The 90,639-nt window shown below is 34.5% G+C and carries 65 protein-coding genes and 2 tRNA genes; 27 read left to right on the forward strand and 40 right to left on the reverse strand.

Annotated features, from left to right (window positions below):
* Positions 1-279: 279 nt before the first annotated feature.
* The 23 genes from BT156_RS13220 to BT156_RS13340 all read right to left on the reverse strand — a co-directional run bounded on the left by BT156_RS13220 (position 280) and on the right by BT156_RS13340 (position 31,290).
* Complete coding sequence (locus tag BT156_RS13220) at positions 280-657, reverse strand: hypothetical protein (RefSeq protein WP_072410665.1); 378 nt, start codon at positions 655-657, stop codon at positions 280-282.
* 11 nt (positions 658-668) lie between these two features.
* Positions 669-1,712, reverse strand: a complete 1,044-nt coding sequence (locus tag BT156_RS13225) for a hypothetical protein (RefSeq protein WP_072410667.1) — start codon at positions 1,710-1,712, stop codon at positions 669-671.
* 82 nt (positions 1,713-1,794) lie between these two features.
* Complete coding sequence (locus tag BT156_RS13230) at positions 1,795-2,238, reverse strand: hypothetical protein (protein WP_072410668.1); 444 nt, start codon at positions 2,236-2,238, stop codon at positions 1,795-1,797.
* A 10-nt stretch (positions 2,239-2,248) separates the two neighbouring features.
* A complete protein-coding gene (locus BT156_RS13235) occupies positions 2,249-2,527 on the reverse strand; it encodes a helix-turn-helix transcriptional regulator (RefSeq protein ID WP_072410670.1) in 279 nt (92 codons plus the stop codon).
* A gap of 131 nt (positions 2,528-2,658) precedes the next feature.
* Complete coding sequence (locus tag BT156_RS13240) at positions 2,659-3,543, reverse strand: hypothetical protein (protein ID WP_072410672.1); 885 nt, start codon at positions 3,541-3,543, stop codon at positions 2,659-2,661.
* Between the two features lie 478 nt (positions 3,544-4,021).
* The gene (locus BT156_RS13245) at positions 4,022-7,492 is read right to left on the reverse strand and encodes a DUF6443 domain-containing protein (RefSeq protein ID WP_072410674.1); all 3,471 of its coding nucleotides are present in this window, start codon (positions 7,490-7,492) and stop codon (positions 4,022-4,024) included.
* A gap of 8 nt (positions 7,493-7,500) precedes the next feature.
* The gene (locus tag BT156_RS13250) at positions 7,501-10,836 is read right to left on the reverse strand and encodes an RHS repeat domain-containing protein (RefSeq protein WP_139255479.1); all 3,336 of its coding nucleotides are present in this window, start codon (positions 10,834-10,836) and stop codon (positions 7,501-7,503) included.
* A gap of 6 nt (positions 10,837-10,842) precedes the next feature.
* Positions 10,843-12,423 carry a T9SS type A sorting domain-containing protein gene (locus BT156_RS13255; RefSeq protein WP_072410678.1) on the reverse strand — a complete coding sequence of 527 codons (1,581 nt, stop codon included), beginning with the start codon at positions 12,421-12,423 and terminating at the stop codon, positions 10,843-10,845.
* A 1,383-nt stretch (positions 12,424-13,806) separates the two neighbouring features.
* Entirely contained in the window at positions 13,807-14,901 is a 1,095-nt protein-coding gene (locus BT156_RS13260) for an HpaII family restriction endonuclease (protein ID WP_072410763.1), read from the reverse strand.
* Positions 14,885-15,565: a hypothetical protein gene (locus BT156_RS13265; protein ID WP_072410680.1), complete on the reverse strand. Its 681-nt coding sequence runs from the start codon at positions 15,563-15,565 to the stop codon at positions 14,885-14,887. Before BT156_RS13265 ends, BT156_RS13260 begins: the two co-directional genes overlap by 17 nt.
* Positions 15,566-17,242 (reverse strand): DNA mismatch endonuclease Vsr, encoded by a 1,677-nt coding sequence (vsr, locus tag BT156_RS13270; RefSeq protein WP_083582349.1) that lies wholly within the window; start codon positions 17,240-17,242, stop codon positions 15,566-15,568.
* 886 nt (positions 17,243-18,128) lie between these two features.
* Positions 18,129-18,428 carry a DUF4238 domain-containing protein gene (locus BT156_RS13280; protein WP_072410682.1) on the reverse strand — a complete coding sequence of 100 codons (300 nt, stop codon included), beginning with the start codon at positions 18,426-18,428 and terminating at the stop codon, positions 18,129-18,131.
* Between the two features lie 102 nt (positions 18,429-18,530).
* Positions 18,531-20,000, reverse strand: coding sequence for a T9SS type A sorting domain-containing protein (locus BT156_RS13285; protein WP_072410684.1), 1,470 nt, complete (start codon positions 19,998-20,000; stop codon positions 18,531-18,533).
* 712 nt (positions 20,001-20,712) lie between these two features.
* The gene (locus BT156_RS13295; RefSeq protein ID WP_072410687.1) at positions 20,713-22,038 is read right to left on the reverse strand and encodes a site-specific integrase; all 1,326 of its coding nucleotides are present in this window, start codon (positions 22,036-22,038) and stop codon (positions 20,713-20,715) included.
* Between the two features lie 393 nt (positions 22,039-22,431).
* Positions 22,432-23,628: an oxygenase MpaB family protein gene (locus BT156_RS13300; RefSeq protein WP_072410689.1), complete on the reverse strand. Its 1,197-nt coding sequence runs from the start codon at positions 23,626-23,628 to the stop codon at positions 22,432-22,434.
* A gap of 134 nt (positions 23,629-23,762) precedes the next feature.
* Positions 23,763-24,539: a helix-turn-helix domain-containing protein gene (locus BT156_RS13305; RefSeq protein WP_072410690.1), complete on the reverse strand. Its 777-nt coding sequence runs from the start codon at positions 24,537-24,539 to the stop codon at positions 23,763-23,765.
* A 391-nt stretch (positions 24,540-24,930) separates the two neighbouring features.
* Complete coding sequence (gene gap / locus BT156_RS13310) at positions 24,931-25,935, reverse strand: type I glyceraldehyde-3-phosphate dehydrogenase (protein ID WP_072410691.1); 1,005 nt, start codon at positions 25,933-25,935, stop codon at positions 24,931-24,933.
* 26 nt (positions 25,936-25,961) lie between these two features.
* Positions 25,962-26,948: a 6-phosphofructokinase gene (gene pfkA / locus BT156_RS13315; protein ID WP_072410692.1), complete on the reverse strand. Its 987-nt coding sequence runs from the start codon at positions 26,946-26,948 to the stop codon at positions 25,962-25,964.
* Positions 26,949-27,310: 362 nt separating this feature from the next.
* Complete coding sequence (locus BT156_RS13320; protein ID WP_072410693.1) at positions 27,311-28,285, reverse strand: deoxyhypusine synthase family protein; 975 nt, start codon at positions 28,283-28,285, stop codon at positions 27,311-27,313.
* 26 nt (positions 28,286-28,311) lie between these two features.
* Positions 28,312-28,977, reverse strand: coding sequence for an acyloxyacyl hydrolase (locus tag BT156_RS13325; protein ID WP_072410694.1), 666 nt, complete (start codon positions 28,975-28,977; stop codon positions 28,312-28,314).
* A gap of 133 nt (positions 28,978-29,110) precedes the next feature.
* Positions 29,111-29,491, reverse strand: a complete 381-nt coding sequence (locus BT156_RS13330; RefSeq protein ID WP_072410695.1) for a GreA/GreB family elongation factor — start codon at positions 29,489-29,491, stop codon at positions 29,111-29,113.
* 345 nt (positions 29,492-29,836) lie between these two features.
* Positions 29,837-30,229 carry an alternative ribosome rescue aminoacyl-tRNA hydrolase ArfB gene (arfB, locus tag BT156_RS13335; protein WP_072410767.1) on the reverse strand — a complete coding sequence of 131 codons (393 nt, stop codon included), beginning with the start codon at positions 30,227-30,229 and terminating at the stop codon, positions 29,837-29,839.
* 38 nt (positions 30,230-30,267) lie between these two features.
* Positions 30,268-31,290 carry an AMP-binding protein gene (locus tag BT156_RS13340; RefSeq protein ID WP_072410769.1) on the reverse strand — a complete coding sequence of 341 codons (1,023 nt, stop codon included), beginning with the start codon at positions 31,288-31,290 and terminating at the stop codon, positions 30,268-30,270.
* A gap of 98 nt (positions 31,291-31,388) precedes the next feature.
* Here BT156_RS13340 and BT156_RS13345 point away from each other — a divergent pair.
* Positions 31,389-31,459, forward strand: a tRNA-Gln gene (locus BT156_RS13345).
* Between the two features lie 164 nt (positions 31,460-31,623).
* Positions 31,624-31,694: transfer RNA gene (locus BT156_RS13350), tRNA-Gln, on the forward strand.
* Between the two features lie 98 nt (positions 31,695-31,792).
* On the opposite strand, the gene BT156_RS13355 is transcribed toward BT156_RS13350, so the two are convergent.
* Both BT156_RS13355 and BT156_RS13360 read right to left on the reverse strand, forming a co-directional pair.
* Complete coding sequence (locus BT156_RS13355) at positions 31,793-33,223, reverse strand: amino acid permease (RefSeq protein WP_072410696.1); 1,431 nt, start codon at positions 33,221-33,223, stop codon at positions 31,793-31,795.
* A 142-nt stretch (positions 33,224-33,365) separates the two neighbouring features.
* Positions 33,366-33,659, reverse strand: a complete 294-nt coding sequence (locus tag BT156_RS13360; protein ID WP_072410697.1) for a helix-turn-helix domain-containing protein — start codon at positions 33,657-33,659, stop codon at positions 33,366-33,368.
* Positions 33,660-33,854: 195 nt separating this feature from the next.
* Here BT156_RS13360 and ccoN point away from each other — a divergent pair, with 195 nt between their 5' ends.
* From ccoN to BT156_RS13385, 5 genes are all read left to right on the forward strand, one after another.
* Positions 33,855-36,134, forward strand: a complete 2,280-nt coding sequence (gene ccoN, locus BT156_RS13365) for a cytochrome-c oxidase, cbb3-type subunit I (RefSeq protein WP_072410698.1) — start codon at positions 33,855-33,857, stop codon at positions 36,132-36,134.
* Between the two features lie 18 nt (positions 36,135-36,152).
* On the forward strand, positions 36,153-37,040 hold the full coding sequence (locus BT156_RS13370; protein ID WP_072410699.1) for a cbb3-type cytochrome c oxidase N-terminal domain-containing protein: 888 nt from the start codon (positions 36,153-36,155) through the stop codon (positions 37,038-37,040).
* A 282-nt stretch (positions 37,041-37,322) separates the two neighbouring features.
* Positions 37,323-42,353 (forward strand): translocation/assembly module TamB domain-containing protein, encoded by a 5,031-nt coding sequence (locus tag BT156_RS13375; protein WP_072410701.1) that lies wholly within the window; start codon positions 37,323-37,325, stop codon positions 42,351-42,353.
* A 44-nt stretch (positions 42,354-42,397) separates the two neighbouring features.
* Positions 42,398-44,722 carry a translocation and assembly module lipoprotein TamL gene (tamL, locus tag BT156_RS13380; RefSeq protein ID WP_072410703.1) on the forward strand — a complete coding sequence of 775 codons (2,325 nt, stop codon included), beginning with the start codon at positions 42,398-42,400 and terminating at the stop codon, positions 44,720-44,722.
* 51 nt (positions 44,723-44,773) lie between these two features.
* Complete coding sequence (locus BT156_RS13385; RefSeq protein WP_072410705.1) at positions 44,774-45,703, forward strand: YihY/virulence factor BrkB family protein; 930 nt, start codon at positions 44,774-44,776, stop codon at positions 45,701-45,703.
* A 57-nt stretch (positions 45,704-45,760) separates the two neighbouring features.
* Here BT156_RS13385 and argS read toward each other — a convergent pair whose 3' ends face one another.
* The 5 genes from argS to BT156_RS13410 form a co-directional block, all read right to left on the reverse strand.
* The gene (gene argS / locus BT156_RS13390) at positions 45,761-47,521 is read right to left on the reverse strand and encodes an arginine--tRNA ligase (protein WP_072410707.1); all 1,761 of its coding nucleotides are present in this window, start codon (positions 47,519-47,521) and stop codon (positions 45,761-45,763) included.
* A gap of 85 nt (positions 47,522-47,606) precedes the next feature.
* Positions 47,607-49,034, reverse strand: a complete 1,428-nt coding sequence (locus BT156_RS13395) for a SusD/RagB family nutrient-binding outer membrane lipoprotein (RefSeq protein ID WP_072410709.1) — start codon at positions 49,032-49,034, stop codon at positions 47,607-47,609.
* 11 nt (positions 49,035-49,045) lie between these two features.
* Complete coding sequence (locus BT156_RS13400; protein ID WP_072410711.1) at positions 49,046-52,081, reverse strand: SusC/RagA family TonB-linked outer membrane protein; 3,036 nt, start codon at positions 52,079-52,081, stop codon at positions 49,046-49,048.
* A gap of 219 nt (positions 52,082-52,300) precedes the next feature.
* Positions 52,301-53,779 (reverse strand): SusD/RagB family nutrient-binding outer membrane lipoprotein, encoded by a 1,479-nt coding sequence (locus BT156_RS13405; protein WP_072410713.1) that lies wholly within the window; start codon positions 53,777-53,779, stop codon positions 52,301-52,303.
* Positions 53,780-53,789: 10 nt separating this feature from the next.
* Entirely contained in the window at positions 53,790-56,825 is a 3,036-nt protein-coding gene (locus BT156_RS13410; RefSeq protein WP_072410715.1) for a SusC/RagA family TonB-linked outer membrane protein, read from the reverse strand.
* A 135-nt stretch (positions 56,826-56,960) separates the two neighbouring features.
* Between BT156_RS13410 and BT156_RS13415 the strand changes: the two genes are divergently transcribed.
* Complete coding sequence (locus BT156_RS13415; protein ID WP_072410771.1) at positions 56,961-57,545, forward strand: ribonuclease HII; 585 nt, start codon at positions 56,961-56,963, stop codon at positions 57,543-57,545.
* 116 nt (positions 57,546-57,661) lie between these two features.
* Here BT156_RS13415 and yidC read toward each other — a convergent pair whose 3' ends face one another.
* Together yidC and BT156_RS13425 are read right to left on the reverse strand one after the other, a co-directional pair.
* On the reverse strand, positions 57,662-59,482 hold the full coding sequence (gene yidC, locus BT156_RS13420) for a membrane protein insertase YidC (protein ID WP_072410717.1): 1,821 nt from the start codon (positions 59,480-59,482) through the stop codon (positions 57,662-57,664).
* Between the two features lie 415 nt (positions 59,483-59,897).
* A complete protein-coding gene (locus tag BT156_RS13425) occupies positions 59,898-61,505 on the reverse strand; it encodes a CTP synthase (protein ID WP_072410719.1) in 1,608 nt (535 codons plus the stop codon).
* Positions 61,506-61,657: 152 nt separating this feature from the next.
* On the opposite strand from BT156_RS13425, the gene BT156_RS13430 reads away from it, so the two are divergent.
* The 6 genes from BT156_RS13430 to BT156_RS13455 all read left to right on the forward strand — a co-directional run bounded on the left by BT156_RS13430 (position 61,658) and on the right by BT156_RS13455 (position 67,904).
* Entirely contained in the window at positions 61,658-62,260 is a 603-nt protein-coding gene (locus BT156_RS13430) for a CDP-alcohol phosphatidyltransferase family protein (RefSeq protein ID WP_072410721.1), read from the forward strand.
* Positions 62,250-63,053 carry a phosphatidate cytidylyltransferase gene (locus tag BT156_RS13435; RefSeq protein WP_072410723.1) on the forward strand — a complete coding sequence of 268 codons (804 nt, stop codon included), beginning with the start codon at positions 62,250-62,252 and terminating at the stop codon, positions 63,051-63,053. Before BT156_RS13430 ends, BT156_RS13435 begins: the two co-directional genes overlap by 11 nt.
* 3 nt (positions 63,054-63,056) lie before the next feature.
* Positions 63,057-64,094 carry a patatin-like phospholipase family protein gene (locus BT156_RS13440; protein WP_072410725.1) on the forward strand — a complete coding sequence of 346 codons (1,038 nt, stop codon included), beginning with the start codon at positions 63,057-63,059 and terminating at the stop codon, positions 64,092-64,094.
* Positions 64,095-64,171: 77 nt separating this feature from the next.
* Positions 64,172-64,924, forward strand: a complete 753-nt coding sequence (locus BT156_RS13445; protein WP_072410727.1) for an SDR family NAD(P)-dependent oxidoreductase — start codon at positions 64,172-64,174, stop codon at positions 64,922-64,924.
* Positions 64,837-66,207 (forward strand): phosphatase PAP2 family protein, encoded by a 1,371-nt coding sequence (locus BT156_RS13450; protein WP_083582350.1) that lies wholly within the window; start codon positions 64,837-64,839, stop codon positions 66,205-66,207. Before BT156_RS13445 ends, BT156_RS13450 begins: the two co-directional genes overlap by 88 nt.
* A gap of 2 nt (positions 66,208-66,209) precedes the next feature.
* Positions 66,210-67,904, forward strand: a complete 1,695-nt coding sequence (locus tag BT156_RS13455) for a bifunctional alpha/beta hydrolase/class I SAM-dependent methyltransferase (protein WP_072410731.1) — start codon at positions 66,210-66,212, stop codon at positions 67,902-67,904.
* A 142-nt stretch (positions 67,905-68,046) separates the two neighbouring features.
* On the opposite strand, the gene BT156_RS13460 is transcribed toward BT156_RS13455, so the two are convergent.
* On the reverse strand, positions 68,047-68,619 hold the full coding sequence (locus BT156_RS13460) for a YceI family protein (RefSeq protein WP_072410733.1): 573 nt from the start codon (positions 68,617-68,619) through the stop codon (positions 68,047-68,049).
* A 68-nt stretch (positions 68,620-68,687) separates the two neighbouring features.
* The gene (locus BT156_RS13465) at positions 68,688-69,095 is read right to left on the reverse strand and encodes a hypothetical protein (RefSeq protein WP_072410735.1); all 408 of its coding nucleotides are present in this window, start codon (positions 69,093-69,095) and stop codon (positions 68,688-68,690) included.
* Between the two features lie 61 nt (positions 69,096-69,156).
* On the opposite strand from BT156_RS13465, the gene radA reads away from it, so the two are divergent.
* Both radA and BT156_RS13475 read left to right on the forward strand, forming a co-directional pair.
* Positions 69,157-70,506 carry a DNA repair protein RadA gene (gene radA / locus BT156_RS13470; RefSeq protein ID WP_072410737.1) on the forward strand — a complete coding sequence of 450 codons (1,350 nt, stop codon included), beginning with the start codon at positions 69,157-69,159 and terminating at the stop codon, positions 70,504-70,506.
* Positions 70,507-70,596: 90 nt separating this feature from the next.
* Positions 70,597-71,196, forward strand: a complete 600-nt coding sequence (locus tag BT156_RS13475; protein WP_072410739.1) for an acyl carrier protein phosphodiesterase — start codon at positions 70,597-70,599, stop codon at positions 71,194-71,196.
* A 407-nt stretch (positions 71,197-71,603) separates the two neighbouring features.
* Here the strand turns inward: BT156_RS13475 and BT156_RS13480 are convergent, their stop codons facing one another.
* Together BT156_RS13480 and BT156_RS13485 are read right to left on the reverse strand one after the other, a co-directional pair.
* Positions 71,604-72,128 (reverse strand): DUF6702 family protein, encoded by a 525-nt coding sequence (locus tag BT156_RS13480; RefSeq protein WP_072410741.1) that lies wholly within the window; start codon positions 72,126-72,128, stop codon positions 71,604-71,606.
* 81 nt (positions 72,129-72,209) lie between these two features.
* Positions 72,210-75,437, reverse strand: coding sequence for a S8/S53 family peptidase (locus tag BT156_RS13485; protein WP_072410742.1), 3,228 nt, complete (start codon positions 75,435-75,437; stop codon positions 72,210-72,212).
* Positions 75,438-75,557: 120 nt separating this feature from the next.
* Here BT156_RS13485 and BT156_RS13490 point away from each other — a divergent pair, with 120 nt between their 5' ends.
* Positions 75,558-76,136 carry a HupE/UreJ family protein gene (locus BT156_RS13490; protein ID WP_072410744.1) on the forward strand — a complete coding sequence of 193 codons (579 nt, stop codon included), beginning with the start codon at positions 75,558-75,560 and terminating at the stop codon, positions 76,134-76,136.
* On the opposite strand, the gene BT156_RS13495 is transcribed toward BT156_RS13490, so the two are convergent.
* Positions 76,116-77,450, reverse strand: coding sequence for an MFS transporter (locus tag BT156_RS13495; protein WP_262484309.1), 1,335 nt, complete (start codon positions 77,448-77,450; stop codon positions 76,116-76,118). The genes BT156_RS13490 and BT156_RS13495 overlap by 21 nt on opposite strands.
* A 137-nt stretch (positions 77,451-77,587) precedes the next feature.
* Here BT156_RS13495 and BT156_RS13500 point away from each other — a divergent pair, with 137 nt between their 5' ends.
* The 3 genes from BT156_RS13500 (at position 77,588) to BT156_RS13510 (ending at position 81,322) form a co-directional block, all read left to right on the forward strand.
* Positions 77,588-77,959, forward strand: a complete 372-nt coding sequence (locus BT156_RS13500; RefSeq protein WP_072410747.1) for a winged helix-turn-helix transcriptional regulator — start codon at positions 77,588-77,590, stop codon at positions 77,957-77,959.
* Positions 77,960-77,974: 15 nt separating this feature from the next.
* Positions 77,975-80,353: a M1 family metallopeptidase gene (locus BT156_RS13505; protein ID WP_072410748.1), complete on the forward strand. Its 2,379-nt coding sequence runs from the start codon at positions 77,975-77,977 to the stop codon at positions 80,351-80,353.
* 81 nt (positions 80,354-80,434) lie between these two features.
* Entirely contained in the window at positions 80,435-81,322 is an 888-nt protein-coding gene (locus tag BT156_RS13510; RefSeq protein WP_072410749.1) for a hypothetical protein, read from the forward strand.
* 63 nt (positions 81,323-81,385) lie between these two features.
* Here BT156_RS13510 and BT156_RS13515 read toward each other — a convergent pair whose 3' ends face one another.
* Positions 81,386-82,084 carry a LytR/AlgR family response regulator transcription factor gene (locus BT156_RS13515; protein WP_072410750.1) on the reverse strand — a complete coding sequence of 233 codons (699 nt, stop codon included), beginning with the start codon at positions 82,082-82,084 and terminating at the stop codon, positions 81,386-81,388.
* Positions 82,081-83,190, reverse strand: a complete 1,110-nt coding sequence (locus BT156_RS13520) for a sensor histidine kinase (RefSeq protein ID WP_228430124.1) — start codon at positions 83,188-83,190, stop codon at positions 82,081-82,083. Before BT156_RS13520 ends, BT156_RS13515 begins: the two co-directional genes overlap by 4 nt.
* Positions 83,191-83,340: 150 nt before the next feature.
* Between BT156_RS13520 and BT156_RS13525 the strand changes: the two genes are divergently transcribed.
* From BT156_RS13525 to BT156_RS13555, 7 genes are all read left to right on the forward strand, one after another.
* Positions 83,341-84,036, forward strand: coding sequence for a DUF2490 domain-containing protein (locus tag BT156_RS13525; RefSeq protein ID WP_072410751.1), 696 nt, complete (start codon positions 83,341-83,343; stop codon positions 84,034-84,036).
* Positions 84,037-84,054: 18 nt separating this feature from the next.
* Positions 84,055-85,341 carry a CitMHS family transporter gene (locus BT156_RS13530; protein WP_072410752.1) on the forward strand — a complete coding sequence of 429 codons (1,287 nt, stop codon included), beginning with the start codon at positions 84,055-84,057 and terminating at the stop codon, positions 85,339-85,341.
* 69 nt (positions 85,342-85,410) lie between these two features.
* Positions 85,411-86,616, forward strand: a complete 1,206-nt coding sequence (locus BT156_RS13535; protein ID WP_072410753.1) for a cation:dicarboxylate symporter family transporter — start codon at positions 85,411-85,413, stop codon at positions 86,614-86,616.
* A gap of 435 nt (positions 86,617-87,051) precedes the next feature.
* Complete coding sequence (locus BT156_RS13540) at positions 87,052-87,330, forward strand: co-chaperone GroES (protein ID WP_066755045.1); 279 nt, start codon at positions 87,052-87,054, stop codon at positions 87,328-87,330.
* A gap of 80 nt (positions 87,331-87,410) precedes the next feature.
* Positions 87,411-89,036, forward strand: coding sequence for a chaperonin GroEL (groL, locus tag BT156_RS13545; protein WP_072410754.1), 1,626 nt, complete (start codon positions 87,411-87,413; stop codon positions 89,034-89,036).
* A gap of 127 nt (positions 89,037-89,163) precedes the next feature.
* Positions 89,164-89,523 (forward strand): ATP-binding protein, encoded by a 360-nt coding sequence (locus BT156_RS13550; RefSeq protein ID WP_072410755.1) that lies wholly within the window; start codon positions 89,164-89,166, stop codon positions 89,521-89,523.
* Between the two features lie 566 nt (positions 89,524-90,089).
* Positions 90,090-90,290, forward strand: a complete 201-nt coding sequence (locus tag BT156_RS13555) for a hypothetical protein (protein ID WP_072410756.1) — start codon at positions 90,090-90,092, stop codon at positions 90,288-90,290.
* Between the two features lie 12 nt (positions 90,291-90,302).
* Here the strand turns inward: BT156_RS13555 and BT156_RS13560 are convergent.
* Positions 90,303-90,639 (reverse strand): transposase (locus BT156_RS13560; RefSeq protein ID WP_139255481.1); only part of this gene is annotated, 337 nt, incomplete at its 5' end.

The following is a 90,639-nucleotide window of genomic DNA, read 5'->3' on the forward strand; positions in this document are numbered from 1 at the left end:
TTTTTAAATGTTACTTGGTGTTTATATCTATTTTCCATTTGCATTGCGTTTGCACCGCGTTCGTTTCTGCAACTGCTTTATTAAATTTCACTTTAGGATCTTAAAATTTTCGAGCCTCTTTTTCCAGCCTGAAAATAAAACCTAAATTTTTAAGGAACTTTTCACCTTTTCCAGCCTATTTTTGACATAATTCCTTTATTCATAATGGTTTCAAACGTTTTTAAATGTGTCCGGAAACGACGTATATTAAAATCCGTTTATTTCCTCTGTAAACAGGCGTTATTTCTCAATAAACACCTCAGATTCCGGTAGTTCAATTTCAAAACTTAACTTTTCCAACAGGTCTTGCCAATCCAAGTCCGACATTTCCACCAGCTTAAAATCCAATATATCGGAAAAATCTATACTCATTTCCGGAAGTTCTATATTTAACTCCTGCATATTTAATTCAGAATCCAACAAGACTACAAAATCAATTTCGGACCCTAACTCTAATTTCAATTCTAACTCCGAGAGATTAATTTCCAACACTTCAGTTTTCGGTTCCTGCAAATCCTGTTTACTGTCCTTTGCATTTTCCTTTCTTTTTTTAGATAAATCATAATTTCCGATACTTCTATTTTTAGCCTTATTTCCGGCACTAATTTTCTTTTTCATAACTGTTAATTTTAGAGGATGTCATTTAGACTTTTTGACCCTATATCTGAACGGTCGAAAAGTCTAAACTTTTGTTTTTCATTTTCGTTACAATTGTCGGTCGAAAAGTCTAAACTTTTTTCAGATAATTTTTCGATTTTCTGTTTTATCAATTCCGAAACTTTAGCCTTTACATTTTGAGAATATTTCAATGTCATTTCCTGAAACTTTTTCTTATGATAATATTTATCTTTCTTGTTGAGATTTACCCAGTAGTTAGGGTTCCTGTAATCTTTAAGCTTGTTTATCTCTGAGTTTTTCATATTGGTTTGATCCATAGTATAGTCGTAGAAACAGACTTCCTGAAATTCTTTTAATAAAAGGTTTTTGAGGGGTATCATCATTTCAGGTTTTGCAATATCCGGTAAATACATAATTCCTAAATCATTGAGTAGGTTCATTTTCAGAAACTTAATCTCAAATCGTAAAGTATTGGGTTGTAAATGCTCATTAACCGTCTTTTTAAACAAACTAAACGCCTTCTTTTCATGCGGTTTCATAAAATTTTGGTTTTCGGCTATCTTTTTTAATTTCTTTTCATACTGTGCAGTTTTATTATAGATTTTAATAATGTAATCTCTCTTTGCCGATTGATAGTAAAAAGAGCCTGAAATAGTTTTATTAAATTCTACGGATCGGTGAAACAATAAATTTTGTAAGAGTTTATTCGGATCAAACGGTAATTGAATGTTTACTCCTATTTCGATATTTTCCAGTCTGCAACATTGAGGTTTTACTCTTATTTCTGTTTCAAGGTCTTGTAACGCTGTGGAAAAGTTTCTCATATCAAAATCATTTCCGTTAAAATCGGTACGGTTAAAAAACTTGTGAACACTTCCTTTTACCATAATCCGACCGGAAGCGTATTTAATAATCTGCATTCCGAAATATTCACCTTCTTTTTTGTCGTCTGTTTCTCCGGTTTCATTATTCACGGAAATGATAAAATCGGTTTTGTCGGTGGGTAACTCATAATTTTTATCCGTATAATGAAATTTTACAAAGTCTGTCAGCATAATTTCTTATCTTTGTAAAGACAAAAGGTTTTGCAATTTGTCAGGTTTGAACGCCTTAAGGAATGTATTTTACATTCCTTTTTTATTTCCGGCAATTGGTGATTATCTCGCTTATCCGCGTATGCAGATCATGTTTTGGGCAGGGATAAAATTCCTCGAAAATCCTAATTTCTATTTCCTTGTTACTTAATTCATAATAGACAATACATAAAGCATTACCCGATTTTATAAGTAGGTTTGTGTAATAAAAATTGGCAGTTCCGGCAGGTCGTAGCCCTAAAACAGTACATTTTGCCCAATTGGAAGCATCACGAAGTCGTAAAAGGTTATTGAGTCCGCTAAAGGTGTTATAACCGTTATTCCTTTCAATACGGATAAATTCAGGCAGTAAATGATCTTTTTCAGAATAATCTTTTACATTTGGCGGTGTATCTGTCTTTTTATACTGTCGAAAGGTCTTTTTAACCTCATCTAACCTGTAGATAATAGTTCTCTGATCCTGATAATGAGTGTTGGAAACTGGCATAATAGAAAATTTAATCGTTAACAATCATTGCATTTTCTATTTCATCCAGCCTGTAATATACTCTGGAACCGAGTTTATGGGATTTTAGTATTCCGCGTTTACGCCACTCGTGAATGGTAGGCTTAGTCACACCGAAACGTTCGCAGACCTCATCTGCGGAGAGGTAGCGTTTCGGTTCGTTGTTTTTAAAGGTTTGGGTTAAATCGGCAAGTAGGGAATCCTTTACCTTGCTTACGATTTCGTTGATGAGGTTCTCTGGTTCTACTCCGATAAAATTAATCTGTTCCATTGTATCGTGATTTTTGTTTGTTTCACAATACAAAGATTTGAAATATCCTTACCGTATTTTACTCCTTTGGGGTAGCGATGAGGTAGCGTTGGGGTAGTAAAATAGGTAAGATAAGTTTAAGGAAACTGCTTCTAATAAGTCTTGGAGTTATAAAAATTTCTAATTGTATTTTTATGTTTTTCGTTGATCTGATAATCTTTTGAGGATTTATTTTTCGTCTTTCTGTTGAGGCAGTATTTTTTGATATTGGTATAACTTCCTCCGATCAGATTATGAATAATTTTATATTCATTTTCGGGACTTACTCCGTCCTTGACAAGCTTGGTGAAAACACCCAAATGTTCCAAAAGTGCTATCTTTTCCGGAGTTGTTAAGTTACTTTTGGATTCTTTTTCCTTCTGTCTTTCGGGGGCTATTTTCTTTAAAATAAATTCGTTAATGAGTTTCATTTCACCCAAAAAAATGAGATACTTATCATAATCAAATACTACACAACCCATTTTAAAATTCCCTTCTTCAAATAAGGTTTTCCCTTCCTCATCCACTACAGGTTCGTTATTATCGTCATAAACAGATCGTGCCTCTACAATTTCTTTTTCTATTTTAAAGAATGGGAGTAGCTGATAAATCACATTATTAAAATAAAATCTGTCATGTGGAACAAAGTTTATCAATTCACCTTCGAAATCATAAATAAACTCTACCAGCTTATTATCGTTACATAAATTGAACTTTTTCTTGAAATTACTTTCCAAAACGCCAATAAAAATGGAAACATAATTAGGTATTTCATATTCTGTCGTAATTCCGTCAACACCGAACGACATATCAGTTAGAGTATATTTGGGTGTCTCGTCTTCAAATTCCCTGTACCCAACATAATATCCTGCAAGAGAATAAAGCCATTTGAGGTAATCTATTTCATTTTTGCCCGAATTGTCCTGTAACCAAAGTTCGAAATCGGTTTTATTATTATCTGTAAATTCTTTGTAAGAATAATAAAATGGTAAATCCATAATCTTTAATTTTAGATCACTAAATTAAAAAGCTAACACGACAAAACGTGTCGTGTTAAAATTTACTAGATCCAATCTTGCATGAATTTGAAAATATTCTTTTCTTAAAAAAAAGAGACCGTTATTTAAAACAGTCTCTTATAAAATAAAATAAAATAAATTAAATACTAAGTTCCTAGTCTAATATAAGATAGCAACTGCAAGATTGAATTGAACTAATTTCTCACATCTAATTGAAAAAGAACGACTAATAAGTATATGCAAATTCCACTTAATAGTATATTTAAAATTATAGATATTACTTCTATTCTTGTTATTTTTCTCTTTATATAAGTTACACTTATAAGAATTAGCATTCCTAAAGAAATTCCAAGATGCAAAATTGAATTATCAATTAGTCCATTAATGGATAAATAGCAAATGATGATTGCATAAAACAAAATTAATATATTGCTAATCAATGTTATGTTATTTTTCATTATTCAGTTTTTTTATTTAATTCTTTAACTATTGCATTATAAACATTATAACGATACTTATCGTCAATTTCAGTATGTGTAGCATTAACAGGCACATTTAATATATTCGTTTTTGAGGGATCTTTAGCTTCAATGTCTTCTCCTCCAATACTAGAACCTAAAAAGCCGTCATTTTTGTTATAATAATTTACAGCACTTTTTACATTCGAAGGAATTTCATCATCATCATATGTGTCTGCAATATCTAATGTAAATAAAAGGTCAACCTTAATATCACTATGTTCATTAACCAATTCAATTAAATTATCTGCACCTCTACTATGTCCAGCCATTATTAATTTTCCTTTGGGACTTTGTTTTCTAAAACTACTAATACTTTTTAAAATATCGTTTTTTGTATTTTCAGAAGATGAAGAAGCAAAAACTGCAACTTGATTCGTTTCACTATTAAGCTTGTCTATTATACCAATGCCCTGATAGTCTATATCACCATCTCTTCTTGTTTTTGCAAAATTTTGTGCTTGAGTTGCCCCATCAGGGGGATCATGCCCAATCCATCCTTGATTTACAATTATTAAATTTTTAGTACTCTTATTAATTTTTACAGCTTCCAACCCCTCCAATTCCCTGTGAGCCGTAACTTTATTTTCCGAGAAGTTAAACGGTGACTGGTACGCATACTTCTCCGCTAATGGATCGATATTGAAGAATCTTACATCAGCAGGATCATAGTTTCTCCATTTAAACGAACTCCATCCCGTGTCCTGCTGTTTCTCCTGTTCTTGGAACGAATATAGGTAATTTGGTGATAATGAACCAAACGTATTTAATCCGCCACCTCCGAACTCCAATCCAAACGGGTAAAAATCACCTGTTCTGTCTACTATGACATTTCCCGAAGTGTCCTTGTAATAGGCAAGTCTTACATTTCCAACCTGATCCTTATACTGGTAAAAATACTTATTTTGCAGGAAATCAAAATACCCCTCCTCGGTTGGCACAAACTGTAAAGTTGTCACAGGCTCACCAAATACGGTTCCCGCGTTTTCTGCACTGTACTGGAATCCGTCGAGGTACTCCGTCACCGTTGAAGCATCCGCCTCAGTACGTCCTGAAAAATAGTTGTGAACCTTTTTAAGCTTACTGCCGTCTGCGCGATACAGGTATGTTGTATTCTTATACTTGGTGACTCCCCCCAATCCAAACGGATCATTTCGCACAACGGATTGATTGAACTTAATATAATTAGGCAGGTTGAGGTAGTTGTACTTAATTTCCAGCATTCCCTTATCGGTCTTACTCGTCATATTCACGTTCTCGTCATAGGTAATCGGACTTCCCGAAGTATCGGGATAGCCAAAGTAGTTTCCTGAGCCATCCGCAACAGTATCAAGCCTGTTTCCTGTGTAGGAATAGGTTAGGTCATCCATTAACTGCGCCCCGATATACTGCGCATTTCGGTTTCTTTTAAGCGTTTTTACATTACCATTCAGGTCATAGGTCAACAACTCATTGTAGTAGTTGTTTTCAGGAATAGAGGCGTTGGGCTCGGAATAAATACCGCTTTTAAGTCTTCCCATTGCATCATACTGGTATGAATACCTTTTCAGCCCGTCACCGTTTGAGGCGATCCAGTCCACCTCAGCAATATTCCCGTTGTAGTACGGTGATGAAAGGTTGGTGTTTGCCGGATTGGTAAACTTCAGCTCATAGGCAAATAGCTTGTTTCCCAAGCTCTGCGGATTGTTGATCTTGATAAGCCATCCCTGAATATTGTAGGCATAGTCAACACTTTGAAGCGGAGTTGCCAAGTCCGTGCCCCCGACCTTCTTGTTCTTTACCTGTGAGAGTTCGTTATACTCGTTTTGAGCCAGTATTTCGACGGGATTGCTGTCTACTTGGTGCTTATGTGTTAAAAGCCTGTTTCCGTTGTCATATTCGAACGTTTCGGTAATAACCTTTTCGGTGTCGGTGCTTACTCTTTTATGATAGGTAACACTTTTTTCGGTGAGTTCCCCCGTATAATCAAGCTTTAAATCCCTGTTGGTGTAACCTCCCAAGTGGTTCGTTGACTTTGTGGCAATGACTTTTCCCGTGGTATCATAATACGTGTAGGTCTTCGTCCAGTTATTATCCTCAATGTTTTTTACATACGAAGACGTCAGAACCCCATTTGTTGAGGTATCATTGTCAGCATCCAGCGTTTCCTGCATGGTATATTCCCCCAAAACCTTTAAGGGGATTTCAGGTGCCCCCGGCGGGTAGGTATCATAGTAATTAACCGTTAACAGGGTCATGCTTCCCGTAGGAAAGGCATTCTTGGTATAAAACACGTCCATTCCATTCACATTGAACGGGACTCTGGATCTTGCCTCATTGTTGTAGGGATTGGCGGACATATTGCCCAGTGCTGTCTGCATGGCAGGTCTTGAAGCCGTATTGCTGAAAAATCCCGTATAGGCGACTCTTCCGTCTGCATCGTACTTGGTAAAAATCCAGCCCTTGGAGTTAAAATTATTGTTTAATGTTCTAAGTACTGCATCCTGCGTTAAAACAAGTCTGTCCTGTTTATCATACACAAAGTACTCCCAGCCCTTGTTGGGCAGTTTTTTCTCTGCTAAACGGTCTTTTCCGTCCAGCCTGTACTGATAGCACAGATTATTCAACACCTCATCGGGAATCTGTGTTCCTGTAGGTAGGTTTTTGATTGCATCAGACGCCTTGGGCGGAATAATGAATGCCAACTGATTGTATTCATTGTAAACATAGTAGGTGTCTGCATTTTCTGAGGCATTTAAAACCCGTCTTACGAGTAGCAGTTGTTTTCGCCCGTTGGTATATTCGTAGATAACATTACTGTCCTCATCCGTAGCTTTTCTTTTGTAAACCGTTCCGGCGGGATAATAACCGTCTGTACCTGCAACCTTAACTACTGAATTGGTGATCCCGTCGACGGTACTCGTTGTGGTGGCATACCCGCGAATATCGTTTGCAGAGTTAGCCAGATATTCATACCTGATCGGCTTATTTGCCCAGTCCGTGCCGACCTTGGTTTGTTCCTGCAATCTATCCAAGGGTGAATTTTCGATTTTCTTTTCTGCAAAAATCCTTTCACTGCCGTAGATACTGGGATCAGTGGCATTGGTTAAAGGGCTGGGAACAATATTCCCGTTAAGTGTAGCAGACTGCGGAACGGGCAAAAAATCCTTTACCTGTCTGCCAAAACCGTCATATTCAATGTGCGTTACAACATCCTTTCCCGTTGGGGAAGCCTTTACGCCTACAATCTGCTTGGGTCTTCCGAGCCCGTCAAAATATTCAACGCTTACCGACTGCTTAACACAGTCTGCGCTGAGGCAGTTGATCCTTTGAATATAATTCTCGTTTGAGGTGGGAACCTGCGCATAGGTCATTCCGGCAATCATCAAGCCGAGAAATGATAGTGCCTTTGTTAGTCTGTATTTTTTCATATTTGTGATTATTGTTTGTACTTATAGTGAGTCTTTTTAGCCGTTTTCGGGAGATAGGTTCCGGTAGTATTTTTTCCTCTGGTATTTCCCTCCTTAAGTCTTCCAAGCGAATCATACGCAAATGTTTCCCTGACTCCTAATGATGAGGTTATACTCGTTACACCGATTAATGGATCGTAGGTGTAGGTTGTTATTTCCTTTCCTACAAGTGCCGGTTCATTTCTGAAACTATTTAAGGCACTAAGTAATAAACTTTCAGTGCTTGGGTCTGAAGCATCGTTATTGGAAGCCGTGATTATGGATGAAGTTGTAGATAAAGCGGTAATCTGATCGTAGGTCATTCCTTCAACTTTTGCGATCGGCTCTGTTTTATCATATCCCCAGATAATGGTTACAGGAATGCCATCTTTGGTCGTGTACTGAACAATATTTCCCCTCTCATCGTATCTGTCGTAGGCTACGTCTGTTGATGAGGTATTGTTTAAATTATCATAGGATTTTTCAGATAATGGTAATACCAATCCTCCGGCTTGGGCTGTTGGCAGTGAAGTTGGGTACATCGTTTCGTCTCTTCCTACTGTTTTAGTAATGCTACCAACGGTTTGCGTTTCTGTTGTTTCCAAGGGAATACCCACCATATTTTTATCGATCATGAGCTGGTTGCCTTTTTCGTGGGCATAGGCATATGTTGTCTCATTAACCACAGGCGTTATTTCTGTCGTAGTGGATTTCTTTTTTGTCAATTGATAATGAGCCGGATTATTATAAAAATATTCTGTTTCGCTCACCACAGGGGTACCGTTCAAATAATCCGTTGTTATTTGCGATTGTAGATACTGCCAGTAGGAAATTGTTTTGTACTCATCGACATCAACATTGTCTATAAAGGGAGTATTAATGACAAAACCTACTGTTTTACCGTAACAGGCATGATCGGGATTGCCTATATCATATTGGGTGCAATTATAGGGCGTTGTAGACGGGCAGTAGAAAAGATCATTTTTTCTGTGTGTAAAGTTTTTGAATTCAAAGATATTGGCATCATTTTTCACATAGTTGTTTTCCTTACTTTGAATAATTCCCAAACTTCCGTTTGAATTTTTGCGCAATATTTGCGATGAGAGTTCCAGCCCGTTATTCCAGCCATAATTAGTATATGGAGTCGTTAAAATCGTATTACTTCCCCAAAGATGTGCCCCTCCGGAATCCCTGTTGATAATAAACTCCTTGGTTTCTCCTCCTCCTTCAAAGTTATCACCACCATAACTGGTAGTAACGTATCTGTAAAAGGTAGAGGTACTTTTATCGGTATCAAATAGGGGAAGAAGACTATTGGAAGCCAGTGTTATGAAGTTTCTGCTAAGTAAAACACAGATCATACCACTTCCTTCGCAAACCTCGGATGAATGAAAGGTGTTAATAAAATAGGGTTCGACTCCCTTATCTCCTGAAGAGTGGTTAATGTCATCCATTGCCCCGTAGTAATATCTTTTATAATTGGGAACTGCTGAAACATTATCATAATCCTTGGTAGATTTGATCCTTACCCCTCCTGTATCAAGGTTCGTATCAAAAACCTGTGGGGCTGTTGGATAGTATTTTGCATACAGGTCAACAAAAGTACATCTTGAAGCCGATAACTTCAGGGTAGCTGTTGTCCCGGCTGCTATGCTAAAGGAAATAACACTATTTTGGTTAGGGATAAATTGATATGAAGATCCATAACTGTAGGGTATTCCATTGGAGATACTGGTAAAGGTTCCTCCACCTACCAAATCAATTCTGCCTACCGGATTATGGGTTTGCTGTTGTTCTGTGCAGTTGCCGTTAAAAAGACTTGTTCCTGATATTTCAATACTTTGATTAACAGGCGAGGTAATGGTGTACTGCTGTGTTACAATTCCGGCTACCGAATTATTGGCAGCGGTCATATTCATGGTGGTATATTCCGGATTGATCGTCTTTGTACCCCAATAGGTATTCCCCTCATATTCCAGCTCCGTATAGCCCTTGGTAGGGTAGGTAATCTTTTTTAGTAGTCCGATCTTTGAGAAATTCGGATCCGGATTCTGATTGGCTCCCGCATAGTTATACGTGTTAAGGCTGTAGTCCTTAACAAGCGGAACCAATGTAGAATTTGTTTTCCCGTTATAATACCCCCAATAATCCCTCTTGTAGGATAATCTTTCAGGAAACTCTGACGGGGTTTCATATTCAAATGCATAGGATTTTTGAGGATCTTTGAATGTAATTCCTGTTAAAAAGTTTCGTTTACTGGCAGTAGCAGAATAATTAAACGTTGCACTTTCAATGGAATTTCCATTTTTATCGGTCATTACGATACCTTGGATTGTATTTTCTGCCCCATAATCAATGGTACTGCTGGGATTATTGGCTAAATAGGTAAAGTTGATACTACCGTTTACAGGATTATTACTGCTTATGGTTTTTATCTTTTTCCCATGTATATTCATCAAATTTTCGGCAACCACCCCCATTGCACCACTCCCCAAAACTGTGGAACCCACACAGGTACTATAAGCCATACTTATAGTATAACTCTGTGATTGTGAGGCGGTATAATCTAAGTACATATTCTCATAAGTAAAATAGACCTCATCTCCTTTAGGGTGCACAATCTTAGTCAGATACCAAGCCGTTATTCCAATATTAGGCAGTTGGTGCCCGATGCCCAATGTTTTTGAATCGGTAATTTCTGTCTCCGTAAAATGATATTTTTCTCCGTCAGGTGTAGTAATAATAAATCCGTCAGTAGATTTTTCAATCTTTAATGCCTGTTGCTCAACTAAATGGATTTGATTATTCCTGTCATAAAAAAACTTTCCTGATATACCGTTGAAATTAAAAGAATATATATCCGCTTCTGAATCTATTCCGGCACTTAGATTACCAACATTATAAATAAAATCTTTAAAAGCCGGAGTATTATTAGTTGAAAATGCGTTAGCTGGGATTTGAAGTTTTTGAGAAGTATCATCGGGTTTGTCCCTTACTGTCCTTGAAATTACGCCTCCAAAATTTAAATTCCAGCCTAGTCCTGTATTACCGGATACCTCATCTATCTTGATACCATTAGAAGTATAGAACATACCGATAGGCAGTTTAATATTTTCAGTTTTATAAGTCAATAAAGGAACAGAAATATTGGAAGATCCTGTAAAAAGTCCTACAGGAACATTTCCATAATTCCCCAAAGCATAGGCAGTGGGAGAAGGAGGTATAATATTGGCTATATTCGTATTACCGTTTGAGGGCTGTTGTTGGGCATACAGATTTCCCATACTGACAAGTAGTGTTGCCAGTGAAATAATTGTTTTCTTCATTTGTATTTATTTTTTTATGAGTTTAGCGCTTGCCGTTTTATTCGTATCAGTTTTTACAGTCACCAAATAAGCTCCCTGAATGAGTGATTGGGTATTGATCTTGGTTACCTTGTTCCTGGTTTTCAAGCTTTGCAATTGTCGTCCACTCATGTCGTAAACTAAAATTTCAGCTTCAAACGCTCCCTCCCTTAAACCTGTAAACCCTATTTCTACATACGCATAATCTGATACTGGATTCGGATAAATCTTGATGTCCTGTTTTACTATTAATTGGTCGATTTGCTTATCGCCTAGTTTTATGATCTTCCAATTTTCAGAGCCAAGCGTTTCGGCACTGGTTCCTGCTAAAATGATACTCCCATCCCTGTTTAACTTGATGTCTGAAAGTCTTTCTTCTTTCTTATGTGATTGACCTTGCACGTATTTGCGCCATTTCTCATGTCCGTTTTCGTCAACATACAATATCCAAAATTTTTCATCATCGGTCTGAATTCTTCCCTCAGCTTGAGTATATCCCCCAATCAAAATTCCTGTAGAGGTTTTATCATCGGCAGAATGTAAAACACTCATTCCCATTAAAACGTCGCGATTTCCAAAATTGTAGGATTTTTGCCATTCCTCGTTACCTTTTTCGTCTAAAGCAACAAACCAAAGGTCTGTACCTGCTTCAATACCAACGGTTTTATTTCCGGAAATTTTACTTCTTGACTCACCACCTATAACGTAGCCCGATGAGGTTAACGCCAGTGTTCGCAAATGATCGTCACCTGTTCCGCCGTAGTTTTTCTCCCATTCAACCCTGCAATTTCTATCCAATTTTATGATATAGTAATCTCCCTCTCCAAAATTTTCAGTCTTTTTTGAACCTCCAGAACCGCTACGAGAGTATATCCCTAGCAAGGCGCCACCGTCTTTCGTTGGTATCATTTTTTCAACCTCATCAATAGATCTTCCTCCTAAAATAACCTGAGATAATTCCTTGCCGTCTTTATCCAGTTTTACAATTAAGGCATCTTTAGTGCCGTAACCCTTGGCAGAGTTTTGTACGCTCCCTGCAACAAGGAATCCCAGATCGGTTGTCTGAATGACAGATCTTGCTTCCTCGTCTGCATTGGTTCCAATTGTTTTCTGCCAGATTTCGTCTCCAAAAGAATTAACTTTGATGAGCCATATGTCTGAACCTCCCTTAGAATCGTCCTTTTTATCTAAAGATTTTCCGCTGTAAGTGGTTCCTGCCAGAATGAAATTTCCTTCCTCTGTGGCTACTGTTGCAGATAAAAAATCATGATTCTGTGCAGAGAAATATTTTTCCCATATTTTCTCACCTTGTTGATTCAATTTGACCAAATGATAATCATAACCCATGTTTTGTGTTCCGGTCGCTGAGCCTGTCGAAGCAGTGGTTCCTGAGCTTGTCGAAGGATGGATAGAACTACCTGAGATGAGGTACTGCCCGTCAATGGTTGTAGTCACCTGAGAAAGAAAATCCTGCGTATTGGATTTTATGTTCTTCTCCCAGAGGACTTCCTGGGCAGATAAATTGAATAATGCACACATGAGGAGTGCGCCCGAATAGTTTTTTTTCATAAGCATGTTTTTTTTTGCTTCGTGAATTTATTAATATATTTTGGTTCACAATATGGGGTTATCCCCATTTTTTATTATAAGTTTCTATTAATCTGTAATTTACTTTTTAATTTATTTCTGTAGCAAAGATGTACCTGCAAGGCGACAAACCATGTCGTATTATATATAGATGCATTTTTATTTGATTTGGTTGGAAATTTAAAAATAAAAGAGCGTGGAACTCATTCTATTGTAAGAGAGGTACTGGTATACCCAAGAAACAAATAGAGAAAAGCCCACGCAGGAGGTGAGCATCACTATTCTTGTTTCTTTTGAAATTACCAGTTTCCTCTTACAAGAAAAAGCAAATGCTTTTATATTTTTTCGTTAAAATCTTAATTGCGAAGATATAAATATTTTTTCAACTACCTGTGAGGAAAGCAGTAAAAACAAAACGGCGTTATTATTGTTGCGACTTCTCACACGCATACAGGCTCTAAAAACTCAGTGAAAGCATTTATTAGAGTGAAAGTCATTGGGAAATGGATAAAACACTGAAATGAGCGAGACATGAATGTTTGAAACGATAAATATTTATTCTGTTTCTTACGCGTATTGAGATAGTGGAATACTCAGCAAAAACGTTTCTAATTTGTTATTCCTATGCGCGTGTTAGATAGGGATAAATTCGGTTGAGGTATTGAGTTTAGGGTATTTTATGGATTTTTAAATAAATTATCGCAGAACGAGACGAACTGCGATAATAGAAAAAAATGATAATATTAAGTTAGTTAAAATATAAAACATTTCAAAATTAAAAAATATTTTTAAATCCTTTTTTAAAGACATTATCGTCATTAATGTCTACAGTAATATGGGTTAATGTTGTTTTAATTGTAGTTAATGTTGCAATAATGGCAGTTAATCCCGTTTTAATGGTAGAAAAATAGTAATAAATGGTAGTTTTTTAGCAATTATTTTAAATATGATTTTAACCGTTTTCTTTTTATTCATGAGGGTTCGTGAGCTTTTTTGGTTTGAATATCAAAAATAACGCCCCTGTGAAGAAATCAAGACTGTTTTCAACCTCATCATGAAAACTCATACCGTTTAGGTACTGTTTTTTATAGGTAAGAAAATTCGGCTATTTTGAGTTTTACCGAACATTTCCGAATATCTACAGAAATTTTTTAGCTTTTTACCTGAGTATGTTTTGTGGTTCAGTTTGCGGGTCTGTTGAACCACAATCCGTTATTTTTCTACGCGTATATGGACTCTAAAAACACGGCTCAATCATTTAAACTTTTACTTTTCGATATTGGACGAAAAATCTAATTTTTTCTCTTATGACATTTCAAAAATCTTCATAGTTTAGAAAATGAAATCTACAAATGCATTAATATTTTACGATTTAAATCGTATTTGTAAGTTTAAATTAAAATAAAGCTGACCGTTTTTCTCATAAACTTCACCAAAATGATGTTTGGAGCTACTAGCCGTTTCAAATTTTGTATTGGAAAGCAGATAATTTTCAAACTCATTTTTATTGTAAATATGATAACACACAATATCACCTGTCGTTTTTACTATCAAATAGCCTCCTGTAGCGTCATACTGCCCGGTCCAAACTTTAGATGCCATCATTCCCAATGCGGAATCGGTCAAAAAACGTTTTATTTTGTAGCTATAAAATAAATGTTTATCTGTTGTGTCGAAGTTTAAAGGATTCTGTTCTTCCGCTCTTTTTACCAGATCTTCAGTATTCGATTGGTTTGAAGAGGTAAACTGCAATAAAACAGACGCTAAAATTTGAGGCAGTAAACTGTCGATCAATATAAGATTATTGCTGAATATTTGCTTTTGTGTTTTCACAAATTCTAATTTTCCGTTACGTTCATAAATAGCTTTAGTCCGTCCCTTTATATCTCTCATTAATTTTGTCCCTCTCTTTACGTAAAGAGAATTTACATATTCTGCATCTGCTTCCGAAAAGGAATCACCGACTATTTTGTAAACAAAGTTTGTTGCCTCGCTTGCATTGAGTAAGGTTGAGGGGCTTCCTAATTGCGATTTAATGCTGAAACCCAATGAAGGCTGAAGTCCTGTTCTCTGGTCGTGAATTACAATGGTAATATCTGTTTTAGCTGAAGAACTTGCTTTTAAAGAAAGACAATTTATGCTTTTCATGAAGTCTTCAATTTCAGGTAAGGCAAAAGTTCCCTGATTGGTTTTGATTTCTGATAAGAGATATTGGGCTTTTATTTTAAACTCGGTTATCGGAATGCGAAAAATCACTTCGTTCCCTGAAATAACAACAATATTGTCTTCTATCGAATATTCAAAGTTCCCGTTTATTTCCGTGCGCAGTATTTTCAAAATCGGATAAACAATATTTTGAATTTTATTTATTTCGTTGTCACCCGGATGTAGTTCTCTGTCCCCCAAAAGTTTGAACAAAGCATAAATTTCACTCCACTCTCCTTTATTTCCTGTTATCATGTTCAAGTTCCGATATTAGTTTTTTTATATGTCCTTTGTCAAATAAACCGAAGTCACCATGCTTTTTTAAATTTGACAAACTTTCTTCCAATATTATTTGCGGAACATTCGAATAGTTATGTCTGTCATTTTTCTTTAATTTGAACTCTTTTCCTCTTTCTGTTCCAAGATGAAGCGATAAAAAATATTCTTTGTTTTTGAAACTGATTTTTAAATCTAATCCGCTAATGTAATCTGTCTTCAAAGAATAGCAAACGTTATCAAACGATTTATCTTCGGATAGAAGTAAATAGAAGTGCAAGTCTCTTATCAGGGAAGGATATGTTCTCAATAATCTTGCCTCGATTCCTTTTTTTGAAAACTTTTTGTTTTGAAATATAATATCGTCGCCTTCAAATTTGAAATCGTTTATTTCATAATATAGCTCCGTAAATTGTTTTTCGGAAGGAATTTTCAGTTTTGAAAAAACAAAATAATAAAAAGAAGTTATGAAAGCGGGGAGTTTTGCATTTTCAATCTCTTTAATTTTTTCTAAATTTTCTCCCGAATATTTGAGATTCAATAAATAGTTCTCTAGATCTGTACTTGTTAAATCCAATTTGCGTTCAACACTTACTGTGCCGTTTTTCAATAAAATATCCGTTATTTTTTTTGGAAATATCATTTAGCCCAGAATTTTTTTGATAATTTCTTTTGCTGTGGCTTGAATAGCAGGGACAGCTACAGAATTACCAAATTGTTTATAAGCAGAAGCATCGGCAACAGGAATTATATAATTTTCGGGGAAACCTTGTAATCTTGCCCATTCTCTCGGTGTCATTTTGCGTATCCCCTGTCTGTTGACTTCTCCTTTTATTTTTGTGGTGGGAGTAAAATCCCTAATTCGATCATCATAGACCAAATTTCTCTCTCTTCCCATTCCCCCGCAAACTACGGCATTCGCTATCTCATCGTCTGCAACTATGTTGTATCCGAATCCGTTTCCTTTGCTTTCGTGTCTTGCTTTATGGTTTTCCAGAGTTTGCAGATATTGTGTAGATAAATAATATTTTGTCGGAACAACATTTTCTTCTTTGACATCTGCAAAAGTTATTTTTTCGTCTGATGGTTCAGGATAAGAAAAATCGGTTATTCCCGTATTCGGATGAAAACCAACGATAAAAATTCTTTCACGGTTTTGGGGAACTCCAAAGTTCTTTGCGTTGATAATTTCAGGTTCCGGTACAAAGTACCCCAAATCTTCTCTTAATACGTTTAAAATTGTCGACAATGTTTTTCCTTTATCGTGATTTCTCAAGCCTTTTACATTTTCGAGGAATATGGCTTTCGGTTGTTTCTTTTTAATAATTTCGGCAACTTCAAAAAATAATGTTCCCCGTGTGTCTTCAAATCCCCCTCGTTTCCCGGCAATTGAAAACGCTTGGCATGGAAAACCCGCACAAAGGACATCAAATCCGTCAGGAATATATGATTTCGTAGAGTCTTTTGTAATGTCTCCAAAAGGAGTTTCTCCAAAATTAGCTTTATACGTTTTTTTTGCATATTTGTCCCATTCGCTTGTAAAAACACATTTCCCGCCTAAATTTTGCAATGCCAAGCGAAATCCTCCTATACCGGCAAACAGATCGATAAATTTAAATTTTGGATTTTTGTCAGGGGGGAAAGCAATATGGGAATTATTAAAAACTCCATTTCGTAAAGCCTCTTCGACAACTTTTAAAGAAATATTTTCATCGGGATATTTTTGCTCTAAAATTTCTTTGGCAAATGCAATTGCATTGTCTTTGTAAAATTGAGAAACTCCATTTTTATTGTTGTGTAAGTAGTGGGTTAAAACTGCCTCATGATTGTTATCCGGTTCAACCAACTTTATTTTGAACTGTTTGTCTCCAAAGTTTTCCAAAGAAATTTTTTCTTTTAAATCCATTTTTAAATCCTTAATAGTACTTTTAATCTGCGATACGCAAGATAATAAATTTTTCTCGATGTCTTTACTCCAAAATCGTAGAATATACCAACCTTGTTTTGATAATTCTTGATTGACTTCTTTATCTCTTTGGATATTTCTTTCTATTTTTTTGCTCCAAAATTCCTTATTCGTTTTATGATCGTGCTTTCTTTGTTCCCAATCTTTTCCATGCCAAAATTCTCCGTCGACGAAAATGGCAAGCTTTATTTTTTTGAAAGTTAAATCGGGTTTTCCAAAAACGGCTTTGTTATTTTTTCTATAACGATAACCTCCGGCAAATAAAATTTTCGCCAATAAAAGTTCAGGTTTTGTTCCTGACGATTTGTTGGCTTGCATATTTTTCCTTCTTTGCTCTTTGGTTAATTTATCCACATTACAAATTTAAAAAATTCAAAATAAAAAATTCAAACAATTTAATATTGTGCATACTCTGTAATTGTTGTTTTTTAATTTTCAATTATACCGTTTTCAAAATCCGCTCAATAATATTAAGCTGTTCGGGGGGGGGGTGCTTAATAGTTTCTTGGCTTAACAATATTCCGTTGATTTGCATATTATTAATAAGGATAAGAAAACGTAACCCAGTAATTTTGTTTTTTTTTAATTCACGCGTTATGACAGAGGGGAAACCTTTATCAATAAAAATTCGAATAACCGTTTTGGACTATTATTGTCTTTAATTTAGTCGTATGATCAGGAGTATTTATGAGCTATTTTTTTACGGGTAAGAAAACTCTATTACTTTGAAATGTACTTAAAGTCTCTCCCGAAGTTTTTATAATTGAAAATTTCTGTGTGTCGGTTTGCGTTCCGCTTTGTGTGTCTTCGTGAACCACAATTCGTTATTTTATCTTGTCTAAATGGACTCTAAAAACTCGGCTCATTCATTTATACTTTTGTTTTTCGATATTGGACGAAAAATCTAAACTTTTCTTTATTCTGACATCCCAAAAATCTTGCTGAGGCTTATAATCGTATCAAAATCTTTAACCGTACACACCTGCAAACGCTTTTTATAGACTCCGAAAATTAAAAACAAACCTCCTGCAAAATACAGGAGGCTAAAAAATCAGTTTATGAAAATCAATATTGAGTGCTTTTCAAGTTGCTAATATAATAAAAAAAGCAATTTTTCATAATTCAAATCTTTATCAATTTTCTATGATTTATCATTTGGGTTAATTCAGTGGGTTTTTGGGTTATTCCAATTTAAGGTTTTATAAGGTTTTCAATTTCAAGTTTTTTCAAGTTTTCAAAATTAAGTTTTGTTAAGTGTTAATAAGATATGAAGTTCCTCTTGATTACCTTTATTCAAATCTTGCTTTGAGATAATTTCTTTCAGGCATGAATCAAATTGCTCCTCGATTTTAGAAAGAAAATTTTCTATTATTTCATCCTCTCCATAAAAGAAATTTTTAGAACATTGGTGTTTAAGTGGTACATCTTGTTTGAAAAAATCATTCTTTAGGTTGTAAATACCAATTTGTTTTAGATTTTGGTTAAAAGAGAAATATCTAAGATAAAACTTAGGAACATAGTGTTGGTTTTTTTTAGCCATATTTTAAAAATATTCACTCATAATTGGAATTAGACCAAACCAAATATTAACAGAAATTACTACTTTTGAGTCGTACTGAAATGGGGGAGCCTACAAACTTAATTATTCCTTTACAAATTTTTTTGTAATATATGTATCACCTACTTTAATTTTTATAAGGTAAAAACCTTTTGAAAGTGTTGAAATATTTAATTTATTATTATCAAAACTTAATGAATTTATAAGTTTTCCACTACTATCGTAAACTTTCACATCTTCCACTCTCTTATCAGTTTCAATATTTAATATATCTTTTACAGGATTTGGATAAACAGAAATATTAATTTTATTATTAGGAATATTATCTGTATTTAAATTAGTAGTATTAATGTTATATTTTATCAGCTGTATTTTATTCTCATTATAATTACAAACTAATAAGTATAAAGCATTATTATATACTTTGATATTTTTGAAAGCAAAATTTGCACTATATCCATCTGAAAATATATTACTTCCATTTATTGTTTGTGTTGCACCTTGTGGAGAATAAGAGATTAGTTTATTTTCAAATAGTAAAAAATAATTGCTATTGTAATCTGCAGCAGTTATTATTGATTTAGATTGAATAGATGCTGTATTAGTACTTGGTATGCTTACAAATCCATTAGAATGGAAGTTTGTATTTACAGTTCCATTACTATTAAATACAAAAAAATTGCTATATTCTTCCAACTGATCATTTGTTCTTACAACTGATGTTACTACATAAAGTGAACCATCAGGTTTTAGATAAAAATCAGAAACATCATTAAAATAATTAACATTATCTACTAAATTAGCAATTTCATTTAAATTTATTTTGCCATTTGTACCAAAAGATGAATCTAAATTACCACTATAATTAAATTTAGCTAATTTAGCATTAATACCTGTAGTTTCATTTTCATAACCTAAAAAATACAGAGCGTTATTAGATGAAATTATTCTGTTACCAGACCAAGGAAAATTAAAAACTTTGTACCCATTATCTCCGTATGAATTATCTAAATTTCCATTAGATGAATATTTATATAAACCACTTGTAGAAACACTTCCTAAAACGTCATCTCCAACAGAGAAAAATCCACCATCATTATTTACAACAATGGGATTAGATAAAGAATTTACAGTTGAAGTTCCGGTTGAAGCAAAAGAGGTGTCTAATTGTCCGTTTAAATTATACTTTTTCACATATTTATTAGTAGAATAATAATTTACTAAAAAATGATTATTATCTTGTGGCAAAATATCAACTGCCTCAAAATCATCTAAATGAATTTTACCATTTGTTCCAAATGATGAATCTAAAGCTCCATAACTTTGTATTTTAATCATAAAATTATCCATTGTTGGTGAAGCATCACCTAAACAATGTAAAATAAAGCTCCCATCAGCGTTTTGAAAAAAATATCCATAGTTATATTGTGCATTGGTATTGTAATTGGTAAATTCAAAAATACCATTATTACCAAAACTGGTATCTTTAGTAAGTGTTATTTGTCCATTAAAAAATGTGGAGAAAAAAATAAGAGGAAAAAATTTATATTTCATATTGTGAATTTTTCTATTAAAATTAATAAATTATGTGTTTTATATGTGCAAAGGTAGTTGAATTTTCTATAAATAAGTCCTGTGCTTCCTTTCCTGAGTCTGTAGATTCTATCAATTAGGTTTTCAATGTAAGGTTTTGGCAGGCTTTCAATACTAACTTTCACTAACATTTTTAGGAGTTTCTGACAAAAAAGTCCAAAAGTATTTTATATTGTTTTACTCAAAAATGAGTAAAAGTATCACAACATAAGCAATCGTGAAGCAATGCTTCCTTTTGCTTCTATTATGTGTAAAACTTGCAGATGATTTTTAATAATGCAATTTTAAATCATATTTGAAAAACTTATATTTAATCAGTGTTTTGTTTGTGGAATCTGCACCTATTATTGAAAAATAAGAAAATATATTCTTTGTCGGTTCGTCTCTTTGTTTTTGATGCTCAAATTTGAGTAGCAAACATTTTACGTCATTTTTAAGGTTTTGGTACTTTTGGTCATTTTTGACCGAAAGTATGCATCTTATGTTTTTGCTCGTCATTTTTGACGTTCAAACATTCTCTGAGATTTTGCAAAAGAAAAACACCTGCTATTCAATAACCCAATAAACCCAGTGGGTTATTTGGGTTTTGCTTAGGCTTTTATATGGTTTTCAAGGTCAGGTTTTGTCAGGTTCTCAAAAGTTCAGATATTCGATTTTGAAAAGTCGGATTAAATCAATTTGCATTTTTAATCTGTGAATCGAACTTATTTTCCTTACTATCCAATTGTTCCCAGTAAGAATACATCTGCTCAGAAAGTGTACTGTTATCGATCCCGATATAGCCCAAAAATTCAGTCTCGGTTTTATGTCCCGTCACACTCATTATAATAGCCGTAGGGATTTTAGAATAGTACATCGTGGCAAAGGTTCTTCTGCATAAATGAGACGAGGCAAGATCGTGCATTGGGTAATTTCCGAAAACATAATACTTTTTAACCTCATTGTAGACTCTTCCATATTCAATGCGATCTATCCCTGCAAGTTTGCATATTTTCTTTAAATTATCATTGAATATCGTTTTTGAACTTTCAATATTATCAGAATACTGTGCGGGGAAACTCCCGTTTCTTTTATTCAGTATCTTTTTTACTTCTGCATGAATGGGAACCAAAACAGGAGTCTTTGTTTTCTTCTGACTCAAATTAATAAACTCTTTACCATTGATTGTAATAATTTTGTCGGGGGTCATTCTAAAAAGGTCGGACGCTCTCTGTCCGGTATAACACCCGATAATCAGCCAATCCCGTGTTTGTTCAAGTCTTTCATTAACAATTAATAATTCCTGTATTTTTTCCAGTTCCTCTACTTTCAGGTAAGGGGTTGGAGTTTCTGTTGAGAATCCTTTTATCTCGTTTAACTGCTCACTGATCTCGATACCGTCAATCTTTGCATCCTTAAAAATGGTCTTGGTATATTTTAAATATTTTCCGACCGTATTATCATTGAGATTCTGCCCGCGTAAAAAAGTAACAAACCTGTTTCCGACGGCAATATTATAATCTGAAACTTTCAATCTCTTTTTTTCTGTTTTGAGGAAATCATAAAATTTAGTTATAATCGTCAAATGATTTTCCTTAGTTCCTTCCGTGATAGATTTTCCTCTGTATTTTCTAAAGGGCAGGATATTGACTTTATAATGCTCCAGATAATTGTCTATAAAACTCAACTGATCTGCTTTTCTACCACCGGAATAAAAAGCCTCAATAATTTCATCCAGCCAGTCACCATTAATGATCTCGGTTTCGGTTCTTTTGCTGTACTGCTCCAAGATAAATGTTTCCAACTTATTTAAAATACTTACCAATTCGTTTTGCTTGTGGTGGGATTCTTTGCTTAATGCAGTTCTTTGGATCGCGGAACCTTTTTTGGCGTTCCAATCTTCCGGATTTACCGTCTCTCTGGTTTTTCGCTTATACACTTTACCTGCTCCAATAGAAAGACGGGAATATATCGTAGAATTTTGTTTCTTTGACTGAATAATAAATTTTATGGTAGCCATTTATTTGTCTTTAAAGTTTGAACAAGGCAAATTTAATCATTTAGTCAATTTCTAGGTAATAATATGCTTTTTTATTTTAAATCTATCTTAATGTATTTAACTACTGATATAGGTTTTATATAATTAAAATACTCATTATAAATAAATTACATATATTGCAAAACATACCATTATGAAGATAGATTTAAAGTAATTAAGAACTTACACTCCTTTCAGGATGACAAACTTGCTGTTTTTTCTAAATATTGAAAAAGAATATAAAAGCCCTAGCCCCGATGGGAACGGCATCCTTTTTTGTTATTGCGACTGACTGAAAGTTTAAGGGATTGCTTCACTTTGTTCGCAATGACAAAAAAGATACAGTGGACAGCGGGAAATAGCTTCTAAAAAAAATTAATGAAAATTTGAATTTTTGGCAACTCTTAAATAATCCTCCAATACTTTCAATTGAGCCTTGTTTCCTCTTTTAATTCTGGCCTTACGATTCACCAAATTGTCATAAATTTTATTAATGATTATTTTGGTATTGGGAAATAAATTTCTGTTGGGAACATCCGGAATTTGCAATCTCCTGCAAACGTCATCATCCAATAAAAACCATGTACAGCAAATGTGTAGATAGCGTAAATTTTTTCGTTGAAATTTAAATTTCAGAATAGGATATTCCAACGATTCATTCAAAAGAGAATGAGCCAGTAAGGCAGAATCTTTATCTGCCGGTGGCTGAACGGAAGTCCATAAATAAAAATATTCTGTAGCCTGTTTTTTATCGTCCGGTAAAAGCTTTTCGGGGATGCCTAAAAGATATCCGACATATTTCCAAAGATGAAAAAGTCCTTTTTCTTCTTCAACGGAAAATGTGTTTCCTAGTTTTTTAAGACTGTGAAGAAAAACCAAACTGAAGCCGATGTAAGTCGCCATCATATCCCAGGAATTGATGGGTTCGCCCCAATTTTCGGTATCCCATTCTTTGTAATGTTTTTTAATCGAAAGTCTAGCGTAAGAATGGATTAATCGAGTTTTGATAGCAAATTCATAACCTTTTGCGTGGATTTCCAGAGCATTGTATCTTGTTGCGTTCACCCAGAAATCCAAAGTTTCGGAAAGTCTTTTTACAGCTCCTTTCTTTAAAGCTTCGGTTACAATTAAAGGTTTGTTGAGGTAAGCATAATCGTAACCCCCAATTAAGCAGTAATCTCTCAGGGAAATTAAAGAATCCAGATTGCTTCTCATGCAAAGTTCGGCGCCGCTTTTCAGCAAGTCATAATCAAGCCATTCCGGAACATGTTGGGTTTGTGAAAATAATTTCTTTACACTTTGGGGAACATTGTCGCTTTCTGAAACTCCATTTCGGATGTAGCCTTCAATTTCTTTTGAGCCTTCACTGAATTTTTTAGTGAGATAAACGTCTTTTACAACTTCATCCCCGATCTCGTCGACATGATAAAAATAAGGAGCAAATTTTTCAAAATCTCTGAAACTCACTTCTGCTCCGGAAAAATCAGTAAGTTGTTTGCCGTTGCCTTTTATCCAAAAGTCCTTGAAATGTTGAGAGTCCTTGAAACGAGGTTGTAAAATTGCTTTTTCCATTGAATATAAAAATACAAGTTTTAAGCCGAAATTCCTTGGTGAGATTTATCAGGATTTAAAGGTGAATAGATAATTGTGAATTCGCTTTGCTTGTGAATTTTTAATAGGATTAATTCACTATTGACTATTAACCATTAAACAAGTCCCCATTCGAAAGCTTTTTTCACGAGTTCTTTGCTGTTTCTGGAGTTTGTTTTTGCTAAAATATTTCTTCGGTGCGTTCGTACGGTATGTTCAGATAAAATCAGCATTTTTGATATTTCAGTTCCGGAATATCCTTTGGCAATTAGGGATATTACTTCAGTTTCTCTCTTGGTTAAATTCATACAAGAATGTTGAGGTAATAATTCGTCTTCAATTTTCATTTGATGAAAATCGTTTCTCGGACCTATTCCCGAAACTAAAACAGTGTACGGATTTTGTGTAGTGATATGATGGATATTTGTATGAATGTTGATGGATTGTATAAGATGTCCGTTCTCGTCTTCCAAGGTCGGAATTGCCTGATGATGGAATAATTCATAATTCCCATTGGCAGTTTTCATCCTGAAACAATAGCTGGATTTTGTGAACAACTGATGATCCAGACCAATTTCCAGCATTTTTTCAATAACCATCTGTTCAGCCTTCATGACAAATGGAATATCGTCAGGGTGGGTGAGATCTATAACTTCTTTTAAGTTTTTAGGATATTTTTTTAAACCATGAAGCTGTAAAATATTTTCATGATGATGAGAAAGTGTACTGTTCGTAAGGTTTAAGACATAATAATAGAACTTTCCAATAGCGAACATTTCTCCAATAATTCTTTCTATCGGAGGTCTTTGTAGGGTTTTCTTGTCATTTTTCCTGACTCCAGGATAGCTATTCCATATTTTAATTAAGGGGTGTTCTTTCTCCGAGTTCTGCATGATTCAGTTTTGCTTAAAAATAGTTAAAGATTTCTTAAAAATACCACAAAAGGGGGATTTTTTTATCGGGATAAAATTCTAAACTTTGTGTAGTTAATAACCGTGAAAACTTTCTTTAAACTGTTTAGCTTTACAGCTGATATTTCTGCCCTTATTCTTGGAATCAGAAAAATTTTAATCAAACAATAAAAAATAAGAAATATGCTGTTTGCAGAGAACAGTGTACTAATGATAAAGTTTAAAATTTTCGTTAGCTGTTGAAAAGGATAAACTAAAAACCTCTCAAATATTTTTTGAGAGGTATTTTTATTTTTTTTAAGCTTGATATTTTTTAAACAAAAAAGCCTTCCAATTTGGAAGACTTTATATATTGCCAATTAATTATTTCTAATTATAAAGAAGCAGCGTGTACAAGCATATCAACCAACTTGTTTGAATACCCCATTTCGTTGTCATACCAAGAAACAAGTTTTACAAAGTTTGGAGAAAGCATGATACCAGCGTCTTTGTCGAAGATAGAAGTTCTCTTGTCTCCGATGAAGTCCTGAGAAACTACAGCATCTTCAGTGTATCCAAGAATACCTTTCAATTCACCTTCAGAAGCAGCCTTGATAGCAGCACAGATCTCTTCGTAAGAAGTAGCTTTTTCTAATCTTACCGTAAGGTCAACTACAGAAACGTCAACAGTTGGTACTCTGAAAGACATACCTGTTAATTTTCCGTTCAATGAAGGGATTACTTTTCCTACCGCTTTAGCAGCACCTGTAGAAGAAGGGATAATATTGTTTAGAGCAGCTCTACCACCTCTCCAGTCTTTCGCAGAAGGACCGTCAACAGTCTTTTGAGTTGCAGTTGTAGCGTGTACCGTTGTCATCAAACCTTCTACGATCCCGAAGTTATCGTGGATAACTTTAGCCAAAGGAGCTAAACAGTTAGTTGTACAAGATGCATTTGATAAGATTTTGATATCGTCTGTAAGCTCAGTGTGGTTTACACCCATTACAAACATTGGCGTATCATCTTTAGAAGGAGCAGAAAGAATTACTTTTTTTGCACCAGCGTTGATGTGAGCCTGAGCAGAATCTTTAGACAAGAATAAACCTGTAGATTCTACGATATAATCAGCTCCGATTTCGTTCCACTTTAGGTTATTCGGGTCTCTCTCAGCAGTTACTCTGATTCTTTTACCGTTTACCACAAGATCGTTACCTTCTACAGATACCTCTCCCGGGAAAATTCCGTGTACAGAATCATATTTTAACATGTAAGCCATGTATGTAGCATCGATAAGGTCATTGATTCCTACAACTTCGATGTTGCTTCTTTCAGTCATTGCTCTGAAAACAAGACGTCCAATTCTACCAAACCCGTTGATACCTACTTTAATTGTTGACATAATAGTTTGTTTTAAATTATAAAATATTAGATTGCTAAAATTTCTGAAATCAATAATAGATCTTTGTTGATTTCGTTATGTTTTTTAATGGCTTCTTCAATGGCTGTATATACCATATCATTGGAACGCATTCCTACCATTACGTTTGTTTGTCCTTCCATTAATCCTGTCACAGCGCCATATCCTAGTCTGCTTGCCAAAACTCTGTCTGCACAGCTTGGCGATCCTCCTCTTTGGATGTGTCCTAAGATGGCAACACGAATATCATAATCAGGGAATTCCAGTTTTGTTTTTTCCGCTAATTCGTAAATGTTGGCTAATTTTTCACCTTCAGCCACCACAACAATACTTGATGCCTTTCCTGTTTTTTCACCTTTTCTGAAGTTGGCGAAAAGATCAGATATACTATCCTTTTTCTCAGGAATTAAAATATCCAAAGCTCCGGTGGCCAATCCGCTGTTCAAAGCAATAAAACCGGCATCACGACCCATCACCTCAACAAAGAAGACTCTGTTGTGGGAAGTTGCCGTATCACGGATCTTATCGATCGCTTCCATTGCGGTATTCAAAGCAGTGTCGTAACCAATCGTGTTATCAGTTCCAAAAATATCATTGTCGATAGTTCCCGGTACACCAATTACTCTGATCCCGAATTCTTCATTAAAGATCTTTGCTCCAGTGAAAGTTCCGTCCCCACCAATACAAACCAATGCATCAACACCGTATTTTACACAGTTGTCGTAGGCTTTCTGACGGCCTTCTTTGGTTCTAAATTCCTTGGATCTGGCAGATTTCAAAATAGTTCCGCCCTGGTTGATTATATTTTTTACGGAACGAGGTCCCATTTTCAGGAATTCGTCGTGGATAAGACCGTTGTAGCCTTCTCTCACCCCGTAACATTCTATATTATAATAATTTGCGGTTCTTACCACCGCTCTTAATGCTGCATTCATACCCGGAGAATCACCTCCAGAAGTAAGAACTGCAATTTTTTTTACAGCACTCTCTTTCATCTAGTAAAAAATTTCGAACACAAATCTACAAAAACAAGTTCACATTATCGTAGTAACTTTATAAGACTTTTGAATATAAATTATTAAAAATGTCTAAAATTTGTCGGTTTAAAAATATATCTCGCAGTTTTAGTTTCCGGAGCATTGATATCTAAGTCGTATCACGGCGAAATATTCTTACTAAACGGATCTAAAAAGTAGGTGAATCGATTGAGCAATATGTGAAAGCTTGCTGATTAAAAATATTTTTTTTTAAAGCACCTATCTAAATTTGTGAAAATCTGTGGTTAATAAATAAAAAAACGCCCAACAAAATTGGACGTTTCTATAACTTAAAGCTTCAGACTTCTGTCTTCCTGCTTTTATGAATTTTCCAGGATGTAAGAAAACATCAATGGTGCACAGATCGTTGCATCACTTTCAACGATATATTTCGGTGTTGTGATATCTAATTTACCCCAAGTGATTTTCTCGTTCGGAACAGCTCCTGAATACGAACCGTAAGACGTCGTAGAATCCGAGATCTGACAGAAATAAGACCAGAACGGAATGTCATGCATTTCCATATCCTGATACAACATCGGAACAACACATATCGGGAAATCTCCTGCGATACCCCCACCAATCTGAAAGAATCCAACTCCTTTTCCACCTGAGTTTTTAGTGTACCAATCAGCTAAATAAGCCATGTATTCGATACCGGATTTCATTGTAGAAAACTGTAATTCTCCTTTGATACAGTAAGAAGTGAAGATATTACCCATAGTAGAATCTTCCCATCCCGGAACTACGATTGGCAGGTTTTTCTCTGCCGCAGCGATCATCCAAGAGTTTTCTCTGGGAATTTCGTAATACTGCTCCAACACTCCTGAAAGGATCATTTTATACATATATTCGTGCGGGAAATATCTTTCTCCTTTTGCTTCAGCATCTTTCCAGATCTCAACGATATGTTTCTGCAATCTTCTGAAAGCCTCTTCTTCAGGAATACAAGTATCTGTAACTCTGTTCAGTCCTCTTTCTAAAAGAGCCCACTCGTCCTGAGCTGTAAGATCTCTGTAATGCGGAACTCTTTCGTAGTGAGAATGCGCCACCAAATTCATTAGATCTTCTTCAAGATTCGCCCCGGTACAAGAGATAAAATCTACTTTATCCTGACGGATCATTTCAGCAAGAATCTTCCCTAATTCAGCAGTTGACATTGCTCCTGCCAAAGTAATCATCATTTTTCCACCATCTTTAAGATGTGCAACATACCCTTTGGATGCGTCTACCAATGCAGCTGCATTGAAGTGCAGGTAATATTTCTCTATAAATTCAGTAATCGGTTTGCTCATTATTTTGATTTTTGCAAAGATAAAACTTAAAAACGGAATGTAGCGGCAGCACTTAAAGAAACTCTGTGTAAGCCCTCTTTTTGGTCTTCCCCGAACTCGAATGTTTGTCCGTTGAACTTCATTTTATTCAGTGTTCCGGCTGTTAATCCTACTTTTGGACCAATTAAAAAGTTCTTGGAAATCTGATATTGATACGCAAAATTAATTTCTGCCCCTAAATTAGAACCCGTTCCTTTTACATTTCCTGTTTTTGTTGTGTATGAAATTACTCCTAATCCCATATCAATAAACATTTTATGTCTCGTTGCTTCACTGAAGTTTGAGATCATCAAAGCCGGACCGAAGAAAGTGATATTATCTTTAGTAGTAACAGACGCAGAAACAGGCATTCCGCTTATATCGTATCCTAAAAGAAATCCGTCGCTTGATGCACTGTAATTCGAAAATTTCAATCCAATTGCTACGATATTTTTTAAATGATAATAGGCAGAAATATCGAAATTCACTCCGCTTTTTAGCCCATCAACATAATCTTTTTCTGTTTTTGTTAAGCCAGGTGTTGTTTTGGCAGTTCTCCATGCATATCCTACTGAAGGAATGATTGAAATTTTCGGTTGTTTTTGTTCCGTTTGTTGAGCAAAAGAAAATAACGAAATTGAAAAAGCTCCTAAGAATATTAGTTTTTTTAACATTATTTAAAATTTCCGGCAAAAATAGTATTTTTATTGATAAGCCATTATGATAGCTTATTATTTCATTTATTTAAAAACAATTAAAAAGTACAGCTTATGAGGCTGTACTTTTGGATCTAACAATAAGCAAGAATTATCCTTCTAAAGCTTCCACTTTCAGAATCTCTATTTTCCTTTCACCCTCTTTAAAAGGCCATTCGATAACATCTCCAACTTTATACCCCACTGTTGCCAACGCGATATCTGAAAGAATAGAATATTTATTTTTTTTAGGTTTAGCTTTGGTACTCGCCACAAAAATATATTCATGCTCAAAATCTTGGGTGTGATCTTTGATTGTTACCTTTCTGTCAACCGTCACAATATCTGAGGGGAGATCTCTTCTTAAAACCTGTTTAGCCTTTCTTAGCTCTCCAGTCAACCTGTTTTCTTCATCTCTGCTTACTTTTTTTCTTCTCAAATGATCTTTTATAGCATCATATATTCCGGTGGTTACAATAATATTATCTGACATATTTATTTTATTAACAAGATTAAATTACAATGCATTTTTTAGTGATCCAACATAGAAAACTGTGTGAATTATTCAGCCATTTCTCCTATGAAAAATTGCATTTAAATGATAAATAAACCTGGAAATTTTCCCCTGCCTTGGATCTGACAGGGATTAATTGATAAAGTCTTTAGAACTTTTCAAAAATGAATCTGTATGTAAATAAAGTAATGACAACAAAAGCCCAGAAAAATGGCTTTTAGCAGAAAGAGAAATAGATGTTGTCATATTGTTACTACTTGAATTTTGACTAAGATACCCAATAAGTTTCTAGAAAGCAAATAATTAACATTTTTTAAGCTTTGATTAATATTTAAATTTTCTGTTTTCTTTCTTTTCAGATATTTTCTTTTTCGTGTCTAATCTTTTTTCTTTTTTCGCTCGGGAAGGTTTTGTAGCGATTCTTGTTCTCGGAACAATTAAAGCTTTGTTAACGATATCTATAATTTTTTCAATCGCTTTGTTTTTGTTCATTAATTGTGTTCTGCTTTCAGAAACGGTTAAGAATAAAAGTCCTTCCAGATTTATTCGGTTTTTTAATTTCTCCTGAATTAAAGCTTTTTGTCTTTCATTAAAAAATTCAGATTCGTCGACTTTCCAAAGTACGGTTACAGCTGTTTCAACTTTATTGACATTCTGCCCTCCTGCTCCACTGCTGCGGGAAGTTTTGAAATTAAGTTCTTTTGTGAAATCTTTCATTTTTAAGATCATTGATTAACAGGTAAAGATAAAAGACTTTACAATATATTTTTTAATTCTATTCTATTCACTTTTCCGTTTGCTGTTCGCGGAATTTCATTAATAAAGATAATTTCTTTCGGTTTGTAAAAGTTTTTTCCAAATGGAATTTTAGTTATTTTTTCAATTAAATCATTTGATTTTTCTCCTTCAATCACTAATATCAATTTCTGTCCCAAACTTTCATCATTCACTCCTAAAAACACAACTTCATTAGGAATTTCTTTTTTAACCAAAGCTTCCAGTTCTTCAGGAAAAATTTTTGCCCCCCCGGAATTGATGACATTATCGATCCTTCCTAAAAATCTAAACTTATTTCCATCCTTAATTTCAACTAAATCATTAGTTTGCAATATACCAGAATTTACATTTGGTGCAAATATTTGCAAACAGCCTCTTTCATCTTTAGTAATAGAAACATTTTCAAATGCTGTAAAATAATCTTCAGCTTTTGGCATCAATTGTTTTAAAGCAATATGAGAAAGTGTTTCGGACATTCCATATGTTTCGAAAATATAATTAGTTGTTGGACTCCTGCTCAGAACCTCAGAAATGCTATTTTTCAAAGATGCCGACACCGAAGCACCTCCAATAATAAGATTTTTAATTAAATACAGCTTATCCAGTGAATTTTCAACCTGTAAGGGTGTCATGGCACAGAAGTCTATTTCTTCTTCTAAATTTTCAAGCGGTTTTAAAGATGGATCTGCAACAATCAGCTTCATTTTTCGTTCAAAAGATCTAACCATCATCATTTTTCCTGAAATATATTCTACCGGAAGACATAATAAAGCGGTATTACCTTCTTTTAAACCTAAAAAATCGCAGGTCATCACGGCGGAATTGATCATCTTCTGTTTTTCAATTTCGAAAATTTTCGGAACTCCTGTAGAACCTGAAGTCTGTACTTTCACTGTTTCAGAATCAGACAACCATTCTTCTAAAAAAAAAGTTACTTTCTTTTCAAATTCTGTCTGCGAATGTAAATTGTTAATTCTGAGATTATTGAAGTCTATCACCATATTTACCACCATAAAAAGTTATGTAAATTTAAAAAAAAGTTTAAAAAGTTCTTGCAAATAATGAAAAAAGCTGTAAATTTGCATCACCAAAATAAAACAGACCCATAGTGTAACGGTAGCACTCCGGTTTTTGGTACCGTCAGTTGGGGTTCGAATCCCTGTGGGTCTACAAACCATCCTTTTTAAGGGTGGTTTTTTTGTGTGAAATTTTCAAAAATTAATTCCGTTCAAAGACAATCACTTATAATTTTTTACATAAAAAAATTACATTTTTTCAATGAAGCTCTTGCCTATAAAGAAAAAAGCTGTAAATTTGCATCACCAAAATAAAACAGACCCATAGTGTAACGGTAGCACTCCGGTTTTTGGTACCGTCAGTTGGGGTTCGAATCCCTGTGGGTCTACAAACCATTCTTTTTTAAGGATGGTTTTTTTATTTTCATTGAACAAAAAAAGGACAGATAAAATATCCATCCTTTATATAATCTCAAGCTACTTTACTCTAGAGTTTTTCATTTTTAGGCTTGTACAATTTATACATTACAAACAAAAAGGCTACCCATATAGGAATTAAAATCACCTGAATTTCCATTCCTGTAATACTCATCAATACCAAAATAGCTAATAAAAATAAAATACAGATATAATTGGATATCGGATAAAATATAGAAGGAAATTTAGTTTTTTCTCCTGACGCCACTTTACTTCTTCTGAATTTCAAATGCGTGTAACATATCATCAACCAATTGATAATTAATGAAGAAACCACCAAAGCCATTAAGTATTCAAAGGCTTTTTCCGGAACTAATTTATTAATGATAATACAAATTCCTGCAAAACAAGAAGATATAAGAATTGCATTAATAGGAACGCTGTTTTTATTTAATTTCTGTAAAAATTTTGGAGCATTTCCCTGTTGTGCCAAGCCAAAAAGCATTCTGCTGTTACTGTAAACACTACTGTTATAAACGGATAAAGCCGCAGTTAAAACAATTAAATTCAGAACATTAGCTATCAAAATATTAAATTGAATGACTTTTCCAAACATCGTAAATTCCAAACCATTCAAATTTTGGAAAACCATTACAAACGGGCTTGAACCTTCTGTAATTTCTCTCCACGGACTCAACGAAAATAAAATAACCAACGCTCCAACATAAAAAATCAGAATCCTGTAAATCACCTGATTAGTAGCTTTAGGAATTGTTTTTTCGGGACTTTTGGCTTCCGCGGCGGTAATTCCGATTAATTCTAATCCACCAAAAGAAAACATAATCATCGCCATCGCTGCAAAGAGCCCTGAATATCCTTTTTCACTGTGATTAAATAATCCTTTTGGGAAAAAACCTCCGTCGTTCCATAAATTCGTAACACTTGCTTTATCTCCGCCAGTTCCGCTTATCAACAAGTAAATACCGAAAATAATCATCGCAACAATTGCCACAACTTTTATAATTGAAAACCAGAATTCCGTTTCACCGTAAACTTTTACCGAAGCAAGATTCAAAGCATTAATTAAAATAAAAAAGAATAAACTGGAAACCCAGAGAGGAATTTCCGGCCACCAAAAATGGATATAATGACCAATGGCCGTAAGCTCAGCCATACTTACGAGAATGTAAAGAATCCAGTAATTCCAGCCGGAAGCAAATCCGGGAAATTTACCCCAATATTTATAAGCAAAATAACTAAAACTTCCCGAAACCGGCTCCTGAACAACCATCTCACCAAGCTGGCGCATGATAAAAAAGGCAATAATTCCCGCCAAAGCATATCCCAGAATGACGGATGGACCCGCCAACACTGCTGCAGGGCCAATTCCAAGAAACAATCCTGTTCCGATGGCGCCACCAAGGGCTATTAATTGAATGTGTCGATTGGTTAACCCTCTGACAAGAGAACCTTTTTGTTCCTCTTTATTTTCATTGTTCATAGATCGAAAAATTATTGTTTAAATATATAAAATATCAACAACAATCCATCTTCCAGAGAATAAGCTTACAATCGTCTGTCTTCAATAAAAATTAAGAGAAATCTCAATGCTTTGCAATTGCCTTAATTAAGATGAAAAATTTTTATAAATATTCCTTGGGAACGGAAATATTATTTTCTTTCATGTAATTTAAAAGTTCGTGATATTTGTCTTCAAAATCGCTCATTCCGCATTTGTGAGAAATACTGCAGATGTCGGAAGGCTTTATATCTAAAATACCTGAAATCTTGTTTAAAATATCAAGATTGATCTTCACTTTAGAATTTTCAATATCGGAATAAGCCTTTTGTGAAATTCCCATTTCAAAAGCCATATATTCTTGGGTAAAATCTTTACTCCTTCGAATTTTTCTGATGTTTTGTCCACATATTTTCATCCTTTTTGCTTTAGTAGTTTTCGGTATATTTTAGAAGTTTATCTAATAGCCTCTAACAAAGTTAATAAATACCTTTGGCAAAACATTATACACGTTACATGATATTTATTTCATCATAGAATTTGGTTTAAAAATTTAATCAATAAAACCATCTTAAAGGAAAAATTTATCACTTCGGTACACACAATTGGAATTATGGAGACGCAAAGATTTAATTATGACAATAATATTGTCAGAGCATTCTTGTATGCTACTATTGTATTTGGTTTGGTCGGTTTTTTACTCGGTCTTACCGCTGCTTTAATGCTTTTCTACCCTGAATTACCTGAGTTTTTATTCGGAACAGATGATACTACGATTAAAAGTTTGGCATCCGGAAACATTCAAGGGCTAATCAATACTCAAGGTGCAATGGGATTTGGCAGAATCAGAATGCTTCATACAAGCGCCGTGATCTTTGCATTTGTCTGTAATTCATTCTTTTGCGGAGCTTACTATAGTATGCAGAGATTATTGAAAACAAGAATGTACAGCGATACTTTATCCTGGTTGCACTTTTGGTCTTGGCAAATAATGATCGTCAGCGTTGTCATCACTTTCTTAATGGGAATCAACACCTCAAAAGAATACGCAGAACACGAATGGCCGATCGATATTTTAATTGCTTTCTCGTGGATCATCTTCGGTATCAATATGTTCGGAACGATTGCGAAAAGAAGAGTAAGACATTTGTATGTGGCTATTTGGTTTTACATTGCAACCTGGATCGCCGTAGCCATGCTTCATATATTTAATAACCTTGAAATTCCGTTATCATTCACAGGCTGGAAATCATATTCTGTATATGCAGGAGTAAAAGACGCCTTGGTTCAATGGTGGTATGGCCACAATGCCGTTGCATTTGTATTGACGACTCCGGTTTTAGGTTTGATGTATTATTTTATGCCTAAAGCTGCCGACAGACCTGTCTTTTCATATAAATTGTCTATTATTCACTTTTGGTCTTTGATCTTCGTTTATCTATGGGCAGGGCCACACCACCTTCAATATACCGCTTTGCCGGCTTGGGCTCAGGCAGTGGGAACAGGTTTCTCCATTATGCTGATCGCTCCGTCTTGGGGAGGAATGCTGAACGGACTTTTAACTTTAAGAGGTGCCTGGGATAAAGTAAGAGAAAATCCTATCCTTAAATTCTTCGTTGTAGCCGTTACCTGCTATGGAATGGCAACTTTTGAAGGCCCCCTTTTAGCAACAAAATCTTTAAATAAAATCGGTCATTATACCGATTGGGTTATTGGTCACGTTCACATGGGAGCGCTTGGATGGAATGGCTTCATGGCTTTCGGAGTTATTTATTATTTAATTCCTGTAATGTGGAGAACCCAGCTTTGGTCTAAAAAATTAGCCAACTGGCACTTCTGGCTGGGAACTTTGGGAATTATCTTTTATGCCGTACCAATGTATATTTCAGGTTTCACACAAGGATTAATGTGGAAACAATTCAACCCGGACGGAACTTTACTCTATAAAAACTGGCTGGATACAGTAACCGCAATTATTCCTTACTTTAAAATGAGGTTTGCAGGAGGTCTACTATATCTTTCAGGTGCCATCTTAATGGTTGTGAATGTGATTAAAACAATCAAAGCCGGATCATTCCAAAAAAATGTACCTGCAGAAGCACCTGCTTTAGCCAATATCGGAAGCAGCAGAAAAGAAGGCGAAGGCGCACACCTTTGGCTGGAAAGAACACCAAAATTATTATCCATATTAGCTTTTGTAGTCATCTCGATAGGAGGATTAATAGAAATCATACCTACCCTGTCTCTTAAACAAAGCGTTCCTGAAATTACTGCCGTGAAACCTTATTCACCATTAGAATTAGAAGGAAGAGACTTGTACATCCGAGAAGGCTGTAACTCATGCCACTCTCAAATGATCAGACCTTTCCGCGATGAGGTAACGAGATTTGACGGTAAAAACGGGCAGTATTCAAAAGCCGGAGAGTTCGTTTATGACCGACCATTTTTATGGGGATCAAAAAGAACAGGACCAGATTTACACAGAGAAGGAGCAAGAAACCCGGATTCATGGCACTTTAAACATATGTATAATCCAAGAATTACTTCCGCAGGCTCTATCATGCCACGTTTCCCTTGGTTGATTACCAATAAACTTGACCGCTCTCAAATGGTTGATAAAATGAAATTAATGAAAAACAGTTTCGACGTTCCGTACACAAAAGCTGAAATAGATTCTGCAGGAAAATGGGCAGATAATCAATCGAAAGCTATTGTTCAAAGAATTTATTCCGAAGCTACCGATGTAAAAGATCAGGTAGAAAAAGATAAAGCATCGAAAGGATCTTCATTCGTTCCGCTTGAGCAGAGAGAAATCATAGCAATGATCGCCTATCTTCAAAGATTGGGAACCGATATCAAGACAACGGAGATCAAAACAGCAAGCATAAAGTAATCATTAAATTTTATTACAATGAAAACGAGAACCCCCATTTCAATATACATTGCTGCAACAATTGGCTTAACGATCATGGCATTCGAAATGTTTGCACAGGATTCAGGATATTTTTCTTCGCCTTTTTTCTGGGCATTGATATTGATCACCACTATCTTACTTCTCATCATGAATTCCATTGGAGACCTTGTTGAGAATGAAAGGTTCAGCAGGTTATCAGAAGAAGAGAAAAAAGAATATTTGAACGAAAAAAATATTCCTTACTATCAAAAGCTTTGGAATTCGGCCTTTAAAAAACAATCTGCAACCGAAGAAAAAGATATTCTGATCGATCATGGTTTTGACGGCATCACAGAACTTGATAATTCTTTACCCAAATGGTGGATTGGCTTATTCTGGTTCGGATGTATTTTCTGCGCAGTTTATTTATTTGCTTTTGCTTTTACAGACTATGCGCATCCCGAAGCTGAATTAAACAAAGAAACCAAAACCATGTTGGCATCCATCACAGAATATGAAAAAACAGCTCCACAGATCAATCTGGAAACCGCAAAATACAACGCAGACAACATTGCAGAAGGTGAACAATTGTTTAAAACCAATTGCGTAACCTGCCACGGAGACGGCGCAAAAGGAGGAATAGGCCCCAATCTTACCGACACTCACTGGATCAACATTAAAGAAAAAAGTTTATTTAAAAATGTATTCTGGATGCTTGAAAACGGTTCTCCCAATAATCCTGCCATGCGACCATTCATCAAAGAAGGAACTATCACAGGAAGAGATGCCGAAAAAATTGCGGCTTACATTTATCATATTAATCAGGAAAAAGCTCCTATTACTGAAGCTCAGGGAGGCGCCGCACCTCAGGGAGAAGAAGTAAAATGGGAAAATAACAACGAATAGAATTTACACAAAAATATAAACCATGCCATACCCCCTTTTGAAAACTAACATTTGAAATTTCATTTTTGCAAAACCTTTTCAACGAGAAAAAAATGATTAAAAAGGGGGTTTTTAAAAAATCAACTAAATCCTAGTCTTGGCTGTTCTTATCAACTAATTCACTTGACTAGCTAAACTAAATTCCATAATAGTCAGCCAAGGCAGGATTTTTGTATTCTCAAAGGGTACCACTCCAGATAATTTTTAAAATAGTATTATTATCTTTGTTTTAAACCCTATCACTTGAAATTTAAAATTAACACAAAAAAGCTTCTCAGGCGTATTGCAATAACCTTTATCTCAATATTGGTTTTGCTCACTTTGCTTATATTCAGCTTAAGGCTTCCGGCGGTTCAAAACTTCATTAAAGACAAATTGGTTGTCTATCTTGAGGGAAAAATCAAAACAAAAGTAAGCCTAGAAAAGGTTTATGTAGGGTTTCCAAACAGTCTTGTTATGGAAAATTTGTATTTAAAAGGCCAAAATATCGATACCCTTCTTGCCGTAAAAAAACTGGATGTGGGTTTAAATATGCTTAAACTTATCAATTCCACCGCAGATATTACTTCCGTAGATCTGGAAGGTGTTCGCGCGAATGTGGTAAGAAAACCGGACGGAAAATTCAATTTCGATTATATCATGGATGCTTTTGCTACAACTGACAAGGAGGAAAGCCCGTCAAAACCATTCATAATCTCTCTTGATAAAATTAATTTAAAAGATGTTGGCGTTACTTTCAACGATCAACAATCCAATAATGATATTCAATTATATTTCAAATCTTTCGACACCAGAGTTAAAACTTTTGATTTAACTAAAAATACATATGCCGTTAATAACATTAACCTTGACGGATTAAAATTAAAGCTTAAACAAGATCTCGTAAAAGAAGTTTCCAAAAAAGTGGAGAAAAAAGTGGATTCTCTGAACAATCAAAAACCAATGCAGATCGGGTTAAGAGGAATTAAATTAACCAATTTCGATATCGATTACGGAGACGACAATACCAAAACATTTGCAAAAGTTTTATTTAAAGAATTAAGTACAAAAGTCAACAAGCTTGATCTTGAAAACAATGCTTATAACGTTGGAAATGTATTTCTTTCGGGAGCAGACATCAACGCGAACTTATATCTTCCGGCACAAAATGCCAATCCAAAAAATACTAAAGAAGCTGAACCATCAACCAATTCCGACAAAGAAAAAGCAATGAAACTTCTTTTAGGAAAATTGGTTTTAAATGATGTAAAAGTAGCTTATAACAACACCGCGATCGCTCCTACAAAACAGGGAATGGATTTCAATCACATGAATTTCTCGAAAATGAATGTTGAGGTCCGAAGCTTTACAATGGAGAACAACACGTTCGCCGGAACTGTAAATTCAGCGGAAATTAAGGAAGCAAGAGGCTTGTATATTCAAAAATTCAATACGGATTTTGTGTATGGAGAAAAAGAAGCTTACCTGAAAGATCTTTATTTACAGACTCCAAAAACGCTTATTCGGGATGAGGTTATTTTAAATTATAACTCGATCGAACAATTAAGTTCAAACCCGGGAACAGTAAAAATTTCAGCGAATATCAAAGATTCTAAAATTGGATTTTCTGATATTTTAAATTTGGTTCCCACTTTAAGAAATACCGTTCCATTCAACAAATATCCGAACGCAATATTGAATGTAAACGCCAATGTAAAAGGAATTGTCAACGATCTTTTGATTCAGGATTTAAAGGTTTCAGGATTAGATCAGTTGCGCTTTGCCGCATCGGGAAGAATCAAAAATGCAATGAATCCTGACAATCTGTATTACGATCTGAGAATTGCAGAATTGTCTTCATCGGCAAAAACGATCTATAATTTAGTCCCGAAAAACACGATCCCTTCAAATATTTCTCTGCCTTCAAATTTCAGCATAAAAGGAACTGCAAAAGGTACAACGAAAGTCGTAGATACAAACCTTAACCTGTATTCTACCCTTGGAAACGCTGCCATTATCGCTCAAGTAGATATGCGCAGAAAAAACCATGAATTGTATGATGTGAAAGCCAATCTTCAAGGCTTACAGGTTGGAAAATTCATTCAGAATAAAGATATCGGACCGATCACTGCTCAAATTTCAGCAAAAGGTGAAAGTTTTGATTTCAAAAATGCAAACGCTGACTTGAAAGGTCACGTGGCATCGGCAGTTTACAAAGGTTATCGTTATCAGAACATGGATTTGACGGGGAAAATCAACCGTGGCGTCTACAATATTGTCTTAAACTCTAAAGATCCGAATGCTAATTTAAAATTAATTGCTTCCGGAGTTTACAACGAAAAAAATCCTACCGTAAAAGTAAACGGAGACATCATTAAATTAGACTTAAACAAACTTGGTTTCTATGATAAGCAAATGATCATCGGAGGAAAAATTGACGGTGATTTCACCAATCTCGATCCTGATAATCTGAACGGATATTTAAATCTTCAAAATTTTGCTTTTTCTGATACGAAAGAAGTCTATCCAATTCAGGAAGTTAATTTGAAAGCTTCTTCAACCAATGATTCAACCAAAATTATTTTCAACTCGCAGATCGCAGATGTTGAACTGATCGGGAAATATAAACTGACGCAGATCTTCGGATCTTTAGCCAACACAATTAATCAATATTATCAATTCCAAAAGCCCGGTAAAGCTCAAAAAATTGATGCAGGGCAGCATTTTACTTTTAATGCAAAAATTAAAAATGATGATCTGATCAGAAAGTTTGTTCCGGATCTGAAAAGTTTTGAAACGATCAATTTAGTTGGAAATTATGACGCAGATTCTCAGAAAATTGAGGTCGACGGACAGATTCCACAATTGCTGTACGGTGAAAATTCTATTGAAAACGCTTCATTAAAAGTCACGAATGAAAATCAGGCTTTACAGTATAATTTTGGCGTAGCTGCATTGAAAAGCTCAAGTTTAGCTTTAAATAAAGTGAATATCAACGGGGATGTCGCCAATAATATTATCAATTATAACATCACGACTAAAGACGAGAAAGATGTGACTCAATTCCTGATCGCAGGAAATGCAAAATCACTGAATGATATTACAGAAATATCTTTAAATCCGAATGGTTTAAAATTAAATTACAACGATTGGACGGTTGCTGAAGGAAATAAAATTCAGATCAGCAGCAAAGGAATTTTAGCTGATAATTTCAGACTTTCCAATGGTGGAAGCGAGATTTTATTACAATCCGAAACTCAATCTCCAAACAGCCCTTTAAATGTTTCGTTGAAAGATTTCAAAATTGAAACCATCACCGAGATTATTAAAAAAGACACGGTTTTAGCAAAAGGAACCATCAACGGAACCGCTCAGCTTCGAGATTTAACGAAAAACATGACATTCAATTCTGATCTTACTGTTTCAGATTTGTTCGTCTATGGAAATCCGGTTGGAAATCTTGCCGTGAAAGTTAACAATACCTCACCTAATCTTTTAAATGCTGATATTGCACTTTCCGGAAATGACAATGATGTGAAGATCTTGGGAGACTATAACACTTCTTCAAGCACATTTGACCTGAATATGGCAATCAACAAGCTTCAAATGAAGTCTGCACAAGGATTCTCGATGAACGCGATCACCAATACGGAAGGCTATCTTTCAGGAAATCTGAAAATTACGGGTAGTGCCGACAAACCTAATATTTTAGGAAAAGTAAAATTCAATGATGTTGGTTTAGAGATCGCAAAAACAGGAAGTGATTTCAGAAAACTGAATGATGAAATTGATTTTACAAGCAGAGGAATTGAATTTGATGCATTTAAAATAAACGATAAAGACGGAAATTCACTGGTTGTGGATGGACCGGTTCTTACTCAGACCTACAGAGATTTCGCCTTCAATCTGGATGTAAAAGCGAAAGATTTTAAAGTAGTGAATTCAGAAAAATCCAACGATGCGATGATGTACGGAATTCTTGCTATTGATGCAGGACTTCACATTCGCGGAAATTTAGATCTGCCAAAAGTTGACGGAAGACTGGCGGTTTCTGATGATACGGATTTCACTTTTGTACTTCCGCAAACCAGTCCATCACTGCAGGAAAGAGACGGAATTGTAGAATTTATCGATCAGGATCAGGTAGTTTTAAACAAAACCATCAAAGCAGATTCTCTGAAAGCTCAAAGCCGCATCAAAGGAATGGATGTGAGTGTAAATATCGAGGTAAGTAAAGAAGCTAAAATGTCGATTGTCATTGATAAAGCCAACGGAGATTTCGTAAAACTTCAAGGTGAAGCTGAGTTAACAGGTGGTGTTGATCCATCAGGAAAAACAACGCTTGTCGGTGTTTATGAAGTGGAAAAAGGATCTTATGAACTTTCCGTGAGTCTTCTGAAACGTAAATTTGATATCCAAAAAGGAAGTACCATTACGTGGACAGGCGAGCCGACCGCAGCAACAATGGACATCACGGCCGTATACAAAACCGAAGCCCCTCCTATCGACCTTGTAGAGCAACAGGTAAGCGGAGAAGACGCTTCGATACTGAATCAGTTTAAACAAAGAATTCCTTTCAATACTTTATTAAAAATGAAAGGTGAATTGCTGAAACCTGAAATCTCATTTGACATTACGACTGATGAAAAAAATAACGCTGTCTCATCAACAGTAACAGATATTGTAGACGCAAAACTTACCCAGCTGAGAACTGAAGAATCTGAACTGAATAAACAGGTTTTCGCCCTTCTCTTACTCAACCGTTTTATTGGCGAAAATCCGTTTGAATCCGGTGCAGGAATGTCGGCAGAAGCGATGGCAAGACAGAGTGTGAGTAAAATCCTTTCTCAGCAACTGAACAATCTTGCATCAGGTTTGATCAAAGGAGTTGATATTGATTTAGGTTTAGATTCTTCAGAAGATTACTCATCCGGACAAAAAAATACCAGAACCGATCTTAATGTTGGTTTAAGTAAAAAATTATTGAACGACCGTCTGAAAGTGACAGTTGGAAGTAATTTCGCCCTGGAAGGTGATGCCCGCCAGAATGAAAGCACAACCAATATTGCCGGCGATGTTACTGTAGATTACAGCCTTTCAAAAGATGGAAGATATATGCTTCGTGCGTATCGTAAGGATGAATATCAGGTGGCTCTTCAGGGGCAGATCATAGAAACGGGAGTTGGTTTTATCATCACTTTAGATTATGACAAATTCCGTGAGATTTTTCAGAAATCCAAGAAAGACAGACGTAAAAAAGAAAATAAGAATAACCAGGTGGTAGAATTTAAATAGACGCTAGATGCTATTAGACTTAATCACAGTGTTAAAATGTAAATATGAAAAGTAAATTTTATATATATTATAAATATTTGTTCGCTTCGGGATTTGCCGCAGTCAGTCTTTCGTGCAGCAACATAAAGTACCTAAAGGAAGGACAAATGTTGTATACGGGAGCAGAAGTAAAGATTGAAAACGACACCATTTCAAAGAAGGAAAAAAATGAACTTCAGGCTGCTTTGGAAGAAAATTTGGTTCCGAAACCCAACTCCACCATATTAGGATTACGTCCGAAATTATACTTTTACAACATCGCCAAAGAACCTAAAAAAGACAAAGGTTTTAATTATTGGCTGAAATATAAAGTAGGTGAAAAACCTGTTTTATTGGGAGATGTAGATCGTGAATTTAATAAAGATATTATTCAGAATTATTCTGAAAATAAGGGATATTTTAACGCAAAAGCTACGTACGATACTGTTTCTAAAAATAAAAAAGCACAGGTAATTTATACCGTAAGACCTGGTGCAAGATATTTAATCAGTAATGTTAAATTTCAACAGGATTCGACGCTTGTCAACAGAGAAATTCAGACTTTAACGAATAAAACCATCTTAAAAGCCGGACAGCCTTTTGATCTTGACGTCATTAAAAATGAAAGAGAACGAATTGATAATGCCTTAAAAGAAAGAGGTTTTTATTATTTCAGTGGAGATAATATTATTGTTCAGGCAGACAGTACGGTGAGTAAAACCCATAAAGTGGAATTGAATGTAAAACTGAAAGAAGATACTCCTGATTTGGCAACAGAGCAATTCAGCATTAATAATGTGATTGTTTTTCCGAGTTACAATATTCAGGATGTAAAAAAAGGAAAATACAGCGTTCCGATGAATCCGGACTCGCTTTCAAAATATGCTTATGAGGACATTTATGTAATTGATCCTCAGCATAAATTTAAACCGAAAATTTTCGACAGAGCATTATATTTCAAGAAAGGCGACTTATATAACCGCTCCAATCACAATCTTACGCTGAACCGTCTGATCAGTTTAGGAGTTTTTAAATTCGTAAAAAATGAATTTGTAGTTTCAGATTCTTTAAATCATAAATTTGATGCGTATTATTTATTAACACCGAGACAGATCCAATCACTTAGATTAGAAGCTTTAGGAAGAACAAACTCGGCAAATTACGCAGGTAGCGAATTAAACCTAAACTGGACGCACAGGAACTTCTTTAAAGGTGCAGAACAATTTAAAGCAGCGGTTTATGGAGCCTTTGATGTACAGATGGGCGGTCAGGAAAATGCAAAAAATATTTTCCGTGCGGGAGCTAACGTACAGCTTTCTATCCCAAGAATTGTTGCGCCGTTCCGTTTTAATTCTTCGAGTGCGTTTGTTCCGAGAACCAATATAACGTTGGGATATGAATTACTAAACCGTACAGAATTTTATAAGCTAAATAATTTTAATGCATCATTCGGATACGTCTGGAAAGAAAATGCGAGAAAAGAACATGATCTGAAAGTAATTGATATCACCCTTGTTTCTCCAGCAAATGTAACCGAAGCATTTTATGCACAAGCAACAACACCTGCAGCCTTAAGAGTTGTTGATCAACAATTAATTTTTGGCCCAACTTATACCTACACTTATACTAATACAATGCTTCCCAAAACCAATACGATCTATTATAAAGGAACGTTGGATCTTGCAGGAAATATTACCGGTTTGGTAACGGGAGCCAATGTAAAAAAAGATAAAGAGAAAGAAATCTTCGGTATACCATTCAGTCAATATACAAAAATTGAAAATGATTTTAGGTTCTATCATAAGTTTACGGAAAAGAGTTCGTTTGCCACCAGATTTATTGGCGGGATCGCTTATCCATATGGAAATTCGGAGTTTGTCCCTTTCTCTAAGCAGTTTTTCTCAGGTGGAAGTAACAGTATTCGAGCTTTCCGTGCGAGAACTTTAGGGCCGGGAAGTTTTGATCCCAGAACGATTCCGAAAGGAACATTATTAGATCAGTCAGGAGATATTAAATTAGAATTAAACGCAGAATACCGAGCCAATTTATATAAATTTTTAAATGTTGCCGCTTTTGTAGATGCAGGAAATATTTGGCTGTTACATGATGATACTTCAAGACCTGGTGCTAAATTCTCAAAAGATTTTGCAAGCGAAATTGCAGTCGGAGCCGGAGTTGGTCTGAGACTTGATTTCTCTATCCTGGTTTTAAGATTAGACCTGGCAATGCCTTTGAGAGTTCCTTATTATGAAAAAGGCGACCGTTGGGCATTCGACAGAATTAATTTTGGAGATCCAAGTTGGAGAAAAGATAATCTCGTATTGAATATCGCAATCGGATATCCTTTTTAAATTCGGGATTTTCAGTTTGTCTAATTTTTGGGATCATTTTAAACAATTCTTATGACAAAAAACGCAAAATTTTTCTGGGAGGTTTTAAAAGAAACTTTCGACGAATGGAATAACTCCAACGCATCGCGAGATTCTGCGAGTCTTGCCTATTATGCTATATTTTCTATTCCGGGCTTGTTGATTATTATTATTTGGATCGCAGGTAATTTTTTTGGTGAAGAAGCAATTCGTGGAGAAATAAGCAGCCAGATCAGCGGAATCATGGGCGCTGAGGTTTCAAAAAGTGTAGAAAGCATGATTGCCGGAGCTTTAATTGACAAACAAAATATCTTCATGAAAATAGTAGGGATTGGTTCCTTAGTTTTTGGTTCCACTACTCTGTTTTTCCAGCTTCAACATTCATTAAACAGTCTTTGGGATGTACAGTCTGCACCTAAAAAAGCTTTAATTAAATTTCTTCTAGACCGAGCCAATTCACTAGGAATGATCTTGATAATCGGTTTTTTATTAATGATAACCATGATCTTATCTTCATTGATAAGTGTTTTCAATAATATAATCACTAAATACTTTGGTTTTGAGACTTATTTACTCGTTGAATTGGTGAACTTTGGAATTGGGTTTGGATTGGTAATGCTGTTATTTGCATTAATGTTTAAATTTCTGCCTGATGTACAAATCAGTTGGAGACCTGTTTGGAAAGGTGCTTTTTTAACGACTGTTTTATTTACATTAGGCAAATTTTTATTGAGTCTTTACTTTGGAAATTTCAAACCTACCTCTGCTTTCGGAACAGCAGGAACAGTGATTTTAATCATGATGTGGATCAATTACTCCTGTATGCTCGTCTTCTTCGGAGCCGAGTTTACAAAAGTTTACACCTACAAAAAAGGATATAAGATCACTCCATCAAAACACGCAAAATGGAGCGCAGCAAAACTTTACGAAGAAAGTCATAAAAATCAGAATCCCAAAGTCTGAATCTGATTTTAAACACATAAAAAAAGCCTCTTGAAAAATTTCGAGAGGCTTTTATTTTTACATTCTGTTTACTGTTCCTATTCCCAGCAACCCTAATGATTTCTGTATTGTTTTTGCCGTTAGATCTGATAAATTCAAACGGAATTGTTTTAAACTTTCATCTTCCAGTTTTAAAACCTGATTACTTTGATAGAATGAATTGTAAGATTTAACCAAATCATAAACATAATTAGCAACTAAAGCAGGACTTAATGCTTCTGCAGCTTTTTCCACTATGCTTTTATAGTTCGCCAATAAAATAATTAATTCTTTCTCAAACTGGTTCGCATCTACAGCAACAACTTCTTTATATTCGTAATTCGCCTTCGTCAATAAAGATTGAATACGAGCATATGTATATTGAATAAAAGGACCTGTGTTTCCATTAAATTCTATACTTTCTTCCGGATTGAACAGCATTTTTTTCTTAGGATCAACCTTTAGCATGAAATATTTTAACGCTCCCATACCAATGGCTTCGTAAGAAACTTCTTTTTCCTCTTCCGAAAGATTTTCAAGCTTTCCAAGTTCCAGAGTCTTTGTTTTTGCGGTTTCATACATTTCCTGCATCAATTCATCAGCATCAACCACCGTTCCTTCACGGGATTTCATTTTTCCGTTAGGAAGTTCTACCATTCCATAAGACAAATGAAACAATTGATCTGCCCAAGAATATCCTAATTTTTTCAGGATCTTAAATAAAACCTGGAAATGATAATCCTGCTCATTTCCTACCGTATAAATTAATTTCTGAATATTATTTTCTTTAAAACGCTCAACTGCTGTCCCTAAATCCTGCGTCATATAAACTGAAGTTCCGTCTGAACGCAACAATAATTTTTGATCTAAACCTTCATCCGTAAGGTCACACCAAACAGAACCATCTTCTTTCTGATACAAGACACCTTTATCCAAACCTTGTTGAATAAGGTCTTTTCCTAAAATATAAGTATTGCTTTCATATTGAACCTGATCGAAATCAACGCCTAATCTTTTATAAGTTTCGCTAAAGCCTTTATAAACCCAAGAGTTCATTTCCTTCCACAGATTTCTTACTATCTCGTCTCCACTTTCCCAATCCAACAACATTTTCTGAGCTTCAACAATCAAAGGAGCATCTTTTTTAGCCTGATCTTCAGTTGAACCTTGAGCAACCAATTCAGAAATTTCTTGTTTGTAGTTTTTATCAAATTCTACATAATAATTTCCTACGAATTTATCTCCTTTTGTATTGGTCGTTTCCGGAGTTTCGCCTTTTCCAAACTTTTCCCAAGCCAACATTGACTTACAGATATGAATTCCTCTATCGTTAATAATCTGGGATTTAATCACGTCATATCCTGCTTCATTAAGAATCTGCGCAACAGAAAAACCTAATAAATTATTTCTGACATGTCCTAAATGCAACGGTTTATTGGTATTAGGAGAAGAATATTCTACCATCACCGCAGAATTTTTCTTTTCTATTGTTGAAAAACCTTCTGTTACAGATCTAAACTGATCTACGAAGAATTGATTTTTAACTTTAACATTAAGGAAACCTTTAACCACATTAAAACTATCCAAAAGTTCTGTCTGTTCTGTCAATGCTTCGCCTAATTCCACCCCAATACTTTCGGGATTTTTTTTCAATTGTTTTACTAATGGGAAAGTCACGATGGTAAAATCTCCTTCAAATTCGGTTTTATTTTCCTGAACTTCCAGATTGATATCCTTCAACTGATATACATTTAAAATAATTTCTGAAAGTTTTTCTTCTAATATATTTTTGATATTCATCTTACAATTTTGAAGTACAAATATACGGAAATAAAAAAACCGCCCGAAGGCGGTTTTAATATGAATGTTACAATATACATGGACATTAAAATTTATCCCAAAATAGTTTTGTCGTTGCTTTATCACCGCCTATTTTATTGGCAGCTGCAGTAACGTTTGCTCCATTTAACACATACTCCTGATCAGAATATGGCATTCTAAATGGAACAGAGGATAGATTAGATTTTGGTGGATTAACCAAAGTTGGGGCATCCAAACGTCTAGTAAAATTCCAACAAGCAAAACCTCTGTTAAACATCGCTATCCAAGCTTGAACGCCAATAGATTGCTTCCAATTTGAAGCATTATATGGATGTGCGGCCAAATAGGTTGTTGTACTGATCGGATCTACACCATTTTCATTCATCGATGCAGTAACAGCTAAATTATAAAGATTAGCTGCTGTATCTCCAGCAGAATAACCTCTAGCAGCCGCTTCTGCTTTTAAGAAAGCTACCTCCGCATAGCTCAATAAATTAGATGATGTAGTAGAAGATCTAAAATAAGAGCTTAATTGAGAATAGTCTGTATATGGATCGTTTAAGTCACCAAAAACGCCTCCTTTATATACCCCATTAACTTTAGTAAACCACACATTCATTCTTGGATCTGACAAGCTTTTCATTGTATTGATTACCAATTCACTAGGAACAAAATCATCTCTACCAGTTTCTAAATTATCAAAAACTGGATTTGTAAATGTACTTCCGTCATATTTAAATTTATAAGCTTCAAGATCCGAAGAAATAACACCCGCAGCAATAGCTGATTCTGCAGTAGATTTTGAAAGTACAGGATCTTCATCAGCTAAATTCATTGCCATTCTAAGTTTTAATGAATTTGCAAACTTCATCCACTTTGACATATTTCCAAAATACACTAAATCACTTTTTTCATAGCTGTTAGCTGTTAAATTAATTTTTGTAACAACATTATTTAATCTATTAATTAAATCAACATAAATTATTTTAGCATCATCATATTTTGGAGAAAAAACACCATCTGTTATTTTAAATGCGTCCGAATAGGGTACATCGCCATAAGTATCCACTACATTTTCCCAAACAAAAATTTCTTCAATTTCTAAAATTGCTAATTTATTTGCTTTTACTTCTGGAGTATTAACTTCTTTTTCAAGATTTATTTTCGCTTGCTTAATATTATTAAGAGAGTAAACATACATTCTATTAAAATGATTACGTGGCTGATTACGCGTAACTAAATCATATTGAGACTCTTGTGGATACTGAGTTTCAGCCCATTGCTGCGTAAAAAATCTATAATTATTAAAATTCACACTCGGAGTATCCATATAATAAGATGACTGAAATTGTGCAGTCGCCAATAAATTATCAGAAGGTAAAACTGATGGGTGCTTTGGATCTTCATTAAGCGATGTTAGATCACTTTGACATGAGACTAAACCAACTACTAATAAAACACTATATAGAGTTATTTTTAAAATATTTTTCATTTTTAAGTAATTTAGAATTTAAACGTTACATTCACTCCTACATCTCGTGTTGTTGGCATTGAACCAATAGACCATCCGTAAGAATTAATCCCACCACCTATCATTGCTTCAGGATCTGCGTGAGGTAGGTTTTTATGGATAATCCATAGGTTTCTTCCTACAATAGAAAATTTCACATCATGTATTTTAGTTCCAGCTAATACAGATTTAGGAAGTGTATAGCCTATACTTGCTTCTCTTAGTTTTATGAATGAACCATCATATACAAATTCACTGGATGGCTGAGTTTCATAACCATAATTACTCCCCGTACTATTTTGTGATAAAGCAATATTATTTGGAGAACCATCAGGTAATACTCCTGGAAGAACAACTGGTTTATCTCTATAATCTCCAATTGCAGATTCTTTATAAAGTCCTGTATCCATACCATAATACATATCGGTAGAAAATACATCACCTCCTTTACGCATATCAATTAAGAAACTCAAAGAAAAGCCTCTATAATTAAAACTATTTCTTATACCTCCAATCCAATCTGGTGTTGTATTTCCTATAACTTGATTAGAATTTGTCTGATAAATCCCTGTGCTAGGATCAATTAATTTTTGCCCATTCAAATAAACATAATCCGAACCAATTAAAGTTCCCCAAGCTTCTCCAACTCTTGCATTTAAAGAAACACCTCCTTGGAAACTATTAAGAAGTAGGTTAGTAATTCCAGGATAAAGATCTACTACTCTGTTTGTATTTTTAGACCAGTTTACATCAATATTCCAATTAAAATCTTTTGATTTTATTGGTACTAATCCTAATTGAACTTCATATCCAGTATTATCAATTCTACCTGCATTAATTACTTTTCCTGTTACTCCTGTGCCAGAAGAAACCGGAAGTGTAATAATTTGATCTATTGTTTTTGTTTTGTAATAGGCAAGGTCTAATGTAATTCTATCCTTTAAGAAATGCATTTCAGTTCCCACTTCAAATTCTTTTGACCTTTGAGGTTTTAAATCTTTCTCTGATTGCGTGATTATAGATTGATAAATACCAACACCATGCGCTGTAGCTCCTGTAGCTGGATCATTAGCTACTCCAAAAATGCCAGCAGAAGTATAATAATTTGCCAATTGATATGGATCCGCGGTCCCACCAACTTCAGCATAGTTGGCTCTTAATTTCCAGAAGTTCATCCAATTCTTAGTTTTCAATATTTCAGAAAGAATCAAAGATCCTGTAATTGAGGGATAATTATAAACATTATTTGCCGCTGGTAAAGTAGAACTTTGATCAATTCTCCATGTACCATCTAGGTAAAACATTTTATAAAAATCAAAAGACGCTGTAACATACCCAGAATTTGTTTGTGTTGTGAATAGCTGCTCATCTGCGGCTAAAACATTTCCTCCCGAATTTGTTAAAGCATAAATACCTGGTACAACTAATCCACCCTCGGTAGATGCATATGTAGAATTCAAGTGATTTCTTCGAATATTTCCTCCAACAACACCTGATACATTAATATCATCTGTAATTTGAAATTTATAGTTAGCCATTAAATCATAGTTAGTTTCTGTTCTTGTAACATCTCTCCTGTCATAACCGGAAGAAACATTTTTCCCAGATCTCCCAAAAGCCTGGGATACAGATCCATAAGCCAATCTATTCTCTGCAAATAAATTTGATCTGTCATAAGAAACTTTTCCCGTAACAGAAACATTATCTAGCAAATCATACGTTACCTGTGCATAAGTAAAGTTTCTAAACCTTCTATCTGTAGAATAATTTTCATACGCTTGAAAATAGGGGTTATTCCAATATGCAGGAGTTCCATTTGTAGCTGATTTTCTATTCCAACTGACATTTCCATAGTTATTAGCAACACTAGCAATAGCAGGATTAACATTAGCAAAATATGCTCTTTCTTGCTCCTTTAAATCAACATTGGTCTGCCACCATTGTCTGAAACCTGTAACAGTATTATCACTATATCCAGTTACACTACGTCCCTTTGTATCCTGCAATGTCATTGTAGAATAGAAAGAAGTATGCAATTTAGGTGTTAAATCATAATTTACTTTTAAAGAAAAATTATTTTTATTGAGATGAGAATTAGGCATTAGCCCATCTGACATCATATTATCATACGTAAAACTAATATTTTTACCTTTTTGCCCTTTTTCTAATGTCACACTATTTGTATAGGTTGTAGGATTATTAAAAAAGCTAAGGGGACCGTTTTTAGCAGCTACCCAAGGCGTTGCTTTTTTATAATTAGGAGATGTTGGATCATAGGCGTCCCATTGATACACTGATAAATTTGGATCAAATTTTGGTCCCCAAGAAGCATCAGCCCCAAAATTAGCATTTGCTATTCCATTAGCACCTTGTGAACCAAATTTTTGGGAATAACCTGCGCCATATCTTGTCTGATAGTCCGGAAAAGTAGATTTGTCTATAAAACCAACCTGTACTGAAGAAGATAAGGTAACCCCCCAAGAACCATCCTCTTTTCCTTTACCATTCTTAGTTGTAATAACAATTACTCCATTTAAACCTCTTTCCCCATATAAAGCAGACGCCGCAGCCCCTTTTAATACATTAATTGACTCTATATCTTCCTGATTAATATCAGATAAAGCATTCCCATAATCAACATTGTTTTCCTGAGTATAAGTATTATTAACAGGTGAACCATCTATAACGATTAATGGGTTACCACCTCCTAATGATTTAACACCTCTAATTAGTAAATTAGAAGAGCCACCAAAATTATTACTCGTAGTAACATTAAGACCTGCCACCTTACCAGATAATTGCGAAGCAATATTCCCTGTATTTGTTGTACCATCAGAGAGCGCGCTTGCCTTTATTTCTTGAGAAGCATACCCAAGAGATTTTTTCTCTCTCTTAATACCCAAAGCCGTAACTACAACACCTTCAATATCTTGCACTCTTACCGTATCTTCTTTCTTTTGTTGTGCATTAGCAACAACTAATGATGAAGACAATACTAAAGTAAGAACACCTGAAGTTATTTTTTTCATTCTATACTATTTTTCGTTTACTGACAAAATTGAAAAACCCTGTTAAAAAAAACAAAAAATAACGGATAAAAATTAACAAATATTAACTAAAAAGCATTTTACATTAAAAAATAACGTTAATTATTATACTTTTAACAAAAAAAATAAAAGCCTATTTATCATTTAAAAAATAAAAAAACCGCCCGAAGGCGGTTAAAATATAATAAAACTTATTTGTTTTTAATTTTTATCCCAAAAGACTTTTGTCGTTAACAAATCTCCACCAATAGCTGAAGAAGCAGCATTTACGTTTGCTCCATTCGTTTGATATTCACTTGCCGGATAAGACATACGTACAGGCACACTATTAATTGTTGCCGCACTTGCCGGTTGAAGAACAGGGTAATCTAATCTTCTCCAAAAGTTCCAAGAAGTCAAAGGTTGATTATACATTGCAACCCAAGCTTGAGTTCCAACTGATTGCTTCCAGTTTGCAGCATTATATGGGTGAGCAGCAATATAAGCAGTTGCATCTGAAGCTATCCCCCAATCTGTAAAGGATGAAGTAATCGCACTAGCATAATTAGCCGCAGCATTTCCTCCTATGCCCCAACGAGCACTCGCTTCAGTTAAATAAAATGCAACTTCTGTATAATTCATTAAAATTCCGGGAGTTGTAGGTGTATAAGCGAAATCCCCGGGAGCAGAGAAGTTAGCGAATGATGCAGGTTGTCCAATTACTTGTCCAATGTAATTTCCTGTAGTTCCTACGGTTTTAAAATACTTTGATCTTCTTGTATCACTATTAGTATTCATATAATCTACTAACGTTTTTCCTCCTACAAAATCATTTCTATTACTAGCTTTTACATTTTCAAAAATCGGGCTATAGTTTGGTGAACCTGATAAATATCGAACCTTGCAATCGTCTGCTGAAGATACCATTACTCCATTACTAATAGCCGTAGTTGCAGTTTGCTGAGCTAAAGTTGGATTGGAATCAGCAAGAGCAATTCCTAATTTAAGTAAAAGTGAATTACCAAATTTTTTCCAAGAAGTAAGGCTAGCTGCAATTGCTGGAGGAGTAATTGTTGCCGCTGGATAATACAAATCTGCAGCGGTAAAATTATCCGATTCTGAATTTATCCCTCCATTAACATCAATATTTGCTATATCCTGTTGTAATCTTGTTATCAAATTAGTATAAATTCCTGCTGCATCATCATATGCAGGAGCTACATTACCACCAAGCTGGTTAGATTGTGAATATGGAATATTTCCGAAAGTATCTACTAACCCTTGATAAGTATACACCTGCATAATATCAATAATAGCCAACTGATTTTGTTTAATTTTAGGCCAAGTAGCAATTTCAGAAGGAACAGGCTGATAAGCGTTTATTAATTCTTTTGCTTTTACTAAGCTATTCAACACATTTACATAATTATCAATATAAATCTGATTAGAAACATTTCTGTTTGTAAAATTATAATTACTTTCTTCAACATATGTTGTTTCCTGCCAATATTGCATTGTCAGTCTGAAATTGTTTTCATTGACACTTGGTGTATTAACATAATCACTTAACTCTTTTTGAGCGTTTGTAACTAATGTCGATGGAATAGTTGTATATGCCGAGTGTGAATCCAAATTAATATCATCTGTTGTACAACCGACAAGTAATGTCCCTAATAATATGGGTATTATGATTTTTTTCATTTTTCTTTTTTTAAAAATTAACTTTCACATTAAATGAGAAATTTCTTGTTGTAGGCATAACTCCTGACTGATATCCCTGTAAGTTTCCTGAAGATAATCCTGCTTCCGGATCTGCGTAAGGTAAATTTTTATGGATGATCCAAAGATTGCTACCTATAACACTGAATGACATTCCTTGTATAAATTTAGAACCTAAAGTTTCTTTTGACAGTGTATAAGTAATAGATGCTTCTCTCAATTTTACATAACTTGCATCATATACAAACGCAGCAGCAGGAGGATCTGTATTCAATACCTGGCTAGACCATGATTTGTCTAATCTAACATTATTGGTAATAAAGTGTCCTGGATTACTTGGATCAGGAATAACTCCTTGTTGAATAATACCTCCTCCATCGGCTAAAGTATTTCTGATAGGATTTCCTAAATCATTAAAGCCAACTGAATCAGCATAAATTCCCGTTCCGTATCCGTATGCTTGATCTAATGAGAATACTTTACCACCTTTTTTCACATCAATTAAGAAACTTAAAGAAACGTTTTTATAAGTGATCGTGTTTCGCAATCCTCCAAACCATTGAGCCTGATAACTACCTAAATTATTATTGGTACTGGTTGTTTTCATATAAGCACCTGTATCAGGATCAATTACCTTTTGGCCATCTGGAGCATAAATAAAATCAGTCCCGTAAATCGTTCCATACAATCCTCCCAAAGGAGCATTTAATGTAACTCCCCCTTGTGAAGTATTGGTTTGTAAAGCTAGATTGTCAACTCCATTTTTCAATGCTGTAACAGTTGTTTTAGGATTAGACCAGTTAGCTACTAAATTCCAAGAAAAGTCTTGAGATTTAATTGGAGTTACTCTTAATGAAAGTTCAAATGCTTCAGTTCTTAAATTACCAATATTTTGTTTCTGTAATGTTGTACCCGACGCATAAGAAACTAATACATTTGAAATTAGATTTTCCGAATCATTTTTATACCATGTAGCATCTAAGCCAACTCTGTTTTTCAAAAAGGAAGTTTCTAGACCAAATTCCATACTTTTTAGTTTTTCAGCTATCAAGTCTGGATTCTTTAAAATAGCATTAAACTGATAAGTAGGTTGACTTCCAAATGGAGAACCTGCCAAATAAGTATCGATCAATTGGTTAGCATCTGTATCATTTCCCACAATGGCATAGTTAGCACGTGCTTTTGCAAAACTCAACCATGGTGCTTTAATTAAGTTTGAAAGAACGACACTCCCTGAAACCGAAGGGTACCAATATACATTATTACCGGGTGATAATGCTGTAGTTTGGTCTCTTCTTATTGTTCCTTCTAAGTAATAAGTATTTTTATAACCTAAACTGGCTTGAGCGAAAACTCCAATAACCTGCTTACTTGTATCACTTGTTTGATTAAGTGGTCTTTCTTTAGAATTTGATATATCAAAATAGTTTGGCACACTTAGTCCTCCTACTGTAGAATGCACATCTGAATAAGCAGAATTATAACGGATGTTGGTACCTAAAACACCATTTAAATTCAAATCTTCAGTAAGATCTTTCTTATAAGTTCCTATGAAATCATAATTTCTTTCAGACAATCTGTAATTCCCTATGCTATATCCAGAAGGTTGAGGAGTATTAATGTTTAAACCAAAAATATTAGGAACAGAACCATTAGCTTTTCGCTCCTCAGTGGTCATACTATAACTGTCATTACTTAATCTTACCAAGAAATTCAATTCTTTTGATACATCATAACTTAAAGATACATTTCCACTAAATCTGTCTCTAGAGTCACTTTGGTAATTCTGATAACGTTGGAAATAGATATTATCCCAATATTGCGGAGCGAGATTAGTAGGATTAGTAATATTCCAAGTATAGTTTTGATGAGACATATTATAAAAATCGTCCTGCTGCTTGATATCAACATTTGTTGGCCACCATTGTCTAAAACCGGACATTATATTTCCGTTGTATCCCGTATCATTTCTACCTCTAGTTTTCTGCGTAATATAATTAGCATATAGAGAAGCAGTTAATTTATCTGTTATTTTATACGATGCGTTACCTCCGAAGTTATTCTTTACTAAAGAACTATTCGGCAAAATATCTGTCGCATCAAGATTAGTATAATTTACTCTATACGTTGCTACATCATTTCCTCCACTAAGAGAAAGGCTATTTGTGAAATTTGTTCCATTTTTAAAAAATGATATTGGTCCATTTTTAGCCATCGTCCATGGAGTTGCTTTTCCATAATTAGGAGAGCCAGGTATGAATGCGTCATACTGATATACTAATAAATTTGGATCATATTTCGGTCCATATGAAGCATCACTTCCAAAACCAGCTGCAAGTCCTCCGTTGTAACTTCCCCATTCATCCTCACCTACATATCCTTCTCCATATTCGGTTTGATATTTAGGGAAAGTAGTTTTATCAATAGCAGACATGGTAATTGAACTAGAATATTCTAACCCAATTCCTTTTTGATTCTTTTTACCTTTTTTGGTGGTGATAATGATAGCTCCATTCGCAGCACGGGAGCCATATAAAGCTGCTGCTGCAGCTCCTTTTAGCACGTTAATTGTTTCTACATCATTTGGGTTGATATCCGAAGCCGCATTTCCATAATCCACTCCATAACGTCCTGTAGTCTGGCTGGATGTATTGATGTTATTATTAATAATTGGAACTCCGTCTACAACAAATAAAGGTTGGTTAGTACCCGAGAAAGATTTAAAACCTCTCATCACAACATTAATAGATCCCCCAAAGTTTGTACTTTGTTTAATATCCATACCTGCTACTTGACCAGATAGATTATTTAAAAAGTTAGAAGTAGGATTCTTATTGACATCATCCCCTTTTACCTCTTGTGTTGCATAACCAAGAGATTTTTTCTCTCTTTTAATACCAAGAGCGGTAACCACCACTCCTTCGATGTCTTGTGTTTTAACACTATCACTCTTCTTTTGCTGAGCATTAACAACAGCTAAAGATGAAGATAATACTAAGACAAGCACACCTGCTGTTAGTTTCTTCATATCAAATTATTTTTTTGTACCGTACAAATTTGTAAAACTTTCTTAAGAATACAAAGCAAAATCTTAAAAAATTGTTATTTTTATTCTAGTTTTTAGAAATTTATTAACTTTACCAATATAAAAATGTTAATTTTTATGGAATTACTAAAAAAATGGACGAATTTTTACATCGAAGCAGGGTGTGATGAAGTCGGTAGAGGGTGTTTATGTGGTCCCGTGGTGGCAGCGGCTGTCATTTTGGATGATAATTTTAAGCAAAATTTAGTTAATGACTCTAAAAAGTTAAATTTTAAAACCAGAATGGAGCTTGATGACTATATTAAAGATAATGTTAAAAATTATGCAATTGCAGAGCTTTCTCCTGAATTTATAGATCAACATAATATATTGAATGCCAGCATTCATGCAATGCACAGAGCGTTGGATAAATTAACGATAAGACCGGAACTTATTTTAGTAGACGGAAACAAATTTCATCCTTACAATTACATCCCACATCAATGTATTATTAAAGGAGATTCAAAGGTATTATCTATTGCAGCGGCGTCTATTTTAGCAAAGAATTATAGAGATAGATTGATGATTGAGCTTCATGAAGAGCATCCTGAATACGGATGGAATACTAACTTTGGATATGCTACAAAAAAACATCAGGAAGCCTTGATAAAGCATGGTCCAACGAAATATCACAGACAATCTTTCAGGCTTAAATATGATTAGAAATTTAAAGTAGATAAATTATGGATTTTCAAACCAATCATAATTTAATTTAAATTACATCTAAATAAACAAAAAGGAGTAGATAAATCCACTCCTTTTCTGTATTTTAACAAATATTATTTCTTTTTCTTTTGTTGCTCAACTGTACTTTGTTGTTGCTGAGCTTTTTCCATCATTTCCCGCATCCTCTTCTGGAATTTACCTTCAGATTTTGGCTTTTCCTTATTTGCCTGAATCTGTGCGTGAATTTTCTTTTCATCCAGAATCACATATTTAATGACTAAGATAATTAAGATATTGATCGCATTCGATACAAAATAATACCAAGAAAGACCAGACGCTGACGTATTCAGGAAGAATAAGAATGTAATCGGGAAAATATACATTAGCACTTTCATGTTCGGCATACCTTCCTGTTGTGGCTGCTGCATATTTCCTGAAGTCATTACCGTATAGATTAAAATTACAATCGTACACGCCAATGCAAATACACTTAAATGATCTCCCAAGAAAGGAACTTTAAATGGTAATTTAATTAAATCATCATAAGCCGTTAAATCTTTTGCAAACCAGAATCCCTGACCTCTCAAATCAATAAAGTTCGGGAAGAAACGGAATAATGCATAGAAAATCGGAATCTGCACCAATGCCGGTAAACATCCCGCCATCTGATTCACTCCGGCCTTTCGATAGATTTCCATTGTAGCCTGTTGCTTTTTCATTGGATCTGCATCCTTGAATTTCGCGTTAGCTTCATCAATTTCAGGACGAATAACTTTCATCATCGCACTCAATTTATGTTGTTTATACATAATTGGCGATAGAATTAGCTTCACAATGATCGTCATTAAGAAGATTACCCAACCTGCAGTAATTCCCCAAGATGCAATCAAGTTGTACATCGGCATGAAGAAATAACGGTTCATTCCTCCGATGAATGACCAACCTAATGGTAAAATTTCGTCGAAGTTTTTATCGTAAGTTTTTAATAATGGTAAATCTAATGGTAAGAAGTACCAAGTAAAGTCTTGGTTTAATTCATTTCCTGTCATCTGAACAAAACCTTCATAGTTCAGTTTCTTCAAATATTCACCTTCTTCAACTGTTTCCTGATTTCCTTTACTGTGCGTAAATCCGTTTTTAGCTTCAATTACTGAAGAAAAGAACTGCTGTTTTACACCAATCCAGTTAAGGGTTTCTTTTTCCTCCTCCATCGTTGTTCTTCCGTCATAATCATAGTCTTTATAATTATTGAAAGCATAAGAGAATTCTGAGTGAGACTGCTCCTGAGCTCTACCTTTTTCTAAGTTTCTTACACTGTAATCCCAGATAAAGTCTGCTTTAGTATCAGAAGTAACTTTAGCAAGCCCCTGAGATCTTACTTTGAAATCTAAAGTATATTGATCTTTAAGCTCTGCTTTAGGATTATTATTTATGGTATATATAAACTGAATTGCTGCACCGTTATAATTGGCTGTCAACGTCACAGCGTTTCCGGTCACTGTCGGAGAGAAAACTAAATCTTTAGTATTGATTACTTTCCCTGTTTTATCTTTAAACTGGAAACCGTAGTTTGAGTTATTTTTAGTAATAAGATAAAGAGGAAGATCAGCTCTGTCACTTTTATGATCGTAAGCTTTATATTTTAAAAGTTCTACTTTAGAAACTTGCCCTCCTAAACTTGAAAATTCCAATTTCAATTCATTGTTTGCCAAATTTGCAGTCTGAATTGCATTAGGAGTTACATTTGGATTGATATTGCTTGCCTGAGTTTGTTTTACAGCATTTTTAACTTGTTCAGTCTTTTGTTGCTGAGCTTTTACCTCTTCCTCTTTCGATTGTTTGTTTTGGAAATAAAACATAAAACCGAAGAGTACCAAACATAAAACCGCAAAACTAATCATTTGACTTTTATCGAGTCCGTTGTTCTGTTGCATTTTATTTTAATTAAATTTTTTACCTATTTAAACTTTTCATAAAATCTTAACCACAAAAGGCACAAAAGTTTTTACTTAACACTTAAGTTAATTTAAAAATGACATTAATCCTTACTAAAAGAACACTTAAGTTTTTTTGAAAATCTTTGATCTTCTTCTTATGTGAACTTTTTATTTTCAAAACATTAAACTTAAATACTTATGTGTTTTTTTAACTCAACGCTTTTGTTTCTTTTGTGGTTATAAATTTTAAACCAATATGTAACGTGCATATATACACTATACATAATTCGAGTCGACAAAAATACTGTTTTTTTATCAAAACTCTATGCTATAATATATTACTATATAATAAACTCAAGCTGATAATAATCAACCTGAGTTTATATATGACGTTTGTAATTAAATAATTACCTTATTTCTTCTCACAAGCCTTAATAAAAGCTTTGAATAAAGGATGCGGTGTTGCAACCGTACTCTTGTATTCCGGGTGATACTGTACCCCAACATAGAATGGGTGATCCGGCATTTCTAATGCTTCCACCAATCCTGTTTCAGGATTTGTACCTGTAGCTAAGAAACCATTCTTTTCAAATTCCTGAAGATAATCACTGTTGAATTCATAACGGTGACGGTGTCTTTCAGAAATATTTTTAGTTCCGTAGATATCATACAACTTAGAAGCATTTTTCAATGAACATTTCCAAGCACCAAGACGCATTGTACCTCCTTTATCTACAACATTTTTCTGCTCTTCCATGATTGAAATTACAGGATCTGGTGTAGAAGTATCAAATTCCATTGAGTTCGCTTTTGCATGTCCAAGAACATTTCTGGCAAATTCAATCGTCATGATCTGCATTCCTAAACAAATTCCCAACATCGGAACTTTATTTTCTCTTGCATACTGAGCCGTTAGAACTTTACCTTCAATTCCTCTATCGCCAAAACCTGGGGCAATAAGGATTCCATCTACACCATTTAAAGTTTCTTTGATATTTTCAGCAGTAATATCTCCACTGTAAACCCATCTTACTTTCACTTCAGTTTCAAGGCTTGCTCCTGCGTGTTTGAAAGCTTCAGCAATAGAAATATAAGAATCCTGCAGAGAAATATATTTACCTACTAAGGCAATTTCTACCGTTCTTTTAGGGTTTTTAAATTTTTTAAGGAAAGTTTTCCAGTCTTTAAGATCAGCTTCTTTATCATTTTTAAGATCTAATTCTTTTAAAACTACATCGTCAAAATTTTGTTTTTGAAGGTACATCGGAACTTCATAGATCGTTTCCAAATCTTTACATTCAATCACATTATCTAAAGAAACGTTACAGAATTGAGCTAATTTTGCTCTCTGATCTTTTGGAATATTGTGCTCTGTTCTGCACACTAAAACATCTGCCATAATCCCGCTTTCCATCAATTGACGAACAGAATGCTGAGATGGTTTTGTTTTCAATTCTCCACTTGAAGCCAGATAAGGCAATAAAGTCAGGTGAATCACCATAGAATTTTTCTCACCCAATTCCCACTTCAACTGACGAACAGTCTCGATGTATGGTAAAGATTCAATATCTCCCACAGTTCCGCCGATCTCAGTAATGATGATATCGTAGTTCTGCTTAGATAAAATTTTAATTCTACGTTTAATTTCGTTCGTGATATGAGGAATTACCTGAACTGTTTTCCCAAGGAAATCTCCTTTTCTTTCTTTATCAATTACAGTCTGGTAGATTTTTCCTGTCGTAACGTTGTTATTTTGAGAAGTTGGAGCGTCCAAATAACGCTCATAGTGACCTAAATCCAGATCCGTCTCCGCACCATCTTCGGTTACATAGCATTCTCCATGCTCATAAGGGTTTAATGTTCCTGGGTCGATATTGATATAAGGATCTAGTTTTTGGATCGTTACATTAAAGCCGCGTGATTTTAGTAGAAGTCCCAGAGAAGCAGAAACGATTCCCTTTCCCAAAGATGAAGTTACACCTCCTGTCACAAAGATGTACTTTGTATTCTTTTTACTCATTAGATTAGGTTTGTGCAAAGTTAGGGGAAAAAGAAACACAAAGCAATTTTTTACCTTTATGAAATTGTAAAACATGCCTCTATCATTTATAAATCCTGATGAAAAAATTTATCTATATTTGATCTCAACAAACACAAAAAGCCATAACCATAATGATTTCGGTATATAAACTCAAACCAAAATTTCAGCAGCTGCTCACACCTATTTTATTATTTTTAAATAAAAAGAAAATTACAGCCAATCAAATTACGATCAGTTCAATTTTGTTATCTGTCATTATTGGAGTCTTATTTTGGAATGCTGATGTTTCAAAGTGGTTTTTCCTAAGCTTACCGATCGGATTACTGATAAGGATGGCTTTGAATGCGCTGGACGGGATGATGGCAAGAAAATTTAATCAAACGAGTAAATTAGGTGAAGTTTTGAATGAGGTTGGAGATATCGTTTCAGATGTGATTATATTTTTTCCTTTATTAAAATTTCAGCCGGAAAGTTTGTATTTAATTATAGCCTTCATTATTTTAAGCATCATTAATGAATTTGCAGGATTGATTGGAAAAGTGGTCGGAAAACAACGCCGTTATGACGGGCCGATGGGAAAAAGTGACCGCGCTTTGATTCTAGGTTTGTATGGCTTGATCGCATTTTTTGGAGTGAATATTTCAAATTATTCTCAATATATATTTGGTCTGATTATTTTATTACTTCTGATCAGCACTTACACCCGACTTAAAAAATCACTCCATGAAGCCTGAAGAAAATAAATTCGCAGACGTTCCTTTACGCGTGAAAACATGGATTTACATTATCCTAGTTTTTGCTCTTGGAATTTCACATCCTTTGGCAATGAAGATCTTCGTTTCATGGATCAGTTTTCAATGTTTTTTTGAATTTTTGAGAATGTTTAAAGTGAATACCAACAAAATTATTCCTTCAATTATCGTTGGAGTTTTACAATTCTTTTTATTGCTTTTTTTGAATATTGAGAACTATTTTCTTTACAGTTTATCTCTATTAATCATTATATTATTATCTTTTTCAATATTAAAATCATCGGGAAAACAATTGTCTGGAATATTAATTGGTTTAGTAGTTTGCCTTTTTGCTTTTCCGCATTTAGCTTTTATCCGAGAAAATATTTCAGGAATTTACTCAATTATTTTCCTCGTTGTAATTACCGAACTCAATGATGTTTTTCAATATGTAATGGGAAAATTCTTTGGAAAACATAAAATCGTTCCGAAGATCAGCCCAAATAAAACGTTGGAAGGATTTCTTGGAGGGGTATTTCTTACGATGATATTAAGTAATATTTTAGGTTTCTTTTTATTAAATTCTACCATTCTCACCAACACAGTTTTAGGATTAATATTAGGAATTTCAGGATTTTGCGGAGACATTTTCATGTCTTATTTAAAAAGAAAAACAGATGTAAAAGACACCGGAAATTTACTCCCCGGACATGGTGGTTTATTAGACAGAATGGACAGTTTGATTTTTAATGCTCCGATTTTTTTCTGGCTGCTTCCCCTTCTTTTAAAGATGTAAAAAATGGACAAAAAATTCAAAAGAGCACTATTATTTTCAGGTGGCGGAACAAGGTTAATGATCTACCTCGGAATGTTTGCAGCATTAGAAGAACTTGGAATGAAACCCGATGTTCTCATCGCTTCGTGTGGCGGAGCTTTTGCAGCAACCGTCATCAATGCTTTCCCGGACAATCTTTCAAGAAAAGGATATTTTCAATCCGAAGAATATTTTCAATTTGTATCTAAAACAACACTAACAAAACAGAAAAAACTCTCTGAAATCGGACTTTTCTCTCTAAAGAAACTATTTAACAAAAAGAATGCTCCTTATATTGAAGATGTCTTTAATCGATACTTGGTTGAAATGAATCAGGATTTAGCTATAGATTTTCCTTCATTAAAAAACACCAAATTTTCTCAAGAAATCCCAACACTTATCATCGGTTCAGAACTTCTTTTTGATCCAACAGAAGTTGAAAAAAAACGAAATAATCGAAAATTATATCAAAAAATAATTTTTACCGATCCGGAAACAGCAAAGAAAATAATTCCACAGCAAATCATCATTAGTTCTGAAAATTTAAAAAACAGTGCTATCAAAGAAATTCCCAAAATAAGAACTGATGTTTCTTTGTTGGCAAGCACAAGGATTTCCGTTTCTGATATGTTCTATGTTGCTCCCGCTTCATTACATGGAAAATATTTTGCCGGCGGAGCTATCGATTTAATTCCCATTGAGCTTGCAAAACACATTGCTGATGAAGTTTTTATTGAAAAAAAGCAATCTTATACTCCTTTAGAAGAAGCTTTTGTTCGTGCCGTTTTAGGATACAGTGGAAATAAAAGACTGGAAGATATTGAAAAACAGTCGCCTGATTTTCAAATTGACACCAATGATATCAAACAAAAACTGGAGGGACATTATATCAAAAAAAACATCAATTGGAAAAAATTTGAGATCGAGCTTTCTTTACCAAAAAGTCACCAACAGTTTGTAAAAGACATGGAGATGCAGTGGCAATATGGTTTTGATCAGACGATAAAAAGTATCAAAAAATAAAAGGAGTTGAAGCTTTTACACTTTTCGTGATTAAATTAAACTTATTTTTACCTAAAATTGAAAATCACAACACACTCATGAACGTTTTTATTGCAGGCGGAACTTCGGGAATCGGCTATTCTCTTGCTCAGCATTATCTTTCAAAAGGGTATCGCGTAGGGATTTGTGGAAGAGATTTAACCAAAATTCCTGATAATAGTTCAGAAAATTTAAACGTATTTCAAGCAGATGTTTGTGATATAAATTCAATTTTTTCGGCAGTAAATGATTTTCTACAAAATAAGGTTCTTGATATTTTCATCAATTGCGCCGGAAGCTACGCAGAAGATGTTGCCGGAAGAATTTCTTATGAAGAAGCCGAAGAAATGCTGCAAACCAATATTTTAGGAACTGTCAATTGTTTTGAAGTAGCAAGAAAAGCTATGAAAGGTCAAAACAAAGGAAATATTGCGGTTATCGCATCCGTTTCCGGGATTTTAGATTATGAAAATTCGAGTTTGTATACTAAGACTAAACGTTCGGTAATTCAGATTGCAGATGCTTATCGCCGGGCTTTGAAACCGTTTGGAGTTTCTGTAACGACCATTGCTCCGGGTTATGTTGATACCTTAAAATTGAGACAGCTTAACGATAATGATCTAAGTAAAAAACCGTTTCTTACTGATCTTGAAACTGCTACAACAATCATTTCAGATGCTATTGAGAAGCGAAAAAAATTAATCATTTTCCCTGCAAAGATGAAATGGATGATGAAGTCATTATCCATCCTTCCTTCTTCATTATTAAATCTTATCATGTTCAGGAAAGCCAAATGGATGAAAAACGACTAAAACTTAAGCCTAAAACCTATGCTATGTTGCTGTGTTCTGTTGTATTCATGATTGTTTACAATTATTCAGCATGGCATGTTTCAAAGCTCCAAAAAGTTCCATCTTTTGTTTTTGATTTTGAGAAATACATTCCGTTTCTCCCTTGGACTATCATTCCTTATATGACCAGCGTGCTGTTTTTCTGTAGCATTTTTTTCTTTTGCAACACGAAAGAACAGCTTAAAGTTCTGACTCAAAGAATGTTGTTTGTAACTATTGTAGCCGGAATTTGTTTTCTATTATTTCCATTAAAATTTTCTTTGCAAAAACCGCAAGTCAGTAATTCTATTTTCGGATATTCTTTTCAGTTTTTAACAACTTTTGACTCGCCTTTCAATCAGGCTCCGTCTTTACATATTGTGTATGCTTTTATTTTCTGGAGCGTTTTTAGAAATTTAAAAAAGTGGAAGATCTTTTTAATGATTTGGCTCGTTGCTATAGGAATTTCTACTTTAACAACTTATCAACATCATTTGATTGATGTTGTTACAGGAACTATTCTCGCCCACATTAGTTTTCTATTCTTTCCTTATCAGAAAAACAACTTTTTATACAGGAATTTTCAAGTCGCTAATTTTTATTTTTTATTAGCTTGGATCATTGTTTCAATCTTTTTATTGATATATAAATTTTCAAATGAATATTGGTTGATTTTGTTATGGCCAGCTCTTGTTATGATTTTGACAGGCTATCATTATCAAAAAAATAATATTCACTTTTTAAAAGATAACAATGGAAATATTCCTTTGTACAAAACAATATTTTATTATCCATATTTATTCATTTATTGGATATTCTGGAAGTTTTTAAGAAAAAATAAAAAACCATTAGAAATTATAACCAACATTTATATTTCGTCAAAACCTGATAAAAATGATTTGCAGGATTTTGAAATTAATAAAAATACTTTCGTCTACGATCTTTCAGCAGAAATTGAAGAAAATTCTGAAATCAAACAAAAATCTACCTATTACTCTGTTTCTTTTTTAGATATCGGAATGTTGGATCTTGATCAGACGAAAAAATTAGTTACAAAAATCACAGAAAATTATCTTCATCTTCCGAAAGACGGAAAAATACTCATTCATTGCACGATGGGCTACACCAGAAGTTCTGTCATCGGAATTTTAGTAATGAAAAATATTCTATCTTTACCTCTAAACCAAGCAATAACCAATATGAAAGTCCTGAATAAGAATGCGGTCATCCATTCTTACATCTACGATTTTCTGAAAAAATTTTAAATATGAACAGTGGAAATTTTAAGAGTTTTGATGAAAGCGAGATCTTTTATCGCGAGTGGAATTATCAACCTCAACAAAAAAGCATCATCATCATCCATCGCGGACACGAACATTCTGAAAGACTGAACGATATCGCACAATCACCTCAATTTTCAAACTATACTATTTTTGCATTCGACCTTCGCGGGCATGGACATACAAAAATGCCGACATCTTCCGTTTTCATGGATTATGTTCGTGATCTGGACTCTTTTTCAAAATTTTTACAGTCAAAATATGAAGTGAAAATTTCTGATGTTTTCGTACTTGCCAACAGTATTGGCGGCGTTGTCGCTTCGGCTTGGGCTCATGATTTTGCACCTGATATTGCGGGAATGGCTCTTTTGGCACCCGCTTTTAGAATCAATCTTATTGTTCCTTTGGCAAATGAAATGATCACTTTGGGGACAAAATTGAAGAAAGGATTGATTATCAAAAGTTATGTAAAATCAACCATGTTGACTCATGATCCCGAACAGCAAAAAGCTTACGATACAGACCCTTTGATCACAAGATCTATTGATGCAGAATTACTGATCGATCTTGCAAAAGCAGGAAAACGTTTGGTTGAAGATGCAGAAGCAATCGACACACCTACCCTTATTTTATCTGCTGAAAAAGATCACGTCGTTTTCAATAAAGATCAGAAAAATTTTCATGATAAATTAGATACAGATTTAAAAAAATACGAAGTCCTTCCTAACTTTTTCCATGGAATCTTGTTTGATACAGGAAAGGAAATGGTTTATGATAAAATTAAAGATTTCGCTGAAAAATGCTTTACCAAAACTCAGAAAAAAGCATCACTTTCACCGGATAAATTTTCTGTAAAAGAATATCAGGATCTTCAAAATAATGTTGGAAATAACCTGAATTTTAAATTTCAAAAATGGTCTCTCAGCAAAATTGGAAAGATCAGCAACGGAATGGCAATCGGATTGAAACACGGTTTTGATTCCGGCGCTTCTTTGGATTATGTTTATCACAACCAGCCTCAAGGGAAATTAGGTTTCGGAAAAATGATGGATAAAAATTATCTTGAAGCTATCGGCTGGACGGGGATTAGAATCAGAAAACAACATTTGATCAAGATTTTAGAACAAAAAATTCAAACTCTGAAAAAAGAAGGCAGAAAAGTAAAGATCCTTGATATTGCAGGCGGAACTGGAAACTATTTATTCGATATTAAAGAAAAATATCCTGAAGTTGAAATCGTTGTCAATGAATTTGTACAGGCAAATATTGAGATCGGAGAAAAAGTAATTCAGGGCAAAAAATATCAAAACATCAGATTCACCAATTTCGATTGTTTTGATCCTGAAACGTATAAAAAATTGAATTTTGAGCCTAATATCACCATTGTTTCGGGAATTTTAGAGCTTTTTGGAGATAACGAAATGGCGAGTAAAGCGATTCAGGGAATTAATTCTATTTCAGAGCAAAATTCATTCATCGTTTATACCGGACAGCCTTGGCATCCACAATTAAAAATGATTGCGTATGTTCTGAATAATCATCAAAACAAAGACTGGATCATGAGAAGACGTTCGCAAAAAGAACTTGACAGAATGATGGCTTTCAATAATATTCAGAAAGAAAATATGTTGATCGATGATTTTGGAATTTTTACAGTTTCTTCTGGGAAGGTTAATTTTTAAGTTAAAATTAAAACTTTTAAAAATTTAGTTTAGATTCCTCCAGGATGACAAATAAACTGTTAAATTTTAAATTATTATAAAATAAAAAAGGCTTCCCAATACTATTGAGAAGCCTTTTCTTAAACCAAATTTATATGAAAAATTATTGTTTAGCAAGCTCAAAATATAAGCTTACTTCAACGTCTTTAGCTACGCCTGCACCCGTTGGATCATATTTAATGTTATAATCTAAACGGTTAACCGTAAATTTTGTCTGGAAACCCATCACTTCTTTTCCCTGTTGATTTTTTGTGATACCACCGTAAGTTACAGGAACAGAAATTTCTTTAGTTACATCTTTAATCGTCAATTTACCTTTTAAAGTGTAGGTATTATTTTTATCTTTTGTGATAGAAGCACTTTCAAAAGTCATAGTCGGAAACTTTTCTGCATCAAAGAAATCTGCACTTTGTAAATGCTTATCTCTCATTTCAACACCTGTGTTTACAGAGTTTGTATTCACAAAGAAGCTAAATTCCGCTTTATCCAAACCGCCTTCTTTACTGGCAGCTACTTTTCCGTCAAATTTATCAAATCTACCTTGTACAAAGCTGATTCCCATATGTTTGATATTGAAATTTACAGAAGAATGCATTGGATCTACTGCCCAACCTGTCTGTGCAAAACCGACAACACTTAGTAAAGCAAATACAAAAGTTAAAAATACTTTTTTCATTATATATTATTTTAGATTAATCTTATGGCAAATGTAGGCCGTAAAAAACTATTCGACCTTGATCTATGTTAGTTTTTGATTTTTGATGAATTTATTTTTGAATAGAGTAAATCAATAAGATACATTAAAAGTAATATGGCAAAAGAATTCCCGTACATCAATATCGGTAACATATTTTCATTTGTTGGATTTGAAAAATAGGAGAACGGATTATTTCCCGAAGCGATCAACATGCACAAATAAATAGCTTCATATAAAATCGCAATTCTCAGTATTGAATGATAACTTTTCCTAAAAATAATGACAGTTACCAATCCTATTCCTGTAATTACTGAGGTGAGAATTAGAATTAATATTGAATACATTCCGAAACTTCCACCGGGCAAATTTAAACTTCTCACCGACCAATCTGTACACTGAGCATTTAAAAGGCTCATCACCACAAAAATCACCAAACTTTTCAGAATATTTTTCATGCTTGAAAATTAACTAAAATTTCGGAAGAAAAATTCAAAAAAAAATCAAGAACTTCGCGGTATGGCAAAATTAAAAACAGCATATTTCTGTCAGAGCTGCGGAACACAATATTCTCAGTGGATGGGACAATGCAAAAACTGTGGAGAATGGAATACTTTGGTGGAAGAAGTGGTAGAAAAAACCTCATCTAAAACACCACCGTTTTCGAAAACAAAGCAACACGTCATTAATATTGTTGAAGTTGAAACAATAGAAGAACCCCGTATAAAAACTCCTTCCGAAGAACTTAACCGAGTTTTGGGAGGCGGAATTGTTTTAGGCTCCGTTACCTTGATCGGCGGTGAGCCCGGAATCGGAAAATCGACGTTACTTTTACAGCTTGCCCTGAAAATGAAGAAAAAAGTTTTCTACGTTTCGGGGGAAGAAAGTGCTTCTCAAATCAAAATGAGAGCCGACAGATTAACGGATGTTCAAAATCCGAACTGTTTTCTTTACACAGAAACTTCACTGGAAAAAATACTTCATGAATCCAAAAAGCTGGAACCGGATTTTGTTATTATTGACTCTATTCAGACTTTACAGTCACAATTAATTGAAAGCTCACCCGGAACCGTTTCTCAGATCAGAGAATGTTCCAACGAGATCATTAAATATGCTAAAGAAAATAATGTTCCTGTTTTCTTAGTCGGTCACATCACGAAAGACGGACAAATCGCCGGACCAAAAGTATTGGAGCATATGGTAGATGTTGTGTTGAATTTTGATGGAGACAGAAATCACCTTTTCAGATTATTGAGAGCTAATAAAAACCGTTTTGGATCAACCGCAGAAATCGGGATCTATGAAATGGTTTCGCAAGGTTTAAAGGAAATTAAAAATCCATCCGAAATTTTAATTACTAAAAAATTCGAAGAGCTTTCCGGAAATTCTGTTGCCGTAACTTTAGAAGGAAACCGACCAATGTTATTGGAAATTCAGGCGTTGGTAAGCACTGCCGTTTATGGAACTCCGCAAAGAAGCTGTACCGGTTTTGATGCCAAAAGGCTGAATATGTTGTTGGCTGTTCTTGAAAAACGTGCGGGTTTCCAATTAGGCTCAAAAGACGTTTTCTTAAATATTACGGGAGGAATAAAAACCGACGATCCTGCTTTGGATCTTGCCGTTATTGCTTCTATTTTATCTTCGAATGAAGATATCGCCATCTCCGAACATTTTTGTTTTGCAGGAGAAATTGGTTTAAGTGGTGAGATCCGTCCGGTTGCACAGGTTGAACAGAGAATTACGGAAGCTGAAAAATTAGGTTACGAGAAAATTTTTGTTTCCAATCTTAATAAAATTCCGAAGAGAAAATATGGGATAAAAATCGAAGAAGTAAGTAAAATTGAGGATTTTCATGAAAGACTTTTTTAAATTCTAAAGTTTCAAGATGATAGAATAAGAAGGAAAATTAGGTAGTATAATTTACAATTAATTATTCAATTTTAAGCCTTATCTTGTAGTATGAATTATCTGGCTCATTCTTTTCTCACTTTTTCGGACGGACAAATCGTCGGACAGTTTCTGGAAGATTTTATCCGAAACAAAGATCGCTTTTCTTTTCCGAAAGATATTCAGGACGGAATTACCCTGCACAGAGCGATTGACACCTTTACAGACTCTCATCCTGCATTGCATGAGGCTAAAAAAGTTTTCAGTCCGTTGGTAAGATTGTATTCCGGAGCATTTGTAGATGTTTCGATGGATTATTTTTTAGCAAATGATTTAACATTGAACTCGCTTCAAGGCTGGAAAGAACACTCTTCAAGAGTTTATCGTGTTCTTAACAAAAATGAAAAATGGCTTCCCGAAAATTTTAAAAGAATGCTTGTAAAAATGGAACATGACGACTGGCTTTATAATTACCGTGAAGATCAGGGAATAAAATTCAGTATTCAAAACGTTCTCAACAAAGCAAAATATTTGGATAAAGACCTTCCCGTTTTTGAACTCTTTCTTCAAAACAAAGCTATTCTTCAGGAATGTTATGATGCTTTTTTTCCGGATCTGCTGGCACATGCACAAGCAGTAAATGCCCAATTAAAAACAGAAAATCCATTTTAATGATAAAATAAAAACACCTACCGTAGTAAGTGTTTTTCAATGTTTGGGAACATTTATGTTGTTTTGTGTTAGTAGAATTATTTGTGCCTGAAAAATAGCTGTCTATTCTTAGCATTAAAAAGTAAGTGCAGAAAAACGGGATCTTTCATCCCTAATTAGTCATGCATTATACTATTTTGCCTGAATCGTGCTAATACAAGATAAAATTGTTTAAGTTTCATGACAAGTTTATTTAAGTTTTTATTTTGATCAATAAGGGTAGACATACAATTTAAAACGATATGTTAAATATAATATAATTTTTACTAATTTACGTTAAAATAAATATAATATTTTTTATCATAAAGCAAATATTCACAATAAACAAATATCTCAACATCACATATCAACTTCAAACAGTTAAATATTTAAAACTGCTGAAATAAATATCTGTTGGGATAAGCTAACTTTTCGCTTTTGCGATTTCCGTTGACGATGATGTGAACAATATTGATTTGGTCATCAAATAAATTATACAGGAAACTTACAGCAGCTTCTACCTTTTTAGGAGAAGTGAGCGTTTCGGATTCTAAGAAAATATTCACAGATTCACTGTCTTCTTCATAGCCTACGTAATTTACTTTTAAGAATTTGTTGTCAGCTTTTAACCTAAAATATTCAGCACTATAATTTTTTAAAGCTTCATTAAGTTGAGTCTTATATTTTTCGTCATTGAAATGAAGAGACTTTCCATATTTCTTTGCTAAACCATTTTCCAGATCGTCAAGAAAAAAACGTCCTGTAATTTCAAAGGTCTTCGATTTTGAATTGTAATTGATTTCCACAGAACCTACATGATAGGGATGAAATTTTTCAGTACCCTTCAAATCTTTAGATTCAAGAGTAAACAAAAGAGAAAGTGCAACAAACAAAAAATTAAGCTTCAAAAACATTGATGTGAAATTATTAAACAAATATAAAAAAAAGTGACAGGTATTAGCTGCCACTCTTTAATTGTAAAAATTATTGTGAGATTATTCTTTAATGATCTTTTTCACTATTTTAGAATGATTATCTAACGTAATTGTGAATACGTATGTTCCGCTTACAAGATCAGAAACATTGATTTTATTAGCAGTTGAGCTAATATCTGCGTTTCTCACAAGCTTACCGGAAGCATCATGTATTGTAACCGCAGCTTTAGAAGCTTTACCTAGAGTTACATTTACAAAGTTCTTCGCAGGGTTAGGATACACATTAACATCAGCGTTGTCTTTGATATCATTCACTCCTAAAGTAACAGAGTTTGTTTTCACAAAGTAACCTCCAAATCCTGTTGTCTGGAAGCTTACTTCCCAATATTGATAGGTAGCATTCCAAACAATATCAGCAACATTCACAGCAACAGGAGTTGCAGCGCTTCCGAAAGAAGCTACAGTACCTGTGTTACTTGCACTTGTTCCTGCATATCTTTCAACAATAAGATTGGCTTTGTTGGCATTATCTGTACTTGAAGTAGGTAATTTAACTGCATTTAAAAGATTATAAGCATCAAATTCTGCCTGCTTGAAGTATAATGTTACTTTTCCTGTAGTCGTTGCAGGATTGTTTTCAGGATTAATTTCGAATCTTCTTGAAACATAGTTCGGCTGAGCATTATCAACCCAAACTTTAGAAGTAACATTTCCTGTTACGGTACTTGCTGTTTCTTTTTCTACTCTTGAAATTAACTGACAGTTGTTCACAAAATAATTATATCCTGTGGCAACCGGAGCCAGTTTTGTTTGATTTGCTGTTGCTAAAGCTTTAACCTCAGCTACATTTTCATAAACCGTTGCTCTCATTTTAAGATCGAATGTTCTTGCCGTCCAGGTTGTTCCGTCTGTAGATGTTTTTGATCTGTTATTTACTACAACAGATTCGTTTTTCATGGCAATTCTTCCGCTCAATCCATTAATAACGATATAAAAATCTTTTCCTGTAACGGTTTGAATATTTAAATCTGATAGATTAACATAGTTCCATGTAAATCTCTGAATATCATTTACCCAAGAAGAAACAGTTTTAGTTGCAATAATATCGCCCGGATTTCCGTTGGCATCCACTTTTCTTACCTGAATATCAACCGCCATATCACTAGGAATTGCAGAAGTACCTGTAAGGAATGAGAAACCTCCCAATTTACCCGTTAATGTTGGTGTATAACGAACTGCTAAAGCCGTGTTATCAAAGAAATTATTATTTTCTGTATTTGCAATAATGAAAGGTTCGTCGTAAATAACTGTTTCAAAATTTGATTTTACACAGTTTAACTCATCTGTAACTGCTTTATAAATATCTAATTTACCAAAACCCCATCTTGGATTGGGCACGGTACCTGTTGCACCGTCTTGTCTTGCATTAAGAGTCAATCTGCTTTTTACTGCAGCTGCCGTTAAAGTAGGATTTGCCTGAAGCAACAAAGCTACCGCTCCCGCAACTCCCGGTGAAGACATACTCGTCCCCTGATTTTTTACGTAATAAGTAGTCCCATTAATAATATCTGTAGCTCCCGGCGCAGAATTACTTGATCTTACTGAAATAACATTTTGCCCTGAAGCCGTGATTTCCGGTTTCTGAAAACCATCAACCCTAGGTCCCTCAGAACTAAATGATGAAATTGATTCCTGTGGAGTAAGAACATAATAACCTCCCGCTGCAGTATACCAACTCGCTCTTCCCATATAAGAAGCTACAGTAATAGCACTTGATGCATTCCCCGGAGAACCTACAATATACTGATTGTTTCCATCCGTCAATGTAGTCGCTACACCTTGGCTATACAACCAGCCATGTGTTGTTATCTGCTGAGTTCCGTTATTTGTAATTTCTAAAGTATAGGTACCTTGGGCATTTGTGGTTCCACTTGGTCTGCTTACAATTAGCTGTACATATCTTTTATTATTATCTGTACTCCAATAATTATACATTGCAGCTGTTAATCCACCTCCTAAAATATTAAAAGTATTTGTTGTTGTAATATTAGAAATATACTGCTGACCATCCGGTGCGGTAAGCTTTGCTGTAACCGGCGAATCATCATTTGCATACATCAAGAATGAAAATATAGATGCTGCAGAAGTATTACTTGCTACTGTAAAAGTATAATTTTGAGTTGCATTCGGTGCGATATCAACAGTTTTATGAATATTTCCACCATAATCATTACCTGCAGAGATCACCACTACTCTACCCGGGCCTGAAGCTGTAAAAGCATTCACAGCAACTTCGTGACTTCCTGTACCGTCATGAGCAGAACCCTGTCCGCCTATACTCATATTAACAACAATAGGCTTGTTTAGAGCTGTTGCTACATTTTTAAAATAAGTTAATGCATTAATGGTATTAGTCGTTGGGAAAGATCCGTTACCTCCTTTTACAAAAACAATATCCGCTCCGGGAGCAAAACCTTTATGCCTTTTATCAGCAAAACCAGATCCGTTTCCGGCAGCTGTTCCTGCAACGTGGCTTCCGTGGCCGTTGGTATCATTTTCACGGACAAAATTGGTTGGTGAGCCGTCCAATTCATCTTCAATCTGAGCTCTTGTGTACTCTACTCCTGTAGCAAAACCGGCCGGCGAAGTCTCCGCTCCTTGTGGCGTTAATGTCTGATCCCAAATTGAATAAATTCTACTTTTCGTCTGATCTGTAGCCCCTCTGAAATCAGGATGTTTCCAATCGATACCTGTATCATAAATTCCAACTAGAACTCCTGTTCCAACATATGAAGTATTATTAAAGGCTCCATCCTGCAAAAGACTTGCTCCGGATTGGGCTCTGCTTACATCATTATGAAGAATATCAAAAGTCGGAGCCATCACAGAGGTTACGTACGGAAGCTGAGTCAATCTTTCGATATCCTCTATTCCTACCAGTGCGGTCACGAAATTGGGAAGCTGACTTTGAACTAAAAATCCATCAGCTCTTAATTTTTCCGGCGTTTTTGTATAAATGATACAAGAATACATGGTTTGTGCTCCTTTCGAAGTTACAACCAAGTGTTTATCAAGCTGCATTTCAGGACGATCAAAATCTTTAATTTCAATTCCTTTTGATAATTTATCTTTGTTTTTCAACAAAATTTCAAATCGAGAGTCTAATTTTTGAACCTGACCAAACATTCCGTAAGATGAAAGGCCAAGAAAAACAGCAGCCACATTTCTTAAAGTATTCTTTCCTGTAAAGGGAATATGTACTTTTGCAAATAATAGTTTTAAATCCATGTTGCGTAATTTTTTAACATTACAATTATACAATTTTTATTTATTTTATATCTAATTAACGGATACTATTAAAATTAAAACCCCTTAAATAGTAAATAATTCTTTAATTTATCATACTTTATGCAAGACTTTTTATTTTATTTAAAATTAGGCTGGGAACACATTATTTCTCTGGACGCTCTAGACCATCAGCTTTTTGTTTTAGCCTTAATAGCTATTTATTCTTTTAATGACTGGAAGAAAATCTTAATTTTGGTAACTGCATTTACCATTGGGCATTCTATAACTTTAGCTTTAAGTATTTTAGATATCGTAAGAGTTTCTTCAAAATGGGTGGAATTTTTGATTCCGGTGACGATTGTTCTGACTTCATTAGGCAATATTTTAATGAAAAATAAAAAGAACGGCCTAATGAAAATGAATTATTATTTGGCTTTAATTTTCGGTTTAATCCACGGGATGGGCTTTGCGAATACCGCCAGAGTGATGATCGCAAAAAGTCAAAGTATATTCTTTCCGCTTTTAGGTTTTAATATCGGCTTGGAATTGGGACAGATCGTGATTGTTCTCGCTATATTGATTATATTATTTATTTCACTTAAAATATTCAAAATCAATAAAAAAGACTGGATATTATTTGTTTCATCCGGAGTATTTGCACTCTCCTTAAAAATGGCTTTAGAAAGAATTCCTTTTTAATTTAAATTCAGAAATCAAAAATATACTTATAGTTATTAATAGTAAAAAGATCATGGCATACACGGCCATTAAATATCCATTCGTAAAGTTAAAATAGATACGTCCGACCAGGCTTACCCCAAATCCCACAGAAATTTGCTGTATCGTCAAATAAACTCCCGTGGCAATAGACGTTATAGAAACCGGTAATTTCCGCATTGCATTGGTGAACATTGAGGGCAAAACAATTCCACAGCCAATGCCGTAAAAAAATAAAACAACAATTGTCGCCTGCAAATTGACAGTGGAGCTACCAATCGTATAAATGTGCCCGATAAGTCCTGCAACCATTATAACTAAACCGAAAATAATAAATTTCTCCTGATATTTATTTAAAAATCTCACAGATAAAAGTGATGCGATAACATATCCGACCCCTTGACAGGCAAATAACAATCCCGTTTTCGTAGAACTCAAATGATGTTGTTCTTCAAGAAAATTGGCATTGACAAAAAAGTAAGAATCCTGAACCAAATAATAAGTAACCGCTGCCAAAAGCGCTATTTTAAAACTCGGATAGAAAAAAGGCTGTATATTGATAAGAACTTCTTTTCCTTGTTTAAATTTGCTTTTTTGATGAAAAATAAAAACGATAAAGCCAATTACAGATAAAAGCATTAATAAAATATTACTTCCACTCCATCCTTCTTCCCCGCCGGCAACAATTTCATACATCAGAATTATTAATAAAATTATTAAGATGATCTGGGGAAGCATCTGGATTGATTCTTTGTTCTTTACTTCAACTTCTTTCAAATATTTTTTAGCTAAAATAATCACCAGAAGCGCAAGCGGAATATTAATAAAGAAAACAAGTCGCCATGCATCAAAACTAAAATTAAGATCCGGAATGATGCCACCCAACACCTGCCCTACAACCGAAGCTATACCAGCAATTGCGCCATAAATCCCAAGTGCTTTTACCCTTTCTTCTTCAATTTCAAAAACGCTGGATATTAAAGCTACCCCTTGCGGAACCATAAAAGCTGCCGAAATACCCTGAAAAAGTCTGCTTATATTCAATTCGATCGCAGAACTCGAGATTCCGCATAACAATGAGAACACCATAAAACTAAACATGGAAGCTATAAAGGTCTTTTTATGACCAAATTTATTTCCTATTTTACTTCCGGTAATCAAAAAAGCACCATACCCGATAATATAAAACACAATAATAAACTGCGCCTCGGCAGAATTAGCCTGTAAAGAATTTCTTATTGACGGTATTGCAATATTTACTATAAAAAGATCTAAAACACATAAAAAAATTGACATTGAGATCACTATTAAACTCAACCATTTGTTAAACTCTCGAAAATTCCTCATATTTATTGATAAAATTTTAACTTTACCACTTCAAAAGTAACAACATCCATCCCTGCTGTCAAGTAGGTAAAAAAAACATACTCAGTATGAATTTTAGTACTAATTCTGATAATGAAACCATTAGCTGCACAGAAAATTTTCTGTTTTTAGCAAATAACTGCTACGCAGAACATGCTTTGAAGCTAATTAATGGAAAATGGAAGATCTCTCTGATCAAAATCATCGCCAATGACTGCCCGAAAAGATTCGGAGTTTTGAAACGAGAATTAGACAATCTTGCACAGGGAACTTTAAGTACAATCTTAAAAGAAATGGAAAATGACGGCATTATCCTGCGAATCGCCTATGCCGAAATACCACCAAGAGTGGAATACAAATTAACAGAAAAAGGCATTGCCTTATTACCTATTATAAAATCAATGGAAGACTGGTGGTTAGCCTTTCCTAAAAACAATTAATAAACATTAGCAGCTATGAAATTTAATATCCTTTTTATACTCTCTTTTTGTAGCGTGGGTATTGTTGCACAAAACATTCAAAATAACCCTGGAAGCAATCACGGAAACAGGTTTGAGCAATTAGGAACAATTCTTCCTACTCCCAATATCTACAGAACAGCTTCCGGAGCGCCGGGACACGGGTATTGGCAAAACAGAGCCGATTACAACATCACCGCATATCTTGATGAAGATAAAAGGAATTTAAAAGGTTCCGAAACTATCACCTATTACAATAACTCTCCCGATGACCTTGATTACATTTGGCTACAACTAGATGAAAATCAGCAGTCAACTGTGAAGAAAGCAGATTTTCAGTTCTCTTCTACTCTACCGCAATCAACCAATGATCAGCAGTTAAAAGTTTCTGAACTTCCTGTAAAAGATAACGGATATGGAGTAAACCTTGAAAAAGTGACCGATGCATCAGGAAACCCTTTAAAATATACGGTAAATCAAACTATGATGCGTATTGATCTGCCTAAAACTTTAAAAAAAGGAGAACAACTTATTTTTAAGGTAGATTGGAATTACAATATTCCGAACCGTATGAAAATGGGCGGTCGTGGCGGTTATGAAAACTTTGCGGAAGATGGAAATGATCTTTACACGATGACTCAATGGTATCCGAGAATGTGCGTTTACAGTGATTTCCACGGTTGGCAAAACCATCAATTCACAGGAAGAGGTGAATTTGCTTTAGTTTTTGGGAATTTTAAAGTTTCTATGAACGTTCCTTCAGATCATATTGTTGGTGGAACCGGAGAATGTAAAAACTACGATCAGGTGTTGACATCAGATCAATTAGGAAGATACAGAAAAGCCGAAAGCGCAAACGAGCCCATAGAAATCGTTACGTTGGATGAAGCTAAAAAAGCAGAAAAAAATCATTCAAAACAAAGAAAAATATGGAATTTTGAAGCAAATGATGTAAGAGATTTTGCTTGGACCTCATCGAGAAAATTCGTTTGGGACGGGATGCGTGTAACAATTCCTGAAAACAATAATAAAGTAATGGCCATGAGCTTTTATCCTAAAGAAGCTTATGCTTTATACAGAAAATATTCAACGAAGGCGGTTGCGCATACGATCAAAACATACTCAGAATTTACAATTCCTTATCCGTATCCTGTTGCACAATCTGTGGAAGCAGCCAACGGAATGGAATATCCGATGATCTGTTTCAATTTCGGAAGAACAGAAAAAGACGGAACTTATTCTGAGGGCACAAAAAATGGAATGATCGGAGTAGTGATTCACGAAGTTGGACATAACTTCTTCCCGATGATCATTAATTCAGACGAAAGGCAATGGAGCTGGATGGATGAAGGTTTAAATACTTTTACTGAATATTTAACCGAAGAAAAATGGGACAATAAATTCCCTTCAAAACGTGGTCCGGCTTGGACGATCGTAGATTACATGAAACTTCCGAAAGATCAGCTGGAGCCTATCATGAGTAATTCTGAAAATATTATTCAGTTTGGCCCTAATGCCTATTCAAAACCTGCTACAGGACTGAATATTCTTCGTGAAACCATTATGGGAAGAGAGCTTTTCGACAAAGCTTATAAAACGTATGCTAAAAGATGGGCTTTCAAACATCCTGAGCCTGCAGATTTTTTCAGAACGATGGAAGATGCAAGCGGTGAAGATCTTGACTGGTTCTGGAGAGGCTGGTTTTACGGAACAGATCCTGTAGACATCGCCATAGATAAAGTGACCATCGCAACTCCTGATTTAGATGCAGTGCCAATGGCAAAAGAGGAAACTTATACGGTTGATAAGCCTTTACAAAATGAATTTGAAGATATTTCGAAAATCAGAAATAAAGATGATAAAAATATCACTTTTGATGTAGAAAAAGATAAAAGTCTTCAGGATTTCTACTATCGTTATGACAGAGGTCAGGAAAAAGTAGACAATAGCAAAACCTATACTTTAAAGAAAGATGAAAATGCAGCTTTAGATTCTAAAGACAAGGATAAATTTAAAAATATCACAGCCTATCAAATCGATTTTGTAAACAAGGGCGGATTGGTAATGCCTGTTATTCTTGAATTTACATTTGAAGACGGTACAAAATTATACGACAAATCTTCAGCTCAAATCTGGAGACAGAATGAAAAGAAAGTTTCAAAAACATTTTATTTTGATAAAAAATTAAAATCTATTCAGCTTGATCCGATGAGAGAAACCGCGGATATTGATACTTCAAATAATGTATGGAGCAATGACGGAAGTTCTGCGACAAGCTCGAAATTCCAATTATTTAAACAAAAACAAGACGGTCCGGTAAGAGGCGGCTCAAACGGAAAAGTAAATCCAATGCAGGCCGCTGGAAAGAAAAGCTAAAAAATAATTTTTAAAAAGTATTCAGACTCTGGATACTTTTTTTTTTTAGATTTGCCACTTATTAAAAAACTATTAAGATCCATGAAAAAACTCAGTTTATTGTTGATATTTATCTTCTCAGCACAGAGCTTCTTTGCTCAGTCATTACAATTTTACACCGGAAAAAGAGATTTCATCCCCATTGAAATATTGATGGAAGACGGCAGCACAAAAAAAGGATTTGCACAGGATTTTATGCTTCCGGATGTTGCCACTTTCAGCTTCATGGGAAAAGGCTCGAAGAATGCTAATTTGGATAGAAAAGAAGTTAAATTTAAGTCATCAAAAAGCGATACTCAAGTACAATTGATTCCTGTTTCAGATATTAAAAGCCTTATTTACACGAATGAAGATACTCAGGAAGTCTCTCAACTCGACAAACGTCTTGTAAAAGAAATAAATAATGATCTGGAAATGGAATCAGAAGGAACCGTACTGATGCTCCCACTGATGCAAAAGGGGAAAATAAATCTGTACGGCTACAGAAGCATGATGTGCAGAGCAGATTTTGGGAACAATATTTCTTCTGGATTTAATGGAAACGAAGACAACTGCCAACTTACTTATGTGATGATTTATTTAAGCAAGCCTGACGAAACTTTTGCTGTTGCACCGGTAGATTACAGTTCATTAAGTCCTTTGGCTTTATTCAATATGAAGACATTGTATAAAAAGTTTTATAAAGCGTACGAAATTGTAGGAGCCGACTGCCCGGAATTCCTGAAAAAGGTAGATGAAGCCAGACAAAGCGATTATTTCTCCAACAAAACTTTCAAAGAAAATAAAAGAGAATCGGAAGCCGAGAGAAAAGCTTTAATTAAAGGAAAAAAAGGTGCAGAAGCATCCAGAATCAATATGAAGTTCAGAACAGAATTATTCATAAAAATGTACCGAAAACTGCTTGATGATTATGAGCAAACATGTCAGTAATTATCATTTAAAATTCACTTATAATAAGTGAATTTTTTTTATGAAAAATCTTAAATAATTTTTTTAATTCAAATACGCTTTCAAGAAATTCTTATACGTTCTGCCTAACGGAAGTTTATTACCGTCTTTAAGATAAACATTACCAGTATCATAAGAACTGATATGAGATGACAAAACAATGTATGATTTATGAATTCTGATAAACCCCAGATCTTGAAATTTCTCTTCAAAATTAGACATTCGTTCCAAAATCATGTATTTTTTGAGAGCTGTAATAAGGACGATATATTCTCCAAACCCCTGAATCCATTTAATATCTTCCAGGAAAACTTTATTCATGATATAATTGGATTTAAACATGATAAAATCTTCCTGCTTTTTATTCTCTGCTGAATTTTTAAACTGTAAAAAATCTTTTGCTTTATTGACTGCTTTTTTAAACGTTTCAAAATCTACAGGCTTCACCAGATAATGCACAACATCCAGCTCAAAGGCTTTTACAGCATATTGGGTTTCCAGCGTAAGGAATATACAGAGAGGTTTGTAGGGTAACTGCTGCAAGAGTTCAATCCCATTCATATAGGGCATATTAATATCCAGAATCACAAGATCAACTTTATTTTTCAGTAGATATTCCAATGCTTCTTCCGGGTTTTGAAATCCTTTTATAAGGTCGATCCCTTCTATTTGATCACAGTACTGCTCAATAAGCTGCAACGCAGGATATTCATCATCTACACTTACTATTGTCAAATTGGTCATGATAATTTAATTTTTAAAACGGTCTGATATTCTTCATTCTCTCCTTCTGCAGAAATAAAAGTAAATATACCTGAATAATTTTTTTCTAAGATACTCATTACTGCTTCATTCCCCAATCCGCCATTATCTTCGTTGTTCACAAGGATTTTCTTTTTAGCAATGCTATTTATAATTTCAAAAAATATTTCCTGATTTTCTATTTTGTATCGGACTTTTATAAAACTGTCAGATTCTATTCCGATGGCCGAATGCTTAAGTGCATTTTCAAATAGCGTAAGAAAAATTGAGGGCGGAATTTCAATTAATTCCAATGTTTCTTCGTCCTGAATATCAAAAGAAATATCCAGCAGGTTATTGTATTTTAATTGATACAATCCGGTAAGAGATTGAATGGACGAAAACTCCTGAGCAATATTTATCTTTTCCTTATTGGTATCATATATTACATACTGAAGCAACTTGCTGAGTTGCAATATAGATTCTGAGGTATTTTCCGAAGCATGAAAACTTTTTGAATAAATGTTATTCAGTGTATTCAGCAGAAAGTGAGGATTCAATTTAGATTTTAGCAAATCCAGATGCAACTGATCTTTTTCTTCTCCCAATTCCTGAAAATCCTGTTCTATTAAAAATTTATCTTTCGTTATTCCTAAAAATGAAGCCACAAGAATTACAATTCCCTGTTCTGTATACACATTGTATAGAAATTTTGTATTGGAAAGCGTTTCATTAAAATTCATTCTAAAAACTGCCGGCTCCAATAAAATTCTGAAAAGACTGGATACCAAAAAACAGATCAAAGCATACAAAATAAACTGCGGATATTTATTGGATAAATAAAATTGCGGAACAAGATAATAGTACACCAAATAATACAATCCAATATTGAAAAGAATTATAAATAATACACACCAAATTAATTCCGGAGCATCAAGAAAGTAGTTTTCGGTGAAAAAAGTGATCAAAATGAAAACAAAAAAGAAGAAAACATGCTGAAACTTCAATAAAAAGCCCCAACGGTATTTCATCAGCATTTTTAGAATCTTATTATTGAATAAAATTCTGAAAACCAACAATATAACCACAATATTTACTAATAAAAACATCTAAAAACTAGAATTTTCGGTCTCCCAAATATAACATCTTTTTAACCTTATCATGCAGTTTACTGATAAAATCGGTCATTGATTGAAAAATTAATCAGCGATTTCTCCTTCTGGATATATTTGAGAATACAGATATTAATTAAATATTACATGAAGATTAAATTAAAATTAATTATCATTTTACTGATAAGTTTCTGCACCTCAGCAGCCGCGCAAAGCCGTGACAATTATAATATGTGGTTTCAGTATTTGATGTCTGCAAGATTAACAGACAAAAGTACATTAACAGCACTTTCGCAATACCGCTCTTTTGATCTCGCTTATGATACAAGGCTTTTCCTGGTTTCAGCGTATGTGGATTATGAAGTGGCCAATGATGTAAAACCTGCTGCAGGATTTATGTTCCTTGTTTTGGATTCTTATAAATCTGATAACAGTAAAAAGGAAAGATATGAAAAACGACCTTTTCAACAGGTCAGCTTAGGAGGAAATATCGGAAGAACCTCTATATCTCACCGTTTCCGTGTAGAAGAACGTTTCATCAGTAATCCGGACGAATTTATTGTAAGGCTTCGTTACCTGATTTCCCTGAGAATTCCATTTAACAAAGCCGGAGAAAAAGAAAAATTCTACGGAATTCTGAAAAATGAGATCAGAATGAATGTGGTGAAAGAAGATCCGTTCGACAGCAACCGTTTAACCGCAGGAATCGGAATAAAAACCGGAAAAAACTCAGCGATAGAAGTTGCGTTTATCAACCAACTCGAAACCGGATCTACAAGCAATTACGGATATATCGGATTTAGAAACAGCTTCGACTGGCGCAAAAAAGAAAAAAACAGATAACCCAAAATACATTTAGTTATGCTTACATTCCTTGGATTTTTAATGATCATCATCTTTATGGTGCTCATTATGAACAAAAAAATGACCCCGCTTACAGCCTTGGTTATCGTTCCTGTAGTCATCGCTCTTTTTGCAGGATTCGGCCCTGAACTCGGAGATATGATGAAAAACGGGGTTAAAGAAATAGCTCTTACCGGAGTGATGTTAATTTTTGCTATTCTTTACTTCAGTTTAATGATTGACACAGGATTATTTGAGCCTTTAGTCAATATTATTCTGAAAACCGTGGGTGACAACCCTATCAAAACAACCATTGGAACAGCTGTTCTTACTGCATTGGTATCATTGGATGGAGACGGTTCTTCTACTTATTTAATTGTAGTTGCCGCTATGCTTCCGCTTTATAAAAAACAAGGTATGAATCCGTTGGTTCTTACCTGTATCATTATGCTTGCAGGGCAGATTATGAACATTCTTCCATGGGGAGGTCCTACAGCAAGAGTAATGAGTTCTCTGAAGCTTGGGCATACAGAAATATTTGTTCCCATGATCCCTATTATGGCTATAGGTATCGCGTGGGTGATATTTGTTGCTTATATTTTAGGCAGGAGAGAGAAAATAAGAATTGCCAAACATGGAAAATATACCAACTATAACACTAATGATATTATCGGCGAAGTAGATCTTAAGCTTCGACGTCCAAAACTGATACTTATCAATCTTGCTCTTACGATTACCCTTTTGGTAGTCATGATTCTTGATCTTGTGCCTTTAGGTATTGCTTTTATGATTGCTTTCTGTATTGCTTCAATTATTAATTATCCAAAATTAAAAGATCAGCAAAAAATTATTTCCAAACATGCAGGTAACGCTTTATCGGTCGCAGGAATGATCTTCGGAGCAGGAATTTTCACAGGAATTCTAAATGGCTCAGGCATTATGCAGGCGATGGGAAATAGTATGATAGAAATAGTACCCAAAAGCTGGGGCGGTTATATGAATATCGTTACAGCTGTTTTCAGTATTCCGTTTACTTTTTTCTTATCTAATGATGCTTATTATTTTGGAATATTACCCATTATTGTAGCTACAGGACATCAGTTGGGGATTTCTCCCGAGATATTGGGAAGAGCAAGTCTTATTGGCCAGGGTTCACATCTTTTGAGCCCGTTAGTTCCTTCCACTTATTTACTGGTTTCCCTTGCAGGCGTTGAATTTTCAGATCATTTAAAATATACTTTAAAATGGGCTCTCGGATCTTCTGTTGTAATGTTATTGGCTGCGCTGATTCTTGGAATTATTTAATAGTAATTAAAAACACCTTATTCTGGTTAGAATATAATTATATTTTTGTAGAGACAAATAGTTTTTGAAATGAACCTTTTCCATACAAAAAAGACATTTACAGGCAAATACTTAAGGAATCTTACCCTTTATGTATTTGCCGCCATTATCGGTGGAGTGCTTATGGGATATTACTTCCCTGAGATAAGCATTAAACTGGGCGTGGTAAGTCAGTATTTTTTTATGGTGTTGGAAACACTCATTCTGCCGATTATTTTCATGGCTATTATTTATGGGATCTGTCATTTAGCAGAAATTAAAAATGCAGACAGAATTATCTGGCAAACCGGACTCTATTTTATTTTAACAACTTCTTTAGCCATTATATTAGGGTTTATTTTTGGTTTCGCCGTACAACCCGGAGCCAATACAGGCATTGATAGCAGTAAAATAAATACATTTCTTCCCAAAACGTTTGCAATTAATGATAATTCTATCACTTCCGTTCTTTATCTTAACCGACATGCCATTTTTCTTATTGTATCGATCATTATCGGAGTCTCCATAAACCTGTCTAAAGGAAGAGAACGCTTTCTAAAGGTATTGGATTATGGATTGGGAGCTTTCTACACTGTCATTAAATATTTATATATCATACTTCCGTTTATTATTTTCTGTAATATCGCTTTCGGGATTTCAGTGTATGGCATCAATACCCTTTTACCGCTCAGCAAAGTCGTGGCCACCGTATATCTTGCGGATATTGTTTTCATTTTCGGAGTGTTGGGGTTTGTCTCTTATCTATTTAAATTTAATCTTTGGAAATTTCTTCTCAACATCAAGGAAGAAATTATTTTGGTGATTACAACCTCTTCTTCAAAAACAGCCTTTCCCATCATTTTTGAAAAAATGGAAAGCGAAGGATATAGTAGAAAAATTTTAAGATTTATTATTCCGTTGGGATATAATTTTAATCTAGCCGGGGCTTGTATTTATCTTTCTGTGGCCTGTTGTTTCCTTATACAGTTTTATAACATTTCTTTAAGCATTAATGATTACATTTGGCTTTTTATCATCATTTCCATTACCTCAAAAACGGCTTCGGGTGTTCCCGGATCAGGATTTCTGGCACTTATTTTCACACTAAACAGATTCGGAAAAATCCCTTTGACTGATATCGCCTTGCTCTACAGCGTAGACCGCTTTATGAATGAAGCAAGATCTGTTACCAATTTTATTGGCATTGCGGTTTCCGGTGCGGTAATTTCGAAGCTCAATCAACATCAAAAAAATTAAGAGTCTGTTATTATGATATTTAATAATGGACTTGTTCAAACTTTTTATTCTAACCACAAAATTTTTTATACTTAAGTTTATTAAAGCTAATTTAGATAAATGCTGACAAGAACACTTAAGTTGTCTTGAAAACCTTTGATTTTCGCCTTATGTGAACTTTATTATTTTCAACGTTTTAGAATCTTAAAACGTAAGTGATCTTAAGTTTTTAAAAACTTTTGCACATTTTGACTTTGTTTAATTCAACTGAATTACGCCTTACGCCGTATTGATATTTTACCATCAGACGATTCTTACAATTTTCAAAAAAAGCGCTGAAATTTTTCTGCCAAAATTTCACATCGCAGAATAAAAATCTGCCAAAAATTTCGTTTCAGGTGCTTGGCACGTATTTAGAGAATTATAACACAGAAATAATTAAAAATTAAACATATTATGTCAGTAAACTTTAAACCATTAGCAGACAGAGTTTTGATCGAGCCGATCGCTGCAGAAACTAAAACAGCTTCAGGTATTATTATTCCGGACACAGCAAAAGAAAAACCACAAGAAGGTACAGTAGTAGCGGTAGGTCCTGGAAAAAAAGATGAGCCTACAACTGTACAAGTAGGTGACAAAGTTCTTTATGGAAAATATTCAGGTTCTGAATTAAAATTAGACGGAAAAGATTACTTAATCGTAAAAGAAGGAGATTTATTGGGTGTTATCGGATAAGATTCCTGATTTAACTGAATAAAAAATTAATTTAAAAATAATGCTTGACGTCGATTCTGACGTCTAAAAATCTGAATAAAATGGCAAAAGAAATAAAATTCGATATTGAATCAAGAGACGCTTTAAAAAGAGGGGTTGATGCATTGGCTAATGCAGTAAAAGTAACGTTAGGACCAAAAGGAAGAAACGTTGTTATTGAAAAATCTTTCGGTGCACCTCACGTAACTAAAGACGGTGTGTCTGTTGCAAAAGAGATCGAACTTGAAGACAGAGTAGAAAATATGGGAGCGCAAATGGTAAAAGAAGTTGCTTCCAAAACTAATGATATCGCAGGAGACGGTACTACTACCGCTACTGTTTTAGCACAGGCTATCGTAAGAGAAGGTCTTAAGAACGTAGCTGCCGGTGCAAACCCAATGGACTTAAAAAGAGGAATCGACAAAGCAGTAACTGCTGTTGTTGCTAACCTTAAAGAACAGTCTAAGCAAGTTGGTGATTCTACAGAAATGGTGAAGCAAGTGGCTTCTGTTTCTGCTAACAATGACGAAACAATCGGATCTTTGATCGCTGAAGCTTTCGGAAAAGTTGGGAAAGAAGGTGTTATCACTGTAGAAGAAGCTAAAGGTATTGATACAACAGTAGACGTTGTAGAAGGTATGCAGTTTGACAGAGGATACCAATCGCCATATTTCGTGACAAACCCTGAAAAAATGCTAGTTGAACTTGAAAATCCTTACATTCTTTTAGTTGAGAAAAAAATCTCTTCAATGAAAGAATTACTTCCGGTTCTTGAACCAATCGCACAAAGCGGAAAATCTCTATTAATTATTTCTGAAGAAGTTGAAGGTGAAGCTTTGGCAACTTTAGTAGTTAACAAATTAAGAGGTTCTCTTAAAATTGCTGCGGTAAAAGCTCCAGGATTCGGAGACAGAAGAAAAGCAATGTTGGAAGATATCGCTATCTTAACTGGTGGACAGGTTATTTCTGAAGAGCAAGGTTTCACAATGGAAAACGTATCTCTAGATATGTTGGGAACTGCTGAAAAAGTATCTATCGATAAAGACAATACAACTGTTGTAAACGGTGGTGGTGACGAAAGCAAGATCAAAGGCAGAGTAAGCCAGATCAAAGCGCAAATGGAAACGACAACTTCTGACTACGACAGAGAAAAACTACAGGAGAGATTAGCTAAATTAGCTGGTGGTGTTGCTGTATTGTACGTAGGTGCAGCTTCTGAAGTTGAAATGAAAGAGAAAAAAGACAGAGTTGACGATGCATTGAACGCTACGAGAGCAGCTGTTGAAGAAGGTATCGTTGCAGGTGGTGGTGTTGCTTTTGTAAGAGCAATCTCTGCTTTAGCTGATCTTACAGGGATCAATTCTGATGAAACTACAGGGATCAAAATCGTAAAAAGAGCGATCGAAGAGCCATTGAGACAAATCGTTGCCAACGCAGGAGGTGAAGGTTCTGTAATCGTTGCTAAAGTTGCTGAAGGCAGCGGAGACTTCGGATACAACGCTAAAACTGACGAGTATGTAAACATGCTTGAAGCAGGTATCATCGACCCAACTAAAGTAACAAGAGTTGCCCTTGAAAATGCAGCTTCTGTTGCAGGAATGTTGTTAACAACTGAATGTGTAATCACTGAAGTTAAGAGTGCTGAACCTGCTATGCCAATGGGAGGTGGAATGCCGGGAATGATGTAGTCATCACTGCTGCTTTAAATATATAAACCGCTCTGTTTTCAGGGCGGTTTTTTTAATTAATAATTATCTAGTTACAATTTTTTCTTTTTAATTAATTTTAATACTTTTATTTTTAAAATAACTAACCATGTCATATTCGCTATCAATTTTAGGTAAAAATATTTTTGATTTAAATTATCAAGATATTGAAGTATTTTTTCAAAGTGAAAAGGAAGAAAATTTAAATCTCGAGTTTAAATCCTATGTAAATCTAGGTCAATATAAGGAAAAGGAAAACGTCATAAAAAAAAGCGTATGTGCATTACTAAATTCTGAAGGAGGAATTATTATTTGGGGAGCGCCTGTAGAAATACGTGATGCAGACGGAAACACCAAAGCTTCGGGAGCATTAACACCTTTTAGCACAACTTTAGATAAGGATAGATTGATCAATATATTTTCAACCGCTCCGCAAAGTCTCCCGACTTTGAGGAACAAAAATAAATAACTAATTTTCACCATTAAAAATCAAAGAAACCCACACTGGTGCGAGCGTCAAGCTCATTCCTACAAACATAAAACCGCTTACATCCAAGCGGTTTTTTCTTTCCAATATAATATGTAAATTAAAAAACCACCCTTTTTGCCTGGAATTCCAGCCTAATTGCTTGATTATTGAACCTTTTAGGTTAGAAAACCACCCTTTCAGGTTCAAATTCCATCCTTTTTGCTCGGAATTCCACCCTATTTGCTTGGTTGCAGAATCTTTTAAGCTGGAAAACTACCCTTTTAGGTTTAATTTCAAGCCTTTTTGCATGGAATTCTAGCCTAATGGGTTGGTCGTTGAATCATTTTGGCTTGTCAACAAGATTACAATACAGAAATATATTTTTAAGAGCGGTTTTTCCATTCCAGAACAAATTCAACATCCTATATTTATTGCTCCGCAAAGTCTCCCGACTTTGCGACATCGAAAAATAATTTCATAAGCCCAAATTAAAATTTAATATACAAACCGTTCCCATTTCCAGAACGGTTTTCTTTATTTTTACACTTCAAATAAGTAAATAAAACATGAAGAAAATAGAAACAAAAATCGACGAGGCATTTAGAAATACCTTTCTACTTCCCAGAGAAAAAGTAGTCACCGATTTTTTGGTTGATGTTTTAAATTCAAAATACAAATTTAGAGAAGATGATCAAAAAATTGAAGTCATCAGCTTGTATTATTATGCTTCAAGTCCTTTAAGCTTTTTGTTTGCTTTACCTAATTAACCTGAGTTCGGGTTAAGCGAAGTTTAAGAATAATTGACCATCATTTACTTTTTTTAAATTTAATGATGGTTTTTTTGGAAAGAAACAATACGCAGTAAGGCTTCCCAAAATATTTATCATAAAGTTGTTTACACTTCTATGACGAGTGTGCTCCACTTGACAATGATTTTTCAATTCATCGTTTATCGTCTCAATGATCGCTCTTTTGCGAAGTAAAATTTTGTCTTCCATCTTCATAATATGGTTCTTCATATTCTTGCGAAGTTTAGTAAAAAGCTGAATTCCATCCGAAAAAAGCATCTCCCACAAAACTTTTGAGAGATATCCTTTGTCGGCGAAAAGTTTTCCG

The sequence above is a fragment of the Chryseobacterium limigenitum genome, assembly GCF_900114875.1.
GTDB lineage: Bacteria > Bacteroidota > Bacteroidia > Flavobacteriales > Weeksellaceae > Chryseobacterium > Chryseobacterium limigenitum.

Coding starts and splice junctions, on each gene's coding strand:
- BT156_RS13220 (WP_072410665.1), bottom strand. CDS start 657: ATGAAAAAGAAAATTAGTGCCGGAAATAAGGCTAAAAATAGAAGTATC.
- BT156_RS13225 (WP_072410667.1), bottom strand. CDS start 1,712: ATGCTGACAGACTTTGTAAAATTTCATTATACGGATAAAAATTATGAG.
- BT156_RS13230 (WP_072410668.1), bottom strand. CDS start 2,238: ATGCCAGTTTCCAACACTCATTATCAGGATCAGAGAACTATTATCTAC.
- BT156_RS13235 (WP_072410670.1), bottom strand. CDS start 2,527: ATGGAACAGATTAATTTTATCGGAGTAGAACCAGAGAACCTCATCAAC.
- BT156_RS13240 (WP_072410672.1), bottom strand. CDS start 3,543: ATGGATTTACCATTTTATTATTCTTACAAAGAATTTACAGATAATAAT.
- BT156_RS13245 (WP_072410674.1), bottom strand. CDS start 7,492: ATGAAAAAATACAGACTAACAAAGGCACTATCATTTCTCGGCTTGATG.
- BT156_RS13250 (WP_139255479.1), bottom strand. CDS start 10,836: ATGAAGAAAACAATTATTTCACTGGCAACACTACTTGTCAGTATGGGA.
- BT156_RS13255 (WP_072410678.1), bottom strand. CDS start 12,423: ATGAAAAAAAACTATTCGGGCGCACTCCTCATGTGTGCATTATTCAAT.
- BT156_RS13260 (WP_072410763.1), bottom strand. CDS start 14,901: ATGATAACAGGAAATAAAGGAGAGTGGAGTGAAATTTATGCTTTGTTC.
- BT156_RS13265 (WP_072410680.1), bottom strand. CDS start 15,565: ATGATATTTCCAAAAAAAATAACGGATATTTTATTGAAAAACGGCACA.
- BT156_RS13280 (WP_072410682.1), bottom strand. CDS start 18,428: ATGGCTAAAAAAAACCAACACTATGTTCCTAAGTTTTATCTTAGATAT.
- BT156_RS13285 (WP_072410684.1), bottom strand. CDS start 20,000: ATGAAATATAAATTTTTTCCTCTTATTTTTTTCTCCACATTTTTTAAT.
- BT156_RS13295 (WP_072410687.1), bottom strand. CDS start 22,038: ATGGCTACCATAAAATTTATTATTCAGTCAAAGAAACAAAATTCTACG.
- BT156_RS13300 (WP_072410689.1), bottom strand. CDS start 23,628: ATGGAAAAAGCAATTTTACAACCTCGTTTCAAGGACTCTCAACATTTC.
- BT156_RS13305 (WP_072410690.1), bottom strand. CDS start 24,539: ATGCAGAACTCGGAGAAAGAACACCCCTTAATTAAAATATGGAATAGC.
- gap (WP_072410691.1), bottom strand. CDS start 25,935: ATGTCAACAATTAAAGTAGGTATCAACGGGTTTGGTAGAATTGGACGT.
- pfkA (WP_072410692.1), bottom strand. CDS start 26,948: ATGAAAGAGAGTGCTGTAAAAAAAATTGCAGTTCTTACTTCTGGAGGT.
- BT156_RS13320 (WP_072410693.1), bottom strand. CDS start 28,285: ATGAGCAAACCGATTACTGAATTTATAGAGAAATATTACCTGCACTTC.
- BT156_RS13325 (WP_072410694.1), bottom strand. CDS start 28,977: ATGTTAAAAAAACTAATATTCTTAGGAGCTTTTTCAATTTCGTTATTT.
- BT156_RS13330 (WP_072410695.1), bottom strand. CDS start 29,491: ATGTCAGATAATATTATTGTAACCACCGGAATATATGATGCTATAAAA.
- arfB (WP_072410767.1), bottom strand. CDS start 30,229: ATGAAAGATTTCACAAAAGAACTTAATTTCAAAACTTCCCGCAGCAGT.
- BT156_RS13340 (WP_072410769.1), bottom strand. CDS start 31,290: ATGGTGATAGACTTCAATAATCTCAGAATTAACAATTTACATTCGCAG.
- BT156_RS13355 (WP_072410696.1), bottom strand. CDS start 33,223: ATGAACAATGAAAATAAAGAGGAACAAAAAGGTTCTCTTGTCAGAGGG.
- BT156_RS13360 (WP_072410697.1), bottom strand. CDS start 33,659: ATGAAAATATGTGGACAAAACATCAGAAAAATTCGAAGGAGTAAAGAT.
- ccoN (WP_072410698.1), top strand. CDS start 33,855: ATGGAGACGCAAAGATTTAATTATGACAATAATATTGTCAGAGCATTC.
- BT156_RS13370 (WP_072410699.1), top strand. CDS start 36,153: ATGAAAACGAGAACCCCCATTTCAATATACATTGCTGCAACAATTGGC.
- tamL (WP_072410703.1), top strand. CDS start 42,398: ATGAAAAGTAAATTTTATATATATTATAAATATTTGTTCGCTTCGGGA.
- BT156_RS13385 (WP_072410705.1), top strand. CDS start 44,774: ATGACAAAAAACGCAAAATTTTTCTGGGAGGTTTTAAAAGAAACTTTC.
- argS (WP_072410707.1), bottom strand. CDS start 47,521: ATGAATATCAAAAATATATTAGAAGAAAAACTTTCAGAAATTATTTTA.
- BT156_RS13395 (WP_072410709.1), bottom strand. CDS start 49,034: ATGAAAAATATTTTAAAAATAACTCTATATAGTGTTTTATTAGTAGTT.
- BT156_RS13400 (WP_072410711.1), bottom strand. CDS start 52,081: ATGAAAAAAATAACTTCAGGTGTTCTTACTTTAGTATTGTCTTCATCA.
- BT156_RS13405 (WP_072410713.1), bottom strand. CDS start 53,779: ATGAAAAAAATCATAATACCCATATTATTAGGGACATTACTTGTCGGT.
- BT156_RS13410 (WP_072410715.1), bottom strand. CDS start 56,825: ATGAAGAAACTAACAGCAGGTGTGCTTGTCTTAGTATTATCTTCATCT.
- BT156_RS13415 (WP_072410771.1), top strand. CDS start 56,961: ATGGAATTACTAAAAAAATGGACGAATTTTTACATCGAAGCAGGGTGT.
- yidC (WP_072410717.1), bottom strand. CDS start 59,482: ATGCAACAGAACAACGGACTCGATAAAAGTCAAATGATTAGTTTTGCG.
- BT156_RS13425 (WP_072410719.1), bottom strand. CDS start 61,505: ATGAGTAAAAAGAATACAAAGTACATCTTTGTGACAGGAGGTGTAACT.
- BT156_RS13430 (WP_072410721.1), top strand. CDS start 61,658: ATGATTTCGGTATATAAACTCAAACCAAAATTTCAGCAGCTGCTCACA.
- BT156_RS13435 (WP_072410723.1), top strand. CDS start 62,250: ATGAAGCCTGAAGAAAATAAATTCGCAGACGTTCCTTTACGCGTGAAA.
- BT156_RS13440 (WP_072410725.1), top strand. CDS start 63,057: ATGGACAAAAAATTCAAAAGAGCACTATTATTTTCAGGTGGCGGAACA.
- BT156_RS13445 (WP_072410727.1), top strand. CDS start 64,172: ATGAACGTTTTTATTGCAGGCGGAACTTCGGGAATCGGCTATTCTCTT.
- BT156_RS13450 (WP_083582350.1), top strand. CDS start 64,837: ATGGATGATGAAGTCATTATCCATCCTTCCTTCTTCATTATTAAATCT.
- BT156_RS13455 (WP_072410731.1), top strand. CDS start 66,210: ATGAACAGTGGAAATTTTAAGAGTTTTGATGAAAGCGAGATCTTTTAT.
- BT156_RS13460 (WP_072410733.1), bottom strand. CDS start 68,619: ATGAAAAAAGTATTTTTAACTTTTGTATTTGCTTTACTAAGTGTTGTC.
- BT156_RS13465 (WP_072410735.1), bottom strand. CDS start 69,095: ATGAAAAATATTCTGAAAAGTTTGGTGATTTTTGTGGTGATGAGCCTT.
- radA (WP_072410737.1), top strand. CDS start 69,157: ATGGCAAAATTAAAAACAGCATATTTCTGTCAGAGCTGCGGAACACAA.
- BT156_RS13475 (WP_072410739.1), top strand. CDS start 70,597: ATGAATTATCTGGCTCATTCTTTTCTCACTTTTTCGGACGGACAAATC.
- BT156_RS13480 (WP_072410741.1), bottom strand. CDS start 72,128: ATGTTTTTGAAGCTTAATTTTTTGTTTGTTGCACTTTCTCTTTTGTTT.
- BT156_RS13485 (WP_072410742.1), bottom strand. CDS start 75,437: ATGGATTTAAAACTATTATTTGCAAAAGTACATATTCCCTTTACAGGA.
- BT156_RS13490 (WP_072410744.1), top strand. CDS start 75,558: ATGCAAGACTTTTTATTTTATTTAAAATTAGGCTGGGAACACATTATT.
- BT156_RS13495 (WP_262484309.1), bottom strand. CDS start 77,450: ATGTCAATTTTTTTATGTGTTTTAGATCTTTTTATAGTAAATATTGCA.
- BT156_RS13500 (WP_072410747.1), top strand. CDS start 77,588: ATGAATTTTAGTACTAATTCTGATAATGAAACCATTAGCTGCACAGAA.
- BT156_RS13505 (WP_072410748.1), top strand. CDS start 77,975: ATGAAATTTAATATCCTTTTTATACTCTCTTTTTGTAGCGTGGGTATT.
- BT156_RS13510 (WP_072410749.1), top strand. CDS start 80,435: ATGAAAAAACTCAGTTTATTGTTGATATTTATCTTCTCAGCACAGAGC.
- BT156_RS13515 (WP_072410750.1), bottom strand. CDS start 82,084: ATGACCAATTTGACAATAGTAAGTGTAGATGATGAATATCCTGCGTTG.
- BT156_RS13520 (WP_228430124.1), bottom strand. CDS start 83,190: ATGTTTTTATTAGTAAATATTGTGGTTATATTGTTGGTTTTCAGAATT.
- BT156_RS13525 (WP_072410751.1), top strand. CDS start 83,341: ATGAAGATTAAATTAAAATTAATTATCATTTTACTGATAAGTTTCTGC.
- BT156_RS13530 (WP_072410752.1), top strand. CDS start 84,055: ATGCTTACATTCCTTGGATTTTTAATGATCATCATCTTTATGGTGCTC.
- BT156_RS13535 (WP_072410753.1), top strand. CDS start 85,411: ATGAACCTTTTCCATACAAAAAAGACATTTACAGGCAAATACTTAAGG.
- BT156_RS13540 (WP_066755045.1), top strand. CDS start 87,052: ATGTCAGTAAACTTTAAACCATTAGCAGACAGAGTTTTGATCGAGCCG.
- groL (WP_072410754.1), top strand. CDS start 87,411: ATGGCAAAAGAAATAAAATTCGATATTGAATCAAGAGACGCTTTAAAA.
- BT156_RS13550 (WP_072410755.1), top strand. CDS start 89,164: ATGTCATATTCGCTATCAATTTTAGGTAAAAATATTTTTGATTTAAAT.
- BT156_RS13555 (WP_072410756.1), top strand. CDS start 90,090: ATGAAGAAAATAGAAACAAAAATCGACGAGGCATTTAGAAATACCTTT.